This window comes from Flavobacterium sp., from assembly GCF_050696275.1.
Classification (GTDB): Bacteria; Bacteroidota; Bacteroidia; order Flavobacteriales; family Flavobacteriaceae; genus Flavobacterium.
Genome location: NZ_JBOGUT010000011.1, coordinates 1 through 106,908, shown reverse-complemented (window position 1 = coordinate 106,908; position 106,908 = coordinate 1). Strand labels below are relative to the sequence as shown.

Genomic DNA, 106,908 nt, shown 5'->3' with positions numbered 1-106,908 from the left:
AAGGTATAGTTCAGTGAGTTTCCTGGTCCTTTCAACTCGTCATCTTTTTCCTGTCCTTGGAACCCGTAACGGTAGGCTGTGCTTGACCCGAAACGGTTTGGTACCAGCATTCCAAAAGGATAGTAATCTGAATAGTTAAGAACATCTGCATTAAACCATGCCAATTGACCACTTTTTCCAAAGACAGTTGGAATCTTTTTATCATTAATAACGACTAAAACATTTCCTAAATGATTAGAAAGTTCATAACGCTTATCACCTATTAAATTTAAGTAATTTTTAAATGAAAACTCCCCTGCTTCAGGATAAATTACATCTGAGTAATCTCTGTAGTCCGGTAAAATATCACCATCCGTATTTTGCGTATATGGCACACCTGAAGTTGTAGCGTTAAAAGCTCCTGGACCACCTTCAAATATTTCCCATGTAGCATATCCGTCACCGTCATCATCAACATCCAGATAGTCAGGTATAGTATTTACAATCATATTTGGATTGCTTGACGAAGCCGTAGCATTCGTATTTAAAACCAAACCTGTAAAAGGATTATGATCTCCATCATCGTTGGCTCCTTCATTCATTGTAAAAATACCGTCTCCATCATCATCTACATCTAAATAATTCGGAAGTCCATCGTTGTCAGTATCTATGTTATTGAAACCATTTCCTACAGCAACACACTCATAAATATCATACAATCCGTCTCCATCCTGATCCAATAAACATGGTCCAAGCTTTCTAATATCATCTGCAGACACAACAGTCATCTGAATTGCTGCATTTTCCGAAGCTTTCGGAGGATTATTTATAATTGTAAGACTCTGAGCATCATCAAAACTAAATGAGTGCTTCAATGAAGATCCGACTGGATTTACAGCACTTAAATCATAATTGAAGTAACACATATCAAACTTAGCAGCGCTTCCTCCAAGTTTGTTAGTTAAATTAGTAGGAGCTCCTCCGGCAACCGGTCCATATACGATATTCGTATTTGATATAATCTGCTCCAATCCATCTACAGATAACGTACTTACTGCTGCATTATTCAAATACAAATCAAGTGATAGATCCACACCGTCTTGTTGGATTGAATTTTCATTTGATGCAGTACCAGTCAACGTAAGACTACCTTTCGTCGTTACTCCTTGTTGGGTTGTTCTAAGTTTGGTTACTGTAAATATCGGGCTATATGCATTATTCTCTTTCTTAACTGACAATGCAATTTCATTTGTAATTGTAACCGGCTCAGCATCATCAACTTTAACAATACTTAAATTGCTTACTTCTCCTATTTTGTCATTTTCGAATATAATACCAAAATAAGCATCGTCAGTGTTATTCAACGTATTCACAATTGCTGTGTTAGCCGAACTGCCCGAAAGCGTATAATTGTATTTTATAATCTGATTCCCTGTCGTTATATCTTTTTCTTTTTCTATTTTCAACTGTGTATTTGGAGCTAAATTTCCTAATGGAGTTACTATACCTCCGCTAATTTCAGACAATAATGTCTGACTGCTATTAACAACCTGAGTTTTGAAACCATAGAAGTCTCCATTAATTCTTAGACCGGTACTAATAATAGCTCCTGATGGATTTATAACAGAAGGAACCGTGTCAGGATTATATTCTAAATACCCGTCTTGCGATGCTGCCAAAACTACTCCTGAGCTATCTCCCTGAACGGTATCTGGGCATAAATCTTCAATACATGGGAATTCAACTTTTCCTTCTGCGTTGATTTTACCTTCACTTTTTCTATCAAAAAGACAGTCTCTAACTCGTCTTATTTTAACTGTAGTTCCTTCTACATCAAGATTGTAAACATTAATACAGTTGGTATCCATTGATACAGAAAAATCAGGAAATATTTCCACAGGAGTCGTGGTTGCCGAAAGCATCTTCTCTCCTTGATACTGCAACTTGCCAATTTCGAAAATTCCGTCAGCTAAAGAACTTGCATTGTTAAGTTTTAGTCTGGTATCAAGCTTAAACTTAGTCAGGTCAGGATCCGTTAACGGATTAACTCCACTTGCCAACATTGACCATGTTGCCGATGTATTAGTAGCAATATTTAAAGAGTAATCTCTAAAAACTGTCAATGGTGTTGCTACTGAAGACATTGAAGGTTGCGAAATGTCTGCTAAAGTTGTTTTAGTTTCTGTTTTCTTTATTCCTCCATCAAATATTTCTAAACCTCCTTTTTTAGGGAAAAATTTATAAACCAATAAATTTTTATCTTCAAGTCCTAACCTACTGCTACCAAATATGTGATTCTCTTTCAAAGACAAGCTTATATTTTGACCTCCACGTGAGAACGAGTTATTAAGGTCGTAAACTGCTAATACATTTCCTTGAGCATCTCTTGTATAAAAAGTAGTTTTAATAGTATTTACAATACCATTATTATTGTAAATTCTTTTAGCAATTCTATTTCCTAAACCGTCATATATAAAATCAATTGGAACGGCCATCCCTTTCGGGTCTTTTATAACAGACTTCACTTTACCGTCAACTCTCCATTCAATCTGCAGTTTTTCCGTTTTATCTTCAATTAACTGACCGATTTCATCATAAACATAATTATGACTGTTAAGATTATGAATATCATAAGTTATTCCAAGAGCGGCTAATTGCTGTACTTGATTTTTTAAGTCGTTAGTAAACGTACTGTTAACATTGTCTTTAACAACGGTTAATTTATTATTACCAGGTAAATAGTCATACTCTAACTGATCCATTGCTTCAGGAGCAAAAGTTTCATTAGGCGCAGTTCTATTTAATCTTTGCAGATTACCATTTCTATCGTATTTGTAATCAGAACCGTAACTTGCAGCAAAGCTATCATAACCTTCAGCAGAAGGAACGAAAGAGCTTGACGTCATTTCTTTAATTCGGTTTAACTGATCATAACTGTAATTATTCTTTTGAACAGGAAGTAATTCATCTTCAACTTTACGGATTCCCGTTGTCATTTGCTTAATGTTTCCATTATACAAATTATTGATGTTTCCGGCAATAGTATTATTTCTGCTGAACATTAATGGATTAAATGAATTATCTCCATTATCATCCGTAATTGCTTTATAATCACCATCAAAATAATTAAGAGAATATCCAAAAGCATCTTTTGTTTTAGTGCTTCCGCTTAACAATCCGTCCTGGCCTAAATCATTATTAGCAACAGAAAGATTTTCTCCATTTACAGCTTTAATCCATCCTTGTAAAGTATATATATAGTCTTCACCCTGAACTTTTTTATCGCCAAGTTCAATTCTTGCCAATGGCCCGTGAGGATAATATTTATAATTTGCATCTTTCTCCCAGATAGCCCCATCAGATGATGTTTCCACAGAGACAATACGGTTATCCGCATCATAGTTGTATTTATGGATAAACTGATCTACTTTATTAGGTTGTAAAGTCACTTTATTCACGTTACCGCTTATAAGATCGTAATCATACACAATACGTTTGATGTGTTTCTCACAATCATTTGTCTGACCCGTTGCAGGATCAAGAACATTTAACCCACATGCATATCCTTTAAGTTCACTATTATAAGTTACCAATTCTTTTACATTTCCATGCACATCATAGTTATACAGAATAGCATTATCAAAATTTAAAGGAATTGATGAATCGAAGTTTTCATGATAGAAAACACCTGTAACTCTATTTCTGTTATTAAAAGCCGGATTAAATCCTGCAGCAGTGTTCGTTGTGAATAACCCCGATGCATTTATTCCACTTTCAATTTCAGGATCAACAGTATATTCCGTTCTGGTTACTTCTGTCTTTTCAAATGAATCGTCAAATCCATTTACAGCAGTAGTTCCTATCACCAAACGGCCTTCATCACTTATATCATAATTAGATGCTACAGGAGCATGAACTTCACCTGCTTGAGCAATACGTCCCTGTTCATCATATTTTGTATAACTGAACTTTTCATTTTCATTATAGCTAACAACCTTCAGATTATAAACCTTTGTGCCAACCACATTTAGATAAAAAGTAACATATGCATTTTGGTTACTTGTATGATAGTCTGTTTTGGTAGTAATCAAGCTGCCATTTAAATAATAATTAAAGACACCATTCTTTCTTTCCATTTTTAATTTATCACCAGCCTTTACATAGTTTGATAAGAAATTATAATGTGTAATACCATTTGAATCAGAGTACTTTATCAACAGTTTCTTCTGTTCATAAATATACATTCCATATAAGTGTCTTTGCTCAATATCAGTAATTTCAGTTGGATCAAAATTAACTCCTACTAATGTATTTAAATTATTCGCAAGAGCATCATCTTCAACTGTTCTCTCGATATATCCATTCCCGACCAAAGGTTCATTTACATAACCATAATTAGTTTCATTCCAGCCGGTAGCCACTGTATTCTGAATATTTCCAGCAGCATCCAATGAAAGATAGCCCCCTAGTCTATAGGTACGGGTAATTTGATCTTCGTTGTCCTGCTTAGCATTTTGAGAAGCAATTATCCTGCCTAACTCATCATAGGCAAAACGCGTCATTCCTCCATCAGGTGTATTTTGCCACACCAATTGATTCAACGAATTGTATTTATATTCCGTTTTGAAACTATGACCTGGAACCAGTAAAGGATCTTCGAACTGGACATTATGCTCCCTATGTGCCTTAATCAAATCTTCTTTAGTTGCCATTTCAGTATCCGAATAACGCTTAATACCTTCAGGAGCAATCGTTTGAACTAAATTTCCAGCTTGATCATAATAATACAATGTATATTGATATTCTTTATCATCATACTGCATATGAAACTCTTCAACCACAGTAGACATAGCCTGCTCAATGTATTCTTTGATGAATTTCGCACGCAATGAAGAAATATAAGCATTATACGAATCCAACTGATAAGTAGCGGCAATATTAGCCGAAATCTCTTCACAAGGATTAGACACAGGTACCGGTATAGAATACGTTGGCATTGCATTAGGTGGACAAATTTTGTTTTTCACCATATATACTTCGTCAACAAAATCTCTCCAGAAATATCTAATAATACCGCTAGGATCATTAGGGTCTTCAGGGAAAACCGGCCCAGGGGAATTATTATTATATGCTGCATAAGCATTAATAACAGTATTAATATCTAAATAACCATAATTCAGGTTTGTATCACCAAACTGAGCTATTGATAGGTAGTTAGGATCATCTGTTGATGTTATATTTAATGTATTGATATATGTCTTATAAGATTCAACCAAGTACTGGAAGTTTGATGAACAGAATTTTGTTTCATCAATAATCTGTCTTTTTAATAATGCAATTTTTTGTGAATTCCCGGCTGCATCAAAATTCAAGAATGTCAAATAATCCTGTAATTTCTCCTCACATGGTATTGGAGCAACAGTTTGAGGAATACAAATATTATCACAAATGCTATTCTCCGGATTACTGTTATCACCAGGTGCATATTCAGCAACTACAAGTATCTGATACAGGATATTTGCATCTGCAGGATCCTGAAAATCAATTTGTGCTAAACATCCGAAAGACTGAGTTGGTGTATCATAAGGTAAACTTCCTGTGAATTTTATTTTTGAACTTACCTTAATATCTGCATACTGCTCTAAATTAAATTGGTGGTTGCTTGAATTCCAGTTTGTTTGTTTGCCGCTGATTCCCAGATTCAATCCCAGTCCATTAGCATTCCATGCTCCGGCAGTTACTGTCATAGGTGATCCAATTGAAGACAAGGCTGACCCTGTACCCTCATTAAACATAAACTCTTCGGTAAAATTATTTATTTTATATTTTAAATAATTAATTTCAAATTTAGCAGGATAGTAACTTGGCCAACCTAATCTATCCATAGGCGGATAATGCGTTGTTACAGCCGCATTTTGGTCTACTATATATGATTTCTCAAGTCTGTTATTATCTACGGAGAAGCTAGCACCATTGATAACTACGGTCGGAGATGAAGTATATCCTGTATCCTGCATCGCAATACCGCTAAAATTGAATGTAACATCTATAAGCTGTCCTTTTGCGTATGATACATCTTTAGGCTTGAATATAATATCCTTGAAATACAAACGGCCTGTTGGGCTTCCTTTTGTAATTTGTTTTCTTAATACAAAATAAGGCTTAAATCTTTTTTCAGGATTAACCGTTGAATTAATAGTATTCAGTAAAATTTCTTTATTGGCTACACCTTTCGAGAAATTCTGATTTAAAAATGACGTGTCTTTTCCAGCATGTTTACCGCTATAATTTTGAGTCATGAATTCACATAACTTTTCATTAACTCCGTAACCAAGCGCAACTTCCTCAAAAATAGAGATATGGAAAGTAGTAATTTTTGTAATTCCGCTTTTACTCACATATTCCATTACGGCATTACGGCCATTCTGAGAAAACGGTTCTGCCGTTATTGTAACTGCAATAATATGATCGATTTGCGGTATTTCATTTCCTAAAAATCCTTGCAAATAGAAATGACAGCTTTTATATTCTCCTGTTGGAGGATTGTCATTTAAATTGATTTCAATAAGTCCGTAACCTGAATTAATTTTATAGTGTGTTAACTGATTCTGGCTGTATGGAGTATACTGTGAAGGCAAAGGGAGACTATTTGTTAATAATCCACCAAAAAGAGTCTGTAAATCACATGAACTAACAAAGCTTGAAACAGGTGTATTACTGCTTACTGCGGCTTCAGGTGTGTAAAATTCGTAAGGGCTGTCATTTAAGTGATTTTGCAAAAAGTCGTTTAATACATCTTTAAGTTTGTTTCCAAAATTAAGCGCTGCCGGAGCTGGAATAGCACATACAGGAACATAATCCGGATCACAGGCATTTCCGATTCCATCCTGATCAGCATCTTCTTGCCCAGGATTAACAGATGTTAAACAGTTATCACATATATTTCCAACACCATCATGGTCGTTATCCAGTTGATTAGAGTTAGCAGTATAAGGACAGTTGTCAAAATCAGTCGGAACACCATCATTATCATCATCATATCCGGATACTTCACAAAAATCACCTACACCATCACCATTATAATCCCATTCTCCACAAGCAGAACAACATGCGAAATAAAGTGGCAGACAGTGTGATGTTTCAAATTCGCCTTCGGATTTTGATCCTTTAACATTACTTACCAGTTTTTCTTCTCCAGAAGAACAATATGTTAAAACAGTTGATTCTAAATTACGTATCGTTCCGTCAGGTAACTTGACTACAGTTCTAACTTTACCGTTATTAGAATAATTAACATCAAATATAATATCAACTACAGCATTTGCCAGACTGTTCTCTTCAATGGAATATTCCATTCTGAATGTATTATTAACCTTTATTCTTCCTCCGCTATAATCGCCATTTCCAAACCATTGAACATAATCATTTGGCTGAATTCCAAAATAAGTTTTAAGGTAACCTGCATTAAATACTGAATCTACAGAACCTGAGCCTGAACCATCCTGAATCGTATAAAATTGATCCACTTGATTGATAGCCTGCAGGTGAATGATAAAATTCTTAAACGCAGCTGCAAACAATTCTTTTTTATTACAATTTGCATCATTAGAGACAATAACTTCACCTATTCCCGGCTCTCCTTCAAGGTGACATTCTCCAATTTTAGCTATTGTTTTACCTGTTAGCAAAACATCGCTGATTATACCGTCTTTTTCAACTCTTGCAAGAACTTGGAATGAAAATATCGGATGCGCTCCTGACAATGTAGAAGTTGGCGCATCATAATACAATTGATTAAATCCTATTATATGCCATTTCCCGGCACCTATAATCTTATAATCAGCCCAAGATAAAGTCGAAGCAGCTGGCAATGATAATTCCAAAGCAGCTGGAGTTGATGGGAAACCTGCAGCAACAGGAGTAAAAGCAAATTTTATGCTTTTTGGGGTGACTATAGTAATATCGCCCGTAGGTATTGTAGAAGTTGGAAATGTCAAAGGCAATGGATTTCCTGTAAATTCGCTGAAAAGCTTTGCAGACAATCCTTGACCGATTTTATGCCAATCCGAAACAATAGCTACCGGAGGTGTTGCTAAATTAATATCATTAAATTGACCATTTAAAAATAAATTAAGGTCATTTATTAAAGGACAATTACCTGTTTGTACATAATACTGATAATTACCTAATTGAAGTAATTGATTGATTGCATCCTGTCCTGACACACTTGAATCATAAGTGTTATCGATAGGAACAAATCTTTTCTCTTTACTGTTATAGTTTAATGAAGATAAGTGGTCGCAAAAAACCGGAGTAAGAGGAGTTGTTACCGTAGGATTATTATTAGTTATATAAGTGTCAACGCTCGACGCTAAATTATAAAAGCCAATAATAGCCGTAATGTTTGAATTTGAAGCAGTAACCCCTTCAGTACCAATACATCCATTATAACAACCTTTCGATTTTGCGTATGTATTGATAAAAACATGTTTTATTTTACCTTTAAGTGATATATACAAATTCTTATATGTATTCCAAACTCTATTCATCTCTTCTGTAGTCCATGAAGTCGGGTTAGCGCTTATCACGTTAAAATCACAAGTCTGAATGGCATTACATTTTACAATTTGAATTGCAGCCTGAAATAAAGCAGCTTGCATATTACTTCCTCCTGCAACAAAAACATAGTTTTCATATTGATCTTCTAAGGCAGAAAGCATAATACCTCTCCTAAGTTGGAAAGAGTTTGCGTCTTCAAATCCTCCGGATATTTGCGCGCTAAAATAAGGGTCGCTTTCAAAAACCGGATTAGCACCCATGTTAGCAATATCGAAAAACCCTGCTTCAGATGCTTTTTGATAAGTATCTAAATACTGTAAATAACCGTCAAACTCATCCGAATTTAATATTTTGTTTTGTGCTGATATGAAAGTAGCATTGTTATTCCCTCCGTATCTTCTTACGCTTATGGATTTTGTAAGTCCGCAAAGTTTATCAGAATATTCTAAGTAACAATATTCCGGGTGGTATTTAATTAATGATGTTGCCCAAGACTCTTTCCATTTATCTATAAAAACGGTTACATCTAATAAGTCTTGTGGTTTAACATACGTTTTTCCATCAACAGGATCTGTAATAATTGTAGCACCAACGACTACTTCAGGCGTATAACCAGTGCCATTGCTTAAAACTTCAACTTTATCAGGCTGACCCAACTCATCATAGTATTCGCCATTGAACGGATGTCTCCAATCATTATCAATTATATCATAGGTTTCAACTGCATCATTGTTTTTAACAATTTCGTTATTTTCATTAAAAATACTAAGCAAATCAGTATTCGTATAGGTACCGATTCCTGTAACCGGATCTACGGCGAGGTCACCTCTTGAACCATATTGCCCATCAGGAGACACATCTCTTAAAAGCAATTTTTCATATGTATCACAACCTGAAGCAAAAGTAGGACCACATAATTGTTCGCAAGCTGCATTTAATATTTTCCACTCTCCTTTAAAACGAACTATCAATCCGTCTACATCACTTTGTACTATAGGCTGCCCGAAATTAATTGGAGAAATAACCGCTTCCGGATGAATTGTAACTGCAAACGTTACAGTGTCAATAGAGAAGACATCGTTATTAGTTTCAGGCACATTATAAACACCTTTTAACTGTCTTATAATATAATGATCAAGCGTACCGATACTTTCTGTACATTCTTCACATGTTACATCACAATCAATATGAATTTGCGGTGCAAACTGATTAGGATTGATATAACAATCAGATTTTGGATCTGTTAATTGTGAAATATAATCATCTGCATACAGATTAAGTACAGACTCTTTAACTCTCAAATCTTTAATTAAAGGATAACTGCCTGTATCTAATTTTAAATCAGAAGGCTTGATTGGCAAATTATTTTCATCATAACTAAAAGTAGCCGGGTTAGAAGAAATACTATATTCCCCGATTTGAAAATCAGGAGTCGGTTCCGTAAATAGATTAGTACCGCACTGATTTTTTAAGCTAATATTTAAATCATAAACAAATGAATAATTGTTTTTACAAAATTCCGGATTGAAAAACTTATCGTTACGGACTTTGTAAACAAAATTGTGTTCAACTTGATTACCCGCTACACCAACTTCTTTAGACAAGGTTAGTCTGTCTTCAAAATTATTAAAGTGAGATGATGTTTTTAATTCGTTGTTATCAATAGGTGTATTAGTATCATCAGCATTGACTTTATTAAGTAAGTCAGTAGTGATTTTTTTGTGCAAACTAGAATCTTTTTCATCATCAAGAGCAACTAGTGAATCTGGTGAGTTTCCTGCCAAAGCAGTTGCAACTGTTCTTCCCTGCGGATCAAGATAACTTACACTTACCTGACCATTAGGATCAACAACAATATTTTTTTTATAATGAGATACAAAACCTACATTATAACCAAAAAGTCTGTCTAGTTCTTCTTGATTAGGTGCAGTATAGAAATATTTCATTTCATGATTTGTCCCCAATTGGTGTGTTATACCAACTCCACCTTTTCTGTTTATTCTTCCGGTATTATCCGGTGTGTATTCCACTTGGCTGAAAGGAAAATCATTGGCTTCCGGAACGTATTTACTAAAAGGACTTACTATATTATTGTTACCCGAATAATATTGGCTTGATCCACTTTTATTAATCATCCCTCCTATTTTAGGATCGCATTGTTCTTTTTCATCCCAATCAAAATCCAAATGTGTATATAGCTCATCATTCAGGTTTCTATTCAGGTCTTTAAAATATTTAATATAGTTCTTATCGATTGGAACCGGTAATGCTTCAATTGCCGGCCTACCTTGTGAATCATATATTACTTCACCAACAACAGCCTGATTACTTGTGTTAATTTTAGTAACTGTCTGTCTGTTTCTTAATGATCCGTCAAAATAACTTACTACTTCTTTCTTTTTTCCTTGTTCAGCATAACTTGCCTGAAACTGCCAGTTCTTTTTTATTTCATGCTCAGGAATCGGGATATAACTATTCTGCCAGTCAGCAACTGTTGTTTTCAGAGACATTCCTGAACTCCAAGGTCCATAAAAAGTTTTAGTTACATCGTCCATAAATCTACCTACCGCTCTGACTCTGTAAATAAGGTATCCTTTGGAATAAACCAGAGGAATCTGATAGTAAAGATCTGATGTACGGATTCTGGTATTATCCAATTCAAAATCTCTTGCAGAAAAATTTATTTGGTCCGGATTCAGGATGGAACCAATTGCCTGGGCGTAATTATCCACCCAAGTCCACTCAACCTCATATTCTATAGCACCTGCAAGTGAAGACCATTGGAAATTTACCGCTACAGGGTCGTTTACATCATCATTAAAAATACTTGCCTGAACATTTGGCATTTGTTGACTTACCTGATAATAGCGTTCTGATTCAAAACCTAATTCTAAAAATACATTTGGATTAACAATTGTCATTGTATCTCCAGATGTAACATTAAATGTCGAATAAGAATTAACCTGAACTTTTACTCCATACACATTATTCAATTCATGTAAAGCTAAATCAGAAAAATTAGCAGAGTTCCCTATAGGATTGTATTCTACCGTTAATGACTGGGTATACATATTGGCAGTATCTTCAGCACCACCCGGAAGAATAGGCGTTACATTTAAATTTACCGTTGTTTTACACCAAGTAAATGGCCCTAATTCATTATCAACCTTAAGCCTGATAAAAGCTTTAGGATTAATCGAAACATGATTAGGAACGTCCATTTCAGGGTCTTTTATAACCTTAGACGCACCATTAGTAATTTGGGTGCTAGTATACGTTTGTAACGGGGCTTTATAAATGTTTTGTTGCCCAAAAACAGTCATACTACTAGTTATAAAAACCAATACTAATGATATGTAACGTAATTTATTAGTAATAAAATGTGATAAATTCATAAAAACAGTTTTACTATTATGAGTTGAATAATTTATATGTTGCAATTCTTTTTGACAGTATTATTTTTTTGTCTTTTTCAATAAAATAATTTTCCTTTTTTATCAGTAAATTATCTGTCTTATCATTCTTTGCTCTTGGACTATAAGTGATTTCCAGTCTTGGAATTGTACCAATTACTTTTCCTTTCGCATTTTTGGTTTCCATCTTTTCGATAAAATAAATTATTTGCTTTGAGATGCTGTAATCTGCTTTCTTAATGTGTACAATTACTTTTCTGAGCATAATTTGTGAAAACTTACCGGCTGGCTTTAATTCACAGACAAAATAATCTTTATCGGAATTTAAAAACTTCACATCGAACCCTTTTAGATAATTTGAAATCGACATTGGGGATTCTTGTGCAGCTCCAGCACTTTTCTGAAATATCAAAGCCTTCTCCTCATGATTAATTTTTAAGGAACAGTCTTTAAAAGAAACAAACTCAGTGTCTTTAATTTTAAAATAATTAATGCCGTTCTTTTTGAGGACAACACCATTGTACTGTTCGTAAGCTTTTTTAGTTGTATAATCCAAATACAGGATATATCGGGTTGAAAAGCTGACATATTCTTTTTTATTATATGAGTTAGATGCCTTTTTAAGGACATCCAATGCTGTCATTTCCCCCTGACCATACAAGATTGAGAAAAGAAAAAAGAAAATGACACTGAAAATTTTATTTTTATAAGTCATCTCTAATTACCTGATTTTGTATTACCACTTCGGGTTTCCTGAATAGTGAATACTCCTTTTTCAGTTTCTTTTTTAATTCTTATCAGGCCACCTTCAAGGTCATATTCATAAAAAGTTGAATAATTATTTTCATCCAGTTCAGCCATTAAACGCTGTGTCTGCTGATCGTAAACAAAACTTTTCAAATTTCCTTTACTTGGCAATACACGGATATCATCAAAATAAGACATCTTAGAATCTGTACTTTCATTCAGTAATTCCAAATGCATATCATCAACATTAAGAGGAACTATAAATTCTCCTACGATACGCTGCCAACCGTCAATAACTTCTCCGGCAGGATAGAATTTTTGCTCAGTATCAATTAAATTACCATTCACATCCGTAAATGAAATACTGATACTGCTTTTGTCATAATTCTTAAACTGTGTATCGGGAGTTTCTGCGTAAGCCTCTTTAACCCAACCACTCACAAGATATTTGTGTTCTTTAATTAAGTCGAATGAAGTACAGTCTGTACAAGCAACCGGAGCTGGGCAAGCAACATTATTTTTAACTGTTATATTATCAATTCCGATATACGAAAAAGAGGTATAGGCAACATTCGGATTTGTTACAATAGTTGAATATCCTTCAAAAGTAAGTGTCTGGTCTGTTGCTGTCGCAATAAAATTTATGCTGACATTTGACCATTGCGGATTTGCAACTGTTGTTAATTCAGGTGAATATCTTACCTGATCTCCAAACGTTACTTTCCAATTAACAGAGTTATTAAGGAAACTAAGGTTAGTCATATTGATTTGTTCAAAATCAACTCTATAAGACTGACCCGGTATTAAATTGTGAATTTCTGTTTTAAAACTTTCGATTTTATCATTACCGAAAACTTTACCAATGGCACCTGCAAAAGCACCTCCGTTTTGAGAACTCGGTATTTGTGTATTTATAAAAGGATTTAAAGAAGTAGCTATTGGCATTTTCCATGTATCCGGCGAATTAGAGAGGTTAGACCAACCACCACAATTCACATTACCATTAAAATCATTGGTTCCTGCAACACTATTGCAAGCTCCAAAAGTTCCGTCAACACTGTCAAGTAAATCTGCACAAGGAGAAAGCGGAACACAGCCTACTCCATCGTTAACAATGGTTAATTCGGCATCATCGGAAGCAATACTACATTGACCCGAAGCATTTACAACTCTAAAAGCGAAACTGTTTCGTGTGGTACCCAAACCTCCTGATACTTTACCTTTATATATTACTTCAATGAACTCACCCGGATTAAGTGCAAAACCGGCTGGGAACTGAACTTTTAACCAGTTAGATGTTAAGCCACAAGATGATTCCGCATTCCAGACAGGAGGATTCCCTGATCCGGTTGGAGGACATATCATAGACCTGTCCATGTTTATACCGTTTTGTGCATATTCATAAGTCACAGAAGGCTGTGTAGCCAAATTAGAAATTATGGCAGGCGTTTCACAACTATAGTTAATTGTTGATGCCGAAGCATTGTTTCTTGGAACATTTCCTTGCGGAGTCCCTATTTCATATTGATCGTTTGGCTGAGGCTTTAAATTAATTAATTGCGATAATAAAACTGATGTTGAACCCTCGTTAGCCACTCTCATCTTCAAATTAATATCCTCGCCGTTCTTCACATTAATCGTGCTATCGCTCCAATCACCGGATGTAGGGCATTTTACAAACATCCTGCTGGTAACTTTTGTAAGTGCCAGTATGGAAATAGACGCAAAACCTGAATTCTGGTTGTCTACGGTAAAAACATTAGGAATACTTGTTGGTGCAATTACATTGTTTCTAACCCTGACATTAAATTCGAAACAAAGGTAATTTGCAGAACATGGCATATCAAAGTTATCAAATTTTATTGTTCCATTAGTTCCAATTGAAGGAGTAGACACCGATACAGTTGTACTTGTTCCTGGCAATACAAAACTATTATCAATATCAGTCAGATTAGTAAAAGTGGGAAAGGAAAAATTGTTTGTATAAGCATATTTAAGACCTCCCATGTATTCCAGATTTGAATTTAATACATCCTGAATTACAGTATTTGGATTAACACCTTGTGTATTTTGAACATATAATCTATACGTAAAGGAATCTCCCGGTAATCCAACAGCATTTGATGACCCTGAAGAATTCTCTCCTAATTTTCTAACATATTTGTATTTATAAATAGTCTGATTACATGTAGAAATATTGCCTGTATATGACCCTGACACCACAGCTTCTCCTCCTGCCTGAGCCTGAAGTTGGTAATCAAACTGTAAATTAGTTGCAGTAAATGGAGTAGCATAATTGAAAAAAACATAAAAGTATGTAGACTGCGCTACTGTTGAACAAGGCAGCGTATAAACAATCTTTTTAACGGCTGAACTCGGCAAAGAACCAACAGGAATTTCAGTTCCAGCTGTATTGTAATATTTAACTGTTGATCCCGAACATAAACCACCCGAAATACTTGCAGAAGTAATATTTATTAATCCAACAGTAGGTATTGTAACGGTAAATATACGATTCGCAAGAGAAGGGTTATTTGGTGGTGTATCTACTGTAAAATAAACATACGGACTATTATTACAAAATGTAGGACAAGGGAGATTCTCGCCTATCTGCACAGAAGACAAGTCACCTCCTGTACACATCGCAATCGTACACTCTCTATTAACATTTGTCGTAGTAGGAAATGGATTAGTGTTAATAGTTACTCCACAGGCAGTAGTACCCTCTAAATGAACATTCAGGTTATATACTCCACTAATGCAATTATCAGTTCCATCATCACAAGGGTATTGAATATATACTTCATAGTATTTTGCTCCACTTGCAGGAATAACAGGATTACTCCAAACCACTTTTTGTGTTGTTGCTTCTGTTGTAGTAGTACTACTTACAAGTGCATGGGTATTATTATCATATACGCCTACCACAATAGCGCACTTTGGCACATATAAAATCAATTGCGATCCGTTATTAATACTTGTAACATTACTACCGCTATTAGTTGCGCCCACCAGGTATTTCACCTGTTGACCCAAACAAAATTTATCATTTGGAGCCGATGCTGGATATGGAGTCATCTTTGTGATACTAGCAGCAGCATTATTTCCAGTTTTAGAGGTCAAATTAATGGCTATTGCTTCGGTCTGAACTACGTTGCATGATTTTAATTCAGCATCAATTGTTGTGGTCACAGTATTACAGGTTCCCGGTGCAAATCTCACTCCAACCAATAACGTTTGGCTGGCACCACCTCCTGTATTTGAAAAATTACTTATGGTAAGAATATTATTTGCTCCGTTAACGCTTGGCACAACTGAAGTTCCGGCAGGAAGCACATTAGAAGTCGGCACATATTCTAAAATCCCAATGTTCAATACAATCTCTTGGGTTGTACATCCCTGAGGCGGATTCGTCGGGTTCATTTTTATACGGAATGCAGTACCTGTATTAAACGATATTACACCGGTTTCGGTTTCTAAAAACACACTTTGACCAATACAATAAATATTTGCAAACAGTAAAACGAATAATGTTATTATTTTTTTCATTTTCATATCTTATATAGCTTTTTAAGCTTTCTTAAGCTTAATTACTTTTTTAATTGTTTGTCTAGCGTGAGTAGTATCAAGAGGTTTACAACCACCTATTTTTCTGGTGAACGCCACCTTATTACCAGCAGTAATAGCAATACTCTTATGACCAGTATGCGAGTTATTGTTAGTAATAAATACATTATCTCCAGCTAATCCCTGTGAAAATCCGAAATGTGGCTTCAAGGTTTGCGGGATAGAGGTTTCATAATAATCTTCAAAACCATCAAATCCAATTTCTCTATATTGTGCATTGGAAGAAACTGCAACCGGCAAAGTGTAATTGTAACCGTATTGAGCAGATGAATGTCTACCCAGAGCATCTGCATTCTCAAGTTCAACACCGTAAGGGCTGTACATCGTAACCTGACTGGCAAAAGTCCAATTTTCACTATTTTTTATCCAGACCTTATCATTCGAATCCTTCAATTTGTAGAATGGATTGAATTTTATAAAATACCCTGCTTTTCTTCTGTTAGAAGTAACAAAGTTGTTTCTTCCTGTAAGATATGCATATGATTTTACTGCTCTCCAGTCTCCTCTTGTATTGTATAAATAAGGATTTACCGGAAGTCCTAGTCCATTTATAAGTCCTGCTTCATTTGGCAATCCGTTTTCACATTGGGATTTCCAATCATCATCATACTCAATAGCGCTTGCGTTAACTACTTTCGCATCAGCTGTGGATCCAGTTATATAGGTATATGTTTTATCCGTAATATCATCTGGAGTACCTCCCAAACCATCTAAATCAATAGGATTTACCATTGAGGTTACCGCTGCCATAGAAGCCATTTGCTGGTTTCTGTTTCCTGATCGGACTACTACAAAGTTTAAATTACTCGGTAAATTAGATTGTGTAATAATTGCACCGTTTTTATCCATTAACTGAATTCTGGATTTATCGGTATTATAGCCATTAACCCACATTTTAGCACCATTTCCTAAAACCAATTCGTCAGCGATTTTGAAATATTTCGAAATATTTTCTCCGGAAGTCAATGCATAACCTTCAATATTAAAATACCCACTGCTAGCTGCTAATTTTCCTCTCAAATCGATATTTTCAGAAGCCATCCCCATATTAGAGTAATGCCAGTAAGCTGGGTAATTGAAGCTATAATAGTTATCATCAAACTCATTTATTGTTTGAGTTAACAGCACCTGTCCTGTTTTTGCATCCCAAGCAAGATTCTTTGTAGAAACCCTTGAACCTAAATCGTAGGCAACTTTTTCTACCAGAACTCCTGTTTTATGAATCACTTTAGTAGTGGTCGCTGTTCGTAATGTATTACGGTTGTAAGCATAAGTTGGCAACGGCATTGGAACAATTCCAGGGAAAATTCCAACTAAGAAAGTAGCCACATTGGTATCCAATCCTAAAATTTGCGTAACAGAATCACTTTCATTGAAATCATTGACCATATCGTAAGTAACGCCTAATAAATTAGTTCTCGTTTCTCCTTTAGCGTTTATGGTTGTAAATTCATTATTCAATTTTTTGTCAGCTCCAACATTGTATTTGTATTCAACTCTGGATATTGGCTCTTCCTGATCAGCAGCATATACTTGTTCTGATTTTACTTTTCCGTTCATATCGTTTGTCTCGATTGAAAATCCTTGCGAGGCAGTGATACCATTCACAGAGTATACTCTTAGAAATGAAAATGCTGGGATCGGGAAAATATCCGGAATTAAATCCACATCTGTATAATCTACAATTGTCGGGAAATTATAAGAAGTAAAATGCTCGGTAACCACTTTACCTGTTGCATGTCTCTTTATAACTTTTCCATCATCGAGTTCATTTTTCTTAAACAAATTAGAAACCGTTACTCTCGAATAGGTTATGCGAGGTGAAGGGAAAAAGTTCTCTCCAAAAGGTTTTTCAACATAATTTATCTCTCTAGGCGCCCCTATTCTTTCTTCATAATTCCCATCTTTACCATGAAACGGCTCCACAAATGCATTTTCAGGTGAAGCATTAGGCTCAAAAGTAGCTACTCCACTAGAAGTTCCGTTATCTAAATTATAAGAATATTCCTGACCGTATTTTTCTTTATAAAGCACGTTAGATTCAACTGAATTCATGATATCCCAGTTGTCGCTCAATTCGATTTTCTGTACACGCAAACCTCCTCCAAGCTTATGCCCGTTTGGATTTTCTAATCTGATCCATGATTTTTGATTATTGAAATTTCTTGCGCATCCTCTAATTTCCAAGGCCAAGTTAGGTCCTGTAAAAATTTCAGACATTGCACCGATACTTCCAACAAGATCTTTTACAATGCTGACAAAGTTATCATTTGGTAAATCACTACCTCCGTAAACGGCTTTGTTAAGGTAAACTCTACCAAAACCCCATCCTGCTTTTGCAATAGGATTGACCTGACCGCTTCCAGCGAATCCGCCGTCTCTTCCTAAGAATTTTAATGGGATTGCAGCAATACCGCTTCCGTTAACATCCATTTCACTAATTCTCGATGGATCAATCTCAAAATATCCGCTTACAAAATCGTCATAGTCATTATTCATTTTTAAAAGGAACTTAAAATAAATAGCTTTATTAAGGTTCTCTTTTAAATATTTTTCTTTGAATTCTGCGTTCGTCATTGAAGCATTGCCAACTTTTACATACAAGTATTTGTTATGCGTTCCAAAACCACCGCCTGAATACAATTCGTTATTAGTTGTTCTTTGATTTAAATTATTACCAGCACCAATGACTTGAAACATCTGCATGGCTTTTTTATCCTGAACAAATTTATAATCATCACTTTCGGTCTTAATATTTATTGTTCCTCCAGATGGTAAATTAATACTTTTAAGCACCCAGGCACTTGTATTTATGTTTGCTTTATCTACATTCTGTTCAACAAACGGATATTCCGAAGTTGTTAAAAGGGCATCATTTTTTTTGTAATTACCCCAGATATCAAATCCTTTAATATCATAGCTTGGGTTATAAGCAGGATCATTTTCGGCGTAATCAAATTTATAGGGTGTAAATTTTCCCATATTAGAACCTCTGTAAGTAAAGTAAACTTTCTTCAAAGTCAATTTACCCGATCCCGTACCTCCAGCCATTACTTCTCCTGACGAACTTGCCGAATAGGTAGATGAAGCCGGAATGTTTTTACATAACGAATAATCGTACTCAAAATGAGCTGTCTTTATTGGTTTTACAGGAATGGTATTCGTAACATTTGCCGCTGTTTCAAAACTGATTCCTGCTGCTTTCAATTCTGGTTTTGAAAACAGTCGGATTGATTTGATGCGTTTCATAGACTGAGAATTATCTCTACCTCCTGCTTCTCCCGAAACTCCCATCGCATCTGTTCTGTCTTCTAAATCAATAAAAGCAACATGCGTTTTAGTTTCAATCTTTTTTAAATAAGTAAGCTCTTTTTCTCCATAAATGTAATTTCCTTTCTGGTCTCTTTTGCTGGTATTTAAACCTTCATTATAAGAAGCAATACCACTTCCGTAAGGTACTCTCCATCTGTAGTTATTGATTGGAGTTGTGTATTCGAACTTTGTATAACCTCCTAAATCACTATCAGAAGGACCATTGTTATCTATATCTTCATAATCTGTAGAAAGAACACTCGTAATCAAATAAGAGTGTGCATAACTTGGAGTTGTAATTTTATTTACAAACCTATCACTTTTTTTTGCGTCTGAATCGTTCCCATGAACACTTCCGTTATAGCCGACAAGACCTCTTCTTGTACTAAAATCATTTCTAAGGGAAACGTCAAAAGTAGCTTCTACTTTTGTATTGTTATAAACTGTTTTTCCATAGACATAAGTTGTCCCATCTGCCTGAAGTACTTTCATCCCGGCAGTGTGGTGTCCTTGTGCATGTGTGTTTTTAAAGATAAATTTGTTATCTGCTTCGCTATTACTTATTTTTTGTACGGTTTGATTTCTCAACAAACGTCCTTTTCTTATAATTTTTGAATTTATATCCGCTTTTGTGTAAGAAGGCCCAAAGTTATTTTTAACCATATAACTGCTATATGCTTTTCTATCAAGCCATCCGCCTCCAAGCAAAATTCTCTGAGCTTTATTCTGATGTATGTCATTATAAATAGAACCCTCATCATCAACATCCATTTCACCAATCAACTTGTATGTTGTCGGTTCGTAAAGAGGATTGTTAATGTCAGTATTACTTTCTGTAAACCTTGAAATGGCATGGTTATTTTTATACCATTTTCCAGTACTGCTCTTAGAAGGAGATTTGACAATATCAACTCCACCATGAACTAAATTACCTAAACCAAGTTCGACACCGAATTGCTCACTGTCTCCGAAATCGGCCACTTCATCATTATACAAATAACCAACTTGAGATCTGAAAGGCCTGAACATTCCTCCTGCTCCCTGCCCTTCAATATTATAGATATCATATGTATAATTAGTTACCGGTAAAGCATTCGTGTTCTTATTGACAACTTGTTCTTTCTCTCTGTTGAAATCAAGAACTCCTTCATTATTATTTTTAAACTGGGTGTTTTCATAACCGTAACCTCCAACAACTTTATTTTTGTAGGTATCCAATATCTTTTGGTAACTGGCATAACCGGTAATTCTTACCTGTCCTTCAAGACCAAAAACCTCTCCTCCAATTGTGGCATTAAAGGTCTTATTTATATTGTCAAAACCAATTCTTTTTGTCGGGGTGTAACTTTGTGAATTAAAAGAAATACTACCGCTAGCAGCAGCTCCTTTTCCTGCATGAGAACCAGTATGGTCTGTAGTTTCGCTGTATTTATCTCTTCCTTCTTTATAAGGACTGCTGTTTTTTACAACAGGAGAAGAAGACGCTGACATACTCACATTTTCCAATCCTTTTCGGCTGCTTAATCCCGCAGATATCCCTAAAGTCTTGGTTTTTTCATCTGTCTTTTTAGATATACTTACTGACGGATTCAACGAAGCACCTTCACTAACTGAACCTGTTAATTCCACACCTACCTGAACACCGCCTCCCAATTCATAGGAAATCCCGACAGAAGGTTTAAAAGTTATTCCTTGATAATTGTTGTACTGCACACCTAGCCCTAAAGTGAACGGAGTATCATTACCATATAATGCAGGAGATAAATTAAAGTTACTACCCACAGTAACATTATCTCTTAAATTATTTTCATAACGCATTGGATCTCCCTTGAAATCATCCGGTAAACCTCTAATTTGCCTTGAGATTTCTCCCACGTTTAAATTCCAGCCTAAACCTACCCATGAAGCTTCTTGGTCCATTGTTACTCCTGAACTGTAAGCTAAATTTAACGGATAGCCCCCAACATCCATTACAGGAATATTGTAATTAAAATCACCACTTGACAAATCCACCATATCGGATGTCCCAATAGGCGTAAATGCATTAAATTCAGGCTGCGTAGGACCGCTGGTCAACGCATACATTCTTACAGGTTCTGTAACTTGTAAAAACATCATGATGATTAAATAATAAGCAACGATTTTTGTAAACTTACTTTCTCTGATTTGTCTCATAAGGCTATCTGGGTATATGGATCTTTAAACTTAAATTTTATTATCCCTTTTTGAAAAAGGTTGTCTTTATAGACTAATTGTATCTTATCATTCGGGTCTATTCCTGAGAACATCAAAAGCACCTTTTGATAAGGTGCTATCTTGTAACTTCTTTCATATAATGCTCCCGAACAAGGAATAGTATCTTTTTTGGAGGTTACGACATAAAAATCTTTATCTAATTGAAAAGACATATATTTTATACCGTCTTCATAAGACATCCCTGTAAACTTTTCATCCAGCAGGTCTTTTTCCTCATCCTGATGAAATGTAAACTCGATGACTCGTTCTGTCTTATTTGCTTCGTACAGGGAGTCAACCAAAAACAGGTCTTCTTTCCCTTTATCTTTTAATAAGTAATATTGTATTGGAATTTCTGTTCCTGTAAAATTTATATCATCAACAAGCTGGTTGTATACTTTAGATTTCCATCCGATTTTTTCAAGTTGAAAATAACGGTCCCGGATTTCAGAATCGTCAATTGCTTTATCTTCTTTTTTACAAGAAAACAAAGCAATCATAAAAAATAAAAAACAGAGCCTATTTAACGCCTTCATATTTTTTATTTATATATTGTAATAACTCCTCGGTAACGTCCAAATCCTGATCTGCATATAATACAGATTGACCGTCTTGCGATCCTATTATCAGTTTATAGTTCTGCTCTTTTGAAAAATCATTTACATAGCCATGAATTCTCGACCAGATTTTTGAAGTTTGTTCGGCAGCAAAATTTTGATTGAACGACTGCAGTTCTTCCTTTCCTTGTATAAAAGTCTGCATGAGATCTTTCTTCTCTGATTCGGATATTGCACCTGATTGCAGTTTTGTATATAATGAATCCAAAAATAATTTTCTTGCCCCAATTTCTTTCTCGCCAATTTTCTTCATCTCTTTAGTCATATAAAAACCGTCGAACAATTTAATATTGTCAACGTAAACAGTTTTCTCAGAATTGAAAAAGAATTTGAAAATAAGGAAAAATACAAGCAAAATTATGCAAATTGCATTGACTAACGTCAGGAGGTGAAATCGATTTTTTAGCACTATAAAAGCTGTTAAATTTTTGACAAAACTATATTAAAATATCTATCTATGCAATCGCATTTCTCTAATTTTAATAATAATATAACCACAATTTAAGACATCACTATCCTTTCGAAACACAAGCATCTTATAATCAATGTTTTGACAGAAAAATCTTCATAGTAAAATTTAACATTTATCTCTTGTAGTAATAATATTATAATTAATCTTTTTGAATATGAATGATGAAAATGTTACCTTGCGCCCGTTTATAAATAAACTTATCACATTGAAGACAAAAGCATTATCCTCATTTCTATATCTTATAGTCGTACTACTATTAACCTCTTTTTCTGACCCTTACAGCATAAAGCGTATATCTGATGCAAATTTCAGGTATGAATTTTATACCACTGACAAAACCGTGAAACCTCACAGCGACAAGGTTTATTACTGGTTTAAAGGCGGATTGATTCATAATGCCCAAGCTGGAATTGGAGGCGCTTTACTCAATGATGCTTTTGTAAAAATGTACCACAGCAATCAATTGGCGGAACAAGGTGTTTTCAAAAAAGGACTTAAAGTAGGCTTATGGAAAACATGGTACCCTAACGGCGTTGTTGAGACAACCCAAAAGTGGAGTAGCGGGCTACGATCAGGTGAATTTTATCATTATGATGAAAATGGATCGGTATTGGAAAAAGGAAGTTTTAAAAACAACCGAAAAAACGGCACATGGGTAGATTTTACAAAGAAAGATACCGTCGTTTATAAAAAAGGAATTGTGTTTGTAAAAAAACCTAAACTTTCCAAAGAAGAAAAAGCAAAGTTGAAAGAAGAAGAGAAAAAAGCAGACGAGGCTAAAAAAACTTTAAAAGCAGAAGAAAAAGCTAAAAAGGCTACTCCAATAAAATCTGAAAAGGAGTCTGGAAACAAACCTAAAAAGGAAGGTTTCTTCAAGAAATTATTCCATAAGAAAAAGGCTAATCAAAACGTGAATGGTTAAGGCACATAGTTTACTGTATGCCATTTATATCTGCTTAATTGTATCCATAATTTGCGGAGCATTACTGTATTTTGCAAATTTATACACTCAGCTCAACCTACATTACAATCTTCAGGAAGAAATGTTCATTCACAACCAGTCAGTTGTCAATTTTGCACTTGGAAATAAAATTGAACCGGAAGACGTACCCACAGATGAAAATTCCGGGATACAAGGAAGCTACGAAGCAAAGCAATATGGTTTGCTTACTTTATTGCTGTCTGAATCCGTTTTACGAAACGACACGGTTGCTTCTGCGCATTTTGTGGGGAACTTTTCTTCAGACAAAACAGCAATTCATCTGGCTAATTTCAGCAAACCACTTTCCTATTCCGGCATAGTTAAAATAACAGGTAATAATGAACTGCCAACAGCTTTCATCGAGACAGCTTACATTGATAATAAACCTCCTCAGATTATCGCTGAAGGAAAAATCACGGTTTCAGATGTTCGCTTACCTGAAATCAATCCTGATTTTAAAAAGATTTTTGAAGGCATAACTACAGAAAAAACGACATTAGCTGACGTTGAAAAACCAAAAGATTCCTTGTTCTACAATTCCTTCCACAATACAACTAAAGAAGTTTATGTTAATACAGTTCTGAGTAATAGTATTTTTAAAGGTAATTTCGTTTTACGCAATAAAGATTCCATCCGAGTTAAAAAAAACACTGTTCTGGAAGATGTAATTCTTATAGCGCCAAAAATTACTTTCGAAGAAGGATTCAAAGGAACCGTTCAGGCTTTTGCCACCAAAGGAATTGAACTGGAAAAAAAAGTAACCCTTAATTACCCTTCTGTTACCTGCATCTATAACGATAGCAGCACCGAAAGCACAATCAGAATAAAAGAGGAATGTAAAATCACAGGAGCCGTGGTATTGTTTGGTAATGCTTTTGAAAACATCAGCAAAAACAGCATACAAATTGATAAAGGCGGACTCATTTACGCTGACATATACTGCACCGGAAAACTGGATTTAAAAAGCAAAGTATATGGCTCCGTTTACACCAATCGTTTTTTTCTCAAAACAAAATCTTCAACCTACGACAATACTATTGCCGATGTAGAAATCAATTCCGGCAAAAGACCTGAATACTTTATTGCGATTCCTTTATTTGTCACTAAAAAAACCAAATATGGCATTCTTAAAAAAGTATTGTAGTCTAAAAGCAAATTCTATTTTAGAATCGATTATTGCATTAACCATCATATCGATTTGCCTGTATTTTGCCATCCTAATTTTCGCAGCTGTCTTTACACCAAGAACTTCGGCAAAATTTTACAACACACAAAACAAAGTCAATGAATTATTCTTTTTAGCCGAACTGAAAAGTGATTCACTGTCATTTGAAAACGAAGATGAGAACCTTCTGATTCAGGAAGAACAAATTAATGAAAGCATTAAAAAAGTAAGTATTCAATACAAAGACAGCACCAAATTTCAGTTCAATAAAAGCTTTTATATTCAAACCAATGAATAACAAACACACATTGCCTGCCTTTTCTATCATAGAAGCTATTGTCGGAATGGCTGTGTCTGCTATTATCATGGGAATCGTGTTTGTGATTTTCTCAATTGTAACCGAAAGAATGCTCGATTATAAAAACCAAAATCAATTGGTTAACGACCTGAACCGACTGACATACAGCATAAACAAAGATATTTTTGATAACGAAAAAATGACTGCCGGCAATAACGAAGTCTCCTTTAACGGTTATTCGGGAGAAAGTGTGAAGTACGATTTCCTCGAGGAATACACATTGCGAAGCCGGGAAACGTTTATTGACACTTTCAGAATAAAATTAAAACAAATGAGTTTTGATTCTGTAAAAAGCAGTGCCAAAAAAAAGGTGTTTTTAAAATTGAAACTGAAGGTGGAAGTTAACCAAAATGAAATGGATCTGAATTTCTACAAACGGATATACGCTAATGAATTGCTGCAAACAATAAAAGAATAATGAGCTTAGATTTAAACACTTATAAAACCGAAAAAAAGGTAACGAAAGACTTTAAAATAGAAACGGGACAACTCCGATTTTCTTCCAAAAAGCTTTCTGACAAAAAGAAAGAAGTATTCTACCGCGAATTGGGAATGCTTTTGAAATCCGGTGTCGATTTTAAAAAAGCATTGGAAATCCTAAGCAAGCAGTCAAGCCATAACTTCGAAAAACAGATTATCATTGAGATTAAAGACAAAGTAGTCGAAGGCCGCAGCATCTATGAATCAATGAGAGAAACCGGGCAATTTTCAGCTTACGAATATTACAGCATTCAAATTGGGGAAGAAACCCGAAAACTGGAAGAAGTTTTAGGAGAATTGCAAAAGTATTTCAATCGTAAAATCCAAATGAAACGCCAAATCGTATCGGTGCTAACGTACCCAACAATTGTAATGCTGGTGACCGTTTTAGTGCTTTACTTCATGCTAAATAAAGTGGTACCCATGTTTAGTTCTGTTTTTAAGCAATTTGGCAGCGAATTACCTAAAAGCACACAAGTTATCATCAAAATTTCAAATCATTCAGGAATTATATTCGGACTGTTTTTCGGACTGGTAATTGGACTTTTCATCTTGCACGCGGCATTCAAAGAGAAGCAGTCCTACCGGGCATTCACAACAAAATTGCTATTGAAAATCCCTTACTTTGGCAATTTAATCCAAAAAATATACATTTCCCGTTTCTGTCAATCCATGAAACTGCTGATTACTTCAAAAACAACTTTAATCAACTCCTTGTCGCTTACCGCCAAAATGATTGGCTTTTATCCTATCGAAATTGCTATTGAAGAGATCAAAGACGATATCACCAGAGGATTGTCGTTGCACGAAAGCTTACGAAAACATAGTGTTTTTGAAAACAAAATGGTTTCAATGGTTGAAGTAGCCGAACAAGTCAATCAGCTGGATACGATGTTCGATAGGCTGACTGAACAATATAACGAAGAAATAAGCCATCAAACCAAGATGATTGGCGTTATCCTCGAACCGATGATAATCATCGTCATTGGAGTCATCGTAGGCGTTATTATGGTCTCAATGTATGCACCAATGTTTGACTTAAGCAAGATTATAAAGAGTTAGTAGCTACATAATCTTATACAATATGTATTGAACTCATTGCAATAGCGAACCAGCTCTGCTTCTTATTTTTTCATCTTTGCTAATCCAAATAAAAAATCCCCTTTGCTACTACAAAGGGGATTTTTTTAGGCTTGGCCTGTAGGTCCGAAATTTAATGGAATTGGAGGCTGCTCGGTTTCTTTTATTTCTCCGTTTACACTTTCAAAACGGTGGATATTATCGGCTATTGCTTTTACTAAACGCTTCGCATGTTGAGGCGTAAGAACAATTCTTGATTTTACTTTTGCTTTAGGCACACCTGGCATAATACTCACAAAATCAAGTACAAACTCTGTATTGGAATGATTAATGATGGCCAGATTAGAATAAATCCCTTCTGCCGTTTGCTCATCAAGTTCTATATTAATTTGACCTTGCTGGTTATTTTTATCGCTCATAAATTCTACTTTTAAAATTAAAATCCTAACAGCAAATATAATTTGTACTGTTAGGATTTATAAATATAATCAGAATAATTAATTATTTAATAATTAAACTCTTCTTTAGTAATCATTAATTCATCATACTCTTCTTTAGAACCTACAATTGTATTGTCATATTCTCTCATACCTGTACCGGCAGGGATTCTGTGACCAACAATTACATTTTCTTTAAGACCTTCTAAGTAATCTACTTTACCTGCAACAGCAGCTTCGTTTAATACTTTTGTAGTCTCTTGGAAAGATGCCGCAGAGATGAATGATTTAGTTTGTAACGAAGCTCTGGTAATACCTTGTAATACTGGAGTTGCCGTTGCTGTGATAACATCACGTGCTATAACTAAATTCTTATCTGTACGTTTCAATAAAGAGTTTTCATCACGTAATTCACGTGGTGAAATGATTTGACCAGCTTTCAGATTTTCTGAATCTCCTGAATCTTCAACCACTTTCATTCCGTATAATTTATCATTTTCAACGATAAAGTCTTTAGTATGAATCAACTGATCTTCAAGGAACAATGTGTCTCCCGGATCCTGAACCTGAACTTTACGCATCATCTGACGGATAACCACCTCAAAGTGCTTGTCATTAATTTTTACCCCTTGTAAACGGTATACTTCTTGAATTTCATTAACCAAATACTGTTGAACAGCAGCCGGACCTTGAATTCTTAAAATATCATCCGGAGTGATTGCTCCATCAGACAATGGTACTCCCGCTCTCACGAAGTCATTTTCCTGAACTAAGATTTGGTTAGAAAGTTTAACTAAATATTTCTTAATCTCACCAAATTTAGATTCAATTACAATCTCACGGTTACCTCTTTTAATTTTTCCAAAAGAAACAACACCATCAATTTCAGAAACTACCGCTGGGTTTGAAGGATTACGAGCTTCTAACAACTCTGTAATTCTTGGTAAACCTCCTGTGATATCCCCTGTTTTTGAAGAACGACGTGGGATTTTAACTAAAATTTTACCTGCTTTAATTTTCTCACCATCATCAACCATCAAGTGAGCTCCTACTGGTAAGTTATACGAACGAATTAATTCGCCGTCTTTTCCGTAGATTAATAAAGTAGGGATTAATTTTTTATTTCTACCTTCAGAAATTACTTTCTCCTGGAATCCAGTCTGCTCATCGATTTCAACCATGAACGATTGTCCTTGCTCTAAATCTTCATAAGCTACTTTTCCTGTAAATTCAGAAATAATAACTCCATTATATGGATCCCATTTACAGATCACATCTCCTTTACCAACAGTCTGACCGTCAGCAACAAAAATACTTGAACCGTAAGGAATATTGTGTGTACTTAAAAGGATATCCGTTTTAGAATCAACCAATTTCAACTCTGTAGAACGTGAAATCACGATATCTACGATGTTTCCTTCAGAATCTTCTCCTTTAACCGTTTTTAAATCTTCAATTTCTAAACGTCCAGGGAATTTAGCTACAATGCTTGATTCCTCAGAAATACCTCCTGCAACCCCTCCAACGTGGAACGTACGAAGTGTTAACTGTGTACCTGGCTCACCAATTGACTGAGCTGCAATAACTCCAACTGCTTCGCCTTTTTGAGTCATCTTACCTGTTGCCAAGTTACGTCCGTAACATTTAGCACAAATACCTTTAGCTGCCTCACAAGTAAGTGGAGAACGAACCTCTACTCTTTCAATTGGAGAAACTTCAATACTTCTGACAATTGCTTCTGTAATCTGATCTCCGGCATGAACCAGAATTTCATTATTTAATGGATTCACAACATCTTGTAAAGCCACACGTCCTAAAATTCTTTCTCCAAGACCTTCTACGATCTCCTCGTTTTTCTTTAAAGCTGAAACTTCAACACCACGAAGGGTTCCGCAATCAACCATATTAACGATTACGTCTTGAGAAACGTCATGTAATCTTCTTGTTAAGTAACCAGCATCCGCCGTTTTAAGAGCGGTATCCGCAAGACCTTTACGCGCACCGTGAGTAGAAATAAAGTACTCAAGAATCGAAAGACCTTCCTTAAAGTTGGAAAGAATCGGGTTTTCAATAATTTCACCACCACCAGCAGTAGATTTTTTAGGCTTAGCCATCAAACCACGCATACCGGTTAACTGACGAATCTGTTCTTTAGAACCCCTCGCTCCAGAATCAAGCATCATATACACAGAGTTGAATCCTTGCTGATCCTCTCTAATGTTTTTCATTGCTAATTCAGTAAGAAGCGCATTCGCAGAGGTCCAGATATCAATAACTTGGTTATAACGCTCGTTATTGGTAATAAGACCCATGTTATAGTTCATCGAAATTCCTTCAACCTGCTCTCTTGCATCTGCAATCAAACTTTGTTTTTGTTCTGGAATTTTAATATCCCCTAATGAGAATGACAATCCACCTTTGAAAGCGAATTTATAACCCATATCTTTCATGTTATCCAAGAAACCTGCCGTTGTAGGAACATTTGTTACTGCAAGGATTTTTCCAATGATATCACGTAAAGATTTTTTAGTTAATACCTCATTAATATAACCAGCTGCTTCAGGTACTACTTCGTTAAATAATACTCTACCAGCTGTAGTTTGAATAATTTTATAAACTAATTCTCCGCTTTCATTAAAATCTTTAGCTCTGATTTTAACACGAGCATTCAACTCCAATCTACCTTCATTCAAAGCAATATTTACTTCTTCAGCAGAGTAGAAAGTTAAATCCTGTCCTAAAATTTTATGCTCTTCTGTAGACAAACGTTCTTTGGTCATATAGTAAAGACCAAGTACCATGTCCTGAGAAGGTACCGTAATAGGAGCACCATTTGCAGGATTCAGAATATTATGTGAAGCCAACATTAACAATTGTGCTTCCAAAATAGCTTCTGGTCCTAATGGTAAGTGAACAGCCATCTGGTCACCATCAAAATCCGCATTAAATGCCGTACATACCAATGGGTGCAACTGGATTGCTTTTCCTTCAATTAATTTTGGCTGGAAAGCTTGTATCCCCAGTCTGTGCAATGTAGGAGCACGGTTAAGCAATACTGGGTGTCCTTTAATTACATTTTCAAGGATATCCCAAACTACCGGCTCTTTTTTATCTATTATTTTTTTAGCAGACTTAACTGTTTTTACAATTCCTCTTTCTATCAATTTACGGATAACAAAAGGCTTGTACAATTCGGCAGCCATATCTTTTGGGATACCGCATTCGAATAATTTCAATTCAGGTCCAACAACAATTACCGAACGAGCAGAATAATCCACACGTTTTCCAAGTAAGTTTTGACGGAAACGCCCTTGTTTACCTTTTAATGAGTCAGAAAGAGATTTCAAAGGTCTGTTCGATTCTGTTTTAACAGCAGAAGCTTTTCTGGTGTTATCAAACAATGAATCTACAGATTCCTGCAACATACGTTTTTCGTTACGTAAGATAACTTCAGGAGCTTTGATCTCCATTAATCGTTTCAAACGGTTGTTACGGATGATAACTCTTCTGTACAAATCATTCAAATCCGAAGTAGCAAAACGACCTCCATCAAGCGGCACTAAAGGACGCAATTCTGGTGGGATAACCGGTACTACTTTAAGAATCATCCATTCAGGACGGTTCTCACGGTTTAAGTTTGATTCGCGGAAAGATTCCACAACCTGAAGACGTTTTAACGCTTCGGTTTTACGTTGCTTAGATGTTTCGTTATTTGCAGCGTGACGTAATTCGTATGACAATGCATCCAAATCAACACGAGCCAATAAATCCATGATACACTCCGCACCCATCTTAGCGATGAATTTATTCGGATCGTTATCATCTAAATATTGGTTTTCCATCGGAAGTGTATCTAAAATATTCAAATACTCTTCTTCCGTTAAGAAATCTAATCTTTTTAATGATTCTCCTTCGGCATTTTGTGCAATACCGGCCTGGATTACTACGTAACGCTCGTAGTAAATAATCATGTCTAATTTTTTTGATGGTAATCCTAAGATATAACCAATTTTATTTGGTAACGAACGGAAGTACCAGATATGAGCTATAGGCACAACAAGATTGATGTGTCCTACTCTATCACGACGTACTTTTTTCTCAGTTACTTCTACACCGCAACGATCACAAACAATTCCTTTATAACGGATTCTTTTGTATTTACCACAAGCACATTCAAAATCCTTTACCGGACCGAAAATTCTTTCGCAGAAAAGACCATCACGTTCTGGTTTGTGTGTTCTGTAATTGATAGTTTCAGGCTTTAAAACCTCTCCTCTTGACTCAGCCAAGATAGATTCTGGAGATGCTAAACCAATTGAAATTTTATCAAATCGTTTTACGGTATTTTTATCTTTATTTCTATTCATCATAGTTCCTACTATTGATATTAAAAAACACTAAAAATTGGGAACAACAGGAGTTGTTCCCATGAAAATTACTCTTCTAATCTTATGTCTAGACCAAGACCTTTCAATTCATGCATTAATACATTGAATGATTCAGGTAATCCTGGTTCTGGCATAGTTTCACCCTTAACGATTGCCTCGTAAGTTTTAGCTCTACCAATTACATCATCTGATTTGACTGTCAAGATTTCACGAAGTGTACTTGATGCTCCATAAGCCTCAAGTGCCCAAACCTCCATCTCTCCAAAACGCTGACCTCCAAATTGTGCTTTACCACCTAATGGCTGCTGAGTAATCAACGAGTATGGTCCGATAGAACGTGCGTGCATCTTATCATCAACCATGTGTCCTAATTTAAGCATGTAAATTACACCCACAGTTGCCGGTTGATGGAAACGCTCTCCAGTTCCACCATCATAAAGATACGTATGCCCGAAACGTGGAATTCCAGCTTCGTCAGTCAATTCATTGATTTGATCCAGAGTAGCACCGTCAAAAATTGGAGTAGCAAATTTTCTACCTAAATTTTGTCCAGCCCAACCCAAAACTGTTTCATAAATCTGACCGATGTTCATACGAGAAGGTACCCCAAGTGGATTCAATACGATATCTACTGGTGTTCCATCCTCAAGGAACGGCATATCTTCGTGACGAACGATACGAGCAACGATACCTTTGTTACCGTGACGTCCCGCCATCTTATCACCTACTTTTAGTTTACGTTTTTTAGCAATGTAAACTTTTGCTAATTTCAAAATTCCTGATGGCAATTCATCTCCAACAGTAATTGTGAATTTTTCTCTACGTAAAGCTCCCTGAAGATCGTTTAACTTAATTTTATAATTATGGATTAAGTCGTTCACCATTGCATTGGTCTCGTCATCAGCAACCCATTGTCCTTTTGTTAAGTGTGCAAAATCTTCAACAGCATGAAGCATTTTCTGAGTGTATTTTTTACCTTTTGGCAAAACTTCTTCACCCAAATCGTTCATAACACCTTGCGATGTTTTTCCGTTTACAATTGCAAATAATTTATCTACTAATCTGTCTTTTAATTCAACAAATTTCGTTTCAAATTCCATCTCAAGTTCAGCCAAATCGTCTTTGTCTTTTGAACGCTTACGCTTATCTTTTACTGCTCTTGCGAATAATTTTTTATCCAAAACAACACCGTGCAATGATGGAGAAGCTTTTAATGAAGCATCTTTTACATCACCCGCTTTATCCCCGAAGATTGCTCTTAACAATTTTTCTTCAGGAGTTGGATCAGATTCTCCTTTTGGAGTAATTTTTCCGATAAGAATGTCGCCAGGTTTAACCTCTGCTCCAATTCTGATCATACCGTTTTCATCTAAATCTTTAGTAGCTTCTTCAGAAACGTTAGGAATATCATTAGTCAACTCTTCATTACCTAATTTTGTATCTCTAACTTCTAATGAATAATCATCTACGTGGATAGAAGTAAAAATATCATCACGAACCACTTTTTCAGAGATCACAATTGCATCCTCGAAGTTATACCCTTTCCAAGGCATGAAGGCAACTTTAAGGTTTCTACCTAAAGCCAACTCTCCGTTTTGCGTTGCATATCCTTCACAAAGTACTTGTCCTTTTATTACTTTATCACCTTTTCTTACGATAGGCTTTAAGTTGATAGAAGTACTTTGATTCGTTTTTCTAAATTTAATAAGGTTATATGATTTTTCATCTGCATCAAAGCTAACAGCTCTTTCAACATCAGTTCTTTCATATTTAATGGTAATCATGTTAGCATCAACGTATTCTACAGTTCCGTTTCCTTCAGCATTAATCAATACTCTGGAATCTGAAGCTACCTGACGCTCTAAACCTGTACCTACGATAGGTGCTTCCGGACGTAATAATGGAACAGCCTGACGCATCATGTTTGATCCCATCAGCGCACGGTTCGCATCATCATGCTCCAAGAACGGAATTAATGAAGCTGAAATAGAAGCAATCTGGTTAGGTGCCACATCAGTGTAATGTACACTTGTAGGATCTACAACCGGGAAATCACCTTCTTCACGGGCAATTACCTTATCGGCAGTAATTTTTCCTGAACTATCCATTTCAATGTTTGCCTGAGCAATCATTTTTCCTTCTTCTTCTTCAGCACTTAAATAAATCGGCTCAGAAATCAAATCAACTTTACCACCAGTTACTTTACGGTAAGGTGTTTCAATGAATCCCATTCCATTCACTTTAGCATAAACACCAAGTGAAGAAATAAGTCCAATATTTGGTCCCTCAGGAGTTTCAATTGGACAAAGACGACCGTAGTGCGTATAGTGAACGTCACGCACCTCAAATCCGGCTCTTTCACGAGAAAGACCACCTGGTCCAAGGGCAGATAATCTACGCTTGTGGGTAATCTCAGCTAATGGATTCGTTTGATCCATAAATTGAGATAACTGATTTGTTCCGAAGAAAGAGTTGATTACAGATGATAATGTTTTAGCATTAATCAAATCGATAGGTGTAAATACCTCGTTATCTCTAACGTTCATTCTCTCTCTAATAGTTCTGGCCATACGAGCCAAACCAACGCCGAATTGCTGTGACAATTGCTCACCAACAGTTCTAACACGACGGTTTGATAAGTGATCGATATCATCAATCTCTGCTTTAGAGTTGATCAATTCAATCAAATATTTCACAATAGTTATGATATCTTCTTTGGTAAGCACTTGCTTTTCCATTGGGATATCTAAACCAAGTTTTTTGTTCATTCTGTAACGACCAACTTCACCTAAGTTATAACGTTGGTCAGAGAAGAATAATTTATCAATAATTCCACGAGCAGTTTCCTCATCAGGCGGTTCTGCATTACGCAACTGACGGTAAATGTGCTCAACGGCTTCTTTTTCAGAGTTTGTTGGATCTTTTTGTAATGTATTATGGATAATTGAATAATCCGCTAAGTTGTTATCTTCTTTGTGAAGTAAGATAGACTTCACGTTAGATTCAACAATCTCTTCCACATTATCTTTATCTAAAATCGTATCACGATCTAAAATGATTTCGTTACGTTCGATCGAAACTACTTCACCAGTATCTTCATCAACGAAATCTTCGTGCCATGTATTTAATACACGCGCAGCTAATTTCCTCCCTACATATTTCTTCAATCCTGATTTAGAAACTTTAATTTCTTCAGCAAGGTCAAAAATCTCAAGAATGTCTTTATCTCTTTCAAAACCGATTGCACGGAAAAGAGTTGTTACAGGTAATTTTTTCTTTCTATCGATATAGGCGTACATTACGCTGTTAATATCGGTAGCAAATTCTATCCACGATCCTTTAAAAGGAATAACTCGGGCAGAATATAATTTAGTCCCATTTGCATGGAATGATTGTCCAAAGAAAACACCAGGTGATCTGTGCAATTGTGAAACAACTACACGCTCAGCACCATTGATAACAAAAGTACCGCTAGGCGTCATATAAGGAATAGTTCCAAGATAAACATCTTGTACTATAGTTTCAAAATCTTCGTGTTCTGGGTCTGTACAATATAGTTTAAGTCTGGCTTTTAACGGCACACTATAGGTAAGACCTCTCTCAATACATTCTTGAATTGTATAACGTGGTGGATCTACAAAGTAATCAAGGAATTCCAGTACGAATTGATTTCGTGTATCTGTGATTGGAAAGTTTTCCATGAAGGTATTGTAAAGCCCTTCGTTGCCTCTTTCGTCAGATTTCGTTTCTAATTGAAAGAAATCTTGAAAAGATTTTACCTGAACATCCAGAAAATCAGGATAATTCGGGATATTTTTTGTTGAGGCAAAATTCAATCTTTCAGTCTGATTTGTTATCATCAATGGACAAAATTTTGATTAAAAAAAAGTAATTTTTGTGTTAAACACATTTTATAAAACAATTAATACTTTCTTTTTACAATCAATACATCTTTAAAAATAAATTTCTTTAAAAATTGTATTCTCTTTCTTCGTATTGATTAAAAAAACATTTTTCGTATTCATATAATTAAAAAAAATATGAAAATTTTATTATACGAAAAATGGTTTAGGCCCTTGAGTATTACACCCAAGGCCTAAACCTGTATTCTAAACTATGTTAGCTTATTTAAGCTCTACAGCAGCTCCAGCCTCTTCTAAAGATTTTTTAAGACCTTCAGCCTCATCTTTAGAAACACCTTCTTTTACATTAGCAGGTGCTGAATCAACTAAATCTTTTGCTTCTTTAAGACCTAAACCTGTTAATTCTTTAACAGCTTTAACTACTGCTAATTTAGAAGCACCAGCATCTTTCAATACTACAGTGAATTCTGTTTGCTCCTCAGCAGCACCAGCATCTCCACCACCAGCAGCAACTACTACAGCTGCAGCAGCTGGCTCGATACCATACTCGTCTTTTAATATTGTAGCTAAATCGTTAACTTCTTTAACTGTTAAGTTAACTAATTGTTCTGCGAATTGTTTCAAATCTGCCATTTTTTCTATCTTTTAAAATGATTTGTAATTTATTATAATTTATTGTGCGCTTAGTTATTCTGCTGCTTCGCCTTTAGATTCTGCGTTGTTTAACAATGCAGAAAGTACTCTCTTAGCAGGAGATTGAAGTAATCCGATGATTTCTCCGATAACCTCGTCTCTTGATTTAAGGTTCACTAACGAATCAAGCAAGTTATCTCCAATGTAGATTTCTTGGTTGATGAAAGCTCCTTTTAAAACTGGTTTGTCAGATTTTTTACGGAATTCTTTGATAATTTTTGCAGGAGCGTTAGCAACATCTGCAATAAAAATAGAAGTATTACCTTTTAATGTTGATGGCAAATCGCCATAGTCATTATCAGATGCTTCCATTGCTTTTGCAAGCAAGGTGTTTTTTACAACTTCTAATTTGATACCTGCTTTAAAGCAAGCTCTTCTTAAGTTTGAAGTAGTTTCTGCATTTAGTCCAGAAATATCTGCTACATAAATAATATTTGTACCAGCTAACTGTGCAGTTAAATCTCCAATAGCGATTGATTTTTCTTCTCTTGTCATATTAAAAATTATTAACTACCAATTATACGGCTTTAGGATCTAAAGCAATAGCTGGACTCATTGTACTAGACAAGTGAATAGACTTAATATAAGTTCCTTTCGCAGCAGTTGGTTTCAATTTGATTAATGTTTGAATGATTTCGTGCGCATTTTCAGTAATTTTAGCAGCATCAAAAGATACTTTTCCAATTCCTGCGTGAACGATACCAGTTTTATCTACTTTAAAGTCGATTTTACCCGCTTTAATTTCTGTTACTGCTTTACCAATTTCCATTGTTACAGTTCCAGTTTTAGGGTTTGGCATTAAACCTCTAGGTCCTAAAATACGACCTAATGGACCTAATTTACCCATAACAGCCGGCATAGTAACGATAACGTCAACATCTGTCCAACCGTCTTTAATTTTTTGTAAATAATCATCTAAACCAACATGATCAGCACCTGCAGCTTTAGCTTCAGCCTCTTTGTCTGGAGTTACTAACGCCAATACTCTCATGTTTTTACCTGTTCCGTGTGGTAATGCAACCACACCTCTAACCATTTGATTCGCTTTTCTTGGATCAACTCCTAGTTTAACAGCGATGTCAACAGACTCATCAAATTTTGCAGAAGCTATTTCTTTGATTAATGCAGATGCATCTTTTAAAGAATATAATTTATTCTTTTCAATTTTTGAAGCAGCGTCTTTTTGTTTTTTTGTCAATTTTGCCATATCTATCTCTTATTTTAGAGGAGAATCTCCAGTTACAGTTATACCCATAGATCTAGCCGTTCCTGCGATCATGCTCATTGCAGCTTCCATAGTGAATGCATTTAAATCAGCCATTTTATCTTCAGCGATAGCTTTAATCTGATCCCAAGTAACGCTAGCTACTTTTTTACGATTAGGCTCTCCTGATCCTGACTTTAATTTTGCAGCATCCAATAATTGAATTGCAGCTGGTGGAGTTTTTACAACAAAATCAAAAGATTTGTCTTTGTACACAGTGATTTGAACTGGTAACACTTTGCCAGGTTTATCTTGAGTTCTAGCATTAAATTGCTTACAGAACTCCATGATGTTAACCCCAGCAGCTCCCAAAGCAGGTCCAACCGGTGGCGACGGGTTCGCTGCACCTCCCTTTACTTGTAGTTTAACTACTTTACTAACTTCTTTAGCCATTTTTTAAAATTTTACATTAATCATTGGAAGCGATTAATGCGGTTTATATATGTAACAAAAATTATACTTTTTCAACCTGCATAAAACTCAATTCTAATGGAGTTTTTCTTCCGAAAATTTTCACCATTACTTCAAGTTTACGCTTTTCTTCATTAATTTTCTCTACAGTTCCATTGAAACCATTGAAAGGACCATCGGTTACTTTTACCGTTTCACCTAATGTAAAAGGAATAGAACCGTGATCTACAGTTACAGCAAGCTCATCAACTTTTCCTAGCATTCTGTTCACTTCAGACATACGCAAAGGCACAGGATCCCCACCTTTTACTTCACCTAAAAACCCAATAACTCCGGTAATAGATTTGATAATATGAGGAATTTCACCTGTTAGGTTTGCTTCAATCATAACATAACCTGGAAAATAAACTTTATCCTTACTGATTTTTTTACCTTCTCTTACCGTAACTACCTTTTCAGTAGGCACTAATACCTGAGAAATATAATCAGCCATCCCTAATCTATTGATTTCGGTTTCGATATAAGCCTTAACTTTATTTTCCTGACCGCTAACAGCTCTTACAACATACCATTTTTTCACACTACTCTCTGCCATGGTAAATTATTAAGATTTTATCCAATTAAAAAAACCTCCGATAGCTTTTGCGAACAATACATCAACACCCCATGTGGCTAGTGCAAATATTACAGAAAAAACAGCAACAACTATAGTTAGTTTTTGCACTTCTTCCCATGTAGGCCAAGTTACATTTGATTTTAACTCTTCAAAAGCTTCTGATATGTAATTAGTAACTTTATTCATTATAATTTGTTTTTGCACGGGCGGAGGGATTCGAACCCCCATCAACGGTTTTGGAGACCGCTATTCTACCCTTGAACTACGCCCGTTTGTTAAAAACCAGTACCATTAAATAACGATACTGGTTTTATATATTCAAAATATACTTATTCAGTAATTTCAGTAACCTGTCCAGCACCTACAGTTCTACCACCTTCACGGATAGCGAAACGTAAACCAACACTCATTGCGATTGGAGACAATAAAGTTACATCGATAGTTAAGTTATCACCAGGCATAACCATTTCAACTCCTGTTGGCAACATGATTACTCCTGTTACGTCAGTTGTACGTACGTAGAACTGCGGACGGTAGTTATTATGGAATGGCGTGTGACGACCACCTTCTTCTTTTTTCAAGATATAAACCTCAGCTTTGAATTTAGCGTGTGGTTTTACTGATCCTGGCTTAATAATAACCATACCTCTTTTGATATCAGCCTTATCAATACCTCTTAACAATAAACCTACGTTATCTCCAGCTTCACCTCTATCAAGGATTTTACGGAACATCTCAACTCCTGTAATAGTAGAAGTTAATTTTTCAGCTCCCATACCGATGATTTCAACAGCATCTCCAGTATTAGCAACTCCAGTTTCGATACGACCTGTAGCAACAGTTCCACGACCTGTAATTGTAAATACGTCTTCAACTGGCATCAAGAATGGTTTAGCAACGTCACGTACCGGCTCTTCGATCCAGCTGTCAACAGCTTCCATTAATTCGATGATTTTAGGAACCCAGTTTGGATCGTTGTTCAATCCACCTAAAGCAGAACCTTGAATAACCGGTCCATTATCTCCATCATACTCGTAGAAAGATAATAAATCTCTGATTTCCATCTCTACAAGCTCTAATAATTCAGCATCATCAACCATATCCACTTTATTCATGAATACAACGATACGAGGAATACCTACCTGACGACCTAAAAGGATGTGCTCACGTGTTTGCGGCATTGGACCATCTGTAGCAGCAACTACAAGGATAGCTCCATCCATTTGAGCAGCACCAGTAACCATGTTTTTCACGTAATCCGCGTGACCTGGACAGTCAACGTGAGCGTAGTGACGGTTAGCTGTTTCATACTCTACGTGAGAAGTATTAATAGTAATACCTCTTTCTTTTTCTTCAGGAGCGTTATCGATTTGATCAAACGACTTTGCTTGACAGTAACCAGCATCAGATAATACTTTAGTGATTGCTGCAGTCAAAGTAGTTTTTCCGTGATCTACGTGCCCAATAGTTCCAATGTTTAAGTGGGGCTTGTTACGGTTAAAATTTTCTTTTGCCATTTTACTTAGTTTTTAATCTTAATTATTATTAGTGTTCAAAATTATACTTTATTGAGCCAATGTCGGGAATTGAACCCGAGACCTCTTCCTTACCAAGGAAGCACTCTACCCCTGAGCTACACCGGCAAGGACGAAAAGAAATCAAATTTCATTTTCAATTTCTTTGAAGTGATCACTCTAACTCTTCAGAATTACAACCAAAATTGCAATCTGCAAGAATGACCCCTTATCAAAATTTCCATATTAATTTTTTATAAAAATAAACTTTATAAAACCCTTCATTTAGAAACTTTTGTGGGGAGAGCAGGATTCGAACCTGCGAAGTTCACACAGCAGATTTACAGTCTGCCCTCGTTGGCCGCTTGAGTATCTCCCCGTACTTTTCTTATTTTCAACCTGTTAAGGCTTGAGCCGATGGAGGGACTCGAACCCACGACCTGCTGATTACAAATCAGCTGCTCTAGCCAGCTGAGCTACACCGGCGACTCAATAAAAAAAGTCCGCTATTTCTAACGGACTGCAAATGTATGTATTTTATTTATTAATCAAAACTTTTTTATAAAAAAAATCTTTATGCATGCGCTCGAATTTTTTCTTTCCTTTTCACCAATAATCTTTCCAGCGATTCTGACGCTAATTCAACCCCTTCTTCAAATGTTTTGCATTGCTTTTTAACAATAAATTCATCCCCCGGAACAATTAATTTTGCCTCAACAAACTTATTTTCCTTGTCACTTGTTTTTTCAACTTTCAAGAAAATATCCGACGAAACTATCTTGTCAAAGTATTTTTCTAATTTATTAATTCTTAGCTCAATAAAATCTGTTAGTTTTTTGTCAACGTTAAAGTTAACTGCATGAACATTTACCTTCATAATTTAAATATTAATGGTTAAACATTAAAGGGCTATTTTTGGTTTCTTGGGTGCGCGTTTCGATACACATTTTGAAGTTCAGCTAAACTTGAATGAGTGTACACTTGTGTAGACGCGAGACTTGAATGACCTAATAACTCTTTGATAGAATTCAAATCGGCTCCATGATTAAGCATGTGTGTCGCAAATGTATGCCGGAGCATGTGAGGACTTTTCTTTACTTTCTCGGAAACATTACTAAAGTAATCATTTATTAATCGATACACAAACGTTTCGTTGAGTTTATTTCCGTTAGATATTAAAAATAAAAAATTCGCATCAATTATCACTTTAAGCTGTTTCCTCTCTAATATATACGCTTTAATTTGCTCAACAATTACAGGTAATAAAGGAATTAACCTTTCTTTATTCCGCTTCCCCATTACTTTAATAGTCGCCCCTGACACGTCAACATTTGAGATTTGAAGCCCAATCAATTCAGAACGTCTTATCCCTGTGGTATAAAACAAATCGATAATCAGTTTATCTCTAAATCCCTCAAACCCTTCTTTATAATGCATGTGGTGCAAAACATTATTTAGTTCTTCTTCAGAAAAAGGAATTTGAATTTTCTTAGGCGTCTTTAAAGCTTTGTGTTTGGTCAGCGGATTAACTTCAATCTGTTTTGTTTTGAGCAGGAATTTATAGAATGCTTTCAGAGATGCTATTTTTCGGTTAACCGATACTGAACTCATTTCAGCATCAACCATAATAACAATCCAACTTCTTATTAGAGTATAAGAAACCTCTTCAAGCGGAATTCTATCAAAATTATCTTCAAGGAATTTGCTGAAAAAATCCAAATCCTTTCCATACGCCAAAGCAGTATGCAATGAATAGTTTTTCTCCTTAAGTAAATAATCCTGGAATTTTTGCTGATTATTGCGCATAAAAAAATCGTTAGCATAAAAGTACAAAACTTCTATGACTAACGATTTATATTTACAGAAAATTAGTTACTAACTTTCTAAGCTATCTCTTAATCCTTGGATGTAAGCCGCTTTTTGAACTTGAGCTCTTCTTGTTACAGATGGCTTAATAAAAGCTTGACGACTTCTTAGTTGTCTTACAACTCCAGTTTTATCGAATTTACGTTTATAACGCTTAAGCGCTCTGTCGATATTTTCTCCGTCTTTAATTGGTATAATTAACATAATCTAGACACCTCCTCTCATTTACGGGTGCAAACTTATAACTTTATTTCGGAATATAAACTATAAATGATTTTTTATTACTGAAAAAAGAATTCGGTTGTTGTTGTACTATGAGCATTATTATCAGGGAAAGACTCTGTTACCGTTTTTTTCTTATAAAAATTATTACCTAAGACTTCATAAGTCCCATCAGACAGCTCCTGACTTGTTAGATTTTTCGAATGACCAGAATCACTATTAAAAAACATGGAATATCCTTCAGAACTCATCAATTTATATACTTTCTTTCCATACGAATTATAATTTAAGACCATATAATTATCAATTACATTCGAGTAATCAAAATTCACTGTGCTTCCATCGTTTTTTTGAATGGAAGTTAAATTACCATTCGTATAAAAAAATTGATTCTCATACTCCATCACTCCATCCAGATTATTATCTCTTCCACCTTTAATTATATTGTTATCGGAATCGAACTGAACAATACTCCTTCTTTCCACTACAGCTGCAGGATCATTGTATGGCAATGTGACTCTTTCAACAAAAACAATATTATTTGGATGGTACGAAAATCTATAATAGAGCTGAAAATCATTACTAACATTATTATTAGAACTCAATCTAGTCCACTTTAACCCTATCAGATTTTGATTAGAGTCATAAAACAACTCTTGCTTGTCAAAATTTACGTCACTGACGGTTAAAAGTCCATTGGAATAAAAATAATGCTGCTTGGTATGCACTCCTTGACTTATTCCGTTATAAATCACTTCTTTACTTTCAGAAAAAAGCTTATTATCAACGACATTCCCAAGCGTTATTTGCCTATAGGTTCCCGGACCGTTTGCATCCGGAAAAGCAGATTGCCTATCTACCCTATACCCTGTAATCACTACGTCCGAAGTAATATTATTATCATGAGAATCGTTATCACAGGAAAGCAAAACCAAACAAGCACTTAAACCCCAAAAAATTTGTTTTATCATTTTAATTAAATTTATTACTATAAATCTTATTAACGACAATCCATTTTTCTTATTGCTTTAAAAACAGATATTCCATAAAATAAGCTTCCAAACAATTTTAAATCATTTTGGAGAAAATAAAGCGTCACGGCACTAAAGCAAATAGGATCTAATTCACTAATTTTATATAAGTTAACTAAAAAAAAGGATATGAAAAGCCACATAGTCAAAGTATTACACTCTTTTTATATCAATTATGATGTAAAATGCTTTGTTGTTCAAAAACCTAAAGATTACGATTTTATTCCTGGGCAAGCTACTGATGTTTCTATTAATTTACCCGGTTGGGAAGAAGAGCTCCGTCCGTTTACTTTCACTAGCTTAAAAAGCCAAAAGCAACTCGAATTCATGATTAAAATTTATCGTGACCATCAAGGAGTAACGAATATGCTCGGAAAAGTAAATGCTGGTTCAGAATTAATCCTTCATGATGTTTTCGGGGCAATCCAGTACAAAAAACCAGGTGTTTTTATCGCTGCTGGTGCGGGAATCACTCCTTTTATAGCCATTTTTAGGGATTTGTACAAAAAAAACAAATTATCAGGCAATAAATTAATCTACACTAATAAAACTTCAGACGATGTGATTATGGATGCAGAATTACACAAAATGCTAAAAAACGACTACCTCAAAGTATTTACCCGGGAAAATGTGATTGGATATGTTGGAAAACGGATTGACCGCAATTTTCTGATCGAATATATTGCCGATTTTAGCCAGCATTTTTACGTGTGTGGTCCAACTGATTTTGTAAACAGCATCACTAAATATTTATTAGAGTTAGGTGTTTCCCCAGACGCTTTAGTGATTGAGGAATAAAAAAGAGCCAAACTATAATTGTAATTTGACCCTTTTTGTTCTTTATTTTTCCAACTAACGCTGACTATTACTTTACAGCTGGCTCATAATTTTGTTTATCAATAATCATTTTTGATAAAATCTCTTTAAGAATTTCGGAAGTTCCTCCTCCAATAGGCCCTAATCGGCTATCTCTAAACAAACGTGCTAATGGATATTCCTCCATATAACCATAACCTCCTAACATCTGCAAACAACTGTAAATTGTCTCATCAGCCACTTTTGTAGACTTCAATTTAGCCATAGTAGCTTCTTTTACAACATACTCTCCTTTGTCCAATCGTGCTACTGCAGCGTAATTAAACACCTTACAATGCTCTACATCAGTTGCATGCTCTACAATAGTGTGCCTTAATGCCTGAAATTTATCAATCGTTTTTCCAAAGGCTTCACGTTCTGACATATACCCTATAGTATATTCAATCGCATACTCGGCTCTTGCGTGAGCATTTATAGCCATTATCAATCGCTCTAATGCAAAATGCTGCATGATATACGGAAATCCTTTTCCTTCTTCACCCATTAAATTTTCAGCAGGAATTTCTACATTATCAAATGCAATTTCCGCAGTATCAGAAGCTCTCCATCCTAATTTATCAAGTTTTGTAGCAGACACACCTTTAAGATTACTGTCTACCAAAAACATCGTTATCCCTTTATTTCCAAGTTCCGGATTCGTTTTAGCGGCAACAACATAATAGTCTCCATAAACCCCATTTGTAATGAATGTTTTAGAGCCGTTAATAATATATTTATCCCCTTTTTTCACAGCCGTTGTACGCATACCTGCAACATCACTACCTCCAAAAGGCTCTGTAATACACAATGCCCCTATTTTATCCCCTGAAATACTTGGGGCTAAATAGTCATGTTTAATTCGCTCATCCCCTTCTGCATTTAAATGGGTCATTGCTAAATAAGAATGTGCCCACATAGCAGCAGCAAAACCGGATGATTTAATTTTTTGCAGTTCTTCTAAAAAAATAACCGTGTAAAATAAATCCAGATTCAAACCTCCATATACTTCAGGATACTTCAATCCAAAGAAACCCATTTCACCAAATTTTTTCCATATAAACCGCTCTATAGCTCCAGTTTTCTCCCATTTTTCAATATGAGGTACAACTTCTTTTTGCAAAAAATCTCGTAAACTTTCTCTAAATAATTGATGTTCTTCTGTAAAATATATTGAATTCATTATAACTATTGTATTATTTCTGCGTTATTTTATTTAAAGTCCAAATATAAGGCAATAATTTTAACTTTTTCAACTGGAAAACTCTTTATTTTTATTAAATCCTCAGCTGACTTAATACTGCCGTTCATGCTTCTGTAGGTTACAATTTCTTTGGCCAAAGCATATCTGAAATAAGGAAACTTGGCCAGTTCTTTGACCGAAGCATTATTAACATCAATCTTATTTACCGTAATGGAATTGATTATTTTAAAATGTTTGTTCAATTCTGCAATAACTTCCGGAGATAATCCCCAAACATCATTCATTTGTTCCATGCTGACAATTCCGCTTAAAGACTCTTTAAACTTTAGAATCCTGTCTGAAAGACCGTCTCCAATTCCATAAATCTTAACCAGATCTTCTTTGGTTGCTCGATTAATATCGATGGCAATGATTTTTTCTTTTTTATCAAACCTTTTAAAATCCGGTTTTTCATCTGAAGAAAATCCCTGCTTTTTATTTTTAACCCAATCCGGAAATTTAAAATAGGGAGAAATAACCGCCAGCAAAGAATCTGAAATTTTAGTTACCTGCTGGAATTCCTGAGCAGAATTCACATATTTATTTGTTTTTCGGAAAGCCAGCAGTCTATCTATTTCAACTACTTTCATTCCGAGTTTGTAACCTTTGAAATCCGTAATAAAATTGGGATTGAACGGATACATTTTATACGTATTTTCTTTTTCTGCTAATTTCATTGAATCGATTCCAACTTGCATTGAAAGCCATTCTTTTCCTTCCTTGGAAATTGTTTTTTCAGAAGTAAAATCGACAAAAAAATAAAGCAGTTGCAAAAAAATTATCAAACCGACCAAAGTGGCCAGACCTACTCGTTGTTCTTTGTTGAATTCAAAGTACTCTTTAAGATTCATATTGGGTGTTTATAAATCGAACACCGAGCTCCTTTTGGCACGTACCAGATCTTTTAATTTAATTAAAAACCCGAGTGTCAAATACACTCCAAACCACAAACCAGCTGTTACAAATGAAATATAAATAAAAAACAAACGCACATTGTTTGCCCTCATTCCCAGCTTTTCAGCCAAACGGGAAGCAATATGAAAACCTTGTTTCTCGAATAGGTATTTTAATTTTATAACAAATCTCATGTTTGTGAATTTGAATTTCAGTTGCCCGTAAAATTACGAAATTAATTGTTTTTTAATAATTCTAATCCTATGGAACATTGCAGGCATTTGCTCTTTGTGCAATATTCCTTTTTAAGTTGCAGCAACGCTTGTGATTCGAAAGCATTTTCAGCATGAATGCCAATATTGCCAAACATTGCCGTTATGGTATTTTTCTCAGCCGAAACCTGCTCAAGCAAAAAAATAATGTCATCTGCCGATTCCTTACCTCTGCTTTTATCATACGCGAATTGAAACGGGACAATGGTATTTATTATCAGTAAGTCTACAAATGATTTTGACAATGATTTTATTTTTTCCAGACTTTGCTTATCAAATTGATAATGCGTCCGCCAATAAGAACTTACGGAAACTGAGAAAATATCGTATAATCCGTTAATGCTCCTAGTCCGAATTATTTTAGAAAATAAATTTTGATGCAGATGGTATAAATTGGCTAATTGCGACAATCGGACGGTAGGAAAATTATCCGGTCTGTGCTGGAAAAACTGAAGCGGTTCAATATCAGCTAAATCTAAAAGATATTTATGCTGCAAATATTTCCAACGGCTTTGCAGCTCCTTATAATACCCGTCTTCTTTATGAGAATCAAGCAAATTGGCCCTACCAAAGAACAACGCTTCAATATTTTCAATTTCAAAGGCTTCATTTCTAAGAGCCGAAAAGGGAATTGACTGGGCTATTTTAAAAAAAGATTCTCCATTAGTGTTCAATCCGAAATTCTTGGAAAGAAAACAAAAAAATACTGCTTCCCAATCATTATGACTTTCAGAAAGCAAACTTTCAATGGGTAATGATTTTCGTTCCAATCGATCAAAAAACAATCGATCCATCCAATTTTTGATAACAAATCGGGGAATTGATTTCATCTCATTCTCACAGAAAATCCATGATTTTGAAGTTTTCAGCTTTTGATATTGGCAAATCAAATCCTGTGAAACGTAGTTTTTGAGTTCCAAGACCGGAATTTCAGAATTATCTTTTCTAAAGACAGCACTATCCTTTTCCCAAACCACATGAAGAATGACATTGTCATAACCGGAATCGAATTCATGATGGTGAACATACCAATCGGAAGATTTACTATGGATTTCGATATTGCCGGCCCATTTCTGGTTTTCAATGCTTACTTGTGCATTAAAAAAATCCGGTCCCGATTGCTGAAGGTAATTTCCTGTATGATGAATCTGAAGTGATTCTCCTTGTGCAGTTTTTAATTCCGAAGAATTAAGAGGAGAAAAATTAAATTTTTTGTATAACCAAACGTAGTGAAGGAAATCTTCTTTCATGGCGTGTAAATAAAAATTAATAATGGCGTATAATTGAATCACTAAAATACTAAAAAATAACACACTAAAAACAACAGCAGTAGGATTTGAAATAAATAATTACATTAAATTCCTTTATTGTAAATTCCAAAACCAGAGAATCCTATAGGCAAATCCTTATATTTGCGAAACCAACAACCTACTTATTATATGAAAAACAGTTACTTATCAGTACTTCTAACTTTCTGCATTGTATTTACTGCTCAGGCACAAAAAAGCCCAAAATCAATCAAAATAACCTACATTAAAAGTTCCAACGGGACCGTTATAGAAAACCAAGATCCTGTCCTACTTTTTACTTCCAACAAGAACTGCCTGGTTACTTCTGATAAAATTATTAATAACAAAGCTGACTTTCCAATTGAACAGGTTTTTACTAGTTTTCAATCCAACTCTTTTTTCCAATTGGCACAATTTGGAAATAGTAAATCTATTGTAACTGTAGACAGTCTGGCTTTACCCAAACAAAAATTCGAACTGAGTAGCGAAACAAAAAAGATTCTCGGCTATACCTGCAAAAAAGCAAAAACTGTAATTAATTCCAATACGATTGAATTGTGGTACACCAACCAATTTAATTTAAAAGGAGCTCCAACAGTTTTGGGGCAAAATCTCGGTCTGGTACTCGAAATGGTCCGCAACGGAAACTATCAAGTAGTAGCTTCCAAAGTAGAATTATCAAACACGATTCCGTCAATTTTAACAATTCCCAATCCATTACCTAAAAAAGTAGACCAATTAACCTACCGTGATTTACTTTGGAAAAGTCGTTTTACCAACATTGAAGTATTCAAAAAAGAAGTTATTAATTTCTCGGATGCATCCAAATCAAATGACAGTATCTTGCGTTTTGCAAACGGGACCATAATTGTCAGAAAAATAAAATTCCCTGAAATAAAAAAAGGCAGCCAGATTTTTGTAGATGTAACTGAACAATCCAATGGTGATGCTTATGACAGAACAGGCTCTGTTTTTCTGATTCCAAAGGATAAATCCATTTCATATCTTGACGGCCTGCAAAAAGGAGTTACACTATTGCCTGTTTATGAAAATGGAAATGGTAAAAAATACCAAGGTGTTGTCAGAACTGAAAATTATGTGCCTCTTTTAGAATTAATGCGTTTTTTCACCCCTTTTGGAGTAAAACAGTACAATACCATTCAATTGAAGAATAAAGTCTGGCAAGATAGCGTATATTATCGTCAGGACATTTCCGAAATGCTTCCTTATCTAAATAATCAGGAAGTCTGGATTGGAATGAATATTGGCAATTATGATAAAGGCGGTCACAAAGCGAGTCTGAATATTTCCATACATTCAGAAGAAGACAACAAACCTAAAAGCGCATGGCTATTACCGCTTTTCAATACAAACAACGTAATGGAAATGGCAGGACAGGAATATGCTACGATGTTTGATAGAGAAAAAGGTCTGGAAGTAACCTTTGAGGTTCCGGAAGGCTTAAAGAATGTTCAATTACGTTACACGTCAACCGGACATGGCGGTTGGGAGAATGGTGATGAATATTTACCAAAAAAGAATACCATTCTAATTGACGGCAAAGTAACTTTCGCTTTTACCCCATGGAGAACTGATTGCGGTTCTTATCGATTGAGTAATCCGGCATCAGGGAATTTCGGCAACGGTTTATCATCATCGGATTACAGTCGTTCGAACTGGTGTCCCGGAACAGTAACAAATCCTGTTTTTATCGATTTAGGAAATCTTCCGGCGGGCAAACACACCATGCAGATTAAAATCCCACAAGGAGCCGTTGAAGGAACCAGTTTCAGTGCGTGGAATGTTTCAGGATGTCTGATTGGGAGTTAAGAGGGGTTTTAACTATAAAAAAATCACGGGTACTCCTATAAAACTGGAAAACCCGTGATTTTATACTGAATTAAAACGTATTTATTTTATCGAATTGATAATATCGTGTTTTGTAATAATGTGGTGTTTCCCATTGCCTAAATCAACCAAAACAGCTTGGTTTTCTTTGTTGATCAATTTAGATACTTCATCAACTGGAGCTCCTAATTTTACAATCGGGAAAGCAGCACCCATTACTTCGCGAATAGGCTTATCGGCTACGTTTTTATCGCTGATATAACTTTGGAATAAATCCGATTCGTCTACTGAACCTACAAAACCGTTAACATCAACTACCGGAATTTGTGAAATTTTATATTTACGCATTCTTTCAATCGCATGTGAAACCAATTCTTCGGTACGAACAGTAATTAATGGCTTATTAATATGTTCTTTAATTAAGTCTTCTGCTTTTGTAATGATTTCTTCAAGGAAACCGCGTTCGCGCATCCAATCGTCATTAAACATTTTACCTACATAACGGCTGCCCGAATCGTGAAATAAAACCACAACCACATCTTCAGGTTTGAAATGGTCTTTTAACTGAATCAATCCTTTTATAGCAGCTCCAGCTGAATTTCCTACGAAAATCCCTTCTTCTAAAGCAATTTTACGGGTATAAACCGCCGCATCTTTATCGGTTACTTTGGTAAATCCGTCAATTAAGGAGAAGTCAACGTTTTTAGGAAGAATATCTTCTCCAATTCCTTCTGTGATGTAAGTATAGATTTCATTTTCGTCGAAAATACCTGTCTCGTGGTATTTCTTGAACACGGAACCATAAGTATCTATTCCCCAGATTTTAATGTTTGGGTTTTTCTCTTTCAGGTATTTGGCCACACCCGAAATCGTTCCGCCAGTTCCTACACCCACTACAAAATGAGTGATTTTGCCATCAGTTTGTTCCCAAATTTCAGGGCCGGTTTGCTCATAATGGGCAATGGCATTACTCGGATTGTCATATTGGTTAACATACCAAGAATTTGGTGTTTCTTCAGCCAAACGCTTAGAAACCGAATAATAGGAACGTGGGTCAGTTGGTTCAACATCAGTAGGGCAAACTACCACTTTTGCTCCTACTGCACGAAGTATATCGCATTTTTCTTTTGATTGTTTATCTGAAATCACACAGATTAATTTGTACCCTTTTACAATGGCGCAAAGGGCTAATCCCATACCAGTGTTTCCTGAAGTTCCTTCAATGATAGTTCCGCCCGGTTTAAGACGTCCGTCTGCCTCTGCATCTTCAATCATTTTTACAGCCATTCTGTCTTTTACGGAATTACCAGGATTGAAAGTTTCAACTTTAGCCAAAACCAGAGCGTCAACTTCAGCAGTGACTTTATTTAATTTTACTAAAGGAGTGTTCCCGATAGTTTCTAATATGTTTTTTGCGTATTTCATTTTGAATTATAAGTTTACTGTATACAGTTTTCACCTGCAAAGGTAAAAATAGAATTTGAATATTGCTATTTGATTTGTAATTGAATTGCGTGAGGGATGGAAGCAAGCTACCGCGTAGCGCGAACAGCCCGACCCGGAAGCATGAAGGGTCACGCCCTAATTATTTTATTGAAAGAAATTCCAGACCAGACCAAATCGAATCACAAAATCTTTATACGGATAGTCCGGTGCGGAATAGTAATTGCGGCCTGTAAAACCGGAATTAAAATGTTCTGCCTTGAGAAAAATCCTCGTTTGGCGCACACGGGCGTTGACAAAGAAGTCAATCATAGGAAAATCGCCTATCTTATCCGTGTTTTGAACATAAAACTCCCCAATTAAAGGATTGTAGTTGTTTGCACTGTATTTTGAAAAGTATTGAAATGTAAACCCTGTTTGCAGATACAATGCCTTCTTAAAGAAATAATCCGTGTAATACAAGGTATTTCTGGCCACAATTTTCGGTACATTTAAAATCGCATCTTCCTGAGAAACTTCCTGATACAAAATGGTGTTATCGAGGGCAAATTTTCGGAACCTGAATTCCTTTCCGACTTTTACCGAAAGATAATTAATGGTTTTATCGTACTGTTTTGGTGTTGAAATAATAATGGTATCCGAAACATCATCATCACTGAAATACAAATAATCGTCAAGTGTACTTAATTGCGCTTCAGCCGATAACCACTGCGTATTCGCCTTTAACTTAAGGGTGTTTATCTTCTCGTTATTGAAATTATTCTTCCAATTGTAACCTATAAAATCACTTTGATACAACGTATAATTCAAATCCGGAATTTTACTCAAATTAAGGTATTGTGCCGAAAAATAATTCTTTTCATTGAGTGTATACTTAGCCGAAATATCTAAAGTGGAAAAAGCCTGTTTTGAAATGGAGGTTGAAAACACTGCAGATCCGTTAATCTTGTTTTTAGTATAAAAATACTTTCCGCCTATTGCGTTGAGTTTATTGTTATTTGCATTAGGGATTGCAACCTGATTATTGGAGACAACATATTTGTCATAAAAATAATTGTATTGAAAATCTTCAATAAAAAAATTAAAATTCCCAATTAACGAGTTGGAAAATGTAGCGCCCAACTTATTATACATTATATTGTTTTTGGTCAGATCACGGTAGTCTGAAATGAGATACGCATCACCAAAATGGTCCGTTTCTTCTTTTTTCTTAAACTCGAAAAACTTGGTTTCGTAACTGAATTGGTGGTTCAATGAGACGTTGTTGGAATTGTCATTTTTGTTGATTCTAAAAGCGTGATCAATAAAATAGCGCTTCCCTTTTAGAAGTGAGCTCGCATCTTCAAAATAAACATCCAGTCGTGCTCTTTCTGTAAACTGGGAATCCCCTGATTCAAAATCATCCCGATTAATTATCCCTCCGTTTTCATTGTTTAAAATGTCCTGAGCAACAAAATGAAAATTGGCGGCGTATCGTTTATTTTTAGTAAAATAACTGGTCGTAAATCTGAAATTACCCGTACTCGATAACGAATTTATATATTTCCCCAAGGAGCGCAATCCTTTATAAGCAATAGAGAAATTAAGATTTTCGGATGTATTTAATGTAATGAAAGCATCCAGTGATTGTCCTTGTTCCAAAACGGTTTTAAAGTACAATTCAGTTAATGGTGTGGCAACTGAATAATAATTGATATCTGCTGCTTTGGTACAATCAAACTGTTTGGCCTTGAATCCGAATTCAGGATAGGCACTTTGCTGCTTCAAACCAAAATCTAAAGTAGTATACGTTTGCCCATCATTACTAAAAGGCAGTAATCCGAAATTGTCTTTTCTGAGGTAATTGAATTTATACTCCTTCTGAATGGTCAGGGAAGTATCAACGTATGTTGTATCTTTTTCTAACGTTACAATACGATACTTATCAATAGACGCTTTAGGGTTTTCTTTAGGCACATCTCTTAACGATTTTCTTATGGTGTCTTTGCCCACCGGATTCACTTCTTGGGAGAATCCAAAGAAAGGGATAAGCAACAAATAAAAAGCAAATAAGTACTTCATGTTTTAATAATCAATTGCAAAAATACACATTTGAAATTACTAATATACAAAGTAGTATTAAAAAAAAGGCTGCCAAACGGCAGCCTTTTAAAATATGTAGTACTAAAAATTAGTAACCAGGATTTTGTTGGATAACTGAGTTAGCATTTGTCTCAACACTTGGTATTGGCAAAGCAAATCTGTAATCATTAACCTGTAAAGAACATGCGCCGTTTGTTTCGCAATCTTTAGGATCTCTTAAAATCCCTTCTCCAGCTAACGTTCCTAATCTTTTCAAATCGATGAAACGGTAACCTTCAAAAGCGAACTCAACTCTTCTTTCCTTAAGAATGTCTTTCCAAGCAGCAGTAGCATCAGCATAAACAGGAAGAAGCTGTACAGAACTAAATCTAGCATCTCTTATCGCTTTTACAGCAGTCGCAGCAGCTGGCAAATTATTTGCAGCAACATAAGCTTCTGCTCTGATCAAGTACATTTCACTTAATCTCGAAATCTTCATGTCATTTACTAAGTTTCCTGAATCAGTTCTACCAGGGTATTTACGGATAATCAATTTATCAGTCTGTGGATAATTTGAACCACTTGTAGCATAATTTGGATCAATAAGTGAAGATGGACTAACGTTAGTTGAGTAACGAACATCAGTAAGTGCATTAGGCAACATGATATTGAATAAAGATCTTCCTACTTCAAAGTATGGAGCACCATTAATAGTTGCATTAACATTTGCCCAAATATTTCCGGTTTTTGTCTGACCTGTTGTTTTTTTCAATTTGAAAATAACTTCAACACTTGCAGGTTGGTTATCCGTGTGGAAAACATTTTTGTAATTAGCAAAAGTAGCTAATGTTAATCCTGAAGTATTAATAACATCGTCAGCAGCGATTAAAGCATTTGGATAATCCCCTCTTAAAGCATATGAACGTGCTTTAGTTGCTTTTGTAAAATTAACATTTGCAAATATAGGATTGGTTTTAGGCAAAGTTGTTACAGTTGCATACAAATTCTCAGCAGCTAGTAAATCCTGATCAATCAAATTGTAAACCTGACCATTTGATACTCTCGCAGGAGTAATAGTCGTTGGAAAAACATCATTAGACAAAGCAACTCCTAATGCATTTAAATCTTTAGGATTTGTTGAGAAGTAAGCAATTAATTGATTATGACAGTGTGCTCTTAAAGTAAAAGCCTCCGCTTTCAATTTATTAATCAACTCTTGATCAACAGCATCAACAGCCGTAACATTGTTAGAGAATTTAATAACCCTGTTAACAACAGCTAAAGTAAAATAGTTTGCAGTCCAGATATTAGCCGGAGACGCAGAACCTGAATTCAAAAGAAAAACATAGTTATTTGTCAAACCTTGCCCACCGTTAGCAAAACCGATACCAACTTCATCAGTAAAAATAGAAGAAAACTGAATTTCTTCAAGCGGAGTCAGTAATGTATAAGCTCTGTTCATTAACTTTTGCAAATCTGCAGAATTCTGAACCGCTACTTCTTCAACTTGTGCTCCCGGGATATATGGCTCTAATAAACCGTCATCACATGACGAAAGAAAAAAGAAACTACTAAGAAGTAGTAATTTACCAATATTTTTCATAATAATTATTTAATTAATTTATAAAATTAAAATCTAATATCTACACCAAAAGTATAAATTCTCGGAGTTGGATATTGTCCTTGATCAGCAGCTCTATCACTTTCAGCATCAAAACCTTTCCATTTAGTGAAAGTTACTAAGTTTTCTCCTTGTAAAGAGAAAGAAGCATCAGTCAAGAAAGTATGCTCTAAGAATTTTTTAGGCACTCTGTATCCAACTTGCAAATAACGTAATCTAACATAAGATGCATCTTTTAAGAATCTGTCTGAATCATTCGTTCCAGTACCTAAATTTGTTGCATTTAACGATGGTACATTAGAATCTGTATTAGTAGGAGTCCATGCATTTAATAAATCTGGAGAAACAACAAACTGACCAATTGAGTTTGGATCGTATAATCCTTCTAAATCAAAGTCAAATCTGTATAATTTTTGTGCATAAGTGAAGTTGGTTGATGCGAAGAAACCTTTGTAATCAGCATCAAAACCGAAACCACCAACATATACAGGGTTTTCAGATTTACCAGTAGAAACTCTATCAGTAGCAATACTAGGAGTTTCTGTTAAAGTTCCATTAGCAGATACAAATAACAAGTTTCCGTTTAATGGGTTAACACCAGCGTAAGGAATAGTATAGAATTCTGAAACCTGACCACCATTTTGTGTTATAACATTTCCATTGATGATTTTACCATCATTCAATTTAATTCCGTCCACTTTATTCTTATTGTAAGCTCCGTTACCTCTAAGCGTGAATTTGAAATTATCATTTTTAACTAAATCATAAGCTAAGTTTAATTCAACTCCTTTATTAACTACTGTTATATCAGAGTTTTTATTAAGCTGCGCTGTACCACTAACAGGAGAAACAGGGTCAATGTTAAACAAATCAACTGTTTTTTTGTTATAGAAATCTACATTTCCTCTAACTCTGCTTTTGTATAATTCGAAATCCAAACCAATATTAGATTGTTTTGTAACTTCCCAATGTAAATCTTGGTATCCGAAGTTAGGTACAAGTACTGATTGACCATTGTAAGTATTTCCAGCAGTTGCAGAAGTCACATAGTTATCAACAAATCCTGGAGGAATGTTTCCAGCAAAAACTGATCCGTCAACAATTCTTTGATTTCCAGTTTCACCATAAGAACCTCTTACTTTCAACAATTGAAATAATGATTGGTTTTTCATAAATGACTCGCTAGTAACATTCCAACGTCCACCTACAGACCAAAATTCTCCCCATTGTCTTTGTGGACCAAATTTAGAAGAACCATCAAATCTATAAGAACCAGTCACACCGTATTTACCGTCAAAATCATAATCTAAAATACCAAAATACGATATTAAATTATTTTTCAATTTTGAAGCAGTAGCTTGTGGTCCGTAGAAATCATGAGCAGGTACGTCAGCCAAATATCCAGTTCCAGCTCCAGGTACAAATGTTCTTGGATCCAAACCTCTTTGTCTAACATTGTTTGCATTTAACTGTTGGAAGTTATACTCAGAGTTCAACAATAAGTTAACTGTATGTTTCTCAGCAATAACTTTCTTGTAATCTAACTGCCATAAGTGGTTAAAATAAAACTCTCTTCTGTTGTTGATATCTTCAAATCCATTGAATTGAGCAGCAGGATCTAAGAATAAAAACGAGTTGAAAGAGATTGGGTGCTGAGATTGCACTAATCTTTGGATGTTAAGCTCCCCAGATGTTCTGGTTCTAGCCGTAAGATCTTTAAACAATTTATAACTGAATTCAGTAGTACCGATGATACGTGTTTCATTTGTATCATTAGTAAACGTTTTCAACTTATCAATTAAGAATAATGGAGTATACAATAATGTTCCATTAGCCTGATACATATCAAATAAATCTTGAGAACCAGTATATTCTGAAGGGCTCAAGTAAGGTAAACTTTGCATTGCTCCAATCACATAATTTTGATTGATTGCTCCAGTTCCTAAGTTAGTCGCTTCATTGTTTTTAGAAAAACCGATCGACACACCAGTAGAATAATTGAATTTGTCGTCGCTTGATTTTCCATTTAAGTTATTACGGAAAGTAAATCTTTTTAAACCCGTAGATTTTAAAACCCCTCTTTGATCAAGGTAGCTTAAAGATGTATATGAACTTACATTTTTTCCTTGAGTTTCCACACTAAACTGATGATCAGATGTATGAGCAGTTTCGAAGAAATAATCATTCCAATCTGTATTAACAGCGTCAGTATAATCTAAACCTGTTACAGGGCTAAAATTCACCGCACCAAACATTTCCAATTCTAAATCAAGATTCTGTCTAGAGTTAGCATAGTCATATTTTGATTTTTGCAATTGAACCAAACCTGTAGTACCTGAATATCTGAATTTTACTTTATCACCACTAGTTCCACCTCTTTTGGTTTTAACTACGATAACACCATTAGCTCCTCTGTTACCATAAACTGCTGTTGCTGATGCATCTTTCAATACAGTTGCAGATTCGATATCACTTGGGTTAATACTTCTGAAGTTATCTCCATTTGTAGGCATTCCGTCAATCACATACAACGGATCACTATTTCCATTCAAAGAACCTAAACCACGAATAATTACAGTACTTTTTGCACCAGGCTGTCCTGATCCTGAAGAAATGTTCAAACCAGCAACTTGTCCTTGTAACGTCTGTACGAAAGAAGCATTAGGTCTGTTTTCGATAGTTTTAGCTTTGATTGTTGTCTGAGCAACTGTAGTAGTTGATTTAGTTGTATTTCTATACCCTTCAACAACAACTGTTTCAAGAATTTGAGTATTATCCTGCAATTTAACAGAAATAACTGTCGTTGCACCTACTACTCTAGTTGTTTCATTCATTCCTAAAAATGAATAAACTAAGGTTTCACCTTCTTTAGCTTTGATAGAATAGCTTCCATCAAAATTAGTCTGCACTCCACGTTGTGTCCCTTTAACCACAACATTTACTCCTGGTAGTGGCCCGGAGGCATCAGTTACCACCCCTGTAATCGTTTTCTCCTGAGCGAAAGAAAACTGCATTGTAAACGCCAGTAAAAGCGTAAAAATCCATTTGAACTTTGATCTCATATTAATTTTATTTGAGTTAGTTATTCCGCAAACTTCTTAATAATTTCTTAAATAACAAAATAATACCTCTTATTATTCCCTTTTTATTTAAGTTAAAGTTTTTGGAGCAAAATTTATAAAAATCTTAGTCACACAACAAAAAGATGGCAAATACAATAAAAGGTTGCGTCAAAATTTATATTTTTATCAAAATTTAATTAATGCTAAAGAGTAATTATTCCGGTTATCTTTTAGAAGCCGGAACTGATGAAGCCGGCCGTGGATGTCTTGCGGGACCTGTAACAGCAGCGGCTGTAATTCTACCGGAAGGCTTCGAATCTCTATTATTAAACGATTCAAAACAGTTGTCAGAAAAGAATCGGGAAATCATAAAACCCATAATTGAAGAGTGTGCCATTTCATTTGCGGTAACCCATCTTGAACCGCTAATAATTGATGAAATAAACATTCTTAATGCATCTATAAAAGCGATGCAGGAAAGCATTTGTAAGTTAAAACCTACTCCTTTATATATTATCGTTGACGGAAATCGCTTCAAACCTGTCAATACTATCCCGCATACTACTATTGTTAAAGGAGATTCGAAATATATGAGCATTGCTGCAGCCTCTGTTTTAGCAAAAACTTATCGAGACGAATACATGAACAGAATCCACGAAGAATTTCCCATGTACAACTGGAAACAGAACAAAGGTTATCCAACAAAAGAACACAGGGAAGCTATTGCTAAATATGGCACAACAAAATACCACAGAATGTCATTCAGACTACTGCCTGAACAACTTAAATTGGAATTATAAAAAAAGAGGTTCATAACGAACCTCTTTTTTTAATCTATCATTTCCGCTTCAAATAAGTCAGAAAAATGCTTTATTATTTTTCGCTTTACCTCCTGTTCATCAACTTCTTTTTCAAGCTCAACGTGCATTGAAGTCACCGCTTTTCCCTTAATCCCACAAGGAATGATATTATCAAAATAACCCAGATCTGCATTTACATTAAGTGCAAAACCATGCATGGTAACCCATCGTGAAGCACGAACTCCCATAGCGCAAATTTTTCTGGCAAACGGAGTTCCAACACCAAGCCAAACTCCGGTTTCTCCTTCACTCCTTGTTCCTATTATACCATATTCTGCTAAAGTGAGAATAATGGCTTCTTCCAGAAAACGTAAATATTTGTGGATGTCTGTGAAAAAATTTTCCAAATCAATAATCGGATAACCTACAATTTGTCCCGGCCCGTGATACGTAATATCACCACCTCTGTTTATTTTATAAAAAGTAGCTCCTTTGGCTTCCAATTGTTTTTCCGAAAGCAGCAGATTAGACATATCTCCGCTTTTTCCTAAAGTATACACATGCGGGTGCTCAACATAAAGAAAATAGTTTGGAGTCTCATCCTCCCGCTCTTCTCTTCTGTTTTTAATTTTAGCTTCTACGATTTCCGCAAAAAGTTCTTCCTGAAAATCCCAAGTTGCTTTGTAATCCTTATTTCCTAAATCTTGAAGTTGGACTTTTTTGTTCATTTCAATTTATTTTGTAAATTCAATTTCAAAATTCAACTTCTCTGGGTTGTCCATATATTCGTTAAACGGATATTCGACAGTTACCGTTTTTCTGTCCTCAGAAAACAATGCAGTGCTATTGGATATACTTTTTACCGGTTTTGGAAAATGGTATTTGATTACATATTTGGAAGAAGCATAAATCATCTTATAACTTTCAGCCATAGAATCGTTTTCAACTTTCTTGATGGCATTTTTATCAATAATGGCTTTACGAATGAATTTTTTGCCATTATAAGAGTATTTCAGAATAGAATTATTACCTCCAAATCCTCCCGAAGGAGCCATAGGATTCCCTTGCATTTTATTCTTACCCACGTTTTGGAAAGCATTCATATTTGACATCGCATCCTGTAATTCTGTTACATTCTTGAAATCAGTATTCATTGAAAATAAAAATTGTTGGGCTTTCAAATCCATTTTCATTCTCATATTGAATTTTTCAAGTTTTTTCAACTTTTCTTGTTCTTCTTTCGGAAGTTTGGAAATACTGTCTTTTTTGGCTGCAAACAGTTCTCTGAATGAAAAAACTGAGTCAATGCTCTTCTCATTACGAACCGAGTCTTTCGGAATCATAGCCATCATACTGGAACCATCCATATCTAAAGTATATTTCCCGGAACCGTCGGGATTGATATAAATATCTTCTGTAAAGGTGCAGCTGGTTAAGCTTATTATTGAAAATAATAGAAATAATACTTTTTTCATTTTATTTAATTTTCCTCAAAAGTACAAAAAGTTTGCCAAACAGCCCTGATTACTGCCACACCTTGTACAGTGAAAAGCAGGAAAAAATTTCTGACAATTCCCGAAACATTCGCTCCAAAAACTTTGTAACTTTCTGACTTTGCGTCTTTGAAACTTATATAGTATCTTTGCACGCTTAAAATAAATAAGAATTATGCAACTTTCAGAACAAGAAATCATCAGAAGAGAGAAATTGAGCAAGTTGAGAGAACTTGGTATCAATCCGTATCCAGCAAATTTGTTTCCCGTAAACCATACGTCGAAGCAGATAAAGGACGCTTTTGAAGAAGGTAAGAAAGTCATTGTAGCCGGCCGTTTAATGAGTGTTCGTGACCAGGGAAAAGCTTCTTTTGCCGAACTTCAGGACAGCGAAGGCAGAATTCAGGCTTATTTTAACCGTGATGTGATTTGCGAAGGTGATGACAAAACGTTATACAATACAGTTTTTAAAAAATTAACCGATTTAGGAGATTTTATAGGAATTGAAGGAGAATTATTTACCACTCAGGTTGGCGCAAAATGTATTCGTGTGTCTAATTTTACTTTTTTAAGTAAAACGTTACGCCCATTACCATTACCAAAAACCGATGACGAAGGAAACGTATTTGATGCTTTTGTTGATCCGGAATTGCGTTACCGTATGCGTTATGTAGACTTAGTGGTAAATCCGCAAGTGAAAGAAGTTTTCATGAAAAGAACGAAATTGTTCACTGCCATGAGAACCTTTTTTAATGAAGCCGGTTACATGGAAGTGGAAACTCCTGTTTTACAATCAATTCCAGGTGGAGCAGCAGCTCGTCCGTTTATTACGCACCACAACAGTTTAGATATTCCATTGTATATGAGAATTGCGAATGAGTTGTATCTGAAAAGATTAATCGTTGGCGGTTTTGACGGTGTGTATGAATTTTCAAAAAACTTCCGTAACGAAGGAATGGACAGAACGCACAATCCTGAATTTACAGCCATGGAAATTTATGTAGCTTACAAAGACTACAACTGGATGATGGAATTTACAGAAAATTTATTGGAATATTGTGCTAATCAGGTAAACGGAACTTCTGATGCTACTTTTGGTGAACACAAAGTGAGTTTTAAAGCACCTTACGCCAGAGTAACCATGACCGATGCTATCAAGCAATTTACTGGTTTTGATATTTCAGGAAAAACCGAAGCAGAATTATTTGATGCTGCGAAAGGAATGGGAATTGAAGTCAATGAAACGATGGGTAAAGGAAAACTGATTGATGAAATTTTCGGAGCAAAATGCGAAGGAAACTTTATTCAGCCTACATTCATTACTGATTACCCGAAAGAAATGTCGCCATTATGTAAATCACACCGTGACAATCCGGAATTGACAGAGCGTTTTGAATTGATGGTTTGTGGTAAAGAAATTGCCAATGCGTATTCGGAATTAAATGACCCAATTGACCAACGCGAACGTTTTGAAGCACAAATGACATTGGCTGCCAAAGGTGATGACGAAGCAACTGGTATTATCGATGAGGATTTCTTACGTGCTTTAGAATACGGAATGCCTCCAACTTCCGGCTTAGGAATTGGAATGGACCGTTTAATTATGTTCTTAACCAATAATGCTTCAATTCAGGAAGTATTGTTTTTCCCGCAAATGCGTCCGGAGAAAAAAGCTCCTGAAATGTCAACGGATGAATTAGATATTTATTCCTTAGTAAAGGAAGGCGAAATGGTACTTTTAAATACAGTAAAAGAAAAATCCGGATTTAGCGGAAAAAAATGGGACGGTACTATCAAATCATTAACTTCTAAAGGATTTATGAAAGTAACTAAAACGGAAGAAGGGTTGTTTTTAGAGAAAAACTAAAAACAAGTAAAGCCATATAATAAAAAAGGAACTCGATTGAGTTCCTTTTTTTACACCTAAACGTTCGGTCAATTGCGTTTTAAAAGCAATGACAATCCTAAAATACCAACGATTAAAACGCCTAAAGCAGCCAGCACCATTGACAGATCGCGAATGTTTTTTCCGGCCCATTCCATAAATAGGAATTTATGAAAAAATGCAAACGAATAACCTTCAACCCTATCGCTGTCAGTAATAAAAGCGGCAAGACGGGAAGTTCCGGTTTCTATAAAAAGCGTTTTATTCACTTCCGATTCAAAAGCAACTTTCACTACCGGCAACCGTTTATTTACAAATCCGTATTCTCTGTTTTTAAAATCAGTAACCGATTCTGTTTCTTTTATTGTCTCTTTGTTTTCTGAAACTCCTTCAGAAGAACTATCCATTTCACAGCAGTTTTTCCCTTTTCCTGAGACCTTTTCATTGAAATAATTTGCTAAAAATCGGGCATACTCAAAATCAATTCCTTTGTTTTCTTTTTTTGAAACCGAATTGATATATTTCACCTCAGTCTTGTCATCATGGGCAAATTGGCATCTGTAAAAAACCGTGTCCTTATATTGTATCAAACTGATATTTCTAAAATCATTTACTGATGAAAGCCGATTGATTTCTGCCGAATCAAAATCTGAAACTTTAAAAACCAGTTCATAAACCATATTTTCAAACGGGATCGGATCCCATTTCTTGGTAGCATGATATCCTCCGCTAAAAGCAAACAAAAGAGTAAATAAAGCCAAAGCCAATCCGGTTTGACGGTGGTACTTTCTTTTTTTTGACGCTGCATCCTCAATTTTTACTTTTTTAAACTGTTTCCAGAACAACCCGTAAATCACAATTCCTGAAAGTGCCGAAAAACCGATAATAGTAAGCAAAAAAAGCATTAAACAAATACGAACCGAATTATTGCTGACAGCATCAATAAAAGACCAATTATGGAAAGTGTCAAAAAACCAGATAAAGAATTGTCTTGATTTTGGGTTGAAAGTGGCCAGCTTATCTGTTGCGGTTTCAACATAAACCTGCATCTTATCAGATCTGTCAAAACTAATTTTATGTACCGGAAGATACCGATTCACATACTTATACTGGGAATTGAATTCCGTCAGGAGCTCTCGATTTTCAACTGGGCTTTTTGGGTCATCCAAAAAATACCGTGACAGCCAGACTGCGTATAATTTATCTCCATTTTGCAATGATTTCCCATCCATTGTATTCAGATACAAAATACTGTCTTTTGCCGTTTTTACCTGATAATATTGATTCCCTTCAAAAGAGACAAACCGGAAGTTTTTAATTTCCTGTATATCGTTCTGAAGCAATGCTTCTTTCAAATTGGTATTAATTTTGGATGAATCTATATTCTTAATCCCTAAAACATCCTTTGCAATTTCAGGCTTAAAAAAATGTGCCATAAAAGGATGCATCAGCCCTGACAAACACCAGAATAAAACCGGAATTATAGTAATAAACGCTACTATTTTATGCCAACTGTATATTTTCTGTTTTAGCTTTTTCAGTAACTTTTTATTGAAACTTTTCTTTTTAGGTTGATTTCTCATAACAGTTCTTTTAAAGTGTTTTAGCTTTATTTTTCAGCGAAAGATTATACTGAATCCCAAACACAAAAGTTCGTGGCGCTGCAGCAGTATAGCTTGGCGCAGACGTTGACATATTTCCTCTGGTTACATTATAAGCATATAATTTATCGGTTAAATTCATAGCATTGGCATACAATTCAACACCTTTCCACTGGTAGCCAATCCTTCCGTTAAAAACGGTGTATCCGTCATATTTTACTGTATTAATCTGATCCTGATACCAGCTTGAAACAAATTGACATTCAATAGCTGTTCTGAAATTAGGCAACCACTTCGGATAATAGCTTACTTCTGAATTTCCTGTCCATTTCGGAGCTGAAGGCATTTCGAATCCATCTAAATTTCGGATTGGATCGGAAGGTTTATCGGAAATTTTAAAATCCACAAAAGTATGCTGAGCCGTTGTTCCTCCCATACGGATTTTAAATTGTTCGTTAAGACAGTAATTTATGGCAAATTCAATTCCCTTATGACGGGTTTTTCCAGCCGACTGATAATCAGTAGAATTATCCGGTTGACGAATATTCAACAATTCATTTTCTCCCTCCATATAATATAAGGAATACTCTATGCTTACTTTCTTTTGAAAGAAGGTCAGCCAGCCACCGATTTCATAATTATCAAATTTTGCCGGTTCCAAATTGTAATAAAATGCGGCAGGATTTCCTGTACTTCCACCCGTTCCCGGTTTTACTCTAAAAACTGAAGTCAGTCCCGGCGGAGAAAACCCTTGTGAATAATTTCCATAAAATCCTGCATAAACAAGCGGATTATAATTCACACCCAATTTAGAAGTAAACTGGTCGTACTTTTTACTTCCGCTTGATTTATCTATATTATTGGTGTAGTCCAAACTCATATCATCATAACGCAAACCACCTGTGACAACCAAATTGGCAATTGGTTTAAAGCTCAGTTGTGCAAATCCGGCTTTGTTATAGATTTTCGCCTCATAATCAGAAAGTTTAACATCCGGGCGCTCGGCTATGATTTCGTAATTATTTACGGTTTGGCCACCAGGATTTAAATTGGCTGTTAAATCGATTTGGTACGCATTATAATTCACGGGAGAATAATCGAAAAGTCCTCCTGCAACTAAGGAAGCATTTAGAAAGCGAAACGATTGATTGTGCTGACCAATAGCGCCATAACTTTTAAAGTTATTAGAATTGATTTCTCCTCTTGCTGTCGTTTGTGTTGGCGTCCAACGGATTCCGTAAGAAGGATTCTGTCCCAATTTGTTATTTCTTGTGAAAGCGGTAAGTGAAGAATGGGAATTTTCATTCCAATCCCTTTCCAATGCTATTTTACTCCGTAACGCATCCGATTTTCTATAGGTAAAATCTGTGGTGCTTTTGTAAGTTCGACTGTAAAAATCAGCCTCGTTAACGCTACCGCTCATGTCTGAATAATATTTTCCGTAAAAAATTGTTCCAATGAGTCGAGTCTTGTGATTCAGATTATAATCTATTCTTGCATTGATATTATCCTTATTATAATCCGAAAATGTCATCCAGGAGTCTTTCTGTAAACTCGAAAGACCGGCGATATAAAAGCCAACTTTACCAATCGTTGTCCCTCCTGCTGCCTGAAATCTTCTATAACCGTACTGATCCGCCTGAACTCCAAACTTGAATTCCGGTTGTAAAGCAGGTTTCAGCGAAATAAGATTTATTGCACCTCCCACAGCTTCCGGGCCATAAAGCGACGAAACCGGCCCTTTTACCACTTCAATAGTCTGAAGATTAAACTGGTTTATCTCGAGTAGTGCATTGTGGTTGAAGACTCCCATCGGCCGAATAGGTAAGCCGTCTTCCAAATACAAATAATAGGCATTCGTATTCATTGGCTGACGGATGGCCATCATGTGTTGTTCGTTACCTAAATTAACCATCAAAACACCGGGAGCTTTATTTATAATTTCGGAAACAACGGTAGCTTTTGTTTCATTTATGCTTTTTTGAGAGATTTTAGAAACCGCAACAGGTACTTCTTTTCTTAGCGAAGCACTTCGGCTGGCGGTAACTATGACATCATCAAGCTGTTTTGTATTGGCTGTATCTTTCTTTTTGGAATTTTGCCCATACGCTATTTGCCCTAAAGCCAATAAGACAAGGAATATTTTTTTCATTTTAAAAATTTAGTTATTGCATATTATTTCCTGCTGACAAGAACCAACAAGAACCTATTCTGTTAAAAAACAACAGAACTAAAAATTAAGACAATAATTAAACTGTAGGTGGATGAAAAACAGCATTGCTGATTTGATGAAAATATAAATTAGAATAATTGGAGTTGGTTTCCTTTTGAATAGAAAAATTCAAATTAAGAATCACAACAGTAGTGAATTCTTCCAAAAACAAAACTTCATATTCCTGATGTGACGTTTTTTTACTTTCAGAAGTTGGACTTTCATTATCGGAAGCTTTAGCCAATTCTTTCATCAAGTGACATTTTCCATTACACTTCATTTCAGGCTTCGCTTTGTTTTCACAAAGTTCCTTTACGATATAATCATAATGCAACATGTATTCCAAAACCGGAAGTACCGGTTTCATGATAAATAAGAATACGATGATTACAATTGTTTTCTTCACGGAACAAATTTACTCTTTTAAAAAAAACTTTTACCCGTAAAAACACCCTTTTTTAAAAACCCATTAAACTTTTTTGAAATCCAGTAGTCTTATATTCAAATCATAAATCTAAAAAACATGAAAAAAATCGCATTAGCAATCGCTCTCACATTAGGACTTGCATTAAATGGAACGGCTCAGGAAAAACGATCAATTAAAAAAATGGACTCTGAAAAAATGTCTGCAGAGCAAAGAAACGAGCTTCAATTAAAAAAAATGACATTAGAATTGGATTTAACATCGGCGCAACAAAAAGAAATGGCTGCCGTTATTTCTGAACAAAATAGTAAAAGAGAAGCTAAAATGGCAGAAATGAAGGCCAATAAAGAAGCTAAAAAACAATTAACAGCTAATGAAAAATTTGAGATGAAAAATAAAATGCTTGACGAGCAAATCGAGCATAAAGCTAAAATGAAAAAAATCTTAAACAGCTCACAATTTGAAAAATGGGAGGCAAATCATAAAAAAAGAAATGTCCAAAACCAAAGGATGAGAACACATCGTAAACAAAAAGCCGATAAGGAAGTTTCTGAATAATTTTTGCTTATTTAAAAAAAATGTTTAGATTTGAATCCTATAACTAAACATTTCAGACAATTATGAAAAAACTATTACCAATACTTATGATGCTTTTTGCATTTTCTTTTGGAGCAAACGCACAACAATCTAAAGAAAGAAAACCATTTCCAGAGGAAAAAGCGAAACAGGAGACTTTCGAATTAACTAAAGTAATTGAAGTTGACGGAGCTACACAACAAGCTTTATTCCAACTTTTCTTAAAAAAACATAAAGATTTGGATAATGAAACTGTTAAATTTACTGAAGCAGACAAACAACAATTATCCAGTATCATAGATGCAAAATTAAGAGCTACATTGTCTGACGATCAAATTCAGAAATTGCAATCTGTAGGTTTGTATGAAAAATTAATTCACTAGGATTAATTTAAAAAATAAAAAAAAGGCTCACCTGACAGTGAGCCTTTTTTATTTATAAATCTTTAGAAACTTTATCAATAGCTTTAATTGTAAAATCCAGATCTTCATAGGTTAAGGCATCCGTAATAAACCATGTTTCATAAGCAGATGGAGCAATATAGATTCCTTCTTTCAGCAAACCGTGGAAGAATTTCCTGAAAGTATCATTATCTCCGTTTTTAGCCGAATTAAAATCCGAAACCGGATTGGCGTCAAAGTGAACAGAAATCATAGATCCTACTCTGTTTATTGTATGTGTAATTTTATTATTGTTTAAAACATTTGCAATTCCTTTTTCCAGATAAGCAGTTTTTTCTTCTAATCTTGAAAAAATAGCTTTATCAGAATCTAATGATTGTAGCATCGCCAGTCCAGCAGCCATTGCCAATGGATTTCCTGACAATGTTCCTGCCTGATAAACAGGCCCAACCGGCGCCAGATAATTCATAATTTCATTTCGGGCAGCAAAAGCCCCTACAGGCAAACCTCCTCCGATTACTTTTCCAAAGCAGACAATATCAGCATTAATGTTAAGCAATTCCTGAACGCCACCAGCTGCCAAACGAAACCCTGTCATTACTTCATCAAAGATTAATAAAGTGTTGTTTTCATCACATAGTTGGCGTAATCCTTCCAAAAATCCTTTTCCCGGAGGGATACATCCCATATTTCCAGCGACAGGCTCAATAATTATAGCAGCGATTTCGTTTTTATTAGCTTCAAACAATGATTTTACATTTGCTAAATCATTATAATTTGCAAGAAGTGTATCTTTTGCCGTTCCTGAAGTTACTCCTGGACTGTTTGGCGAACCAAAAGTAATAGCACCGCTTCCTGCCTGAATCAGAAAAGAATCAGAATGTCCGTGGTAACAACCGGCAAATTTGATGATTTTATCTCTTTTAGTATAACCGCGAGCTAAACGAATAGCGCTCATACAAGCTTCAGTTCCGGAATTAACAAATCTGATTTTGTCAATATTTGGTACCATAGAAACAGCTAAAGCAGCAATCTCGGTCTCTAAAGCTGTAGGCATTCCAAAGGATGTCCCTAATTTTGCTTTTTCAATTACAGCATTAACAACTGGCTCATAAGCGTGCCCTAAAATCATTGGACCCCAAGAATTAATATAATCTATTAACTTGTTCCCATCTTCGTCAAACAAATAAGCTCCTTTAGCACTTTTAGCAAAAATTGGAGTTCCTCCTACTGATTTGAACGCTCTGACCGGCGAATTTACTCCGCCTGGGATTACTTTCTCAGCCTCAACAAAAAGCTGACTACTTCTTTGGTATAACATGAATTTATTTTATCTGATTATAAGTATTTGTCCAATGGAAATTGCATTATCGGACAAGTTATTTTTATTTCTTAGTTCTTCTATTGAAACATTGTATTTTTTAGAAATAGAATACAATGTTTCTCCCTGAGAAACAATATGCTGGTTTAAACTTAGTTGTGGTTTATCGGATTCCGTTCTGATTTCAATTTTTGGCTTAACCTGGTAAGCAGTCCCTAAAACTTCGGCATCGTATTGATGCAATTCATACCTTTCAATAAGCCCAATTAATTTGTCCGGGTATTTCGGATCAGTAGCATAACCTGCTTTTTTTAATCCTCTGGCCCAAGCCTTGTAGTCGTCTTTAGGTAATTTAAACAAGGAAGCATACCATGGTCTGCTGGTCAAAAAGTAAGAATGATCGCGATAGGATTCCTCAGCATGTTCGTATTTTCTAAAACATTCCTGCAAACTGTCATCATCATACCGAACGTAAGGACCTGTCCACTCCTTATGGCACTTTATTCCGAAATGATTGTTAGCTCTGCTGCATAAAACTCCTGTTCCTGCACCTGATTCCAATATTCCCTGAGCCAATGTGATACTGGCCGGAATACCATGTTTTTTCATATTGTCTTCGGCTACGTCTTTGAATTGGCTTATATAGTCCAAAACAATTTCAGTCGTTACTTTTATTTTTGATGTAGCTTCCAATGTTTCTGTCTTGGATTTTTTTTCATCAATAACAACATCAGTAGGATTTTCAACTTTACGCTTATGGGGTTTACTTTGCGAAGTTGTCACTTTTTTTGTACTCTTAATTTTTGATTTTGCAGTACCACAACCTATCAGTGTCGATAGTAATAAAAGTGCGATTAGTTTATTCATCAAACATTATTTTAATCATTTTTCTCTTTTCCAGCATTTGATTCATACCTTGAACTCCTTGAAGCCCACCGGTGTGAATCATCAGTATTTTTGGATTTCCCGCAAAGAATCCTTTTTGAATCAAATCCACAACACCAAAAACCATTTTCCCAGTATAAATAGGGTCTAAAGGTATTTTGGTTTCTTTGTAAAACCGATTGATAAAACCAATTAATTCAGGGGTTACTTTCCCGTAACCTCCAAAATGATAGTCAGTATGTAATTCCCAATTCGGATTTTTTGCAAACTTACGAATTTCATCAGTTAAAAAATCACCTTTTAACACAGGAAAGCCAATAACTTTTTGATGTGGCAAAGCGCTATTTATAATACCCGAAATAGTTCCTCCTGTTCCTACAGAACAACAAATAATATCAAAACAGGCATCTTCTTCTGTCAAAATTTCTTCACATCCTTTTATTGCCAACTCATTTGTACCGCCTTCAGGAAGAAGGTAATGACTCCCGTATGTACTTTCTAAATGTGAAATAAATTCGGCGGAATTTTTATTTTGATACATTTCCCGAGAAACAAACTCAAATTGCATGCCGCAATTTTGGGCAAATGACAAGGTCGGGTTTTCTGCTATTTTTGTCGACAATTCCTCTCCTCTTATTACCCCGACACTTTCAATTCCTGCTTCCTTACAGGCAAAAGAAACCGCTGCTATATGATTTGAAAAAGCGCCTCCAAAAGTAATCAGCTTATTATAGCCCAACTCCTTGGTTTTTTGAATATTGTATTTAAGTTTTCTGAATTTATTGCCTGAAACAAAAGGATGCAATAGATCTTCCCGCTTTATAGTCAGGCTGACTGCGCTATCCTCCAGTTTTATATTTTGATTAAACACTTTCATTGATTGATGCAAAAATACATTAAAACAAAAAAGCAGTCCGAAGACTGCTTAAAAAAAATAATTAATTCTTATTTTGTTACTCCTATGCTGACTTTTTGGGTAACTTCACGGTTATCAGCAGTGGTCAATTTTACAATATAAACTCCTTCACTCAGTCCTGAGGTAGTGAATTCATAACTTGGATTTGATCCCAACTTCGTTTTTGTGAAAATTGTTTTCCCTGAAATATCATACAAAAGACAAGACTGTAATGCTATTGCATTTGGATTTTTAATGACTAATTTATTTGCCGTATTGTCTTCAAAAATCTTAAAGTTTGCTGCTGTATTATCTTCAGCAGAAAGAGTCGCATCCTGAAGTGTAATTTCAAAACGGTTATTGTTTACTCCCGCTGGCAGAGAAACTTCGTATTCCGTGTTTTTTATATCATGGTACAATCCTGTTGCTTTATCATGTAAAAAAACATGAGACACATCGTTCACATTCTCCAATGAAGCCACTTGAATTCTAAAAGTAGCGGCTGTATTATTTTTAAAGCCAATTGGAAATACTTTGTCAAGAGCAAAATTTGTAGCGGAATGCATGTACTCCGTATTATTTAAAAACAAATACATATCATACGGTAAATTGGAAGCAATGTCAGCAGATTTTGAATCGGATCTTTCCAATCCATCAGTGGCATCCGGCATAAAAACTAAGGCAATCTGACGGACAGCTCTATTGTTAAGAGAAGCATTTATTCTGATATTTGGCGTCACTTCTCTACTAATCTGAGTATAATCTATTCCTGCAACATTAGGAACCTCTCCATAGTTATTTACTGCCTGATTGTTTGCGTTTCTTTCAAACTGTGAATTCGTAGGAACTCCTTCTCTTCTAAATACCCTGTGTATATTTTTAATTCTAACATTACCCGCAGCAATACCTCTCAACATAAAACCTTGTCCGACCGGAGCAAATTTTCTTTCATACATATTCATAGGTGTAGAATAAACCGGTCCTTGTGTTCCTCCCCCGGTATAAGTATAGAAAGTTGCCGGTGTATAAACGTTTGAAGCACCGTTGTAAACCCCATAACCTCCTCGATATTGTTCTGCATAATGAGAATTAACTGTTTTGTCATGTTCCCAATACAGTGCAGTCCCATCACAAAAATCCGTATTATCCTCATCGGTTAAAAACGTCTGCATATCAATAGCGCTTGGGTAAGGATTCCCTGTTAATGTCATCATTCCGTTTGCCATTGGAACATCAATAGTACCATCATTAGGTTTTCCTCTAAAGTCATAACGTTGAGCACTTCCTGAATTGTTTTGTCCGGCTCCGGTAAATGGCACAGTAGTATCAGAACCACTTGTTCCTTTCATAGTAAATCCTTGGCCGGCATTAATTGTTGAAGCGGCATTAACATATATCCAATCATTATAAGTATTTGACATAGAATATCTGTAAATCCATCGTGCAGCAATAGACAAAGCTCCTGTTCCCGAAGTTCCGTTAGGATTATTACTCGGCAAAATTGTTGCTGCTGTTGTTGCTGTCGAAGTTGTAGGAATACCTAATTGCGGAATCCCAAAAGCATTGTTTCCAGCTCCCGCTAATGCTCCACCTACCGGAGAACACCAATAGTTGTATTGAAAATTATTAGTCGTCCCTTCCTGAAAAACGGACAAATTTCCTACTCCTTTATTAGCTCCCGAACCCGTTGTTCCTTGCAATAATTGGGAATTATTACGCAAATAAACCATACTGCTGGCACTGTTTAATTCGACATCCTGATGCACATAAAGCATCTCGTCATTTACATACACATACGAATTAGGACCAACATACAATTGTGCATTGGCAGAAAGGCCAACAGCAAACAAAATAATTGAGTAGATAATTTTCATAAGTTCTGATTTTAACATTAAAAATACTTAAAAAATATTGTTTATCAAATAATTAAGAAAAATAATTAATTGGAATTTCGTTCTGTAAACCAAATATTCGATGAAACACATACAAAACCCGATTAACTACTTTTACACACTACAATGGTACGGATTCCATCCCATTTTAAAAGAATAGGATTTTATCGACATAGCACCTTCTCCTTTATTCTGACGCTCCGAAACGCCTCTTCTGTAGGCCGAATTGTTCATATGCGAAAATCAAAAATCAATTAACATTTTAAAAATGAATGAATTACAAAGTCCATTCAGGATTTGAAAAAAAAGATTTTCTTTAACTTTTATTAACTCCTATTTTCTTTCAAAAATCATGCTTTTCTATATTCTAAATTTTATTTTGTAATATCTTACCTACAAATGTGTAAAATTAAATGGAATTATCGATGAAAAGTTCTTTTTCTAAGCCAACTGATTGCCAAAATATTAGGCACACTCAATATTAAAATATAATTTTACACCGAATATCATTATTAACCACTAATAATAATATTCTATCTCACTAACATATTACTCTATGATGAAAAACTACTTCTTTCAGGTGAAGGGCTGTGCTCTATTGCGAGCGTGTTCCTTCAATCCAAAATCGTTGTCAGGGAAATCGTTTGTTAATTCTACAAGATCATTTTCCTTTTTTCTGATTTTAACATTAGGAACATTCCTAATTGGAACTACACAAGTATATTCACAGATTGCACAAAGAGGAACCTCTACAACTGCAAATAGCGGGAATACGTCTCTTACTATTAATAAACCGACTGGTGTTGTTACTGGCGATATTATGATAGTAAATATTGCTCAGGTCGGAAGCAACAACCTATCTAATCCAACCTGTACCGGATGGACTTTAATTAACGGACAAGACCTTGCTGGTGGTACTGATCGTTGGGGTGCAGTTTTATATAAAATTGCTCTAGCCGGAGAGCCTGCAAATTATACTTTTACGTTAGATGGTGACTCAACAGGAAATGTTGGTTCTATTGTAGCATTTTCGGGAGTAAATACAACCACTCCTTTTGATGTTGCCTCAGGAACTATATCAGTACAAGGTAACCAGACAGGAGTAGTAGCAACCGGAAAAACAACGGTAACTGCGAATGCGGCAATTATCATGTTTGGTATGGCTGCTAACAATGACCCTACATGGGGAAGTTGGAACACCACTTCACCAGGGGCGTTAACAGAGTTATATGATAATCAACGAAATAATGATGCCTCAGTAGGTGCTGCATGGGCGATTAAAGCAACTGCGGGAGCCACGGGAAACGGAACTGCTACACTATCCAACGGAGAGAGAAACGGTGGGATTTTAATTGCCTTAAGACCTGCAACAATTGCCACTCCAACAATAACAAGTTTAAGCGCTACCAGCGGATGCCCTGGAAGTTCATTCATCATTAACGGAACAAATTTAGCAGGAGCGACAGCAGTCACAATAGGAGGAACAGCTGCAACCATTACAGCCACCACAGCTACTACAGTAACAGTAACTGTCGGATCCGGTACAACGGGTCAGGTATCAGTAACAACACCTGGAGGTACTGCAAATAGCGGAATTACAAATTTTACAATAAATACTCCTGCAAACCCTGGAAACCCAACAAGTAATTCACCACAGTGTAACCCAACCGGAGTGACTATAACCAGATCCGGCGCACCAGGTGGAGGAATAACATGGTATTGGCAAACCGTTTCAGGCGGTACATCTACTGCAAATAATTCAACAACACCTTTAGTTGTTACCACATCTGGAACCTATTACATACGTGCATACAACGGTACTTGTTGGAGTAATGGGGAAGGAAGTGTTGCCGTGACAGTAAACAATCCTATTGCAACTTTGGCAACAGCTCCAAGCCCATCAGCAGGAGCTACCGGTATCTGTTATACTGGCACAGGCGCCGTGAGTTCAATTAGCTGGACAGCTGCTGCAGGTGCCAATTCCTATGATGTTTATTTTGGAACAACAGCGGTACCTCCGTTTGTAGTTAATCAAGCGGGAGTTACCTATAACACAGGTGCTTTATCAGCAAATACAACTTACTATTGGAAAATTGTTCCAAGAACTACCCTTTGCGGGATAACAACGGGAACTCCAATCACTTGGAGCTTCACTACAAACATGGTTCCTTGCCATTGTATTCCTTCATCAACAAGTGGCGGGACTTATATTTCAGGAATCACTTCTATTGGAACCTTAAATGATGTTGCTAATGCACCAACAGGATATTCCGCAGGTGGTTATGGTGACTATAGCGGTATCGTTATTGCCACACAAATACCAGGAGGAGGGATCAACACCAATATTAATATAGCCGGAACAAGCTATATCAAAACATTTGTTGACTGGAACAATGATGGTGACTTTGTAGACGCAGGAGAAACAGTATACACTACAGGTGGTACAGCTACCGGTGATACTTCTTATGGCTTTATAGTTCCGGTTGCACAGACTCCTGGAAATTACAGAATGAGAGTCAGAACTAGAGCTTTTGCAGAATCCAGCACCATCGATCCTTGTACTACAGGATATCTAACAGGTGAAACTGAAGATTACACTATAACTATCGTTGCTGATTGCGTAGCAAAAATAACCAGTGTTTCAAATGGCGCATCATGTGGCGTAGGAAGTACAGTAACAATTGGAGCTACAGGAGTTGCAGGTACAACACAATACAGATGGTATGCCGCTGAAACCGGAGGAGCACCAGTCGCTACAACTGCAACAGGTTCTTGGACAACAGGAGCATTAGCAGCTACAACAACGTATTATGTAACCGCTTATAATGGAACTTGCGAATCATGGAACAGAACAGCAGTAAAAGCGACAATTAATCCAACTACAAATATTACAATATCTCCTACAACACCTATATTTTGTGGTGATAATGATATTTTGACAATTAGTGCAACAGGAGATTTTACCGTAGAAGATTTATTCGTAGAAGATTTCGAAAGCGGTCTTGGCGGCCTTACAGTTACCACTCCTACTAATAATAATGGTGGAGCAGATTCTGTATGGAGTGTTAAAACAAGTACTTATGCACCTACAACAACAGCCGTATGGCGTCCTGCAATAAACTCTGGAAGTATTGGAGATAAATTTGCTTTTACTTCTTCAGATTACAGCGGTCAGACTTTAGAAACATTACTGACTACTACAGCAAGCATCAATGCTTCAAGCTATATCGATTTAACATTAACCTTTAAGCATTATTATTCAGACTACGGATCAGACACAGCCTCTATTCAGGTATCAACTGATGGTGGAGGAACATGGACAAATACTCCTGTTACTTACAATTCTGACTTAGGTTCTGCATCACAATTTACTGATGCTACTATAGACTTAACAGCATTTGCAGGTCAGTCTAATTTAAAATTCCGTTTCAGATATGCTGCAGGTTGGGCAGATGGATGGGCTATAGATGATATTCGTTTATATGGTACCAGACCTCTAAACACTACTTTCACTTGGGGTGGAGGAACTGTGGATGCCTATACTGATTTAGCTTGTACAATCCCTTATGTTGCTCAAAGTTTAACAACTATTTACGTAAAACCGAATGCAACACAATTAGCTTCAACAACATGGTCATTTACTGTTAGTGCTACATTAGGAAACGGATGCGTTGCTTCTAAACCTATTACAGTAACTAACAATACTAAAACTTGGATTGGAGGTACTTCAAACTGGGCAACAGCAAGTAACTGGAGTCCTTCAGGAGTTCCTACAGCAGCAAACTGTGTAGTTATACCAAGCAGCAGCAGCAGTGTTATTTCAGGAAGTGGCTACAATGCTTTTGCTAAAAATTTAAAAATCAAATCTTCTGGTAATTTAGAGTTACAATCAACAAACAACCTAACTATAGATGATTGGGTTAATGTAGATGCCACAGGTCTCTTTACTGTCAGAAACAGCGCTAATTTAGTTCAGGTAAATAATGTTGCTAATACAGGTAACATCAAAATGGAACGCATCACAAATATCCGCAGATTGGATTATGTATATTGGTCATCACCAGTATCAGGTGTTGCCGTTAATACTGTTTCTCCATTAACACCTGCAAATGTGATCTGGAAATGGTTACCAACAACTCCTAGACCGTATGCTAGTAATTTTGGAAACTGGACTAACGCAAACGAAACGATGGTAGCTGGAAAAGGATATATTATCCGTGGTCCAAATGGATTTACAACAACAGCTCAGCCTTATACTGCTGGATTTACAGGAGTCCCTAATAATGGAAACATTTCTATGACAATTCTTAGAGACACTTACAACGGAGCAAATTATACAGGACCAACAGCAACAGCAGTTACAAAAGATGATGACAACTGGAATTTGGTAGGAAACCCTTATCCTTCTTCAATTAGTGCTGACGCATTGATTAGTGCGAACCCAGACATTGACGGTAGTATAAGATTATGGACACACGGAACGGCTCCAAGTAACGCCAATCCAAGTCCTTTCTATAACAATTATGCTTATAATTATTCTAGTTCAGATTATATTGTTTACAATTCTATGGGATCAACTCCTCCAGGATTTGCAGGACGTATTGGTGCAGGACAGGCATTCTTTGTACTGATGAATCATGCTACAGCAACACCAGGTGCGTTGACTTTCAATAACACTATGAGAAGTAACACCTATAGCAACAGTCAGTTTTACAGATCTAATTCTAATACTGTAAACACTGATGAGGAGACCATTGAAAGACACCGTATTTGGCTTGACTTGATTGCTCCTTCAGGAAATGTGAACCGAATCTTAGTAGGTTATGCTCAAGGGGCAACGCAAGACAGAGACAGATTATTTGACGCTACTGCACTTGAAAACGGTGTAGCACAAAATTTCTATTCAAAAATTGCCGATGAAAATATGGTTATTCAAGGAAGAGCATTACCATTCAATGTAAGCGACCAGGTGCCCCTTGGAGTTTTACTTCCTCAAAATGGAAGTTACAACATTGCTATTGCTACAACTGATGGTCTGTTTGCAGATCAGTCACAGGATATCTTTTTAGAAGATTTATCAAATGGCACAATCCATAATTTACGTAATGCTCCTTATAATTTCACAGGAACTGCCGGCCGTTACGACAATCGTTTCGTACTAAGATACACACAAACCACATTAGGAAATGATGATTTTGATTATAGCAATTCAGTAAAAGTTTTTGCAGACAATCACATCAACATTGTATCAGGAAATATGGAGATCAAAGAAGTAGCAGTATATGATGTTTTAGGAAAAACATTATTTACTAAACGAAAAGTAGGCAAAAACGAGTTAATTATAAATGAATTAAACGCCACTCAGTCTGCATTGATAGTAAAAGTGACTTTAGAGAATAATGCAATAGTTACTAAGAAGGTAATTTTCTAATATTCAACATTTTCTTTCTTTTTCATAAAAAAGCCATCCTAAAAAGGGTGGCTTTTTTGTATGTATTTTTTTGCAAAAAAGGTGTTCTTTTTTTAAAATTCATGAATTTTGAAATAAAAAATAACCAAATAATTATGCTTTTTATCGATGATTTTACATCTTTCATCGAAAAATTATGCATTTTATCGATATTTATAACCTAATTAGTGTTAATTTATTATTTTTCACAAAATTATCCAATAACTAACTAACCAACTTTATAAATAACCGTGAAAAAAAACTACATTACTAACCTTTCTTTTCTCCCAAATACCACAGAAAAGAAAAAGACACATCTTACACATAAGATTGACCTTAAAAAAAGCCACCTGCTTTTTATCCTGTTCTTATCCCTTTTTACTTTTATTCCAACCCAAAGTTATGCTCAAGGCACAACTTGCGCTACAGCAACATCCCTGACAGTAAATGGTGCTTGTGGAGGCAGCGCATCAATTAGCGATACTTCACAGGATGCTCCTGCTGCAAGTGGTTGCTCCTTTGGCACTTTTCAAAGAGAAGGATGGTATACATTTACTGTTTCAGGGGGACCGCTAAACGTAACTATAACTGCAGAAGCGAACAACAGGAACCTGTTTTTACAATTGATATCCTCGACTTCTTCTTGTACTGGCCTATCACAAATTGCTTGTGCAAACAGCGACACTACAAATAATTCGCTTCAGACCGAAACAATAACTACATCATCTCTGAGCAATGGTATTTATTATGTAAAAGTCATAAACAACGGAGGAAACAACAACATGACATTAAACAGTATTTGCGTGACCGCAACTGTTCCGTTTAATCCATGTTCATCCATCACCAATATTGCATCTTGCGGAACAACTGTAAATGCAACTATTGCTTCAGGTAACGGATCGTATTCCCCATCCGCATGTGGCTGGACTACTGATGGGCAGGAAAAAATATACACTTTTACTCCGGCAACATCAGGAAATTACGCCATACAGCAAACTGCTTCTTATGCTTATATCGATTATCAGTACAAAGTTGCCGGTTCTTGTTCAGGCACGGGCTGGTCTTGCTTCGATGATTTAAGCGGAGCTTCAACAAGCGCTAATGTAGCGCTTATAGGCGGAACACAATATTACATCATGCTTGATCCGGAAAGTACTGCAGGTGGAAATGTGAGCTTTAATGTTGTTTGCGCTCCAACACCATGTACAGCACCTGCTAGTCAGGCATCAGGTTTCACATTAGGAACAGTTACCTCATCAACAATACCTGTAACTTTTACCGGTAGTGCTAACGGTTATTTAATTATACAATCTACATCAAGTACTCCACCATCTCAACCTGTAAACGGAACAGTCTATTCTTCGGCAAACATTAGTACTCTGGGAGCCAGCCTTACTTTCCTCCAAAACAGTACCACAACAGGTTATACTGCATCAGGTTTAGCTGGCAATACAAGATATTATTTTTACATATTCGCCTACAACGACACTAGTTGCTCAGGAGGACCAGTCTATAAAACATTAGGTTCTTTAACAGGAAATGCTATTACATGTCCTGCAGTACCCAACAGTGTTTCATCGTCTGCAACCGCAAGTAGTGTTGCTTTAAACTGGACGGCTCCAACAGGTGGTTCAGCATCCGCAATTACATATACTGCACAAGTAACGACAAACGCCGGCTATACCGCAAACGTTCCCGGCTCACCATTTACCATCAGTGCCCCTACGACGACATTAAATGTTACAGGATTAGCAGCTAACACAACATATTATTATAGAGTTTTAGCCAACAATGGCTGTAGCAGTTCCTATGTAACCGGAAGTGCCGTAACTGCTTATTGTACCCCGGCCCCATCAAGTGTAGATGGAACTGGTATAACCAGAGTAGTGATGGGAACTATCGACAACAGTACTGGAGCTGAAGCCGGAAATTACGGAAATTATTCCGCTCAGGTAATGAGTGGACAGCAAGGAGAAACGATTAGTTTTGCCATCACATTTGCTACAGGCTATACTTATGACACAATGATTTGGATAGACTGGAATAATGATTTGGATTTCGTTGATTCTGGTGAGCAAGTGTATACCGGAGCCTCTTTGGCAACGAATCCTACAACACTTAACGGAACATTTATAGTTCCTGCAGGTGCTATTTTAGGAAATCACAGAATCCGTATTGGAGCTGTTGATTCCGGACCGCCTACACCTTGTTATACCAGCACTTATGGTACTTATGAAGATTACACTATAAATGTTAGCACAGCAGCTTGCGCAGGCACACCTTTAGTAGCTGTAACCATAACTTCACAAACAACCTCAACTGTCAACTGGACGGCAGCATCACCAGCTCCGGCACTAGGTTATCAATATTATTTATCAACATCTAGCACAGCACCTACCGCCGGAACTACTCCTACAGGTTCTACAGCTGCCGGTGTTACAACACTAAATTTAACAGGTTTAACCCTTGGAACTACTTATTACATCTGGATACGCTCTAACTGCAGTGCCGGATCAAAAGGATTTTGGATAGGCCCAACTGCGTTCTACCAGCCAAGCTGTATGCCAGGAACCGGAACCGGAACCTCAACATTAGGATGCCCTTCAGTACTTTCAGGAGGATTAGGTCTAAATGGCGCTGATCCTGCACCAATCACTTGTTCTTCAGCATCAAACTGCGTTGACCTGGAAGCTTCTTACCTAGCATTGGGACAAACCACTAATTATACTGTAGAATCTATACCTTACAGTCCTCCATATCAATTTGGCTGTTTACAAAACCCTGTCAGTGTTAATATTGATGACGTTTGGTCACCAACAATCAACTTGCCTTTTAATTTCTGCTATTATGGCAATAATTATAGTTCTTGTATAATCGGATCTAATGGCTCTTTATCTTTCAACACTGCTAATGCCAGCGGAGCATCAGGATATGCATTCAGCAACAGCTTACCAAGCACAACAGGAGCTTTATTTGCAAATACTATTTACGGTGTTTACCACGATATAGATCCAAGTAAAGGCGGCGAAGTCGGATGGGAGTTAATTACCTTAAATACAGGATGCAGAGCCTTGGTAGCTTCATGGAAAGATGTTCCAATGTTTTCAAACAACGCTCTTTTATATACAGGCATGATGGTGTTGTATGAAAACACCAATGTGATTGAGGTATATATTAAAGAGAAAAAAGTAGACGGTACCTGGAATGGCGGAAACGCTATTGTAGGTGTACAAGATGCCACAGGAACTCAAGCTGTGGTAGCTCCAAACAGAAACGGACTGGATGCAGACTGGACTGTAAACAATGAAGCTTGGAGATTTGTTCCGTCAGGAACATCAATAACATCAGTAAAATGGTTTGAAGGAGCCGGTACTGGCGGTACTGTAGTTGGAACACAAGACACTTTAAACGTATGTCCGTCAACAACCACAACCTATACTGCTGAAGTAACCTATTCATTATGTAATGGTACAACTTTAATTGAAACAGATCAGACTACTGTTACCATTATTGGAAACAAAATATGGAATGGATCTGTAGATATTGACTGGAATAAAAGCAACAACTGGACACCCGTTGGAGTTCCAACTTCTGCAGATTGTGTAATAATCCCTAACACAACTATTGACCCAACGGTTTCGGGAACAGGTGGTTTAGCTAAAAATTTAACGGTGTTAAACGGAGGATTCTTGACAATTGCATCAAGTAATTACATAACAGTAACTGATTTTGTCAATGTAAATACCGGAGGAGATTTCAACATAAAAGACAAAGCAAGTTTGGTTCAGATAAATAATGTCGCCAATACTGGTAATATTAAAATGGACCGTATCTCTAATATCCGCAGATTGGATTATGTATATTGGTCATCGCCTGTAGCAAGTTTTCCTGTAAGCTCTATTTCGCCATTAACACCATCAAACTTAATCTGGAAATGGTTACCAACCACAACCAGAGCATATGCCAGTAATTTTGGTGGCTGGACTAATACCAGTGAGAATATGGTAGTCGGTAAAGGATACATCGTTCGTGGTCCAAACGGATTTACAGCAGCAACCCAACCTTATACGGCTTCATTTACAGGGGTTCCAAATAATGGAAATCTTTCCCTACCTATCGTTAGAGATACTTATAACGGAGGAAATTATACTGGCCCAACTATAACATCTGTTACCAAAGATGATGATAACTGGAATTTAACAGGTAACCCTTATCCGTCTGCGATTAGAGCAATAGACTTTTTAGCCGCAAACCCAACCGTCGATGGAAACATACGATTATGGACTCATGGAACTCCACCGATAGCTGGTAATTCTGATCCATTTTACACAAATTATGCTTATAATTATGCTGGATCCGATTATTTGATATACAATGCAATGGGATCAACTCCTCCTGGATTTAGTGGTTATATTGGCGCAGGACAAGCTTTCTTCGTGTTGATGAACCATGTTTCTGCAACGCCGAGCAGTATATCATTCAACAACAGTATGAGAAGCAATACATATACTAATGGTCAATTTTACAGATCCAATTCTAATCAGGTGAATAGTGAAGATGATATCGAAAGACATCGTATTTGGCTAGATTTACTGGCTCCTTCTGGAAATGTAAACCGCATTTTAGTTGGATATGCTCAAGGAGCCACTCAAGATAGAGACAGAATGTTTGACGCTACCGTGCTTGAAGGTGTTAACCAGAATTTCTATTCTCGAATTGCAGATGAAAACATGGTTATTCAAGGAAGAACCTTACCGTTTGACCAAAACGACCAGATTCCTCTTGGAGTATTGCTGCCACAAAATGGAAATTATAGTATTGCCATTGCTAAAACAGACGGTTTATTTGCTGATGAAAGCCAAAATATCTTTTTAGAAGATTTAGTAACCGGCACCATTCATAACCTACGCAGTGCTCCGTATAATTTCACAGCAGTAAGTGGTCGTTTTGACAACCGTTTTGTTCTTAGATATACACAAACAACCTTGAGTAATCCAGATGTAAACACCATTGAAAACTCTGTAATTGTTTACAAAACCGACAAATTGAATATAAAATCTACTCTTGAACCTATCAAGGAGGTTACAGTTTATGACGTATTAGGAAAATTGTTGGTAAACAAGAAAAACGTAAACAAAAACGAATTAACAATCAATGAATTAAACCCTACATCTGATGTACTTCTTGTGAAGGTCATTCTTGAAAACAACAGTGTTGTAATTAAAAAAGTAATCTATTAATTCTACCCTCATAACTTAACTTAACCAAAAAAGCCTCTAGTAAATCAGAGGCTTTTTTTTCGCAGAATAATAGCTCCAAAAATAGCCTTTTTATCGATGATTTCAAATACTTAATCCGTTTTTGGTTCAATTATACCATAATGTTAATTAAATGAAATAACTTTATAGTTCCAAAAAAAACGTACCAGAGAAATAGTTTGTTTTAGTTCATAATTAGTAATCATAAACTATAATAATATGAAACGAACAAAATTACTTTTCGCTTTGGGAGTTACATTATTACTTACACAAATTATTTATTCTCAAGTAGGAGTTGGCACAACTTCACCAACTGCAAAATTGCAAATTGCAGCCGGTACTGCTGTTGTAAATACGGCGCCGCTCAAATTGACTGCCGGAACAAACCTGACTACACCGGAAAGTGGTGCAGTGGAGTTTGACGGAACAAATTATTATGCAAGTTCAGGAAGCACAAGATATACCTTATCCAAAACACTTACTGCTAGCTCTAGTTTGAATTTTCCCAGCCTTAACGCCGGTACTACATCAACTTTGACAGTAACAATTACTGGCGCTCAAGTAAATGACCCGGTTGCTTTAGGGATCCCTATTGCCACAATTACAGATAGCAGACTTGACTTTCAAGCATGGGTAAGTGCCGCAGACACAGTAACAATAAGAGTTACAAACTTAACGCTAGGCACAATTAACCCTCCGGCCGGAACATTTAAAGTGGCTGTATTAAAATTTTGAAACGATTCAATCAAGGAAGAATCACTTCATAACAACATTGACGTAATAAATCACAAATACTTAAAAGAACTCCAGAAAGACCTTTGCTTTAAATAGCTGAGGTTTTTTTCATTAGCATACGCTTCTCTTTCGAAAGAAATATTCCTATATGCTAAATGCTTGTCCTTATATTGTATCCATCGGAATAAAAACTCCGTGCCATACCAGAAAAAAAAAGGGATAACCAACATTTCAATCTGCTGAGAAATATGGATTCTTTCATGGTTCAGCATCACCGCATCTTCCCTATCCTTCCTGTTTACCAAAATAATAAAAGGAAAAAGTGTAATGCCGCGAAAGCCTTTTGGCGTTAAATATTTTAATACTAATACAATCATTACAGGTAAAGTTCCTAAATTTGTCCGTATGAATGACCAAAATAAAGAAAATAAATTAATTGAAGGAGAAGATTTTTATTATACTCCCGAAGGTTATAAGTGTTTTACCGAGAAGTACCACCTAAAAAGGGGATATTGCTGCAAAAGTGGCTGCCGTCATTGCCCTTATGGCTTTGACAGAAAAACAGGAACCAACAAAAAACCGGCAACAGACAACTAACAACAGCTAATCATGGACATTCATTTACTGAGATACAAAATAAAAATCCACAAGTCCTATCACAGGTCTGACATTCGATATCCCTAGTTTTCTATTCCCCGATAAAATATAGAAAACAAATAATCGAATAACCTAATAAATACAAAATGACTTTTCAAGAACAAATAACACAAGGAATCCCATCGGTTTTACCACAGCCAAAACCATACGAAATCAATATAAACCACGCTCCAAAACGTAAAGAAATACTGTCTGAAGAAGAAAAAAAACTGGCCCTGAAAAATGCCCTGCGTTATTTCGATTCAAAAGACCACGCCGAACTGATTCCTGAATTTAAAGAGGAATTACACAATTACGGACGTATTTATATGTACCGACTGCGTCCGGATTACAACATGTATGCCCGACCTATTTCTGAATATCCCGGAAAATGCGAACAGGCAAAAGCTATCATGCTCATGATTCAGAACAATCTGGATTATGCTGTAGCACAACATCCTCACGAATTAATCACGTATGGAGGAAACGGCGCTGTGTTCAGTAACTGGGCTCAATACTTGCTGACCATGAAATACCTTTCTGAAATGACTGAAGAACAGACTTTAGTTATGTATTCAGGTCATCCTATGGGATTATTTCCTTCGCACAGTGAAGCACCAAGAGTTGTGGTTACGAACGGAATGATGATTCCTAACTATTCCAAACCGGATGATTGGGAAAAATTCAATGCCTTAGGCGTAACGCAATATGGTCAGATGACAGCCGGAAGTTATATGTACATTGGCCCGCAAGGAATCGTACATGGCACAACTATCACCGTTTTAAACGGGTTCAGAAAAATTAAAAAAAGCCCATCCGGAAACTTATTCGTAACTTCCGGGTTAGGCGGAATGAGCGGCGCACAGCCAAAAGCAGGAACTATTGCAGGATGTATAACTGTTTGTGCTGAAGTAAATCCTAAAATCACCAGAATCCGTCATGAACAAGGATGGATTCATGAAGTACACGAGAATATAGAAGAATTAGTTATCCGTGTACGAAAAGCACAGGAAAACAAAGAAATTGTATCCCTTGCCTATTTAGGAAATATTGTAGACGTCTGGGAGCGTTTTGATCAGGAAAATTTACATATCGATTTAGGTTCTGATCAGACATCACTTCACAACCCTTGGGCAGGCGGTTATTATCCGGTAGGAATCTCTTTTGAAGAAGCCAACGAAATGATGGCCAATAATCCGGAACAATTTAAAGCAGAAGTTCAGAAAACATTAAGACGCCACGCAGAAGCTATCAACAGACATACTGCAAAAGGAACCTATTTTTTCGATTACGGAAACGCTTTCTTACTGGAAGCTTCTCGTGCTGGAGCCGATGTGATGGCACCAAACGGAATCGACTTTAAATACCCTAGTTATGTTCAGGACATCATGGGACCAATGTGTTTCGATTACGGATTCGGACCATTCCGATGGGTTTGTACCTCAGGAAAACCGGAAGATTTAGCAAAAACGGATGCTATTGCCTGCCAGGTTTTGGAAGAAATGAAAAAAAATTCACCTGCCGAAATCCAACAGCAAATGGCAGATAATATTCAATGGATTAAAGGAGCTCAGGAAAACAAACTGGTCGTAGGTTCGCAAGCCAGAATCCTATATGCCGATGCAGAAGGAAGAACTAAAATAGCAGAAGCCTTCAATCAGGCAATTGCTAAAGAAGAAATAGGCTACGTAGTTTTAGGACGTGACCATCATGATGTTTCAGGCACTGATTCTCCATACAGAGAAACCTCAAATATTTATGACGGTTCCCGTTTTACTGCCGATATGGCCATTCAAAATGTAATCGGGGACAGTTTCCGCGGTGCTACATGGGTTTCTATCCACAATGGTGGCGGAGTTGGCTGGGGAGAAGTAATCAATGGCGGATTTGGCATGGTTCTGGACGGTAGTGCAGCCGCATCAAGACGTTTGGAATCAATGCTGTTCTGGGATGTAAACAATGGTATCTCCAGAAGAAGCTGGGCAAGGAACGAAGGTGCTATTTTTGCAATAAAAAGAGCCATGGAGACGCAACCTTTATTAAAAGTTACCATCCCTAATATAGTAGATGATTCATTATTATAATTTTAGGTTTAAAGTTAGCGTTAGTATTTAAGCTTTAAACTTTAAAGCGTTTAACTTAAATAAGGAACTATGAAAACAATAAAAATTTTAGCCGTATTACTTGTATTTGCAATTACATCGTGCAGTACCGTAAGAGTAAATTCTGATTATGATAAATCTGTAAATTTTAGCCAATACAAAACCTATGCTTTTCATAAAAGCGGAATTGATAAAGCCGAAATTTCCGATTTGGATAAAAAAAGAATCCTTAAGTCTATCGACGCGCAATTGTCTGCAAAAGGAATGACTAAAAGTGAAACTCCTGATTTATTGGTCAATATTTTCACTAAAGAAAGAGAGCGTATCGACGTAAACCAATTCAATGCAGGATGGGGTTACGGGTGGGGCTACGGGTGGAATCCTTACCTATGGGGAGGAAGAACGTACGTATCCTCTTCTACCGAAGGGACATTATACATTGATTTAATTGATGCAAAAAACAAAGAACTTATCTGGGAAGGAATGGGCACAGGATATCTAACGCAGGATACCCATAAAAAAGACGAACGTATCAACGAGTTTGTTACAAAAATCATCGCTGAATTCCCCCCGCAATCCAAATAATACAAAATTCACTTTCTGTAAGAAGCCTGTTTTTTAAGACAGGTTTCTTTTTTTTCTCTCCTGTTCAGTCATAGTCCCATTCCGGAAACACAGTCGCCTATCTTAACTTATCTTCTACTTAAAGTGCGGGATATAGTATGGATATAGCATGGATATAGTATGCTTACCTGCCTAATACTACCTTCAAAAGATACTTTAAGCTGCATCAAAATACATTGTTAATTCGCATTGTATTCTCATTAAACATTTTGTAATTTTACCCGAAATACAATAGCCACAGAAATCATGGATACCGAATTTCAAACCAATCCGCTAATAGAAAGACTGCCTAAACACTTAAAACAGTTTATCAAACCGCAAAATTATGAGGAATACACTCCTGTTAACCAGGCGGTATGGCGCTATGTAATGCGTAAAAATGTTGATTATCTTTCGAAAGTAGCTCATGATTCTTATCTGGACGGACTACAGAAAACCGGGCTTGAAATCGAGAATATCCCGAACATGTATGGCATGAACCGTATCCTGAAAGAAATCGGTTGGGCTGCTGTCGCTGTTGACGGTTTTATTCCGCCAAATGCCTTTATGGAATTCCAGGCGTATAATGTTCTAGTCATTGCCTCTGATATCCGTCAGCTGGAACATATAGAATACACACCCGCTCCGGACATTATTCACGAAGGTGCCGGTCACGCTCCTATTATTGCCAATCCTGAATATGCAGAATACCTGCGCCGTTTTGGAGAAATAGGCTGTAAAGCCATCTCATCAGCAAGAGATTACGAAATGTACGAGGCCATCCGTTTGTTATCCATTTTGAAAGAAGCAGAAGGAACGCCTAAAGAAGAAATCGAAGCTATTGAAAAGCGTGTTGATGATTTACAAAATGACATGGGTGAGCTTTCAGAAATGGCTCAAATCAGAAACCTGCACTGGTGGACCGTAGAATATGGTTTAATAGGCACCCTTGACAATCCTAAAATATATGGTGCCGGACTGCTCTCTTCTATTGGGGAGAGCGCTTGGTGCATGACTGATAATGTAAAAAAGCTGCCTTATGACATTCATGCCGTAGACCAAAGTTTTGACATCACCAAACCACAACCGCAATTGTACGTCACTCCTGATTTCGCACACCTGAATCAGGTATTGGAAGAATTTGCCAATAAAATGGCCTTGCGTACCGGAGGGCTTTCCGGAATACAGAAACTAATCAAGTCCAATGCATTAGGCACCATTGAATTGAGTACAGGAATCCAGATTTCCGGTGTTTTCACGAATGTAATTGAGCATCAAGGGAAACCTATTTACATTCAAACCACAGGGAAAACTGCCTTATCCAACCGGGAAAAAGAACTAGTAGGCCACGGAACGGAATACCATAGTGAAGGTTTTGGCTCCCCTATCGGTAAGCTGAAAGGCATCAACCTTGCTATAGAAGACATGAGTCCTCGTGACTTAAGCGCTTACGCCATTTCAGAAGGACAAAAGGTAACCCTAGAATTCGAAGGCGACATTATCGTATCGGGTGAGATCATTACCGGGTCACGCAACCTTCAAGGGCAGATCATTACTATCAGTTTTAAAAACTGTACAGTAACGCATCATGACACTGTATTGTTCCAACCAGAATGGGGCATTTATGACATGGCCATTGGCAAGAAGGTTATTTCTGCTTTTTCCGGTCCAGCCGATATACGAAGCTTTGACTTGATTACACATGTTCCTTCCAGCAAAACAATCAAAGCCAAGAAAACTCAGGAACGTGAAGAACTGGAAAGCTTGTACCAAAACATTCGCAACATAAGAGAAGGCAAACCATCGGTTATAACGCTTGAAGCAACGTTTGACAAACTGATTGAAAACCATCCGAAAGACTGGTTGCTATCTGTTGAGATTACCGAACTGGCGCATCGTGAAAACAATATCGTTTTGGAACAAAAGACAACCAAACATTTGGAAGCACTTAAAGTCATCCGACCTGAGGCTGCCAAATTGATTTCAAATGGATTGGATCTTATTTTTGATAAAGCTACTGCTTAATTACAAGGCAAACTGCTTTTCGGAAGTAACTTCTAAACCTTTATACTGAACTTTCCAGCCTATTGAATGGGTTACCAGCAACAGTTTGGAAAGTTCACTTATCAATCTGTTCTGTGCATTCGTTTTTAAGGTAGATTTCGCTATTTTTACAGCCAGATCCGCTTTGACTTTCTTGGTAATCTTATTAAAATCCTCTCCCGTAAATTCATTTAGCTTACTCTGCTCTATATCGTAATATTGGATATCCGGGCTGATTTTGATTTCTTCTTTCGGGATATTCAATATCGTAATGGTTTTGTCTTTCTCGCTGATGTCATACTTCATCTGGCGCAAATCATACGCCACCGTAACATCAGAGTTGACCACTACCAATGCTTTTTTATCGAAAGAAATCATACCGCCTAAATAGCTGTCTTTGTCTTTATACGTAAGCACTTGAGAGAAATGCCCTTCGGTAACTACTAATTTGCCGACGTTCTTTATTTGCTCTTGGATGAGATTAGAATTGTATTCGGATGTAGCCTCCGTATCGGTGGCAAAGGACTTTATGACAAGAAAAACCAGGATACCGATTAAAAGCAGATAGAATAATTTCTTATAGTTGATAAGGTGGACCATACTTATTCGAATTTCATATTAGGAAACTGCAATGCTAATGTATTGATTTTTTGATTCAGATTTTGCAAAAACTTCTGATGGCTTTCGGAATTAGGATTAAAAGGCCTGTGTGCCAGCGCTTTTTGTATTGCATCCACTGCTTCCATCGTAGAAAAAGCTTCGGATGAGATGACCGTTTCAATAAATCGCTCCCAGATATAATCTATGGCCAATTGGTTTGGATGCAGCATATCTTCAGCATAGAACCGATAATCACGTAGTTCATCCATCATAATTTCATAGGACGGAAAGTAGGCCAAACGTTCGCTTTCTGAATTTAAAACCGCATGCAAAGCCGCAATAAGATGCGATTTACTTTGTTGGTTTTGGACAAAGCCATCCTTGATGTGACGAACTGGGGAAACAGTAAAGAGGATATGGGCTTTTGGATTGGCTTCTGTAAGTAAAGCGATGGTGTTGTTGAGGTTGTATTGTATGGTTTCGGTAGAAAGGAGTTCTTTCGTGAATTGTTTCTGGGGGACTTTATGGCAATTGGCTACAATAGCTCCATTATTCCGGTATACCCATGCGGTGCCTAAGGTGATCAGGATATGGGTAGCTTCGGTTATTTGAGTATGGGCAGATTCGAGAATGGTATTGAGATTGCTTAACAACTGCTCTTTGTCAGGGTGGCTGCATTGCGAATGTACATCGAAAGAATGCCAGGCTTCGTTATGGAAAAATACATCAGTTGGGGTAAATCGTTCTTTGGCGAGGGCCTTACGGATGATTTTTTCGATGGAAACCGGGTTGAATATGATACCGAAGGGGTTGACTGTATTTTGGAACTTGAAGTACTCCAGCTTCTCCCCTATATTTTCAGCAAAACAGGAACCCAGTGAGATTATTTTGGAACTATAGCTTATGGGAAACGGGTGATTGGGAATAGGAATGGTGGTAGAGAACTGCATGGTGGACACGATTAGTAGTCAAAAATAGTGAATAGTTTTTAGATTTTAGTTTACAGTTTACGGTTTACAGTTTGCAAGGGCTTCAACTGTATGAAAAATAGCTTCTTTCTTATAAAAAGTATAGTATACCTTATGAAAACTATCATTTACCTTATGAAAACTATCTTCTACTTTATGCAAAGTATCTTCTACTTTATGCAAAGTATCTTCTACCTTATGCAAAGCATTTTCTACCATATGTAAAATAGTTTCTACCGGACTTTTATAGAAATCTTTCCATAAAAACAAAATACTATTTTCTTTGTTGAAATGGATGGTAATTATCTTTTGTTAAAAAATGAACAAAACGGAGGTCCTTGATAATTATTTTGTAGTATAATTCTTATATTAGATATTTAAAAATATATTAACCATTTAAAATTTAAGTATCATGGGTTCAAAAATCCGAAGAGAAGAGTACACCACTTTGGGTGATTTTATATTGCCTAATTTCAGAAGAGACCAGGCAGCTATTGCGGTGCATTATCCAAAATTGAATGTCACTTATTTAGCAGCTTTTATGGCCAAACTCGAGTTTGTAAAGGAACTGGAAAGCAAGCTCGTATTGAATGAGCAGCAAAAAAATGCAACAAGAAACCTGTATGAATTGGCTAATGAAATAAACAGCAGTTTAAATTACCTGAGCAGTTACCTGAAGGATGCCGGGCTTAACAACGGACTTATTACGGAATTGAAAACCGAGCTGCACAAACGTAATATAGAAGGTGCCATACTTAAAATGGAAGCTATAAAACAATATGTGGCAACGTATCAGGGTGTTTTGGAAGTCGAGGGCATGCCTTCAAACTATGTTGATGTATTGACTGGATACAAGTTGCAACTCGAAACTGGCAATACCCTGCAGAACCAATTTATGGACAAGATGAAACAACTGACGGAAACCAACACGGCACATTATGAGGAGCTGTATAAATACATAGCCAATATTGCCAGAAAAGGCAAACTGGTTTTTAAAGATACGGTGCGTCAGGAAGAGTATACTTTGAGCAAGAATATTGGTCGAATGAGGGCTTCAGCTCAGCGGAACACCCAAACGCAGGATACAGATGCTGTCTGACAGAAATGAAAAGAAACCTCACATTCCAGTGAGGTTTCTTTATAATAATTTATTCGTAGAAAAACTGCGAATTGCTCGATGAAAATGAAAAAGTATTTTGGAAGCAGTTTTCCGCAGCCCGGATGGAAACGGCATCCTTTTGTTTTTTTCTTTAAAAAACAAAAGATATAGTGTACAGCCGGAACAGCTGCCCTGATGCGCTTATTAAAATAAAAACCCCACGAAAAGTGAGGTCTTATTAGGTTTTAAAAATTGAATTTCAGGATTTTGTAGGTCTTTTTCTCCCGGTTGTTTTCCAATAAGACAATACCTGTTTTTGTAATATAACCGTTGAAATCCCTTTCGGTTTCCAAGTCTCTTTTCAGGTATTCCCTTACATTCTTGTTCAGCTTACAGGCAATAAGCGTATTGATATCGAGGTTGTTTTTGCCGTAAAGGTCTTTCATCACGATTCCTGTTTTGATTTCGTTGCCAGACCAAACCATGAGTTTTGCATTACTCATTTTTACTTTAATATCCTCACATCTTTGGATTTTACCTGTAGCAGGATCCATGGTAATGAAATTGGCCAGTTTGTTTTCCGGATTGTAAATACTGACCACAATTTCTTTCTCATTGATTTTGAAAAATCGTAAGTCAAGCCAATAGGCATTTTGCGCATTATCAAATTCGTTCTCTTTATTTGCTAATTCTTTTTCCAATTTCCAAATCAACTCCCCTTTCGTATTGAATTTATGCACATAAAACCCTGAAGGATACACGGCATTCATCGTCCATGCTTTTTTCTTCGCATAGACACCATATACATAATAAAAATCTTCATTCGGACCTTCTACATATACATTTCCTGTCGCCATTTCCGTAAAAAGTCTGTGTGTAGTTACTGCTGACTGATAATAAGTCATTTTATAGCCGCTCAAGCCATTATTAGAAAGCGCAAAAAACTTTCCGTCTTTCAGCTCGATGGCGAAACTGGTTCTTTTGACCACATTCCAATCGGCATCTACACTGGTCAAATTGTATTGGTTTTTAGTTAGATCTTCACTCAAGAGTTTATTGACCATCAGAAGATTTTCGTTGTTGGAATTTCCTACTTCATAAATCGTTTTCTTTTTGTATTCCTCTCTCTTTGCTTTAGACTCATCCAGAAAAATCCTGTAAAGTTCTCCTTCAAATAATTGTGGGAATGGCGGAAGGGTAAATTCTTTAGTGTTTTTGGAGAAATCATTCAGGCTGATTCTTTTGACATACATTTCTTTAGAAAGATCATCGCTTTTGGGATCAATCTTATATCCAAAATAGAATGCAAAATCCTTATGGTAAGCTGTGGTTGCCGTTCTGAAGTTTTTAAATTCATTCCTGTATTGAAATCTTTTAGAATTACCGCTTTTATCGATCACCATACTATCTGATACTGACACTGTCAAATCGCCTGTTTTGCTTAAGTAAAAATCATAATCTATAGGCGAAGCATCCATTCCTCTGCCAAAAAAAGCGGATAACCCTTTGTAATCGGATTCGACCACATCCTTGCTGTATACTAATTCTAGGTTGCTGTCGTATCTGTTGATTTCCACTTTTGCTTTCTTGGAAGACTTGTAATCCCCTGAAACAAATATAACATCACCGTTTTCGTTAATATCGTGGTAGAGGTGTTTGTATTTTTCCTTAAACACTACATTTATCGCTTTATCTTGTGCATTGACTGTACTGATGGTTCCCAAAAGCACTAGAGTAAGTAATTTTTTCATCATATTTTTTGAGGCTTTCTTTTATTTTTTTACAAAGAAAGCAAAAAACCCGGAAACATTCATTTCCGGGTTTTCTTATTTTATAAAATCAATGGCTTTGCCTAAAACTTCTGGAATGCCGGAAGCATTTTTCCCTTTTCCTGAGGCGAAGAATGGCTGTCCGCCGCCGTTACCATCAATATATTTTCCAAGTTCTTTGATTACATTGTTTGCGTTTAAACCTTTTTCTGCAACCAATTCTTTAGAGATATAACAATGAATGCTTGGCATATTATCATCAACAGCAACTAAAAACACAAACGAATTGGGCTTTGAAGTTCCGATTGCCTGGGCTAAATCTTTTGTAGAAGCCATAGACAAATTGACTTGTTTTGCTAAAAAGTTAATTCCGTTAATTACTTGAGATTCATTAACCAAATCATTTTTTAAACCGTCAACTTTTTCTTTTAATAACTGCTCAATTTGTTTTTTCAGTTTTGCATTATCGTCTTGTAAAGCACTCACTGATTTTACTATATCCTGCGGGTTTTTTAACGTCTCTTTTATTTCAGCTAACGTATTTTCCTGGTTTGTGTAGAAATCTTTGACAGCATCTCCGGTAATTGCTTCGATACGACGGATTCCAGCCGCTACAGCACCTTCTGAAATAATTTTAAAATGCCAGATTTCGGCAGTATTCCCGACATGGATTCCTCCGCATAATTCCATACTATCTCCAAACTTGATAGCACGTACATTGTCTCCGTATTTCTCACCGAACAAAGCCATCGCTCCTTCTTCCACTGCTTGTTTGAAAGGGATGTTTCTTCTTTCTATTAGAGGCAGTTGCTCTTCGATTCTTGCATTGACAAAATCTTCTACTTGTTTGATTTCTTCGTCTGTCACTTTACTGAAATGTGAGAAGTCAAAACGCAGGTAATTTGGATTTACCAACGATCCTTTTTGTTCCACATGCGTTCCTAAAATCGTACGCAACGCCAAGTGCATCAAATGCGTCGCTGAGTGATTTTTAGACGTTGAAGTTCTTAAATCTGTATTGACTTTGGCCACAAAACCTGCTTCAATATTCTCAGGAAGTTGTTTTGCAAAATGCAGAATTAAATTATTTTCTTTTTTGGTATCGATAATTTCAATCGTTTCATTAGCAGAAACCAAAGTTCCTTTGTCTCCAACCTGACCTCCTCCTTCCGGATAGAATGGTGTATTGTCTAAAACGATTTGGTATAAAATCCCATCTTTTTTAGAGTCTACTTTTCTGATTCTGGAAATTTTTACATTGTTTTCTGTTAGGTCATACCCTACAAATGTTTCTACATTGCCTGGAATTAAAACAGACCAATCTTCTGTTGAAACTTCTGATGCAGCACGTGAACGAGATTTTTGAGCCTGCATGGAAGCGTCGAATTCACTTTCGTTGAACGACATTCCTTTTTCTTTCAAAATCAAAGCTGTTAAATCTTTTGGAAAACCGAAAGTATCGTATAGTTCGAAAGCTTTGGCACCCGAAACCTCTTTACCTGAAGTTTGTTCTACAACATTTTCAAGCAATTGCAATCCTTGATCCAGCGTTCTTAAAAAAGAAGCTTCTTCCTCACGGATTACATTCGTAACCAATTGTTGCTGTGTTTTGATTTCCGGGAAAAATTCTCCCATTTGATTCGCCAAAACCTCAACCAATTTATTAATGAATGGTTCTTTTGTATTTAAGAACGTAAATCCGTAACGGATGGCACGACGTAAAATCCTGCGGATTACATAACCCGCACCTGTATTAGAAGGCAACTGTCCGTCAGCAATAGCAAAGGCTACCGCACGAACGTGATCTACAATAACACGAATGGCAATATTCGTTTTGTTTTGTTCTTCGCTTATATTTTTAACTTCATTAGAAGTATATTTCAATCCTGTAATCTGCTCTACTTTTTCGATAAGCGGCGTGAAAACATCCGTATCGTAATTGGACGTTTTTCCTTGTAACGCCATACACAAACGTTCAAATCCCATTCCGGTGTCAACGTGCTGTGCTGGTAGTTTTTCTAGAGAACCGTCTGCTTTACGGTTGAATTCCATGAATACGTTGTTCCAGATTTCCACTACTTGCGGATGATCGTTGTTTACCAAACTTTTTCCTGAAACTTGTGCTTTTTCTTCTTCTGTTCGTAAATCAACATGAATTTCAGAACACGGTCCGCAAGGTCCCTGATCACCCATTTCCCAGAAATTGTCTTTTTTGTTTCCGAGGATAATACGGTCTTCATCGATTAATGTTTTCCAGATATCCCAAGCTTCCTGATCGAAAGGCACGTTGTCTTCCTTGCTTCCTTCGAAAACAGAAACGTATAAGTTTTCTTTTGGAATTTTATAAACTTCCGTCAATAATTCCCAAGCCCAGTTGATAGCTTCTTTCTTAAAATAATCACCGAAAGACCAGTTCCCCAGCATTTCGAACATGGTGTGATGGTACGTATCGAAACCTACATCTTCCAAATCATTATGTTTTCCTGACACACGAAGACATTTTTGCGTATCGGCTATTCTTGGGCTTTTTGGAGTTCCGTTCCCTAAAAAGAATTCTTTGAACTGGGCCATTCCTGAATTGTTGAACATCAGGGTCGGATCGTCTTTAAGGACGATTGGAGCAGACGGAACAATAGTATGTCCTTTGCTTTCAAAGAATTGTAAAAATTGCTTACGAATGTCTTGTGATTTCATTTTGTATTGATTCTTTATATTTTATTATCCGGTTTTTGGTTTTTTTGGTTTTTCTTAAAATTACAGGGTAAAACTAAGGAACCAATTTACCAAATATCCTAAAAGCCGCGCTTCAAAAATCTACAAATAGTTGAAACATTTTTTAAGTTATTACGTATAATAGTTGTTACTTTGTAATAATGAGTGCAAAAGTAGTATATTTTTAAGTTATGTCGAAAAAAGTTAAATATTATTACGACACCGAAAATTTAGCCTATCATAAGATAAAACCCAAAAAAGCAAAAAGTTTGGGTTATGCAGCATTGTTTTTAGTTGCATCGGCATTGTTTGGTTTCTTGTGTTTTGTCGTATTATTAAACACCCCCTATTTTGAAACACCAAAAGACAAAGCACAAACCCGGGAGATTGCAAATCTGAAATTGAATTATAAGATCTTAGACAAGAAAATGGACGAACTGGATGCCGTTCTTGCCAATGTTGAGGATCGAGATAATAATATTTACAGAGTGTATTTTAACAACGCTCCAATTTCCCAAATGCCAAAAAAGAAAGGGATTATTACCAAAGAACGGTTTGAAGAACTTTTGAGTTCCAACAACGAGCAATTGGTATCAAATACTACCGAACGTGTTGATATGATTTCGAAGCGGCTTGCTGTACAATCGAAATCGTTGGATGAGATACTAAAACTATCGAAAGCAAAAGAAAAGTTTTTAGGGTCAATCCCTGCTATACAACCTGTAAAAAATGAGCAATTACGACGAATGGCATCAGGTTACGGTTATCGATCCGACCCCTTTACAAAAGCAAGAAAAATGCACAAAGGAATGGACTTTACAGCACCAACAGGAACTCCTGTTTTTGCTACCGGCGATGGTGTTATTGAGCGTGCTGACAACACTGCTTCCGGATTTGGAAATCATATTGTAATACGACATGGTTATGGTTACGAAACTTTATATGCCCATTTAAGCCGTTACAACAAAAGAGTGGGACAACGTGTAAATCGTGGAGACATCATAGGATTTGTAGGCAGCACCGGACGAAGCGAAGCACCGCATTGTCATTATGAAGTACATAAAAACGGAAATGCCATCAACCCAATTAATTTTTATTACGGGAATATTTCAGCAGTGGAATATACAGCCATTGCTAAGTTAGCGTCTCAAGAAAATCAATCACTGGATTAATGCATATCGAATTACCTGAAAATAAAAGATACTACAGCATGGGCGAAATTGCGAAAGCGTTTGACGTAAATCAGTCGCTTATCCGATTTTGGGACAAAGAATTTGACATTCTGAAACCCAAAAAAAACGCCAAAGGTAATCGAATGTTTACACCCGAAGATGTCAAAAACCTGCAGTTGATTTATCATTTGGTCAAAGAAAGAGGCTTTACCTTAGAAGGCGCCAAAGTACATCTGAAAGAAGGGCAACAGAAAACATTGGACAAATTTGATATTATACGAAAACTGGAGTCGATTAAGACTCAATTAGTGAATATTAAAAATGAATTGTAACTAATTTTAAAATCACCGACTAATTAGCATTAAAGAAAATAACTTTTAAACTATAAGAACATGAAAAGATTTTTGCCTTGGATTATTGGAGCTGTTATAATTATTGGTCTATACAGCTGGGTTAAAGGAATTAATAATACTGCAGTAACATTAAGCCAGTCTGTTGAGCAATCATGGGGAGATGTGCAAACTTCTTACCAAAGAAGAAATGACTTAATCGGAAACTTAGTAAACACTGTAAAAGGAGCTGCCGATTTTGAAAAAAGCACATTGACCGCTGTAGTGGAAGCCCGCGCTAAAGCGACTTCAGTAAATGTAGATCCAACAAACATCACACCGGAACAATTGGCTGAATTTAACAAAGCACAAAGCGGGGTTTCTTCAGCATTATCCAGATTATTGGTAACTGTTGAAGCGTATCCAGAATTAAAAGCCAATCAGAATTTCCTGAAATTGCAAGATGAATTAGCCAGTACTGAAAATCAGATCCTGACTGCAAGAACGCGTTTTAATGAAGCCGTAAAACCTTACAACACTCATATTAAAACTTTCCCGAATTCATTATTTGCAGGAATGTTCGGTTTTAAAGAGAAAGCTTACTTCAATGCTGTTGAAGGTGCAGAAAAACCAGTTGAAGTAAAATTCTAATCTAAAAAACAAATGTCAAAAGTAGAAGATTTTTTAACCAAAGAAGATGAACAAGAAATTGTTGAAGCTATTCGTGTGGCTGAAAATGAAACTTCCGGCGAGATTAGAGTACATATAGAAAAAACAACTTCCATTGACGTGTTTAAACGCGCAATGGAAGTGTTTCACCTGCTGAAAATGGATCAGACCCAACTAAAAAACGGGGTTTTGATTTATGTAGCAGTAAAAGATAAAACGTTTGTCATCTATGGTGATAAAGGAATTAATGATGTGGTTCAGCATGATTTTTGGGATTGCACCAAAGACATTATGGCTTCACATTTTAAAAACGGGAATTTCAAGCAAGGTCTTATTGATGGAATTCTGAGAGCCGGTGAACAGCTAAAAAATTATTTTCCATGGGAACATGGCGATACCAACGAATTGTCAAACGAAATATCTAAAGGATAATGACTTTCCCTAAAATGAATTACTCGATTTATCTGAAACTGCTCGTTTGTTTTTTATTCACACAGGTTAGTTTTGCCCAGTTTACCATTCCTGAAACTCCTAAAGCTCAGACTTCAGTCTATGATTATGCGAATGTGTTGAATTCAACTGAGAAAAAACAATTAGAACAAAAACTAATTAAGTATTCGGATTCTACTACAACTCAGATTGTTGTTGTTACCATAGAAAGCCTAAAAGGCGAGGATATTGGAATATTGACTCCAAAATGGCTGCACCAGTGGGGATTAGGCCAAGCCAAAAAGGACAATGGGGTTCTGATCTTATTAGCCAAAACAGAAAGAAAAATTTGGATTTCGGCAGGTTATGGATTGGAAGACAGATTGACAGCCGGAATTGGCGGTGAAATTACCAGGAATATCATCATCCCGGAATTTAAAGCCGGAAGCTATTACAAAGGGCTTGATAAAGGAACTGACGCGCTTTTCGATGTTTTCAAAGGAAAGTACAAAGGAACACGCAAAAAAAATAATGATGGTGGTGGAGGAATTCCTATAATTTTCTTCATCGGTCTGTTTGTTTTCATACTGATTATCATATCCAAAAACAAGAATAACGGAGGTAACTCCGGCAATCGCGGAGGTGGTTTAGACTTATCGGATATTATTATCCTGAGCAGTTTAGGTCGTGGTGGTTTTGGAGGCGGTTCATCTTCAGGCGGTGGCTTTGGAGGCGGAGACTTTGGCGGTGGTGGTTTTGGTGGTGGTTTTGGCGGAGGCGGAAGCTCTGGCGGCGGAAGTGGCGGAAGCTGGTAATGTACTTATTAAAATGAAATATCTCTTTCTTTTATTATTTATATTATTTCTCCCGAATACAGCACAATCTCAATTAGCCGAAGAAATTCATGATCCGAATTTAGATGCCAAAATATCTTCTTACGATTCTATAATTAAGACAAAACCAAGTGCCGATGCTTACTTTCATCGGGGTTATCTCAACTCTTTAAACAAAAATTACGATAAGGCATTATCAGACTATAACAAAGCGATTTTATCAGACAGTACAAACCATGAGTTTTTTTTCAACCGAGCATACCTGAAAGATCTCCTTAAAGACTACCAAGGTGCACTCATCGATTATTCAAAAGTGGTTGCATTGGACAAAAAAAATTTCAAGGCATTTTACAACAGAGCTTACATTAAACAGTATCGCTTCAATGATGTAGAAGGAGCTTTTAAAGACTATACCAAAACCATTGAAATTGATCCAAAAAATGGTTTTGCATATGAGAAAAGAGGGTTTCTAAAAATGAAAGCCGAAAAACATATAGAAGCTATTAAAGACTTTGACAAAGCAATAGCATTAAATCCAACCGATTATTTGTCTTTTGCTTTCAGAGGCTATTGTAAGTCAGTGATTGGTGACAAAACAGCTTTAAATGATTTTAACAGAGTCCTTATCTTGCACCCAAGCGCTCAGGCATATGTGGATCGTGCAGCTTACTACCTTATTTATGACCGCAAGAGAGATTATTGTTCTGATTTAAGAAAAGCAGTGGACTCAGAGAATTATGAACCTGCTAAAGCTCTCATGAAGAAATATTGCAAATAAAATTTTTATAAACTTTATATCTTTGGATTTATCGGACAGTACTCCTCAGTACAAAGTAATGCAGGAATTTCGGAAAAAACCGCTTTAAATAAACGCCCATTACTTCTTTTCCGCCGATATAGGCTTCAAACTTTTTAGATTCAACTGCTTTGACAAATTTTTTAGCAAAAACAGCCACCGGCATTCCGTTTTGGGTAGCATTATCATCGGTATTTTGTTTTGAACCATCGGCAGTTAAAGCATTTTTAGCCACATTCGTCTGAATAAATCCAGGACAAATAAGCGTTACATCTACCCCGTCTTTCTGGTGTTCCATACGCAACACATCAAAAAAACCATGTAAAGCATGTTTTGCTCCGCAATAACCGGAACGATAAGGCGATCCAAATTTCCCCATCAGGCTTGTTATAGTTACAAAATGACCGCTTTTGTTTTTTAGAAAATGAGGAAGTAATGCTTTGGTTAAAGCCACAACTCCTAAATAATCGACTTCAATCAGTTTTTTATCGACACTAAAATCTGTTTCAGCCAATAACGAACGCTGACTGATTCCTCCGTTATTAATCAGCATATCGATTCTTCCGAAAGCAGCAATTGCTTTTTCGACGTGATTTTTGGCATTGTCATAATCCGCCAGATCAAAAGGCAGAATAATCACTTCAGTATTGCATTTTGATTTGACCATTTTGAGTGCTTCCTGATTTCGGGCTGACAGAATAAGTTTGCAGTTTTTAGTCGCTAATTCGTACGCTAACCCTTCACCAATACCTGACGAAGCTCCTGTAATCCAAACTACTTTATTGTTGACCATTGCCATTTTTCTATAAAAATAATAAAAAGCAATTAATAACCCTAAAAAACAAAACCCCGGAACAATAATTCCGAGGTCATGTTAAAAACCAAAATTAATATGAAAAGCAATGCCTTATTCCACAATCATTTTTTGAACAAAAACAGTTCCCGATGCAACTGTCGCTTTCACAACATAAGTTCCTTTAGCCAATCCGGAAACAGAAAGTTTAGCTGTATTGCTTTCCAACACCTTTTGTCCCAATAAAGAGAAAACAGTTACCGATTGGATTTGCGTCGTATCCGGTACCGTAAGATTAACTTCGGTTACAGCTGGATTCGGGTAAAGACCTAAACTATTATTTAACGAAGGTTGTTTTATGCTCAAAGGAAGATTAATGATTGAATATTTAGTCACACCCAAATCCACTACTCCGATGTAAGCATCAATGGTAGTTCCGTTAAAATCAAAATCCATAGCGCCAGTTCCGGCATAGTTTAATTGTGCCGAAGAAATTGTAGACCAAGTCAAACCATTATCAACAGAGTAAAGAATTGAAGCCTCTCCATACATAGAAGTATACGATCCCGCTGCAATAACTCCGTCATTAACCGGCGAGTACTTTAACTTATTAACATTTGTGCCTCCAGCAGACAATGCCCAGCCTTCTGCCGCATCTACTGTTGTATAGATTCCTGCATTTGACGCTACTGCAAATTGATTTGGGTTTAATGGATTTTTAACCAAATCAAAAATGATATCACTATTTTCATTAAGAGTCAACCCATCTGTTTTTTCGATCCAAGTTGTACCTGCATCTGTTGATTTAAATACTTTTGTCCCTTTAGCAATATACATTTCATCCGAATTTGTACTGTTCACGATAATTCCCGTAACCACACCATATCCAAACTCACTTATTTCAGGAGTAACAATTTCGGTAATAATTATATTATCTATATCACTAAAATCAATTTTAGATACAGTGCTATTTTCAGAACTGCGCATAGATACGTAGATAATATTACTATTGTTAGGGTCAACTGTCAGTTCCTGCATATCGTCTGCGAATGCCTGTAAAAGATTAGTAGTAGTTGCACCATAATCTGTACTTACATTTAAGAAACCTCCGAAAAAGCCCATTGAAGCATATGTAAAAACCCTGCCTGGAATAGTTGGATCAGCAACAACATAATTTTTTTTAGGATTGAATGAGTTTGGCAATTCTGTATCGAATGCCAATGTTGTATTTGTTTGCAGGTTTTTATGCAAACGTCCCCCTTGTGCACTATAATACAAATGGGACCCTGCAGTAGCATATTTTCCAACTGAAGTTCCTACAGAATTAAAGAAAGGCGCTCTAATTTGTGTCAATGTTGCTCCACTGTCATTTGAAATCTGAGGATATAAGTCTGTTGTTATAACCACCTGATTTTCATTAACAGGATTATAAGAAGCATTTATCCCATAATAATATTCCATTGAAATTCCTACCGGATATACCACATTATGCCATGTGTCTCCGCCATCGTCGCTGCGAACAATTTCGTTTTCTTCAAGAAGGATGATTTTATTCGGATTGGAAGCATTATATACAATCTTTGTGATATTGTTTAATGTTTCGTCTGTCCAGGTAATTGGGATAGTATTCCAGCTAAGTCCATTATCTGTTGATTTGAATAAATTTTCCGGATGGATACCAAAACCAATAGACGAACCAACTAAGATTTCGTTAGTATTTCCCGGATTAAAAGCGATAGCTTCGGTCGAAACACCCGCTAATGATTCTGTCCAGCTGATTCCTCCATTAACAGAAATAAATACTCCGCCATCTATACCACTATCTCCCAATCCTCTGGCCAGAAACAGCATTTTAGGATTGTTTGGGCTAATTGCAACATTATTAATAAAAACGTTATCATTATTTACCGTATAATAAATTTCTTGCCATGTAGTTCCGCCATTTTCAGTATAAAATGTCTTTCCAAAACCGGCAAAACCAATTTTAAAAGTAGTATCAACCAGCATAGTTGTTCCATCAGCATCATTCATATAATAAGAACTCAAACGACTAAGACTTGCTCCCGGAACACCACTTTGCGGAACAGGGAATGTAGCAGTAATCAGATTCGTCGCTAAATTAAGGATGCAGATAGAACTGCCTGTTGAAAACGACAAAGCATTGTTTCCCGGCAATAATCTTAAATCCTCAATAAATACCCCTGAATTAGGGAAAGAAAAAAGCAGATTCCAATTTTGTCCGTTATCTAAAGAAACAACAATATGATTGCCTTGAGTTGCTGCGTATAATTTATTCGGAACAGTTGCATCGTAGGTTACGTCCTGCAGTTTTCCGTAATCAGTAGAACCTTCAAGAGTCATTTGGGCACTTGCCGAACAGCAAATAAAAGACCAAATCGCTAGTAGTGTAATTTTTTTCATTTTTGTTTAGATTTAGATTCCCAAAGGTTAAAAAAACTAAACAAGACCAAGCTATTTAAAACCCGGACAAAGTGTGACGTAAATGCGGACAAAGTGTGATTACTGCATAGAAGCCAGATAATCGTAAAGATTCACTTCTTTTTCGAGTTCCATTTTAGCAGAAATCCTTTCTTTTCTTTTTCGGCAGGAATCTTGAGTAATATTAAGCATTGAGGCAATTTCCTTTGTACTTAAGTTCATATAAATGTAAGAAAGGAATCGAATATCGTTAGCGGTCAGGTTAGGATGTTTTGATTTTAAAGAAATCAGAAACCCTTGATTTACTTCTTCAAAATGAGTAATAAAATTGTCCCATTCGTTATCTGTTTTCAAATGATTCTTTAAAATTTCTATGTATTCGACCAAAGAATTATTTTTCGATTCTTGTAATAATACTGTCAATTCGGATAAAACTTCTTCAATCATTAAATTTCTTCCGGATAAGTACAAAGCTTTCGCAGACAATTTTCTGTTTTTCTGTTCCACTTCGTTTTTAAGCCGCTCTTGTTCTAACAATGACAAAGCGTTGTTTTCATCAAATTGTTTTTCAAGCAACAGTAATTCTCTTTTCTCTTTTTCCAATTCCAATGCTAAAATCTGCTCATTTCTCTCTGCAATGAGTTTTTTCTGTTTGTGTTTAAGAGACAGGTTACGAAGGATTCCAACTATAAAAAAGACAATAATTATTACAGACAAGAGAATCGTGTAGAAAATTTTCCTTTCATTGACCAATTTTGACTCGTTACGTTCCGATTGGTTTTTATAATTCTGGATTTCAAGCTTAACTTTACTGTTTTCGTATAGTTTATTGTTTTTGATTTTATCCAGTTCCTGATTAGTGCTGATAATCGAATCCTTATATTGAAGCGCCGCAGCATAATTCTTTTTCTTGAAATTGATGTCAGATAATAATTCGAACACCTTGAGTTTGGTATCCAGGTTCGGTTCTTTTTGCAGCGTCTTTTTAGCGAAATCCAAAGCTTCCTCTAATTTGTTTTCCTTCAGATAGGCCTTGGAAATAATCATGTAAAGCGCAATACCAGTGTAGTTGAATTCAAGGTCTTTGGTTGTTTTCAGTAATTCTTCAGCAGATTCCCTTGCGCGTTTAGGATTCCCAAGGGCTACATCACAATCTCCAAGACCTATTTTTGCAAGCACTACAAATTGAGGCTGGCTTACCAAAAGAGGCAATGATTCTACAAAATAAGTCCTTCCGAGCTTGTAATTATTACTTTCATTGGCAAGATTACCCATATTCATTGCATAAAGCCCCATCCGAAAGTTATCTTTATTTTCCTTGGCTATTCCGTATGCTTTGTTAAAATATTCATTTGCCTTATCGTACTTTTTCTCTTCGGAATACAAAATAGCTATATTATTCAGAACAATCATTTCGTCCTTTGGCTCCAGCTTTTTTATAGCCACAGTATAAGCTTCCAAATAATAATTAAGGGCTTCACCATACTCCAGAAGCAGGTAATAATTCGCTCCTATATTATTTAAAGCTAAGAACTCGAGATTAGGCAAATCATTACTTCTTGACATCGCAAGGGCTTTAGTAAGCAATTCCAAGGAGCGCATATGTTCGTTTTTATTCAGTGCTTCAACCCCTGACTTAACTAAAGAATCACATTTTACGCTTGCATTATTCTGTGCTCTTGCATCAAACAAAAGGCATAGCAAGAAAACAGAAGCCAAGAACCTGAACAGCCTTTTTTGTAACATAATTGAGTTGTGAAATATTTTATTCAAATATAAGATGGAATTGCAAAAAATAAAACCTCTTTCCGTTTGAATTTTAACTTGGAAAGTCAGACAGCAAAACAATGATTTACATTGAATTTTAGCCTTTTAGCCTAAAATGAGGATTCTCTTTTTTCATCTCCTAATTAATCTGTAAAATATTTTCTGCGTTTTTAACGAAAAAAAACAGATAATGAAAGTTATTCTATCAATATTTACGGGCTTTCCGAAGATTTATAAGAAAAAACGAATTAAGAGGTCATTAAAAACCAGTATAGAATAAAGGGGAAAAACACCCCTACAAAATGAGTATAAAACCCTACCTATTTTTTTGATGGTTGCCACATCTTTGCAACAACGAATTAAACAATCGAAATATTCTAAATCAAAAAATAAAACATTATGAAAAAGATTATTATTGTAACAACGCTGCTTTTATTTGGGGGAATAATAAGCGGTCAATCCATCACCAACAGCAAATTAACAAGCGAATGTCCTAAAAGCGACTATAGCCAAAATGTTAATTGCGTTGGCGGGTGGAATGCAAGTCACGGTAATCCTTCAGTTCATGAAACAACAGACGAAAACACTTCATTATGGATGTGGTCACATTCTAATCTAGGTGAAGGAGTTACTACTGATTACGATTTTCAGGCAGGTAAAACCTATCAGGTTTCGTTTAAAATAAAAACTTCTTCAAATGTTTCCAACCCTAATGATGTCGTTTTGAACTCGACAGCCAATGTAAGAGCAGTAACTGGAATGACCTCTACGGGATCTTCCGATATGCCAAAAACACCTTACGCAAGTGAAGTAATCTGGTCGAAACCAATGGGCATCGCAATAAATGGCTGGAAAACAGTCAAAGTAAACTTTACACCAGAAAACGACAACAGCCAGCTTTGGTTTTATCCATCAATGACAGCAAATGCGAATGAAAACGGCGGAGCACGCGTTCAAATGGAAATTGACGATGTTGTAGTTACCCCAATGGCAAAAACTACTGCAGAAGTTAACAACACCTTTACGGTTTTATCTTCCAATCCGGCAAAAAAAGGAGAAGTGATGAAAATAAAAACCAAAACTGATGAAGTTGTTGAAGTAGCTCTTTTTGACATGGCCGGAAATTTAAAAACCGTACCTTTTACAAAAGCAGACAACACTACCATCGAATTCATGATTGGTGATAATTTCAAAAACGGAATTTACACACTAACAATCCTAAATGATAATAATTCTATTTCAAGCAAAAACATCATTGTCAAATAGATTTTAGAAAATACTGAGTCGTCCTAAAATAGGTTGACAAGTTTTACAATAAATTAATTAAAACCAGTGAAGTTAACTTCACTGGTTTTTTCATATACAAAGTTAGGTGTTTTCATATTTAAACTCAAATGTGGTCTTTT

At 36.1% G+C, this 106,908-nt stretch carries 72 protein-coding genes and 4 tRNA genes; 26 read left to right on the top strand and 50 right to left on the bottom strand.

All coding sequences use genetic code 11. The features are described 5' to 3' along the window. From ACRDEC_RS07915 to ACRDEC_RS07890, 6 genes are all read right to left on the bottom strand, one after another. The coding region (locus ACRDEC_RS07915; RefSeq protein WP_431497794.1) for a thrombospondin type 3 repeat-containing protein at window positions 1-11,933 on the bottom strand (11,933 nt) is incomplete at its 3' end. A 16-nt stretch (window positions 11,934-11,949) separates the two neighbouring features. After that, complete coding sequence (locus ACRDEC_RS07910) at window positions 11,950-12,666, bottom strand: hypothetical protein (RefSeq protein WP_431497793.1); 717 nt, start codon at window positions 12,664-12,666, stop codon at window positions 11,950-11,952. Window positions 12,667-12,668: 2 nt separating this feature from the next. After that, window positions 12,669-16,247 (bottom strand): hypothetical protein, encoded by a 3,579-nt coding sequence (locus ACRDEC_RS07905; protein ID WP_431497792.1) that lies wholly within the window; start codon window positions 16,245-16,247, stop codon window positions 12,669-12,671. A 21-nt stretch (window positions 16,248-16,268) separates the two neighbouring features. Beyond that, entirely contained in the window at window positions 16,269-21,812 is a 5,544-nt protein-coding gene (locus ACRDEC_RS07900) for a hypothetical protein (protein WP_431497791.1), read from the bottom strand. Beyond that, window positions 21,809-22,408, bottom strand: coding sequence for a hypothetical protein (locus tag ACRDEC_RS07895; RefSeq protein ID WP_431497790.1), 600 nt, complete (start codon window positions 22,406-22,408; stop codon window positions 21,809-21,811). The genes ACRDEC_RS07900 and ACRDEC_RS07895 overlap by 4 nt, the downstream gene beginning before the upstream one ends. Continuing rightward, window positions 22,392-22,754, bottom strand: coding sequence for an OmpH family outer membrane protein (locus ACRDEC_RS07890; RefSeq protein ID WP_431497789.1), 363 nt, complete (start codon window positions 22,752-22,754; stop codon window positions 22,392-22,394). The genes ACRDEC_RS07895 and ACRDEC_RS07890 overlap by 17 nt, the downstream gene beginning before the upstream one ends. A 361-nt stretch (window positions 22,755-23,115) precedes the next feature. On the opposite strand from ACRDEC_RS07890, the gene ACRDEC_RS07885 reads away from it, so the two are divergent. From ACRDEC_RS07885 to ACRDEC_RS07865, 5 genes are read left to right on the top strand one after another with little or no spacing between them, the layout of a single operon-like run. Continuing rightward, window positions 23,116-23,883, top strand: a complete 768-nt coding sequence (locus ACRDEC_RS07885; RefSeq protein ID WP_431497788.1) for a toxin-antitoxin system YwqK family antitoxin — start codon at window positions 23,116-23,118, stop codon at window positions 23,881-23,883. Beyond that, complete coding sequence (locus tag ACRDEC_RS07880) at window positions 23,876-25,087, top strand: hypothetical protein (protein WP_431497787.1); 1,212 nt, start codon at window positions 23,876-23,878, stop codon at window positions 25,085-25,087. Before ACRDEC_RS07885 ends, ACRDEC_RS07880 begins: the two co-directional genes overlap by 8 nt. Next, on the top strand, window positions 25,062-25,406 hold the full coding sequence (locus tag ACRDEC_RS07875; RefSeq protein ID WP_431497786.1) for a hypothetical protein: 345 nt from the start codon (window positions 25,062-25,064) through the stop codon (window positions 25,404-25,406). The genes ACRDEC_RS07880 and ACRDEC_RS07875 overlap by 26 nt, the downstream gene beginning before the upstream one ends. Next, on the top strand, window positions 25,399-25,884 hold the full coding sequence (locus tag ACRDEC_RS07870) for a PulJ/GspJ family protein (protein ID WP_431497785.1): 486 nt from the start codon (window positions 25,399-25,401) through the stop codon (window positions 25,882-25,884). Before ACRDEC_RS07875 ends, ACRDEC_RS07870 begins: the two co-directional genes overlap by 8 nt. Next, complete coding sequence (locus ACRDEC_RS07865; RefSeq protein ID WP_431497784.1) at window positions 25,884-27,008, top strand: type II secretion system F family protein; 1,125 nt, start codon at window positions 25,884-25,886, stop codon at window positions 27,006-27,008. The genes ACRDEC_RS07870 and ACRDEC_RS07865 overlap by 1 nt, the downstream gene beginning before the upstream one ends. A gap of 125 nt (window positions 27,009-27,133) precedes the next feature. Here the strand turns inward: ACRDEC_RS07865 and ACRDEC_RS07860 are convergent, their stop codons facing one another. The 18 genes from ACRDEC_RS07860 to ACRDEC_RS07775 all read right to left on the bottom strand — a co-directional run bounded on the left by ACRDEC_RS07860 (window position 27,134) and on the right by ACRDEC_RS07775 (window position 43,271). Beyond that, window positions 27,134-27,445 carry a DUF3467 domain-containing protein gene (locus ACRDEC_RS07860; protein ID WP_431497783.1) on the bottom strand — a complete coding sequence of 104 codons (312 nt, stop codon included), beginning with the start codon at window positions 27,443-27,445 and terminating at the stop codon, window positions 27,134-27,136. Between the two features lie 86 nt (window positions 27,446-27,531). Continuing rightward, complete coding sequence (gene rpoC, locus ACRDEC_RS07855; protein ID WP_431497782.1) at window positions 27,532-31,833, bottom strand: DNA-directed RNA polymerase subunit beta'; 4,302 nt, start codon at window positions 31,831-31,833, stop codon at window positions 27,532-27,534. 65 nt (window positions 31,834-31,898) lie between these two features. Beyond that, on the bottom strand, window positions 31,899-35,711 hold the full coding sequence (rpoB, locus tag ACRDEC_RS07850) for a DNA-directed RNA polymerase subunit beta (protein ID WP_431497781.1): 3,813 nt from the start codon (window positions 35,709-35,711) through the stop codon (window positions 31,899-31,901). 264 nt (window positions 35,712-35,975) lie between these two features. Continuing rightward, window positions 35,976-36,347 carry a 50S ribosomal protein L7/L12 gene (rplL, locus tag ACRDEC_RS07845; RefSeq protein ID WP_431497780.1) on the bottom strand — a complete coding sequence of 124 codons (372 nt, stop codon included), beginning with the start codon at window positions 36,345-36,347 and terminating at the stop codon, window positions 35,976-35,978. A gap of 54 nt (window positions 36,348-36,401) precedes the next feature. Then, window positions 36,402-36,902, bottom strand: a complete 501-nt coding sequence (rplJ, locus tag ACRDEC_RS07840; RefSeq protein ID WP_431497779.1) for a 50S ribosomal protein L10 — start codon at window positions 36,900-36,902, stop codon at window positions 36,402-36,404. 22 nt (window positions 36,903-36,924) lie between these two features. Continuing rightward, window positions 36,925-37,614 carry a 50S ribosomal protein L1 gene (rplA, locus tag ACRDEC_RS07835; RefSeq protein ID WP_431497778.1) on the bottom strand — a complete coding sequence of 230 codons (690 nt, stop codon included), beginning with the start codon at window positions 37,612-37,614 and terminating at the stop codon, window positions 36,925-36,927. 9 nt (window positions 37,615-37,623) lie between these two features. Beyond that, on the bottom strand, window positions 37,624-38,064 hold the full coding sequence (gene rplK, locus ACRDEC_RS07830; protein ID WP_135527290.1) for a 50S ribosomal protein L11: 441 nt from the start codon (window positions 38,062-38,064) through the stop codon (window positions 37,624-37,626). Window positions 38,065-38,125: 61 nt separating this feature from the next. Continuing rightward, window positions 38,126-38,677 (bottom strand): transcription termination/antitermination protein NusG, encoded by a 552-nt coding sequence (nusG, locus tag ACRDEC_RS07825; RefSeq protein ID WP_431497777.1) that lies wholly within the window; start codon window positions 38,675-38,677, stop codon window positions 38,126-38,128. Window positions 38,678-38,686: 9 nt separating this feature from the next. After that, window positions 38,687-38,884, bottom strand: a complete 198-nt coding sequence (gene secE / locus ACRDEC_RS07820) for a preprotein translocase subunit SecE (protein WP_431497776.1) — start codon at window positions 38,882-38,884, stop codon at window positions 38,687-38,689. Window positions 38,885-38,899: 15 nt separating this feature from the next. After that, a tRNA-Trp gene (locus ACRDEC_RS07815) sits at window positions 38,900-38,970 on the bottom strand. Between the two features lie 57 nt (window positions 38,971-39,027). After that, on the bottom strand, window positions 39,028-40,215 hold the full coding sequence (tuf, locus tag ACRDEC_RS07810) for an elongation factor Tu (protein ID WP_431497775.1): 1,188 nt from the start codon (window positions 40,213-40,215) through the stop codon (window positions 39,028-39,030). Window positions 40,216-40,269: 54 nt separating this feature from the next. Continuing rightward, window positions 40,270-40,341: transfer RNA gene (locus ACRDEC_RS07805), tRNA-Thr, on the bottom strand. A 169-nt stretch (window positions 40,342-40,510) separates the two neighbouring features. Then, window positions 40,511-40,591 (bottom strand) — tRNA-Tyr (locus ACRDEC_RS07800). A 33-nt stretch (window positions 40,592-40,624) separates the two neighbouring features. Continuing rightward, window positions 40,625-40,698: transfer RNA gene (locus tag ACRDEC_RS07795), tRNA-Thr, on the bottom strand. Window positions 40,699-40,786: 88 nt separating this feature from the next. Further along, on the bottom strand, window positions 40,787-41,089 hold the full coding sequence (hpf, locus tag ACRDEC_RS07790) for a ribosome hibernation-promoting factor, HPF/YfiA family (RefSeq protein ID WP_431497774.1): 303 nt from the start codon (window positions 41,087-41,089) through the stop codon (window positions 40,787-40,789). A 32-nt stretch (window positions 41,090-41,121) separates the two neighbouring features. After that, a complete protein-coding gene (locus ACRDEC_RS07785) occupies window positions 41,122-42,018 on the bottom strand; it encodes a tyrosine-type recombinase/integrase (protein WP_431497773.1) in 897 nt (298 codons plus the stop codon). Window positions 42,019-42,087: 69 nt separating this feature from the next. Continuing rightward, window positions 42,088-42,282, bottom strand: a complete 195-nt coding sequence (gene rpsU, locus ACRDEC_RS07780; protein ID WP_129433177.1) for a 30S ribosomal protein S21 — start codon at window positions 42,280-42,282, stop codon at window positions 42,088-42,090. A 77-nt stretch (window positions 42,283-42,359) separates the two neighbouring features. Continuing rightward, window positions 42,360-43,271 (bottom strand): hypothetical protein, encoded by a 912-nt coding sequence (locus ACRDEC_RS07775; protein WP_431497772.1) that lies wholly within the window; start codon window positions 43,269-43,271, stop codon window positions 42,360-42,362. A gap of 189 nt (window positions 43,272-43,460) precedes the next feature. Here ACRDEC_RS07775 and ACRDEC_RS07770 point away from each other — a divergent pair, with 189 nt between their 5' ends. Further along, window positions 43,461-44,129 carry a flavodoxin reductase gene (locus ACRDEC_RS07770; RefSeq protein ID WP_431497771.1) on the top strand — a complete coding sequence of 223 codons (669 nt, stop codon included), beginning with the start codon at window positions 43,461-43,463 and terminating at the stop codon, window positions 44,127-44,129. 67 nt (window positions 44,130-44,196) lie between these two features. Here ACRDEC_RS07770 and ACRDEC_RS07765 read toward each other — a convergent pair whose 3' ends face one another. From ACRDEC_RS07765 to ACRDEC_RS07750, 4 genes are read right to left on the bottom strand one after another with little or no spacing between them, the layout of a single operon-like run. Further along, window positions 44,197-45,366, bottom strand: a complete 1,170-nt coding sequence (locus ACRDEC_RS07765; RefSeq protein ID WP_431497770.1) for an acyl-CoA dehydrogenase family protein — start codon at window positions 45,364-45,366, stop codon at window positions 44,197-44,199. A gap of 29 nt (window positions 45,367-45,395) precedes the next feature. Beyond that, on the bottom strand, window positions 45,396-46,277 hold the full coding sequence (locus ACRDEC_RS07760) for a ComEA family DNA-binding protein (protein ID WP_431497769.1): 882 nt from the start codon (window positions 46,275-46,277) through the stop codon (window positions 45,396-45,398). A 9-nt stretch (window positions 46,278-46,286) separates the two neighbouring features. Continuing rightward, a complete protein-coding gene (locus tag ACRDEC_RS07755; RefSeq protein ID WP_135527301.1) occupies window positions 46,287-46,514 on the bottom strand; it encodes a PspC domain-containing protein in 228 nt (75 codons plus the stop codon). Window positions 46,515-46,555: 41 nt separating this feature from the next. After that, a complete protein-coding gene (locus tag ACRDEC_RS07750) occupies window positions 46,556-47,842 on the bottom strand; it encodes a DUF2851 family protein (RefSeq protein WP_431497768.1) in 1,287 nt (428 codons plus the stop codon). A 189-nt stretch (window positions 47,843-48,031) separates the two neighbouring features. Between ACRDEC_RS07750 and ACRDEC_RS07745 the strand changes: the two genes are divergently transcribed. Further along, a complete protein-coding gene (locus tag ACRDEC_RS07745; protein WP_431497767.1) occupies window positions 48,032-49,711 on the top strand; it encodes a GLPGLI family protein in 1,680 nt (559 codons plus the stop codon). 81 nt (window positions 49,712-49,792) lie between these two features. Here the strand turns inward: ACRDEC_RS07745 and ACRDEC_RS07740 are convergent, their stop codons facing one another. The 4 genes from ACRDEC_RS07740 to ACRDEC_RS07725 form a co-directional block, all read right to left on the bottom strand. Next, the gene (locus ACRDEC_RS07740; protein ID WP_431497766.1) at window positions 49,793-51,154 is read right to left on the bottom strand and encodes a pyridoxal-phosphate dependent enzyme; all 1,362 of its coding nucleotides are present in this window, start codon (window positions 51,152-51,154) and stop codon (window positions 49,793-49,795) included. Between the two features lie 165 nt (window positions 51,155-51,319). Beyond that, window positions 51,320-53,233 carry a putative porin gene (locus tag ACRDEC_RS07735; protein ID WP_431497765.1) on the bottom strand — a complete coding sequence of 638 codons (1,914 nt, stop codon included), beginning with the start codon at window positions 53,231-53,233 and terminating at the stop codon, window positions 51,320-51,322. 109 nt (window positions 53,234-53,342) lie between these two features. After that, window positions 53,343-54,836: a RagB/SusD family nutrient uptake outer membrane protein gene (locus ACRDEC_RS07730; RefSeq protein ID WP_431497764.1), complete on the bottom strand. Its 1,494-nt coding sequence runs from the start codon at window positions 54,834-54,836 to the stop codon at window positions 53,343-53,345. Window positions 54,837-54,862: 26 nt separating this feature from the next. Beyond that, window positions 54,863-57,916, bottom strand: a complete 3,054-nt coding sequence (locus ACRDEC_RS07725) for a SusC/RagA family TonB-linked outer membrane protein (protein ID WP_431497763.1) — start codon at window positions 57,914-57,916, stop codon at window positions 54,863-54,865. A gap of 200 nt (window positions 57,917-58,116) precedes the next feature. On the opposite strand from ACRDEC_RS07725, the gene ACRDEC_RS07720 reads away from it, so the two are divergent. Continuing rightward, on the top strand, window positions 58,117-58,716 hold the full coding sequence (locus tag ACRDEC_RS07720) for a ribonuclease HII (RefSeq protein ID WP_431497762.1): 600 nt from the start codon (window positions 58,117-58,119) through the stop codon (window positions 58,714-58,716). A 29-nt stretch (window positions 58,717-58,745) separates the two neighbouring features. Here ACRDEC_RS07720 and lipB read toward each other — a convergent pair whose 3' ends face one another. Beyond that, on the bottom strand, window positions 58,746-59,444 hold the full coding sequence (gene lipB / locus ACRDEC_RS07715; protein WP_431497761.1) for a lipoyl(octanoyl) transferase LipB: 699 nt from the start codon (window positions 59,442-59,444) through the stop codon (window positions 58,746-58,748). Window positions 59,445-59,450: 6 nt separating this feature from the next. Next, on the bottom strand, window positions 59,451-60,191 hold the full coding sequence (locus tag ACRDEC_RS07710; RefSeq protein WP_431497760.1) for a hypothetical protein: 741 nt from the start codon (window positions 60,189-60,191) through the stop codon (window positions 59,451-59,453). 193 nt (window positions 60,192-60,384) lie between these two features. On the opposite strand from ACRDEC_RS07710, the gene lysS reads away from it, so the two are divergent. Next, the gene (gene lysS, locus ACRDEC_RS07705) at window positions 60,385-62,076 is read left to right on the top strand and encodes a lysine--tRNA ligase (RefSeq protein WP_431497759.1); all 1,692 of its coding nucleotides are present in this window, start codon (window positions 60,385-60,387) and stop codon (window positions 62,074-62,076) included. A 68-nt stretch (window positions 62,077-62,144) separates the two neighbouring features. Here the strand turns inward: lysS and ACRDEC_RS07700 are convergent, their stop codons facing one another. The 3 genes from ACRDEC_RS07700 to ACRDEC_RS07690 form a co-directional block, all read right to left on the bottom strand. Continuing rightward, the gene (locus tag ACRDEC_RS07700; RefSeq protein WP_431497758.1) at window positions 62,145-63,677 is read right to left on the bottom strand and encodes a PepSY domain-containing protein; all 1,533 of its coding nucleotides are present in this window, start codon (window positions 63,675-63,677) and stop codon (window positions 62,145-62,147) included. Between the two features lie 10 nt (window positions 63,678-63,687). Beyond that, complete coding sequence (locus ACRDEC_RS07695; RefSeq protein ID WP_431497757.1) at window positions 63,688-65,847, bottom strand: TonB-dependent receptor; 2,160 nt, start codon at window positions 65,845-65,847, stop codon at window positions 63,688-63,690. 97 nt (window positions 65,848-65,944) lie between these two features. Next, window positions 65,945-66,313 carry a hypothetical protein gene (locus ACRDEC_RS07690; protein ID WP_431497756.1) on the bottom strand — a complete coding sequence of 123 codons (369 nt, stop codon included), beginning with the start codon at window positions 66,311-66,313 and terminating at the stop codon, window positions 65,945-65,947. 117 nt (window positions 66,314-66,430) lie between these two features. On the opposite strand from ACRDEC_RS07690, the gene ACRDEC_RS07685 reads away from it, so the two are divergent. Further along, the gene (locus ACRDEC_RS07685) at window positions 66,431-66,889 is read left to right on the top strand and encodes a hypothetical protein (RefSeq protein ID WP_431497755.1); all 459 of its coding nucleotides are present in this window, start codon (window positions 66,431-66,433) and stop codon (window positions 66,887-66,889) included. Between the two features lie 62 nt (window positions 66,890-66,951). Beyond that, the gene (locus tag ACRDEC_RS07680; RefSeq protein WP_431497754.1) at window positions 66,952-67,290 is read left to right on the top strand and encodes a hypothetical protein; all 339 of its coding nucleotides are present in this window, start codon (window positions 66,952-66,954) and stop codon (window positions 67,288-67,290) included. 52 nt (window positions 67,291-67,342) lie between these two features. On the opposite strand, the gene hemL is transcribed toward ACRDEC_RS07680, so the two are convergent. The 4 genes from hemL to ACRDEC_RS07660 all read right to left on the bottom strand — a co-directional run bounded on the left by hemL (window position 67,343) and on the right by ACRDEC_RS07660 (window position 72,283). After that, on the bottom strand, window positions 67,343-68,629 hold the full coding sequence (gene hemL / locus ACRDEC_RS07675; RefSeq protein ID WP_431497753.1) for a glutamate-1-semialdehyde 2,1-aminomutase: 1,287 nt from the start codon (window positions 68,627-68,629) through the stop codon (window positions 67,343-67,345). Between the two features lie 9 nt (window positions 68,630-68,638). Beyond that, the gene (locus tag ACRDEC_RS07670) at window positions 68,639-69,496 is read right to left on the bottom strand and encodes a glucosaminidase domain-containing protein (protein WP_431497752.1); all 858 of its coding nucleotides are present in this window, start codon (window positions 69,494-69,496) and stop codon (window positions 68,639-68,641) included. Then, complete coding sequence (locus tag ACRDEC_RS07665) at window positions 69,489-70,391, bottom strand: 1-aminocyclopropane-1-carboxylate deaminase/D-cysteine desulfhydrase (RefSeq protein ID WP_431497751.1); 903 nt, start codon at window positions 70,389-70,391, stop codon at window positions 69,489-69,491. The genes ACRDEC_RS07670 and ACRDEC_RS07665 overlap by 8 nt, the downstream gene beginning before the upstream one ends. A gap of 68 nt (window positions 70,392-70,459) precedes the next feature. Further along, entirely contained in the window at window positions 70,460-72,283 is a 1,824-nt protein-coding gene (locus ACRDEC_RS07660; protein WP_431497750.1) for a T9SS sorting signal type C domain-containing protein, read from the bottom strand. 574 nt (window positions 72,284-72,857) lie between these two features. Between ACRDEC_RS07660 and ACRDEC_RS07655 the strand changes: the two genes are divergently transcribed. From ACRDEC_RS07655 to ACRDEC_RS07645, 3 genes are all read left to right on the top strand, one after another. After that, entirely contained in the window at window positions 72,858-77,732 is a 4,875-nt protein-coding gene (locus ACRDEC_RS07655) for a GEVED domain-containing protein (RefSeq protein WP_431497749.1), read from the top strand. Between the two features lie 269 nt (window positions 77,733-78,001). Continuing rightward, on the top strand, window positions 78,002-82,990 hold the full coding sequence (locus ACRDEC_RS07650) for a GEVED domain-containing protein (protein ID WP_431497748.1): 4,989 nt from the start codon (window positions 78,002-78,004) through the stop codon (window positions 82,988-82,990). Between the two features lie 237 nt (window positions 82,991-83,227). Then, entirely contained in the window at window positions 83,228-83,743 is a 516-nt protein-coding gene (locus ACRDEC_RS07645; protein WP_431497747.1) for a hypothetical protein, read from the top strand. Window positions 83,744-83,793: 50 nt separating this feature from the next. Here ACRDEC_RS07645 and ACRDEC_RS07640 read toward each other — a convergent pair whose 3' ends face one another. Then, window positions 83,794-84,120: a hypothetical protein gene (locus tag ACRDEC_RS07640; protein ID WP_431497746.1), complete on the bottom strand. Its 327-nt coding sequence runs from the start codon at window positions 84,118-84,120 to the stop codon at window positions 83,794-83,796. Window positions 84,121-84,148: 28 nt separating this feature from the next. On the opposite strand from ACRDEC_RS07640, the gene ACRDEC_RS07635 reads away from it, so the two are divergent. The 4 genes from ACRDEC_RS07635 to ACRDEC_RS07620 all read left to right on the top strand — a co-directional run bounded on the left by ACRDEC_RS07635 (window position 84,149) and on the right by ACRDEC_RS07620 (window position 89,109). After that, window positions 84,149-84,340, top strand: a complete 192-nt coding sequence (locus tag ACRDEC_RS07635; RefSeq protein ID WP_431497745.1) for a DUF5522 domain-containing protein — start codon at window positions 84,149-84,151, stop codon at window positions 84,338-84,340. Window positions 84,341-84,486: 146 nt separating this feature from the next. Then, window positions 84,487-86,463 carry a urocanate hydratase gene (locus ACRDEC_RS07630; protein WP_431497744.1) on the top strand — a complete coding sequence of 659 codons (1,977 nt, stop codon included), beginning with the start codon at window positions 84,487-84,489 and terminating at the stop codon, window positions 86,461-86,463. Between the two features lie 69 nt (window positions 86,464-86,532). Further along, window positions 86,533-87,066, top strand: a complete 534-nt coding sequence (locus ACRDEC_RS07625) for a DUF4136 domain-containing protein (protein WP_431497743.1) — start codon at window positions 86,533-86,535, stop codon at window positions 87,064-87,066. A gap of 285 nt (window positions 87,067-87,351) precedes the next feature. Then, window positions 87,352-89,109: an aromatic amino acid hydroxylase gene (locus ACRDEC_RS07620; RefSeq protein ID WP_431497742.1), complete on the top strand. Its 1,758-nt coding sequence runs from the start codon at window positions 87,352-87,354 to the stop codon at window positions 89,107-89,109. Here the strand turns inward: ACRDEC_RS07620 and ACRDEC_RS07615 are convergent, their stop codons facing one another. The 3 genes from ACRDEC_RS07615 to ACRDEC_RS07605 are packed head-to-tail and all read right to left on the bottom strand — an operon-like array spanning window position 89,110 to window position 90,914. Next, window positions 89,110-89,727, bottom strand: a complete 618-nt coding sequence (locus ACRDEC_RS07615; RefSeq protein WP_431497741.1) for a DUF4230 domain-containing protein — start codon at window positions 89,725-89,727, stop codon at window positions 89,110-89,112. 2 nt (window positions 89,728-89,729) lie between these two features. Next, window positions 89,730-90,677, bottom strand: a complete 948-nt coding sequence (locus ACRDEC_RS07610; RefSeq protein ID WP_431497740.1) for a GSCFA domain-containing protein — start codon at window positions 90,675-90,677, stop codon at window positions 89,730-89,732. A 57-nt stretch (window positions 90,678-90,734) separates the two neighbouring features. Next, complete coding sequence (locus ACRDEC_RS07605) at window positions 90,735-90,914, bottom strand: hypothetical protein (RefSeq protein WP_431497739.1); 180 nt, start codon at window positions 90,912-90,914, stop codon at window positions 90,735-90,737. 193 nt (window positions 90,915-91,107) lie between these two features. Here ACRDEC_RS07605 and ACRDEC_RS07600 point away from each other — a divergent pair, with 193 nt between their 5' ends. Further along, complete coding sequence (locus tag ACRDEC_RS07600) at window positions 91,108-91,794, top strand: hypothetical protein (RefSeq protein ID WP_431497738.1); 687 nt, start codon at window positions 91,108-91,110, stop codon at window positions 91,792-91,794. A 245-nt stretch (window positions 91,795-92,039) separates the two neighbouring features. Here ACRDEC_RS07600 and ACRDEC_RS07595 read toward each other — a convergent pair whose 3' ends face one another. Beyond that, window positions 92,040-93,548, bottom strand: a complete 1,509-nt coding sequence (locus ACRDEC_RS07595) for a hypothetical protein (RefSeq protein ID WP_431497737.1) — start codon at window positions 93,546-93,548, stop codon at window positions 92,040-92,042. Window positions 93,549-93,620: 72 nt separating this feature from the next. Beyond that, window positions 93,621-96,257 (bottom strand): alanine--tRNA ligase, encoded by a 2,637-nt coding sequence (alaS, locus tag ACRDEC_RS07590; protein WP_431497736.1) that lies wholly within the window; start codon window positions 96,255-96,257, stop codon window positions 93,621-93,623. A gap of 209 nt (window positions 96,258-96,466) precedes the next feature. Between alaS and ACRDEC_RS07585 the strand changes: the two genes are divergently transcribed. Genes ACRDEC_RS07585 through ACRDEC_RS07560 form a run of 6 tightly spaced genes read left to right on the top strand, consistent with a single transcriptional unit; the run spans window position 96,467 to window position 100,485 of the window. Further along, the gene (locus ACRDEC_RS07585) at window positions 96,467-97,447 is read left to right on the top strand and encodes a M23 family metallopeptidase (RefSeq protein ID WP_431497735.1); all 981 of its coding nucleotides are present in this window, start codon (window positions 96,467-96,469) and stop codon (window positions 97,445-97,447) included. Continuing rightward, entirely contained in the window at window positions 97,447-97,779 is a 333-nt protein-coding gene (locus tag ACRDEC_RS07580) for a MerR family transcriptional regulator (RefSeq protein WP_431497734.1), read from the top strand. The genes ACRDEC_RS07585 and ACRDEC_RS07580 overlap by 1 nt, the downstream gene beginning before the upstream one ends. Before the next feature lie 60 nt (window positions 97,780-97,839). Next, window positions 97,840-98,427: a LemA family protein gene (locus ACRDEC_RS07575; protein WP_431497733.1), complete on the top strand. Its 588-nt coding sequence runs from the start codon at window positions 97,840-97,842 to the stop codon at window positions 98,425-98,427. A 12-nt stretch (window positions 98,428-98,439) separates the two neighbouring features. After that, window positions 98,440-98,877, top strand: a complete 438-nt coding sequence (locus tag ACRDEC_RS07570) for a TPM domain-containing protein (protein ID WP_431497732.1) — start codon at window positions 98,440-98,442, stop codon at window positions 98,875-98,877. Between the two features lie 14 nt (window positions 98,878-98,891). After that, complete coding sequence (locus ACRDEC_RS07565) at window positions 98,892-99,689, top strand: TPM domain-containing protein (RefSeq protein WP_431497731.1); 798 nt, start codon at window positions 98,892-98,894, stop codon at window positions 99,687-99,689. A 13-nt stretch (window positions 99,690-99,702) separates the two neighbouring features. Then, entirely contained in the window at window positions 99,703-100,485 is a 783-nt protein-coding gene (locus tag ACRDEC_RS07560; RefSeq protein WP_431497730.1) for a tetratricopeptide repeat protein, read from the top strand. 28 nt (window positions 100,486-100,513) lie between these two features. Here the strand turns inward: ACRDEC_RS07560 and ACRDEC_RS07555 are convergent, their stop codons facing one another. From ACRDEC_RS07555 to ACRDEC_RS07545, 3 genes are all read right to left on the bottom strand, one after another. Further along, a complete protein-coding gene (locus tag ACRDEC_RS07555) occupies window positions 100,514-101,302 on the bottom strand; it encodes an SDR family oxidoreductase (RefSeq protein ID WP_431497729.1) in 789 nt (262 codons plus the stop codon). A 108-nt stretch (window positions 101,303-101,410) separates the two neighbouring features. Further along, entirely contained in the window at window positions 101,411-103,717 is a 2,307-nt protein-coding gene (locus tag ACRDEC_RS07550; RefSeq protein WP_431497728.1) for a T9SS type A sorting domain-containing protein, read from the bottom strand. A gap of 99 nt (window positions 103,718-103,816) precedes the next feature. Further along, entirely contained in the window at window positions 103,817-105,481 is a 1,665-nt protein-coding gene (locus tag ACRDEC_RS07545; RefSeq protein ID WP_431497727.1) for a tetratricopeptide repeat protein, read from the bottom strand. 420 nt (window positions 105,482-105,901) lie between these two features. Between ACRDEC_RS07545 and ACRDEC_RS07540 the strand changes: the two genes are divergently transcribed. Continuing rightward, a complete protein-coding gene (locus tag ACRDEC_RS07540; RefSeq protein WP_431497726.1) occupies window positions 105,902-106,768 on the top strand; it encodes a T9SS type A sorting domain-containing protein in 867 nt (288 codons plus the stop codon). The last annotated feature ends 140 nt before the right edge of the window (window positions 106,769-106,908 follow it).

Excerpts from the sequence above, each read along its gene's own strand:
- ACRDEC_RS07910 (WP_431497793.1), bottom strand. The coding sequence starts at position 12,666 with ATGACTTATAAAAATAAAATTTTCAGTGTCATTTTCTTTTTTCTTTTC.
- ACRDEC_RS07905 (WP_431497792.1), bottom strand. The coding sequence starts at position 16,247 with ATGAAAAAAATAATAACATTATTCGTTTTACTGTTTGCAAATATTTAT.
- ACRDEC_RS07900 (WP_431497791.1), bottom strand. The coding sequence starts at position 21,812 with ATGAGACAAATCAGAGAAAGTAAGTTTACAAAAATCGTTGCTTATTAT.
- ACRDEC_RS07895 (WP_431497790.1), bottom strand. The coding sequence starts at position 22,408 with ATGAAGGCGTTAAATAGGCTCTGTTTTTTATTTTTTATGATTGCTTTG.
- ACRDEC_RS07890 (WP_431497789.1), bottom strand. The coding sequence starts at position 22,754 with ATGACTAAAGAGATGAAGAAAATTGGCGAGAAAGAAATTGGGGCAAGA.
- ACRDEC_RS07885 (WP_431497788.1), top strand. The coding sequence starts at position 23,116 with ATGAATGATGAAAATGTTACCTTGCGCCCGTTTATAAATAAACTTATC.
- ACRDEC_RS07880 (WP_431497787.1), top strand. The coding sequence starts at position 23,876 with ATGGTTAAGGCACATAGTTTACTGTATGCCATTTATATCTGCTTAATT.
- ACRDEC_RS07875 (WP_431497786.1), top strand. The coding sequence starts at position 25,062 with ATGGCATTCTTAAAAAAGTATTGTAGTCTAAAAGCAAATTCTATTTTA.
- ACRDEC_RS07870 (WP_431497785.1), top strand. The coding sequence starts at position 25,399 with ATGAATAACAAACACACATTGCCTGCCTTTTCTATCATAGAAGCTATT.
- ACRDEC_RS07865 (WP_431497784.1), top strand. The coding sequence starts at position 25,884 with ATGAGCTTAGATTTAAACACTTATAAAACCGAAAAAAAGGTAACGAAA.
- ACRDEC_RS07860 (WP_431497783.1), bottom strand. The coding sequence starts at position 27,445 with ATGAGCGATAAAAATAACCAGCAAGGTCAAATTAATATAGAACTTGAT.
- rpoC (WP_431497782.1), bottom strand. The coding sequence starts at position 31,833 with ATGATGAATAGAAATAAAGATAAAAATACCGTAAAACGATTTGATAAA.
- rpoB (WP_431497781.1), bottom strand. The coding sequence starts at position 35,711 with ATGATAACAAATCAGACTGAAAGATTGAATTTTGCCTCAACAAAAAAT.
- rplL (WP_431497780.1), bottom strand. The coding sequence starts at position 36,347 with ATGGCAGATTTGAAACAATTCGCAGAACAATTAGTTAACTTAACAGTT.
- rplJ (WP_431497779.1), bottom strand. The coding sequence starts at position 36,902 with ATGACAAGAGAAGAAAAATCAATCGCTATTGGAGATTTAACTGCACAG.
- rplA (WP_431497778.1), bottom strand. The coding sequence starts at position 37,614 with ATGGCAAAATTGACAAAAAAACAAAAAGACGCTGCTTCAAAAATTGAA.
- rplK (WP_135527290.1), bottom strand. The coding sequence starts at position 38,064 with ATGGCTAAAGAAGTTAGTAAAGTAGTTAAACTACAAGTAAAGGGAGGT.
- nusG (WP_431497777.1), bottom strand. The coding sequence starts at position 38,677 with ATGGCAGAGAGTAGTGTGAAAAAATGGTATGTTGTAAGAGCTGTTAGC.
- secE (WP_431497776.1), bottom strand. The coding sequence starts at position 38,884 with ATGAATAAAGTTACTAATTACATATCAGAAGCTTTTGAAGAGTTAAAA.
- tuf (WP_431497775.1), bottom strand. The coding sequence starts at position 40,215 with ATGGCAAAAGAAAATTTTAACCGTAACAAGCCCCACTTAAACATTGGA.
- hpf (WP_431497774.1), bottom strand. The coding sequence starts at position 41,089 with ATGAAGGTAAATGTTCATGCAGTTAACTTTAACGTTGACAAAAAACTA.
- ACRDEC_RS07785 (WP_431497773.1), bottom strand. The coding sequence starts at position 42,018 with ATGCGCAATAATCAGCAAAAATTCCAGGATTATTTACTTAAGGAGAAA.
- rpsU (WP_129433177.1), bottom strand. The coding sequence starts at position 42,282 with ATGTTAATTATACCAATTAAAGACGGAGAAAATATCGACAGAGCGCTT.
- ACRDEC_RS07775 (WP_431497772.1), bottom strand. The coding sequence starts at position 43,271 with ATGATAAAACAAATTTTTTGGGGTTTAAGTGCTTGTTTGGTTTTGCTT.
- ACRDEC_RS07770 (WP_431497771.1), top strand. The coding sequence starts at position 43,461 with ATGAAAAGCCACATAGTCAAAGTATTACACTCTTTTTATATCAATTAT.
- ACRDEC_RS07765 (WP_431497770.1), bottom strand. The coding sequence starts at position 45,366 with ATGAATTCAATATATTTTACAGAAGAACATCAATTATTTAGAGAAAGT.
- ACRDEC_RS07760 (WP_431497769.1), bottom strand. The coding sequence starts at position 46,277 with ATGAATCTTAAAGAGTACTTTGAATTCAACAAAGAACAACGAGTAGGT.
- ACRDEC_RS07755 (WP_135527301.1), bottom strand. The coding sequence starts at position 46,514 with ATGAGATTTGTTATAAAATTAAAATACCTATTCGAGAAACAAGGTTTT.
- ACRDEC_RS07750 (WP_431497768.1), bottom strand. The coding sequence starts at position 47,842 with ATGAAAGAAGATTTCCTTCACTACGTTTGGTTATACAAAAAATTTAAT.
- ACRDEC_RS07745 (WP_431497767.1), top strand. The coding sequence starts at position 48,032 with ATGAAAAACAGTTACTTATCAGTACTTCTAACTTTCTGCATTGTATTT.
- ACRDEC_RS07740 (WP_431497766.1), bottom strand. The coding sequence starts at position 51,154 with ATGAAATACGCAAAAAACATATTAGAAACTATCGGGAACACTCCTTTA.
- ACRDEC_RS07735 (WP_431497765.1), bottom strand. The coding sequence starts at position 53,233 with ATGAAGTACTTATTTGCTTTTTATTTGTTGCTTATCCCTTTCTTTGGA.
- ACRDEC_RS07730 (WP_431497764.1), bottom strand. The coding sequence starts at position 54,836 with ATGAAAAATATTGGTAAATTACTACTTCTTAGTAGTTTCTTTTTTCTT.
- ACRDEC_RS07725 (WP_431497763.1), bottom strand. The coding sequence starts at position 57,916 with ATGAGATCAAAGTTCAAATGGATTTTTACGCTTTTACTGGCGTTTACA.
- ACRDEC_RS07720 (WP_431497762.1), top strand. The coding sequence starts at position 58,117 with ATGCTAAAGAGTAATTATTCCGGTTATCTTTTAGAAGCCGGAACTGAT.
- lipB (WP_431497761.1), bottom strand. The coding sequence starts at position 59,444 with ATGAACAAAAAAGTCCAACTTCAAGATTTAGGAAATAAGGATTACAAA.
- ACRDEC_RS07710 (WP_431497760.1), bottom strand. The coding sequence starts at position 60,191 with ATGAAAAAAGTATTATTTCTATTATTTTCAATAATAAGCTTAACCAGC.
- lysS (WP_431497759.1), top strand. The coding sequence starts at position 60,385 with ATGCAACTTTCAGAACAAGAAATCATCAGAAGAGAGAAATTGAGCAAG.
- ACRDEC_RS07700 (WP_431497758.1), bottom strand. The coding sequence starts at position 63,677 with ATGAGAAATCAACCTAAAAAGAAAAGTTTCAATAAAAAGTTACTGAAA.
- ACRDEC_RS07695 (WP_431497757.1), bottom strand. The coding sequence starts at position 65,847 with ATGAAAAAAATATTCCTTGTCTTATTGGCTTTAGGGCAAATAGCGTAT.
- ACRDEC_RS07685 (WP_431497755.1), top strand. The coding sequence starts at position 66,431 with ATGAAAAAAATCGCATTAGCAATCGCTCTCACATTAGGACTTGCATTA.
- ACRDEC_RS07680 (WP_431497754.1), top strand. The coding sequence starts at position 66,952 with ATGAAAAAACTATTACCAATACTTATGATGCTTTTTGCATTTTCTTTT.
- hemL (WP_431497753.1), bottom strand. The coding sequence starts at position 68,629 with ATGTTATACCAAAGAAGTAGTCAGCTTTTTGTTGAGGCTGAGAAAGTA.
- ACRDEC_RS07670 (WP_431497752.1), bottom strand. The coding sequence starts at position 69,496 with ATGAATAAACTAATCGCACTTTTATTACTATCGACACTGATAGGTTGT.
- ACRDEC_RS07665 (WP_431497751.1), bottom strand. The coding sequence starts at position 70,391 with ATGAAAGTGTTTAATCAAAATATAAAACTGGAGGATAGCGCAGTCAGC.
- ACRDEC_RS07660 (WP_431497750.1), bottom strand. The coding sequence starts at position 72,283 with ATGAAAATTATCTACTCAATTATTTTGTTTGCTGTTGGCCTTTCTGCC.
- ACRDEC_RS07655 (WP_431497749.1), top strand. The coding sequence starts at position 72,858 with ATGATGAAAAACTACTTCTTTCAGGTGAAGGGCTGTGCTCTATTGCGA.
- ACRDEC_RS07645 (WP_431497747.1), top strand. The coding sequence starts at position 83,228 with ATGAAACGAACAAAATTACTTTTCGCTTTGGGAGTTACATTATTACTT.
- ACRDEC_RS07640 (WP_431497746.1), bottom strand. The coding sequence starts at position 84,120 with ATGATTGTATTAGTATTAAAATATTTAACGCCAAAAGGCTTTCGCGGC.
- ACRDEC_RS07635 (WP_431497745.1), top strand. The coding sequence starts at position 84,149 with ATGAATGACCAAAATAAAGAAAATAAATTAATTGAAGGAGAAGATTTT.
- ACRDEC_RS07630 (WP_431497744.1), top strand. The coding sequence starts at position 84,487 with ATGACTTTTCAAGAACAAATAACACAAGGAATCCCATCGGTTTTACCA.
- ACRDEC_RS07625 (WP_431497743.1), top strand. The coding sequence starts at position 86,533 with ATGAAAACAATAAAAATTTTAGCCGTATTACTTGTATTTGCAATTACA.
- ACRDEC_RS07620 (WP_431497742.1), top strand. The coding sequence starts at position 87,352 with ATGGATACCGAATTTCAAACCAATCCGCTAATAGAAAGACTGCCTAAA.
- ACRDEC_RS07615 (WP_431497741.1), bottom strand. The coding sequence starts at position 89,727 with ATGGTCCACCTTATCAACTATAAGAAATTATTCTATCTGCTTTTAATC.
- ACRDEC_RS07610 (WP_431497740.1), bottom strand. The coding sequence starts at position 90,677 with ATGCAGTTCTCTACCACCATTCCTATTCCCAATCACCCGTTTCCCATA.
- ACRDEC_RS07605 (WP_431497739.1), bottom strand. The coding sequence starts at position 90,914 with ATGGTAGAAAATGCTTTGCATAAGGTAGAAGATACTTTGCATAAAGTA.
- ACRDEC_RS07600 (WP_431497738.1), top strand. The coding sequence starts at position 91,108 with ATGGGTTCAAAAATCCGAAGAGAAGAGTACACCACTTTGGGTGATTTT.
- ACRDEC_RS07595 (WP_431497737.1), bottom strand. The coding sequence starts at position 93,548 with ATGATGAAAAAATTACTTACTCTAGTGCTTTTGGGAACCATCAGTACA.
- alaS (WP_431497736.1), bottom strand. The coding sequence starts at position 96,257 with ATGAAATCACAAGACATTCGTAAGCAATTTTTACAATTCTTTGAAAGC.
- ACRDEC_RS07585 (WP_431497735.1), top strand. The coding sequence starts at position 96,467 with ATGTCGAAAAAAGTTAAATATTATTACGACACCGAAAATTTAGCCTAT.
- ACRDEC_RS07580 (WP_431497734.1), top strand. The coding sequence starts at position 97,447 with ATGCATATCGAATTACCTGAAAATAAAAGATACTACAGCATGGGCGAA.
- ACRDEC_RS07575 (WP_431497733.1), top strand. The coding sequence starts at position 97,840 with ATGAAAAGATTTTTGCCTTGGATTATTGGAGCTGTTATAATTATTGGT.
- ACRDEC_RS07570 (WP_431497732.1), top strand. The coding sequence starts at position 98,440 with ATGTCAAAAGTAGAAGATTTTTTAACCAAAGAAGATGAACAAGAAATT.
- ACRDEC_RS07565 (WP_431497731.1), top strand. The coding sequence starts at position 98,892 with ATGAATTACTCGATTTATCTGAAACTGCTCGTTTGTTTTTTATTCACA.
- ACRDEC_RS07560 (WP_431497730.1), top strand. The coding sequence starts at position 99,703 with ATGAAATATCTCTTTCTTTTATTATTTATATTATTTCTCCCGAATACA.
- ACRDEC_RS07555 (WP_431497729.1), bottom strand. The coding sequence starts at position 101,302 with ATGGCAATGGTCAACAATAAAGTAGTTTGGATTACAGGAGCTTCGTCA.
- ACRDEC_RS07550 (WP_431497728.1), bottom strand. The coding sequence starts at position 103,717 with ATGAAAAAAATTACACTACTAGCGATTTGGTCTTTTATTTGCTGTTCG.
- ACRDEC_RS07545 (WP_431497727.1), bottom strand. The coding sequence starts at position 105,481 with ATGTTACAAAAAAGGCTGTTCAGGTTCTTGGCTTCTGTTTTCTTGCTA.
- ACRDEC_RS07540 (WP_431497726.1), top strand. The coding sequence starts at position 105,902 with ATGAAAAAGATTATTATTGTAACAACGCTGCTTTTATTTGGGGGAATA.